At 57.0% G+C, this 111,712-nt stretch carries 111 protein-coding genes, 2 tRNA genes, 1 other RNA gene and 2 pseudogenes (1 of these 116 cut by a window edge); 57 read left to right on the plus strand and 59 right to left on the minus strand.

The genetic code is table 11. The features are described 5' to 3' along the window. The first annotated feature begins 329 nt into the window (after positions 1-329). On the plus strand, positions 330-1,133 hold the full coding sequence (locus GS632_RS08595; RefSeq protein WP_170738411.1) for a DUF1194 domain-containing protein: 804 nt from the start codon (positions 330-332) through the stop codon (positions 1,131-1,133). 211 nt (positions 1,134-1,344) lie between these two features. On the opposite strand, the gene GS632_RS08600 is transcribed toward GS632_RS08595, so the two are convergent. From GS632_RS08600 to GS632_RS08610, 3 genes are all read right to left on the minus strand, one after another. Continuing rightward, a tRNA-Gln gene (locus tag GS632_RS08600) sits at positions 1,345-1,419 on the minus strand. Between the two features lie 89 nt (positions 1,420-1,508). Further along, positions 1,509-2,498, minus strand: a complete 990-nt coding sequence (locus GS632_RS08605) for an NADPH:quinone reductase (RefSeq protein ID WP_171721761.1) — start codon at positions 2,496-2,498, stop codon at positions 1,509-1,511. Between the two features lie 91 nt (positions 2,499-2,589). After that, entirely contained in the window at positions 2,590-3,051 is a 462-nt protein-coding gene (locus GS632_RS08610; RefSeq protein ID WP_171176250.1) for an SH3 domain-containing protein, read from the minus strand. 198 nt (positions 3,052-3,249) lie between these two features. On the opposite strand from GS632_RS08610, the gene GS632_RS08615 reads away from it, so the two are divergent. The 6 genes from GS632_RS08615 to GS632_RS08640 all read left to right on the plus strand — a co-directional run bounded on the left by GS632_RS08615 (position 3,250) and on the right by GS632_RS08640 (position 11,055). Continuing rightward, positions 3,250-4,236 (plus strand): D-glycerate dehydrogenase, encoded by a 987-nt coding sequence (locus GS632_RS08615; RefSeq protein WP_171176248.1) that lies wholly within the window; start codon positions 3,250-3,252, stop codon positions 4,234-4,236. Positions 4,237-4,256: 20 nt separating this feature from the next. Beyond that, the gene (locus tag GS632_RS08620; protein WP_171175622.1) at positions 4,257-4,640 is read left to right on the plus strand and encodes a GFA family protein; all 384 of its coding nucleotides are present in this window, start codon (positions 4,257-4,259) and stop codon (positions 4,638-4,640) included. Between the two features lie 111 nt (positions 4,641-4,751). After that, the gene (gene ggt / locus GS632_RS08625; protein WP_171175620.1) at positions 4,752-6,539 is read left to right on the plus strand and encodes a gamma-glutamyltransferase; all 1,788 of its coding nucleotides are present in this window, start codon (positions 4,752-4,754) and stop codon (positions 6,537-6,539) included. 91 nt (positions 6,540-6,630) lie between these two features. Beyond that, positions 6,631-8,040, plus strand: a complete 1,410-nt coding sequence (locus GS632_RS08630; RefSeq protein ID WP_171237189.1) for an FAD-binding oxidoreductase — start codon at positions 6,631-6,633, stop codon at positions 8,038-8,040. 86 nt (positions 8,041-8,126) lie between these two features. Next, positions 8,127-8,405, plus strand: coding sequence for a hypothetical protein (locus GS632_RS08635; RefSeq protein ID WP_171175615.1), 279 nt, complete (start codon positions 8,127-8,129; stop codon positions 8,403-8,405). Positions 8,406-8,547: 142 nt separating this feature from the next. Next, the gene (locus tag GS632_RS08640; RefSeq protein ID WP_171721760.1) at positions 8,548-11,055 is read left to right on the plus strand and encodes an FAD-dependent oxidoreductase; all 2,508 of its coding nucleotides are present in this window, start codon (positions 8,548-8,550) and stop codon (positions 11,053-11,055) included. Positions 11,056-11,089: 34 nt separating this feature from the next. On the opposite strand, the gene GS632_RS08645 is transcribed toward GS632_RS08640, so the two are convergent. The 3 genes from GS632_RS08645 to GS632_RS08655 form a co-directional block, all read right to left on the minus strand. Next, on the minus strand, positions 11,090-11,425 hold the full coding sequence (locus GS632_RS08645; RefSeq protein ID WP_171175610.1) for a carboxymuconolactone decarboxylase family protein: 336 nt from the start codon (positions 11,423-11,425) through the stop codon (positions 11,090-11,092). 69 nt (positions 11,426-11,494) lie between these two features. Then, the gene (locus tag GS632_RS08650) at positions 11,495-12,148 is read right to left on the minus strand and encodes a DUF938 domain-containing protein (protein ID WP_171175608.1); all 654 of its coding nucleotides are present in this window, start codon (positions 12,146-12,148) and stop codon (positions 11,495-11,497) included. Continuing rightward, positions 12,145-13,218 carry an FAD-binding oxidoreductase gene (locus tag GS632_RS08655; RefSeq protein WP_171175606.1) on the minus strand — a complete coding sequence of 358 codons (1,074 nt, stop codon included), beginning with the start codon at positions 13,216-13,218 and terminating at the stop codon, positions 12,145-12,147. The genes GS632_RS08650 and GS632_RS08655 overlap by 4 nt, the downstream gene beginning before the upstream one ends. Positions 13,219-13,403: 185 nt before the next feature. Between GS632_RS08655 and GS632_RS08660 the strand changes: the two genes are divergently transcribed. Next, complete coding sequence (locus tag GS632_RS08660; RefSeq protein WP_216599108.1) at positions 13,404-13,808, plus strand: hypothetical protein; 405 nt, start codon at positions 13,404-13,406, stop codon at positions 13,806-13,808. Then, positions 13,805-15,037, plus strand: a pseudogene (locus GS632_RS08665) (HlyD family secretion protein). The gene GS632_RS08660 and the pseudogene GS632_RS08665 overlap by 4 nt, the downstream one beginning before the upstream one ends. A 58-nt stretch (positions 15,038-15,095) precedes the next feature. On the opposite strand, the gene GS632_RS08670 reads toward GS632_RS08665, so the two are convergent. From GS632_RS08670 to GS632_RS08700, 7 genes are all read right to left on the minus strand, one after another. Then, complete coding sequence (locus GS632_RS08670; RefSeq protein ID WP_171175600.1) at positions 15,096-16,241, minus strand: iron-containing alcohol dehydrogenase; 1,146 nt, start codon at positions 16,239-16,241, stop codon at positions 15,096-15,098. Positions 16,242-16,308: 67 nt separating this feature from the next. Further along, positions 16,309-17,691 (minus strand): aldehyde dehydrogenase family protein, encoded by a 1,383-nt coding sequence (locus tag GS632_RS08675; RefSeq protein WP_171175598.1) that lies wholly within the window; start codon positions 17,689-17,691, stop codon positions 16,309-16,311. A 90-nt stretch (positions 17,692-17,781) separates the two neighbouring features. Then, a complete protein-coding gene (locus GS632_RS08680) occupies positions 17,782-19,143 on the minus strand; it encodes a glutamine synthetase family protein (protein WP_171175597.1) in 1,362 nt (453 codons plus the stop codon). A 60-nt stretch (positions 19,144-19,203) separates the two neighbouring features. Beyond that, entirely contained in the window at positions 19,204-20,241 is a 1,038-nt protein-coding gene (locus GS632_RS08685) for a TRAP transporter substrate-binding protein (RefSeq protein WP_171175595.1), read from the minus strand. A 57-nt stretch (positions 20,242-20,298) separates the two neighbouring features. After that, on the minus strand, positions 20,299-21,624 hold the full coding sequence (locus tag GS632_RS08690; protein WP_171175593.1) for a TRAP transporter large permease subunit: 1,326 nt from the start codon (positions 21,622-21,624) through the stop codon (positions 20,299-20,301). Then, positions 21,624-22,145 carry a TRAP transporter small permease subunit gene (locus GS632_RS08695; RefSeq protein WP_171175590.1) on the minus strand — a complete coding sequence of 174 codons (522 nt, stop codon included), beginning with the start codon at positions 22,143-22,145 and terminating at the stop codon, positions 21,624-21,626. Before GS632_RS08695 ends, GS632_RS08690 begins: the two co-directional genes overlap by 1 nt. Positions 22,146-22,161: 16 nt before the next feature. Further along, positions 22,162-22,947: an N-formylglutamate amidohydrolase gene (locus tag GS632_RS08700; RefSeq protein ID WP_245223221.1), complete on the minus strand. Its 786-nt coding sequence runs from the start codon at positions 22,945-22,947 to the stop codon at positions 22,162-22,164. Positions 22,948-23,050: 103 nt separating this feature from the next. Here GS632_RS08700 and GS632_RS08705 point away from each other — a divergent pair, with 103 nt between their 5' ends. The 5 genes from GS632_RS08705 to GS632_RS08725 all read left to right on the plus strand — a co-directional run bounded on the left by GS632_RS08705 (position 23,051) and on the right by GS632_RS08725 (position 29,037). Then, positions 23,051-23,923 (plus strand): MurR/RpiR family transcriptional regulator, encoded by an 873-nt coding sequence (locus tag GS632_RS08705; RefSeq protein WP_171175586.1) that lies wholly within the window; start codon positions 23,051-23,053, stop codon positions 23,921-23,923. A 105-nt stretch (positions 23,924-24,028) separates the two neighbouring features. Continuing rightward, positions 24,029-24,102, plus strand: a tRNA-Gly gene (locus GS632_RS08710). Between the two features lie 128 nt (positions 24,103-24,230). Further along, entirely contained in the window at positions 24,231-26,051 is a 1,821-nt protein-coding gene (locus GS632_RS08715) for an ABC transporter transmembrane domain-containing protein (RefSeq protein WP_171175584.1), read from the plus strand. A gap of 160 nt (positions 26,052-26,211) precedes the next feature. Continuing rightward, positions 26,212-28,101 (plus strand): acyl-CoA synthetase, encoded by a 1,890-nt coding sequence (locus GS632_RS08720; RefSeq protein ID WP_171175576.1) that lies wholly within the window; start codon positions 26,212-26,214, stop codon positions 28,099-28,101. Positions 28,102-28,113: 12 nt separating this feature from the next. Next, a complete protein-coding gene (locus GS632_RS08725; protein WP_171237195.1) occupies positions 28,114-29,037 on the plus strand; it encodes an alpha/beta hydrolase in 924 nt (307 codons plus the stop codon). A gap of 30 nt (positions 29,038-29,067) precedes the next feature. Here the strand turns inward: GS632_RS08725 and GS632_RS08730 are convergent, their stop codons facing one another. The 16 genes and pseudogenes from GS632_RS08730 to GS632_RS08795 form a co-directional block, all read right to left on the minus strand. Then, positions 29,068-29,904, minus strand: coding sequence for an alkaline phosphatase family protein (locus tag GS632_RS08730; protein ID WP_171175571.1), 837 nt, complete (start codon positions 29,902-29,904; stop codon positions 29,068-29,070). A 151-nt stretch (positions 29,905-30,055) separates the two neighbouring features. After that, the gene (locus GS632_RS08735; protein WP_171175561.1) at positions 30,056-31,693 is read right to left on the minus strand and encodes an ABC transporter ATP-binding protein; all 1,638 of its coding nucleotides are present in this window, start codon (positions 31,691-31,693) and stop codon (positions 30,056-30,058) included. Beyond that, the gene (locus GS632_RS08740; protein ID WP_171175559.1) at positions 31,690-32,547 is read right to left on the minus strand and encodes an ABC transporter permease; all 858 of its coding nucleotides are present in this window, start codon (positions 32,545-32,547) and stop codon (positions 31,690-31,692) included. Before GS632_RS08740 ends, GS632_RS08735 begins: the two co-directional genes overlap by 4 nt. Further along, positions 32,544-33,149, minus strand: coding sequence for an ABC transporter permease (locus tag GS632_RS22335; RefSeq protein ID WP_371732306.1), 606 nt, complete (start codon positions 33,147-33,149; stop codon positions 32,544-32,546). The genes GS632_RS08740 and GS632_RS22335 overlap by 4 nt, the downstream gene beginning before the upstream one ends. Next, the gene (locus GS632_RS22340; protein WP_371732307.1) at positions 33,137-33,238 is read right to left on the minus strand and encodes a hypothetical protein; all 102 of its coding nucleotides are present in this window, start codon (positions 33,236-33,238) and stop codon (positions 33,137-33,139) included. Before GS632_RS22340 ends, GS632_RS22335 begins: the two co-directional genes overlap by 13 nt. Positions 33,239-33,275: 37 nt before the next feature. Next, a pseudogene (locus tag GS632_RS22345) lies at positions 33,276-33,500 on the minus strand (ABC transporter permease); the annotation flags it as partial. A gap of 12 nt (positions 33,501-33,512) precedes the next feature. After that, complete coding sequence (locus tag GS632_RS08750) at positions 33,513-35,102, minus strand: ABC transporter substrate-binding protein (protein ID WP_171175554.1); 1,590 nt, start codon at positions 35,100-35,102, stop codon at positions 33,513-33,515. A gap of 244 nt (positions 35,103-35,346) precedes the next feature. Further along, positions 35,347-36,450 (minus strand): DUF4147 domain-containing protein, encoded by a 1,104-nt coding sequence (locus GS632_RS08755; protein ID WP_171237196.1) that lies wholly within the window; start codon positions 36,448-36,450, stop codon positions 35,347-35,349. Further along, a complete protein-coding gene (dtd, locus tag GS632_RS08760) occupies positions 36,450-36,887 on the minus strand; it encodes a D-aminoacyl-tRNA deacylase (RefSeq protein ID WP_171175550.1) in 438 nt (145 codons plus the stop codon). The genes GS632_RS08755 and dtd overlap by 1 nt, the downstream gene beginning before the upstream one ends. A 43-nt stretch (positions 36,888-36,930) precedes the next feature. Further along, on the minus strand, positions 36,931-37,599 hold the full coding sequence (locus GS632_RS08765) for a nitroreductase (RefSeq protein WP_171175548.1): 669 nt from the start codon (positions 37,597-37,599) through the stop codon (positions 36,931-36,933). Between the two features lie 77 nt (positions 37,600-37,676). Beyond that, positions 37,677-38,783 carry a TFIIB-type zinc finger domain-containing protein gene (locus GS632_RS08770; protein ID WP_171175546.1) on the minus strand — a complete coding sequence of 369 codons (1,107 nt, stop codon included), beginning with the start codon at positions 38,781-38,783 and terminating at the stop codon, positions 37,677-37,679. Between the two features lie 46 nt (positions 38,784-38,829). Then, the gene (locus GS632_RS08775) at positions 38,830-39,978 is read right to left on the minus strand and encodes an SPFH domain-containing protein (protein ID WP_171175544.1); all 1,149 of its coding nucleotides are present in this window, start codon (positions 39,976-39,978) and stop codon (positions 38,830-38,832) included. 22 nt (positions 39,979-40,000) lie between these two features. Further along, positions 40,001-40,996 (minus strand): DUF2927 domain-containing protein, encoded by a 996-nt coding sequence (locus GS632_RS08780; RefSeq protein WP_171237571.1) that lies wholly within the window; start codon positions 40,994-40,996, stop codon positions 40,001-40,003. Next, positions 40,971-42,161, minus strand: a complete 1,191-nt coding sequence (locus tag GS632_RS08785) for a toxic anion resistance protein (protein WP_171175540.1) — start codon at positions 42,159-42,161, stop codon at positions 40,971-40,973. Before GS632_RS08785 ends, GS632_RS08780 begins: the two co-directional genes overlap by 26 nt. Before the next feature lie 30 nt (positions 42,162-42,191). Beyond that, positions 42,192-43,106 (minus strand): 5-bromo-4-chloroindolyl phosphate hydrolysis family protein, encoded by a 915-nt coding sequence (locus GS632_RS08790; RefSeq protein ID WP_171175538.1) that lies wholly within the window; start codon positions 43,104-43,106, stop codon positions 42,192-42,194. 175 nt (positions 43,107-43,281) lie between these two features. Next, positions 43,282-44,097, minus strand: a complete 816-nt coding sequence (locus GS632_RS08795) for a pseudouridine synthase (RefSeq protein WP_245223222.1) — start codon at positions 44,095-44,097, stop codon at positions 43,282-43,284. A gap of 61 nt (positions 44,098-44,158) precedes the next feature. On the opposite strand from GS632_RS08795, the gene GS632_RS08800 reads away from it, so the two are divergent. Beyond that, positions 44,159-44,623: a nucleoside deaminase gene (locus tag GS632_RS08800; protein ID WP_171175534.1), complete on the plus strand. Its 465-nt coding sequence runs from the start codon at positions 44,159-44,161 to the stop codon at positions 44,621-44,623. Between the two features lie 8 nt (positions 44,624-44,631). Here the strand turns inward: GS632_RS08800 and GS632_RS08805 are convergent, their stop codons facing one another. Next, positions 44,632-45,324, minus strand: coding sequence for a metal-dependent hydrolase (locus GS632_RS08805; RefSeq protein WP_171237199.1), 693 nt, complete (start codon positions 45,322-45,324; stop codon positions 44,632-44,634). A 60-nt stretch (positions 45,325-45,384) separates the two neighbouring features. Here GS632_RS08805 and GS632_RS08810 point away from each other — a divergent pair, with 60 nt between their 5' ends. Then, positions 45,385-46,056, plus strand: a complete 672-nt coding sequence (locus GS632_RS08810) for a ceramidase domain-containing protein (protein ID WP_171721759.1) — start codon at positions 45,385-45,387, stop codon at positions 46,054-46,056. A 76-nt stretch (positions 46,057-46,132) separates the two neighbouring features. On the opposite strand, the gene GS632_RS08815 is transcribed toward GS632_RS08810, so the two are convergent. Both GS632_RS08815 and GS632_RS08820 read right to left on the minus strand, forming a co-directional pair. Then, positions 46,133-46,696: a DUF4202 domain-containing protein gene (locus GS632_RS08815; protein WP_171175528.1), complete on the minus strand. Its 564-nt coding sequence runs from the start codon at positions 46,694-46,696 to the stop codon at positions 46,133-46,135. Between the two features lie 152 nt (positions 46,697-46,848). Next, a complete protein-coding gene (locus GS632_RS08820) occupies positions 46,849-47,007 on the minus strand; it encodes a hypothetical protein (protein WP_171092527.1) in 159 nt (52 codons plus the stop codon). Between the two features lie 229 nt (positions 47,008-47,236). On the opposite strand from GS632_RS08820, the gene gatC reads away from it, so the two are divergent. The 5 genes from gatC (at position 47,237) to rnpB (ending at position 50,942) form a co-directional block, all read left to right on the plus strand. After that, positions 47,237-47,524, plus strand: coding sequence for an Asp-tRNA(Asn)/Glu-tRNA(Gln) amidotransferase subunit GatC (gatC, locus tag GS632_RS08825; protein ID WP_171092525.1), 288 nt, complete (start codon positions 47,237-47,239; stop codon positions 47,522-47,524). Between the two features lie 3 nt (positions 47,525-47,527). Next, on the plus strand, positions 47,528-49,015 hold the full coding sequence (gatA, locus tag GS632_RS08830) for an Asp-tRNA(Asn)/Glu-tRNA(Gln) amidotransferase subunit GatA (protein ID WP_171237200.1): 1,488 nt from the start codon (positions 47,528-47,530) through the stop codon (positions 49,013-49,015). Positions 49,016-49,053: 38 nt separating this feature from the next. Beyond that, positions 49,054-49,758, plus strand: coding sequence for a hypothetical protein (locus GS632_RS08835; RefSeq protein WP_171175525.1), 705 nt, complete (start codon positions 49,054-49,056; stop codon positions 49,756-49,758). Next, complete coding sequence (locus GS632_RS08840) at positions 49,742-50,425, plus strand: N-acetylmuramoyl-L-alanine amidase (protein WP_348540105.1); 684 nt, start codon at positions 49,742-49,744, stop codon at positions 50,423-50,425. The genes GS632_RS08835 and GS632_RS08840 overlap by 17 nt, the downstream gene beginning before the upstream one ends. A 123-nt stretch (positions 50,426-50,548) precedes the next feature. Continuing rightward, positions 50,549-50,942, plus strand: an RNA gene (rnpB, locus tag GS632_RS08845) — RNase P RNA component class A. Between the two features lie 6 nt (positions 50,943-50,948). Here the strand turns inward: rnpB and GS632_RS08850 are convergent. The 3 genes from GS632_RS08850 to GS632_RS08860 all read right to left on the minus strand — a co-directional run bounded on the left by GS632_RS08850 (position 50,949) and on the right by GS632_RS08860 (position 52,840). Further along, entirely contained in the window at positions 50,949-51,281 is a 333-nt protein-coding gene (locus tag GS632_RS08850) for a GYD domain-containing protein (RefSeq protein WP_171175521.1), read from the minus strand. Between the two features lie 67 nt (positions 51,282-51,348). Then, on the minus strand, positions 51,349-52,191 hold the full coding sequence (locus tag GS632_RS08855) for a DUF2182 domain-containing protein (RefSeq protein WP_171175519.1): 843 nt from the start codon (positions 52,189-52,191) through the stop codon (positions 51,349-51,351). A gap of 13 nt (positions 52,192-52,204) precedes the next feature. Beyond that, complete coding sequence (locus GS632_RS08860; protein WP_171175517.1) at positions 52,205-52,840, minus strand: DUF1326 domain-containing protein; 636 nt, start codon at positions 52,838-52,840, stop codon at positions 52,205-52,207. A gap of 266 nt (positions 52,841-53,106) precedes the next feature. On the opposite strand from GS632_RS08860, the gene GS632_RS08865 reads away from it, so the two are divergent. The 3 genes from GS632_RS08865 (at position 53,107) to GS632_RS08875 (ending at position 54,833) form a co-directional block, all read left to right on the plus strand. Then, positions 53,107-53,814: a DUF533 domain-containing protein gene (locus GS632_RS08865; protein ID WP_171175515.1), complete on the plus strand. Its 708-nt coding sequence runs from the start codon at positions 53,107-53,109 to the stop codon at positions 53,812-53,814. Between the two features lie 127 nt (positions 53,815-53,941). Further along, positions 53,942-54,109: a 50S ribosomal protein L33 gene (gene rpmG / locus GS632_RS08870; protein WP_037309480.1), complete on the plus strand. Its 168-nt coding sequence runs from the start codon at positions 53,942-53,944 to the stop codon at positions 54,107-54,109. A 217-nt stretch (positions 54,110-54,326) separates the two neighbouring features. Continuing rightward, the gene (locus GS632_RS08875) at positions 54,327-54,833 is read left to right on the plus strand and encodes a hypothetical protein (protein ID WP_171175513.1); all 507 of its coding nucleotides are present in this window, start codon (positions 54,327-54,329) and stop codon (positions 54,831-54,833) included. 136 nt (positions 54,834-54,969) lie between these two features. Here GS632_RS08875 and GS632_RS08880 read toward each other — a convergent pair whose 3' ends face one another. Next, positions 54,970-55,749 (minus strand): Bax inhibitor-1/YccA family protein, encoded by a 780-nt coding sequence (locus GS632_RS08880; RefSeq protein ID WP_171175511.1) that lies wholly within the window; start codon positions 55,747-55,749, stop codon positions 54,970-54,972. Positions 55,750-55,932: 183 nt separating this feature from the next. Then, positions 55,933-56,142, minus strand: coding sequence for a DUF1127 domain-containing protein (locus GS632_RS08885; RefSeq protein WP_171175509.1), 210 nt, complete (start codon positions 56,140-56,142; stop codon positions 55,933-55,935). A gap of 127 nt (positions 56,143-56,269) precedes the next feature. On the opposite strand from GS632_RS08885, the gene GS632_RS08890 reads away from it, so the two are divergent. Then, positions 56,270-57,151, plus strand: a complete 882-nt coding sequence (locus tag GS632_RS08890) for a LysR family transcriptional regulator (protein ID WP_171175507.1) — start codon at positions 56,270-56,272, stop codon at positions 57,149-57,151. A gap of 6 nt (positions 57,152-57,157) precedes the next feature. Here GS632_RS08890 and GS632_RS08895 read toward each other — a convergent pair whose 3' ends face one another. Continuing rightward, complete coding sequence (locus GS632_RS08895) at positions 57,158-58,114, minus strand: NADPH:quinone oxidoreductase family protein (RefSeq protein WP_171175506.1); 957 nt, start codon at positions 58,112-58,114, stop codon at positions 57,158-57,160. Between the two features lie 332 nt (positions 58,115-58,446). Between GS632_RS08895 and GS632_RS08900 the strand changes: the two genes are divergently transcribed. The 3 genes from GS632_RS08900 to GS632_RS08910 all read left to right on the plus strand — a co-directional run bounded on the left by GS632_RS08900 (position 58,447) and on the right by GS632_RS08910 (position 61,099). Further along, positions 58,447-58,818: a helix-turn-helix domain-containing protein gene (locus tag GS632_RS08900; RefSeq protein WP_171175504.1), complete on the plus strand. Its 372-nt coding sequence runs from the start codon at positions 58,447-58,449 to the stop codon at positions 58,816-58,818. A gap of 40 nt (positions 58,819-58,858) precedes the next feature. Then, the gene (gene hisN, locus GS632_RS08905; protein WP_171721758.1) at positions 58,859-59,650 is read left to right on the plus strand and encodes a histidinol-phosphatase; all 792 of its coding nucleotides are present in this window, start codon (positions 58,859-58,861) and stop codon (positions 59,648-59,650) included. Between the two features lie 114 nt (positions 59,651-59,764). Next, positions 59,765-61,099, plus strand: a complete 1,335-nt coding sequence (locus tag GS632_RS08910) for an 8-oxoguanine deaminase (RefSeq protein WP_171721757.1) — start codon at positions 59,765-59,767, stop codon at positions 61,097-61,099. On the opposite strand, the gene guaD is transcribed toward GS632_RS08910, so the two are convergent. Beyond that, positions 61,096-62,382, minus strand: coding sequence for a guanine deaminase (gene guaD, locus GS632_RS08915; protein WP_171175497.1), 1,287 nt, complete (start codon positions 62,380-62,382; stop codon positions 61,096-61,098). The two genes, GS632_RS08910 and guaD, sit on opposite strands and share 4 nt — an antisense overlap. A gap of 139 nt (positions 62,383-62,521) precedes the next feature. On the opposite strand from guaD, the gene mgtE reads away from it, so the two are divergent. Then, positions 62,522-63,916, plus strand: a complete 1,395-nt coding sequence (mgtE, locus tag GS632_RS08920; RefSeq protein ID WP_171175495.1) for a magnesium transporter — start codon at positions 62,522-62,524, stop codon at positions 63,914-63,916. Beyond that, the gene (locus GS632_RS08925; protein WP_171175493.1) at positions 63,913-64,470 is read left to right on the plus strand and encodes a 5-formyltetrahydrofolate cyclo-ligase; all 558 of its coding nucleotides are present in this window, start codon (positions 63,913-63,915) and stop codon (positions 64,468-64,470) included. The genes mgtE and GS632_RS08925 overlap by 4 nt, the downstream gene beginning before the upstream one ends. Before the next feature lie 3 nt (positions 64,471-64,473). On the opposite strand, the gene GS632_RS08930 is transcribed toward GS632_RS08925, so the two are convergent. Continuing rightward, positions 64,474-64,701 carry a DUF333 domain-containing protein gene (locus GS632_RS08930; RefSeq protein ID WP_171175491.1) on the minus strand — a complete coding sequence of 76 codons (228 nt, stop codon included), beginning with the start codon at positions 64,699-64,701 and terminating at the stop codon, positions 64,474-64,476. Positions 64,702-64,834: 133 nt separating this feature from the next. Between GS632_RS08930 and GS632_RS08935 the strand changes: the two genes are divergently transcribed. The 3 genes from GS632_RS08935 (at position 64,835) to GS632_RS08945 (ending at position 68,350) form a co-directional block, all read left to right on the plus strand. Beyond that, positions 64,835-65,650 carry a TIGR00282 family metallophosphoesterase gene (locus GS632_RS08935; protein ID WP_171235466.1) on the plus strand — a complete coding sequence of 272 codons (816 nt, stop codon included), beginning with the start codon at positions 64,835-64,837 and terminating at the stop codon, positions 65,648-65,650. Between the two features lie 87 nt (positions 65,651-65,737). After that, the gene (locus tag GS632_RS08940; RefSeq protein WP_171175487.1) at positions 65,738-67,516 is read left to right on the plus strand and encodes an SLC13 family permease; all 1,779 of its coding nucleotides are present in this window, start codon (positions 65,738-65,740) and stop codon (positions 67,514-67,516) included. Positions 67,517-67,612: 96 nt separating this feature from the next. After that, positions 67,613-68,350 (plus strand): YbaY family lipoprotein, encoded by a 738-nt coding sequence (locus GS632_RS08945; RefSeq protein WP_171237204.1) that lies wholly within the window; start codon positions 67,613-67,615, stop codon positions 68,348-68,350. Between the two features lie 13 nt (positions 68,351-68,363). Here GS632_RS08945 and GS632_RS08950 read toward each other — a convergent pair whose 3' ends face one another. From GS632_RS08950 to GS632_RS08965, 4 genes are all read right to left on the minus strand, one after another. Further along, on the minus strand, positions 68,364-70,025 hold the full coding sequence (locus GS632_RS08950; RefSeq protein ID WP_171237205.1) for an FAD-binding dehydrogenase: 1,662 nt from the start codon (positions 70,023-70,025) through the stop codon (positions 68,364-68,366). 11 nt (positions 70,026-70,036) lie between these two features. Beyond that, on the minus strand, positions 70,037-70,894 hold the full coding sequence (locus GS632_RS08955; RefSeq protein WP_171237206.1) for a bile acid:sodium symporter family protein: 858 nt from the start codon (positions 70,892-70,894) through the stop codon (positions 70,037-70,039). A gap of 73 nt (positions 70,895-70,967) precedes the next feature. Continuing rightward, positions 70,968-71,702, minus strand: coding sequence for a glutamine amidotransferase (locus tag GS632_RS08960; RefSeq protein ID WP_171175479.1), 735 nt, complete (start codon positions 71,700-71,702; stop codon positions 70,968-70,970). Between the two features lie 16 nt (positions 71,703-71,718). Then, positions 71,719-73,491, minus strand: coding sequence for an SLC13 family permease (locus GS632_RS08965; protein ID WP_171237207.1), 1,773 nt, complete (start codon positions 73,489-73,491; stop codon positions 71,719-71,721). A 110-nt stretch (positions 73,492-73,601) separates the two neighbouring features. Here GS632_RS08965 and GS632_RS08970 point away from each other — a divergent pair, with 110 nt between their 5' ends. Beyond that, positions 73,602-74,342 (plus strand): YebC/PmpR family DNA-binding transcriptional regulator, encoded by a 741-nt coding sequence (locus GS632_RS08970; protein WP_171175476.1) that lies wholly within the window; start codon positions 73,602-73,604, stop codon positions 74,340-74,342. Between the two features lie 92 nt (positions 74,343-74,434). Continuing rightward, on the plus strand, positions 74,435-75,769 hold the full coding sequence (locus GS632_RS08975; protein ID WP_253284443.1) for an MFS transporter: 1,335 nt from the start codon (positions 74,435-74,437) through the stop codon (positions 75,767-75,769). 11 nt (positions 75,770-75,780) lie between these two features. On the opposite strand, the gene GS632_RS08980 is transcribed toward GS632_RS08975, so the two are convergent. Further along, on the minus strand, positions 75,781-76,470 hold the full coding sequence (locus GS632_RS08980; protein WP_171175471.1) for a nitroreductase family protein: 690 nt from the start codon (positions 76,468-76,470) through the stop codon (positions 75,781-75,783). A gap of 27 nt (positions 76,471-76,497) precedes the next feature. Beyond that, the gene (locus tag GS632_RS08985) at positions 76,498-77,391 is read right to left on the minus strand and encodes a LysR family transcriptional regulator ArgP (RefSeq protein WP_171235473.1); all 894 of its coding nucleotides are present in this window, start codon (positions 77,389-77,391) and stop codon (positions 76,498-76,500) included. 87 nt (positions 77,392-77,478) lie between these two features. On the opposite strand from GS632_RS08985, the gene GS632_RS08990 reads away from it, so the two are divergent. The 7 genes from GS632_RS08990 to GS632_RS09020 all read left to right on the plus strand — a co-directional run bounded on the left by GS632_RS08990 (position 77,479) and on the right by GS632_RS09020 (position 83,951). Further along, positions 77,479-78,078 carry a LysE/ArgO family amino acid transporter gene (locus tag GS632_RS08990; RefSeq protein WP_171721756.1) on the plus strand — a complete coding sequence of 200 codons (600 nt, stop codon included), beginning with the start codon at positions 77,479-77,481 and terminating at the stop codon, positions 78,076-78,078. Positions 78,079-78,118: 40 nt separating this feature from the next. After that, a complete protein-coding gene (locus tag GS632_RS08995; protein WP_171175465.1) occupies positions 78,119-79,027 on the plus strand; it encodes a DMT family transporter in 909 nt (302 codons plus the stop codon). An 86-nt stretch (positions 79,028-79,113) separates the two neighbouring features. After that, on the plus strand, positions 79,114-79,686 hold the full coding sequence (betI, locus tag GS632_RS09000; protein WP_171175463.1) for a transcriptional regulator BetI: 573 nt from the start codon (positions 79,114-79,116) through the stop codon (positions 79,684-79,686). After that, a complete protein-coding gene (gene betC, locus GS632_RS09005; protein ID WP_171237209.1) occupies positions 79,683-81,191 on the plus strand; it encodes a choline-sulfatase in 1,509 nt (502 codons plus the stop codon). Before betI ends, betC begins: the two co-directional genes overlap by 4 nt. A 70-nt stretch (positions 81,192-81,261) precedes the next feature. Next, on the plus strand, positions 81,262-82,920 hold the full coding sequence (gene betA, locus GS632_RS09010; RefSeq protein ID WP_171721755.1) for a choline dehydrogenase: 1,659 nt from the start codon (positions 81,262-81,264) through the stop codon (positions 82,918-82,920). A 120-nt stretch (positions 82,921-83,040) separates the two neighbouring features. After that, positions 83,041-83,622 carry a thermonuclease family protein gene (locus GS632_RS09015; RefSeq protein ID WP_245223225.1) on the plus strand — a complete coding sequence of 194 codons (582 nt, stop codon included), beginning with the start codon at positions 83,041-83,043 and terminating at the stop codon, positions 83,620-83,622. Between the two features lie 89 nt (positions 83,623-83,711). Continuing rightward, the gene (locus tag GS632_RS09020; protein WP_171175447.1) at positions 83,712-83,951 is read left to right on the plus strand and encodes a YdcH family protein; all 240 of its coding nucleotides are present in this window, start codon (positions 83,712-83,714) and stop codon (positions 83,949-83,951) included. A gap of 75 nt (positions 83,952-84,026) precedes the next feature. Here the strand turns inward: GS632_RS09020 and GS632_RS09025 are convergent, their stop codons facing one another. Together GS632_RS09025 and GS632_RS09030 are read right to left on the minus strand one after the other, a co-directional pair. Continuing rightward, on the minus strand, positions 84,027-85,427 hold the full coding sequence (locus GS632_RS09025; protein ID WP_171175445.1) for a short-chain fatty acyl-CoA regulator family protein: 1,401 nt from the start codon (positions 85,425-85,427) through the stop codon (positions 84,027-84,029). Between the two features lie 63 nt (positions 85,428-85,490). After that, on the minus strand, positions 85,491-86,696 hold the full coding sequence (locus GS632_RS09030; protein ID WP_171175443.1) for a multidrug effflux MFS transporter: 1,206 nt from the start codon (positions 86,694-86,696) through the stop codon (positions 85,491-85,493). A 183-nt stretch (positions 86,697-86,879) separates the two neighbouring features. Between GS632_RS09030 and GS632_RS09035 the strand changes: the two genes are divergently transcribed. From GS632_RS09035 to GS632_RS09045, 3 genes are all read left to right on the plus strand, one after another. Further along, a complete protein-coding gene (locus tag GS632_RS09035; protein ID WP_171237214.1) occupies positions 86,880-88,412 on the plus strand; it encodes an acyl-CoA carboxylase subunit beta in 1,533 nt (510 codons plus the stop codon). Between the two features lie 269 nt (positions 88,413-88,681). Continuing rightward, positions 88,682-89,011, plus strand: coding sequence for a DUF6497 family protein (locus GS632_RS09040; RefSeq protein WP_253284444.1), 330 nt, complete (start codon positions 88,682-88,684; stop codon positions 89,009-89,011). Positions 89,012-89,144: 133 nt separating this feature from the next. Continuing rightward, a complete protein-coding gene (locus GS632_RS09045; protein WP_171175437.1) occupies positions 89,145-89,498 on the plus strand; it encodes a hypothetical protein in 354 nt (117 codons plus the stop codon). 86 nt (positions 89,499-89,584) lie between these two features. Here the strand turns inward: GS632_RS09045 and GS632_RS09050 are convergent, their stop codons facing one another. Next, positions 89,585-90,736, minus strand: a complete 1,152-nt coding sequence (locus tag GS632_RS09050) for a DcaP family trimeric outer membrane transporter (RefSeq protein ID WP_171175435.1) — start codon at positions 90,734-90,736, stop codon at positions 89,585-89,587. Between the two features lie 650 nt (positions 90,737-91,386). Here GS632_RS09050 and GS632_RS09055 point away from each other — a divergent pair. Next, entirely contained in the window at positions 91,387-91,590 is a 204-nt protein-coding gene (locus GS632_RS09055) for a hypothetical protein (RefSeq protein WP_171175434.1), read from the plus strand. A gap of 116 nt (positions 91,591-91,706) precedes the next feature. Next, positions 91,707-93,752 (plus strand): acetyl/propionyl/methylcrotonyl-CoA carboxylase subunit alpha, encoded by a 2,046-nt coding sequence (locus GS632_RS09060; protein WP_171721754.1) that lies wholly within the window; start codon positions 91,707-91,709, stop codon positions 93,750-93,752. 76 nt (positions 93,753-93,828) lie between these two features. Here the strand turns inward: GS632_RS09060 and GS632_RS09065 are convergent, their stop codons facing one another. Then, positions 93,829-94,275, minus strand: coding sequence for a DUF4174 domain-containing protein (locus GS632_RS09065; protein ID WP_171175430.1), 447 nt, complete (start codon positions 94,273-94,275; stop codon positions 93,829-93,831). A gap of 169 nt (positions 94,276-94,444) precedes the next feature. Here GS632_RS09065 and scpA point away from each other — a divergent pair, with 169 nt between their 5' ends. The 6 genes from scpA (at position 94,445) to GS632_RS09095 (ending at position 99,909) form a co-directional block, all read left to right on the plus strand. Beyond that, positions 94,445-96,571 (plus strand): methylmalonyl-CoA mutase, encoded by a 2,127-nt coding sequence (gene scpA / locus GS632_RS09070; RefSeq protein WP_171721753.1) that lies wholly within the window; start codon positions 94,445-94,447, stop codon positions 96,569-96,571. Between the two features lie 106 nt (positions 96,572-96,677). Beyond that, positions 96,678-97,280: a VOC family protein gene (locus GS632_RS09075; RefSeq protein WP_171721752.1), complete on the plus strand. Its 603-nt coding sequence runs from the start codon at positions 96,678-96,680 to the stop codon at positions 97,278-97,280. Next, the gene (locus tag GS632_RS09080) at positions 97,277-97,765 is read left to right on the plus strand and encodes a GNAT family N-acetyltransferase (RefSeq protein WP_171237219.1); all 489 of its coding nucleotides are present in this window, start codon (positions 97,277-97,279) and stop codon (positions 97,763-97,765) included. Before GS632_RS09075 ends, GS632_RS09080 begins: the two co-directional genes overlap by 4 nt. 45 nt (positions 97,766-97,810) lie before the next feature. Next, positions 97,811-98,491, plus strand: coding sequence for a molecular chaperone DjiA (locus GS632_RS09085; protein WP_171175422.1), 681 nt, complete (start codon positions 97,811-97,813; stop codon positions 98,489-98,491). 4 nt (positions 98,492-98,495) lie between these two features. Then, positions 98,496-99,497, plus strand: a complete 1,002-nt coding sequence (locus GS632_RS09090; protein ID WP_171237220.1) for an endonuclease/exonuclease/phosphatase family protein — start codon at positions 98,496-98,498, stop codon at positions 99,495-99,497. 37 nt (positions 99,498-99,534) lie between these two features. Further along, a complete protein-coding gene (locus GS632_RS09095; RefSeq protein ID WP_171175418.1) occupies positions 99,535-99,909 on the plus strand; it encodes a hypothetical protein in 375 nt (124 codons plus the stop codon). Positions 99,910-99,916: 7 nt separating this feature from the next. Here GS632_RS09095 and GS632_RS09100 read toward each other — a convergent pair whose 3' ends face one another. The 5 genes from GS632_RS09100 to GS632_RS09120 all read right to left on the minus strand — a co-directional run bounded on the left by GS632_RS09100 (position 99,917) and on the right by GS632_RS09120 (position 105,703). Then, positions 99,917-101,461, minus strand: coding sequence for a Ppx/GppA family phosphatase (locus GS632_RS09100; RefSeq protein WP_171721751.1), 1,545 nt, complete (start codon positions 101,459-101,461; stop codon positions 99,917-99,919). A gap of 49 nt (positions 101,462-101,510) precedes the next feature. Beyond that, positions 101,511-102,200 (minus strand): DnaA ATPase domain-containing protein, encoded by a 690-nt coding sequence (locus GS632_RS09105; protein ID WP_171237222.1) that lies wholly within the window; start codon positions 102,198-102,200, stop codon positions 101,511-101,513. Further along, positions 102,201-103,274, minus strand: a complete 1,074-nt coding sequence (locus GS632_RS09110) for an AI-2E family transporter (RefSeq protein ID WP_171176236.1) — start codon at positions 103,272-103,274, stop codon at positions 102,201-102,203. Positions 103,275-103,364: 90 nt separating this feature from the next. Continuing rightward, entirely contained in the window at positions 103,365-104,339 is a 975-nt protein-coding gene (locus GS632_RS09115; RefSeq protein ID WP_171237223.1) for an isopenicillin N synthase family oxygenase, read from the minus strand. Further along, complete coding sequence (locus GS632_RS09120) at positions 104,339-105,703, minus strand: FAD-dependent oxidoreductase (RefSeq protein ID WP_171175412.1); 1,365 nt, start codon at positions 105,701-105,703, stop codon at positions 104,339-104,341. The genes GS632_RS09115 and GS632_RS09120 overlap by 1 nt, the downstream gene beginning before the upstream one ends. 169 nt (positions 105,704-105,872) lie before the next feature. On the opposite strand from GS632_RS09120, the gene proS reads away from it, so the two are divergent. Continuing rightward, complete coding sequence (gene proS, locus GS632_RS09125) at positions 105,873-107,213, plus strand: proline--tRNA ligase (protein WP_171235493.1); 1,341 nt, start codon at positions 105,873-105,875, stop codon at positions 107,211-107,213. 91 nt (positions 107,214-107,304) lie between these two features. On the opposite strand, the gene GS632_RS09130 is transcribed toward proS, so the two are convergent. Then, positions 107,305-107,664 (minus strand): hypothetical protein, encoded by a 360-nt coding sequence (locus GS632_RS09130; protein ID WP_171175409.1) that lies wholly within the window; start codon positions 107,662-107,664, stop codon positions 107,305-107,307. 357 nt (positions 107,665-108,021) lie between these two features. Here GS632_RS09130 and GS632_RS09135 point away from each other — a divergent pair, with 357 nt between their 5' ends. Both GS632_RS09135 and GS632_RS09140 read left to right on the plus strand, forming a co-directional pair. Next, complete coding sequence (locus GS632_RS09135) at positions 108,022-109,317, plus strand: lipoprotein-releasing ABC transporter permease subunit (RefSeq protein WP_171721750.1); 1,296 nt, start codon at positions 108,022-108,024, stop codon at positions 109,315-109,317. Further along, positions 109,310-109,996 (plus strand): ABC transporter ATP-binding protein, encoded by a 687-nt coding sequence (locus GS632_RS09140; RefSeq protein ID WP_171237225.1) that lies wholly within the window; start codon positions 109,310-109,312, stop codon positions 109,994-109,996. The genes GS632_RS09135 and GS632_RS09140 overlap by 8 nt, the downstream gene beginning before the upstream one ends. On the opposite strand, the gene GS632_RS09145 is transcribed toward GS632_RS09140, so the two are convergent. Continuing rightward, positions 109,980-110,417: a DMT family transporter gene (locus GS632_RS09145; protein ID WP_171175403.1), complete on the minus strand. Its 438-nt coding sequence runs from the start codon at positions 110,415-110,417 to the stop codon at positions 109,980-109,982. The two genes, GS632_RS09140 and GS632_RS09145, sit on opposite strands and share 17 nt — an antisense overlap. 92 nt (positions 110,418-110,509) lie before the next feature. Between GS632_RS09145 and GS632_RS09150 the strand changes: the two genes are divergently transcribed. Continuing rightward, positions 110,510-110,914, plus strand: coding sequence for a cytochrome c (locus GS632_RS09150; protein ID WP_171237226.1), 405 nt, complete (start codon positions 110,510-110,512; stop codon positions 110,912-110,914). Here the strand turns inward: GS632_RS09150 and GS632_RS09155 are convergent. Both GS632_RS09155 and GS632_RS09160 read right to left on the minus strand, forming a co-directional pair. Further along, positions 110,905-111,597, minus strand: a complete 693-nt coding sequence (locus GS632_RS09155) for a hypothetical protein (protein WP_171237227.1) — start codon at positions 111,595-111,597, stop codon at positions 110,905-110,907. The genes GS632_RS09150 and GS632_RS09155 overlap by 10 nt on opposite strands. A gap of 42 nt (positions 111,598-111,639) precedes the next feature. Beyond that, on the minus strand, positions 111,640-111,712 hold the 3' portion of the coding sequence (locus GS632_RS09160) for a DNA-3-methyladenine glycosylase I (RefSeq protein WP_171237228.1). 590 nt of this gene lie beyond the right edge of the window; only the last 73 of its 663 coding nucleotides appear in the window; its start codon lies off the right edge, out of view; the stop codon is at positions 111,640-111,642.

The raw sequence follows: 111,712 nt of genomic DNA on the forward strand, positions 1-111,712 counted from the left end.
AATCCTCCGCTACGCAATCAACCTAGTCTGTTCCATGGGTGCTGATGGCGGACAAATCGGTTTTGTCCAAAACCCCGGTGAGAGTAAAGGGGCGTGCAGTATGGAAGTTTCAAACGGGTACACTGATCCCTCGTTTTGCGGCGCAAGCTGGATTTTCAAAGTTCGGATTTGAAGGTCCGCAATTGGGTGATACCAGTAACTCCGCTTAAGTGACATTCGTATCCTCAACGATTGAACCAAGCCGTCGTATTGTAGAGTTTTTTGTCCACAAAAACTTGATCAACCACTTGAAGCTTGACTTAACAGCACATCGCGCCATCCGTTAACTGATGCTACGTAACTTGCTCCTGACAGTTGTCGCAATTGCCTCTCTCTCGGCAACTCCTGTCGCGTCTGAGAAAATTGAAGTCGATCTGGAATTGGCCCTTCTTGTCGATGTTTCAAGGTCGATGACTGAGCGAGAACTCGAGATTCAGCGGCAGGGTTACGCCGCAGCCTTGATGTCGGATGAAGTTTTCGCCGCTGTTCAGTCGGGCCCTTTGCAACGGGTGGCTTTGACATACGTCGAGTGGGCGGGAACACAAGACGTTATTGTTGACTGGATGCTGTTAGAAACGCGCGCTGATCTGGAGGAGTTTGCGGGTGTTCTGACCACGCGTTTCGATCCCGCCTTGCGCCGCACTTCAATCTCTGAGGCCCTGATCTTCGGGGCAACGATGATCGAAGGGAACAAATTCGAAGGTCTGCGTAAAGTTATCGACGTTTCTGGCGACGGGCCTAACAATCAGGGTCGCCCGGTTTTGCAAGCCCGTGAGGCAGTATTGTCGAAGTCGATCACCATAAATGGGTTACCGCTGATGACCCGTGAAGGTATGGGGAGTCAGTGGCACCTCGACGATCTTGATGTCTACTACCAGAACTGTGTTACGGGCGGGCCTGGTTCATTCGTAATCCCGGTGCTTGACTGGCAAGGCTTTGCGGAGGCCGTACGACGAAAACTGGTGCTGGAAATTGGGTTAGTTCCAGCAATAGGAGAGGTTATGAAGGCGCAATACATCTCACCCTCAGACTATGACTGCCTGATTGGCGAGAAGATCTGGGAACGGAACCAACAAATCTGGAGCGAACCCTAGAAGCGGCCTTTGCATCAACCACCCGTGGCTCGATACAAAAAGCCAGCAGCAATTATCTGAGGAAAACTAGTGTTCTGCGCTTTCAATAGAAATGCACAGATGGTGGTAGATCATCGACACAGTGTGAGTAGACAAACTTATTGACATCGATTTGCACGAACCGAGTGAAATTTGCACGCTTATAGTTAATTCGCAATAGCTTAGGGAGTTGTGGCTGGGGTGGTAGGATTCGAACCTACGATACACGGTACCAAAAACCGCTGCCTTACCACTTGGCTACACCCCAACGGTGAGCGGCTATCTACGATTGTTGTTGGCGGTGTTCAAGAGCTATTTGGCAAAAAAATGTGAGCGCCAGAAAATAATTTCGAGCACTCATTTGGTGCTGATCAAGACGGCCCCTACGCGATTTCCACCCTGAACCACGTCATGAGCAGCAGCGCAGTCCTCCAGTGCAAAGACGTTCTGGACCGGGCAGGTCAGCGCTCCTTCGACCAACGCACGATGAAGGGTTTCAACAGCGGCAGCGCGCAAGTTAGCAGGCAGCAGATAGATCAGGATCGACTCAAGCGTTGCAGCTTTGAACATCATCGCTCCAAACGGAAAAACCGGTGCCATGTTTTGGGCAGACCCATACGCATTTATCCGGCCGTTCTCGGCGACCACAGTGGCGTTTGTTTCGATGTTTGATCCTAATTCGACATCTACGATACGATGGATCGCTTGTCCGCCGTTTGCGTCCAGAATCAGTTCCGTAAGATCTGGGCTGGCATAATCGAGTACGACATCCGCGCCTGCTGCGTGTACTCTGTCAAAGTTGCGTGGGCTTGCCGTTGTGATAACGCGCGCGCCTGCCCATTTTGCCAGTTGAACGGCAAGATACCCAACCGTGCCAGCCCCGCCATGAATCAGGATTGTTTGGTTTTTGGATAGCCCACCCGAAAACACGGCGTGGCAGGCGGTCAGTCCGGGGATGCCCAGAATCGCTCCGGTCTCAAGCGACACCGCGTCCGGCAGATCAACAGCCTGGTCGCTGGGTAAGGTGATGTAACTTGCAGCTGTTCCGAATGCGCGCTTCCATTGTCCATTCCAGACCCACACGCGCTGACCGATCCGGGATGTGGGTACGCCATCCCCGACGGCAGTGATCACACCGGATCCGTCACTGTGCGGGATGATCAGCGGAAAAGGAGGTTCCGTCACGCCTGGCCGGGTCCCAGACCGGGCCTTGATGTCCGAAGGGTTGACGCCCGAAAACGCCAACTCAACGGTGACCTCACCCGGTCCGGGAGGTATCGGAGGAAGGTCTTTCAGCTTCAGAACTTCGGCTGCGTCTCCGAAAGCGGAATAGGTCACTGCGCGCATAGGGTCCTCCGTTTGCCCTAGTTACATCGCAAACGAGTGGGGAATTCAAACCGCTTGTGCTTCGTGACCTGTGCAACAAGCGGCAGGTGCTTTATTCGCGGATTTCGGTTGGATCGACGCCCCAGAGATTCGATTTCAGCGTCCAGCCCCGATAGCCACCGGCCGTGATCCGGCACCAATCCAGCGAGCACGTGCCAAGGCGGGCCACGACGCCAGTCTCGAAATGTGCGTTCACAGGCGAATCCGGATCGGGGCGCACATATACAGGCAGCATGTCGGATTCGATCAGCACCGTGCGTACACCAGACAACAAAGCATAGTGAACCCACCCACCGGCGCCGTCGCGGTCCTGAACTTTGCGCCAGTTGCCGTATTCAGCCGTGACTTGCAGCGGCATCCCGCGCCGCTTGAATACCCAATCGATTCGATGGCTCAGCGACGGCCCGCGCCGAACGTTCCCTTCAGCGGCTTTCATTGAAACATAGCGGGGCAGGGGAAGGTTGGTAACCGATCCGCGCTTGTCCTCGGCATGCGCAGCCCAAGAGCTGAACATGACCAGAAATACGGATATCGCCGCCAGACATTGGCGTTTTACCGGTCGAATACCACTCACTGACTGCCTGCTCTTATGCCTGTTGATCCGGTTTTGAAAAAAGGTCGACTCAATGCCACTGGGGTTCTTGTGCCCCGCCTTATCCTGCGCCACGATGACATGGCGCGCGTCTGTTTGCAAAGCAGTGGGAGGGCCGAGGTGCCAAGAGAACGTCTGAGTGTTGTCGTTACGCGACGGTTGCCCGAAGCAGTTGAAACCCGGTTGAGCGAGTTGTTCGATGTGCGCCTGCGCGATGACGACACGCCCATGACAAGAGATGAGCTTGTGGCCGCGGTACAGGAAGCCGATGTGCTTGTGCCTACGGTGACCGACACGATCGACGGCGGCCTGCTGGGGCAGGCAGGTGAAAACCTTAAGCTGATCGCCAATTATGGGGCGGGCGTCGATAATATTGATGTGTCCACAGCCCGGCAGCGCGGCATTCTGGTTTCGAACACGCCGGGTGTGCTGACTGATGACACCGCCGACATGACAATGGCCCTGATCCTGGCCGTCACGCGCCGCATTCCCGAAGGGTTGAGCGTGATGCAGCAGGGTGATTGGACCGGCTGGGCTCCAACCGCCTTTCTTGGCGGGCGCATCGGGGGGCGGCGTTTGGGAATTCTGGGTATGGGTCGAATTGGACAGGCCGTTGCGCGGCGAGCAAGTGCGTTTGGAATGCAAGTGCATTATCATAACCGCCGCCGGCTGCGGCCCGAAATCGAGCAGGAGTTAGAGGCGACCTATTGGGAAAGCCTTGACCAGATGGTGGCGCGAATGGATGTGATCTCGGTCAACTGCCCATCGACCCCATCGACCTTCCACCTGATGAATGCACGCCGACTGAAGCTGATGAAGCCGTCAGCCGTGATCGTAAACACGTCACGTGGTGAAGTTGTCGACGAAAACGCCCTGACGCGGATGATCCGTGCGGGCGAAATCGCAGGGGCAGGGCTGGACGTCTACGAACAGGGTACTGATGTGAACCCGCGGCTGCGTCAGCTGCCCAATGTTGTGCTCTTGCCGCACATGGGATCGGCCACGCTGGAAGGGCGGATCGAAATGGGTGAGAAAGTTATCATCAACATCAAGACCTTCGAAGATGGCCACCGTCCGCCAGATCAGGTTGTGCCCTCAATGCTGTGAGCCGCCGGAAAGGAGCCTGAATGAACCTGTTTGAAGGGGGATGTCGCTGCGGACGTTTGCGCATTTCTGCTTCGGGCCGTCCCCTTCGGGTTGGGATTTGCCATTGCGTGGACTGTCGTAAGCATCATGGGGCTTTGTTTTATGCCGCAGCAATATTCCCTAGCGGTGCGGTCAAGATTTCCGGCCCCTCACAGGGCTATGCAGATCGGTTCTTTTGCCCAACTTGCGGCTCTCCGGTGTTTGCGCGCAGCGGTTCCGAGGTTGAGGTGCATTTGGGATGCCTCGATGAGCCTAACCAATTGACGCCGACCTATGAATGTTGGGTGTCGCGGCGCGAATGCTGGTTGCCCGAATTCATTGGAATGGATCGGTTTGAGAAGGATCGGGATGAGGCTGAAGCATAGCTACTGTCGCGAATCTCTGCCGCAACCCTGCGCTTGTGCTGCCAACTCTTGCAGTTCGGTTGCATTGCTTACTAGGCTGAAAATAAATAAAGTATTGGAGGATTTGACCAAATGAGATGTTTTTCCGCTTTATTGCTTTCGGCATTTGTTTTTTCAGCGCCAGGCTTTGCTCAGGAAGCAGCTGATGCCGTTGCGCCCGAAACCGCCACACAAGGGCAGGTGCAGGCTCTGACCGAAGAGGTCATCGCTGCGCTTGAAGCCAAGTTGGACGGCGTCCCGGTTACATCTGAGAACTGGATGGTGGCCGCCGCCAATCCACTGGCCGTTGAAGCCGGGGCCAAAGTACTGCGCGCAGGCGGGTCCGCTGCTGATGCAATGGTGGCCGTGCAGGTTGTGTTGGGTCTGGTTGAACCGCAATCCTCTGGCCTGGGCGGCGGCGCGTTCTTGGTTTGGTACGACGCAGCTACTGGTCGGATGACAACGCTGGACGGGCGCGAGACCGCACCGCAGGCAGCCAAACCAAGGCTGTTTCAGGATGAACAGGGCGAACCGCTGAAATTCTTTGATGCGGTCGTCGGAGGATTGTCCGTAGGAACGCCGGGCACGCCAGCCCTGCTTGAAGAGGCGCATCGCCGCTGGGGCCGCTCGTCCTGGCCCGGCTTGTTCGCCGATGGCATCCGGTTGGCAGATGAAGGTTTCCTGGTCTCGCCACGCTTGGCCAGCCTTGTTGAAAACGACGCCGAACGCCTGTCGCGTTTTCCCGAAACGGCCGCTTACTTTCTGCCGGGCGGAGAGCTTTTGCAGCAAGGGCAACGGCTGACCAATCCGGCCTACGCAGATACCTTGCGTGTATTGGCCAGCGACGGGGCCGCAGGGTTTTATGGCGGTGAGATTGCTGCAGATATTGTCCGCACGGTGCGGAACGCTCCGGGCAATCCGGGTGTTCTGTCCGGCATTGATCTGGCGCTGTATCAGGTGATCGAACGCGAACCGGTTTGTGCTGCATACCGCGCGTATGAAGTCTGTGGCATGGGGCCGCCATCCTCTGGTGCGCTGACCGTGGGACAGATTTTGGGGATGCTAAACAGCTATGATCTGGCAGCAATGGGCCCAGAAAGCGCGGAAGCTTGGCGGCTGATCGGAGACGCCTCGCGCCTCGCCTTTGCGGACCGAGGTCGTTACATGGCCGACAGTGATTTTGTTCCCATGCCGACAAAGGGGTTGGTTGATCCGGATTATCTTGCGCAGCGTGCGGCTTTGTTGAACACCGAAGCTGCGTTGGCGGAAACCGCGCCGGGCCAACCCGAATTCGACCATGCGCTGAACTGGGCGGATGATGTCTCGCTCGAGCTTCCCTCGACCTCGCATATCTCGATTGTGGACAGCTATGGCAACGTTCTGTCGATGACAACGACCATCGAAAACGGCTTTGGTTCGCGTCTGATGACGAACGGGTTTCTTCTGAACAACGAGCTGACGGATTTCTCGTTCAAAACCCATAGCGACGGTGTGCCGATTGCCAACCGGCTGGAACCCGGAAAACGCCCGCGTTCGTCCATGAGCCCGACCATTGTGATGCAGGACGGTGCACCGGTTCTGGCGATTGGATCGCCAGGTGGCAGCCGCATCATCGGTTATGTCGCGAAATCGATTATCGCCTGGGCCGATTGGGATATGGACGTACAGCAAGCGCTGTCCCTGCCGCATCTGGTCAATCGTTTCGGAACCTACGATGTCGAGGCGGGCACCGCAGCCGAAGGGTTCACGGATGCGCTGGTGCTGCAAGGTTTTGAGGTCAATCCGCGTGACCTGACATCGGGTTTGCATGCCATTGAAATCGGTGAAGGGCTAAGCGGCGGAGCGGACCCGCGCCGCGAAGGTATTGCGCTAGGCGAATAAGCCCCGGGTATGTATGAGGATTGCCACCGTTTGCGAGCCTTTCAGTCATGTCCTGAAAGGCAAGCCATGCGTTGGGGCAGAGAGGATGACGATGGTACAAGCAAAAGTCTTGCCAAGAAATGAAACAGGCATCGAAACGGCGATCAGCATTCTCAAACAACGTTTCGGTGACAGGCTGCAAACAAGCACCGCAATCCGCGAACAGCATGGTCACACCACGACATGGATCGAAAACCAAAGTCCGGATGCCGTGGTTTTCCCGCAGAACACGCAAGAGGTTTCAGACATCGTTAAAGCCTGTGCCGCGCATCGGGTGCCTGTGATCCCTTTTGGCACGGGCACGTCGCTGGAAGGGCACGTGAATGCGCCCGCAGGGGGCATTTCGGTCGATCTGATGCAAATGGACAGCGTGCTTGCTGTTCATGCCGAAGATCTGGACTGCGTCGTACAACCAGGCGTGACGCGCGAGGCGCTGAACACGCATCTACGGGATCAGGGTCTGTTCTTTCCGATAGACCCCGGGGCCAATGCCTCGCTGGGTGGGATGGCCGCTACCCGCGCCTCGGGCACCAATGCGGTGCGGTATGGAACAATGAAGGACAATGTTCTGAGCCTTGAGGCGGTCATGCCGGACGGTCAAATCATCCGTACCGGGCACCGGGCCAAGAAGTCGTCAGCGGGGTATGACCTGGCCCGCCTTTTGATCGGAGCAGAAGGCACGCTTGGGATCATCACTGAACTGACCTTGCGGCTGCAAGGCATCCCCGAAGCCATCAGTTCGGCCCGATGCTCGTTTCCAACGGTGGACGCGGCCTGCCGTGCTGTGATGATGACCATTCAGTATGGCATTCCGGTCGCTCGGATCGAACTTTTGGATGAGCTTTCGGTTCAGGCTGCCAATGCCTATTCGGGGCTCAGCCTTCCCGCTACGCCGCTCTTGTTGCTGGAGTTTCATGGCTCGGAAAGCGGCGCGGTTGAACAGGCTGAAACGTTTGGCCAGATCGCAGAAGAATTCGGGGGTACAGACTTTGCCGCCACATCGACCACCGAAGAGAGGAACAAGCTGTGGCAGGCGCGGCATGATATGTATTGGGCGTGTCTACAACTGCGTCCCGGTGCGCAGGGAATCTCTACGGATGTTTGTGTGCCGATCTCACGTCTGGCCGAATGTGTGACCCAGACCCAAAGAAAGGCAGCCGAACTTGGCTTGCTTGCTCCGGTTGTGGGCCATGTGGGGGACGGGAATTTCCACACGCTGTTGCTGATCGATATGGAAAATACAGAAGAGGTCGCTAAGGCCGACGCCTTTGTTGGCTGGTTGAATGATCTGGCCATTTCAATGGAAGGCACCTGCACTGGTGAACACGGCATTGGGCAGGGCAAGCAGCCTTATCTGATAAAAGAACTAGGGGGTGCAACGCGGTATATGGCAGCGATCAAGGCCGCGTTGGATCCTGACAACATAATGAACCCCGGCAAGATACTGTCTGGTCGTCCATAATAATTTTCCTGATCTGGTCCGTTTTGTGCCGTCAAAACGTCCAGTTGTTTTGGTTTTTAAAAGCCGAACGCAAACAGGTGGTCGATATGAGTGCAAAATACTTGGCAGGCTTTGTGGCAATCTGCGGATTGGCCGTCGCGGGGCTGGACTATCATCAGCAGGCCAAAGCATCGGAAAACGGTCTGAACATGAAAGGCTATCTGGATTCGGTGTCATCGCGTGTTGGTCTCGCAGACAGCGTAGATGAGGCAGAAGCCCGTGTTTCCAAACCACAGGAACCCGCAGCGCAGAAACCCAACGAGGACCGAGGCAAACTGGTCTGCATTACAGTCGGAACCAGTAAACGCTGCAGTTCAAGCGGGTGAACATTGCGGCGGAATGACCGATCTTGGACCTGCATTCGGGTTTAGGGTCGTTTTTTTCCCATCACTGGTCGGATGAATGTCGCGCGTCGCCCCTTAACTGCGCCATATGGTGTCAGCTGAATTCAAGGGGAGACGCCCGGTTATGAAAACCCAAGTCAAAGCACTGGTCGTTGGCGGTGGCGCCATTGGAACCTCGATTGCCTATCACCTGGCCAAAGCAGGCTGGGACGATGTGATGTTGATCGAACGGGACGAGCTGACCTCGGGCTCGACATGGCACGCAGCTGGCCTGTTGCCGCTGTTTAATATGTCTTACGCGACGACCCACATCCACAAGTATTCGGTCGACTTCTACAAGACGCTCGAAGAAGAAACCGGCCTGAACGCGGGCTTTGCGGTGGTCGGCAACCTGCGCATGGCACAGACGCAGGATCGTATGGACGAATACATGCTCTATGCATCCACTGCTGAGACATGCGACGTAAAATACGAATGGTTGACCCCGGATCAGATCAAAGACCGCTGGCCGCTGATCGAAACCGGCGATTTGAAAGGTGCGATCTATCACACCGAGGACGGCTATATTAACCCCGCAGACGTCACGCAGGCCATGGCCAAAGGTGCCCGCCAACGAGGCGTTGATATCGTCCGCAAAATGCAGGCTGATGCCTTCCACTGGAACGGTACCCATTGGGAAGTCACCTGCACCAAGATGGTCGAACAGGGCGGCAACCTTGTCCCATCCGACGAGCAGGTCGTCATCACGGCCGAACACGTTGTGACTGCATCGGGCAACCATGCGCAGCGCACCGCCAAGATGCTGGGCATCAAGATGCCTGCAATCCCGGTCGAGCATACCTTCATCGTCATGGACAAAGACCCCGAGCTGGTCAAATGGCGTGAAGCCGGCAACCCCGAGCACCCCGTTGTGCGCGACGCCGACAACGAATCCTACGCGCGCGAAGAGCGCGGGGGCTGGATTCTGGGTATCTACGAGCACGGGGCACCAGCGCGCTTCGAATACGGCGTGCCGGACAGCTTCCGTGCCGATCTGTTTCCATTGGACATTGATCGTATCGCAGATCAGTATATGGCGATGGCAGAACGGGTGCCTTCCTGCGCTGACTCCGGCCTGAAAGATGATTTCAACGGCCCGATCTGCTATACCCCCGACGGCAACCCGCTGGTTGGCCCGGCTCCGGGTCTGCGCAACATGTGGCTGGCCGAGGGTTTCAGCTTCGGTATCACCGCTGCTGGTGGCACCGGTTATTATCTGGCGCAGATGATGGTCGATGGAGAAGCCGAGATCGACATGGCCTCGCTGGACCCCAAACGGTATTCGTCCAACTGGATGACAACCGAGTTTGCGGCGCGCAAGAACGAAGAGTGCTACGAACACGTCTACATCCTGCACCACCCCGACGAAGAGCGTGAAGCTTGCCGTCCGCTGCGCACCGTTCCGGCCTATGACCGTCAGAAAGCACGCGGCGCACAGTTCGGCTGGGTCAATGGCTGGGAACGTCCGAACTATTTCGGCCCCGTCGATGCGTCTGACAACTTCGACAAGGAAAGCCGGTCGTTCCGTCGTGGTGGCTGGTGGCAGTACGCCGTCGAAGAAGCCAAGGCGATCCGCGAAGGCGTTGGCCTGATCGACGCTTCGGCTTTCACCAAACATGTCGTCAAAGGCCCCGGCGCGACCCAGTTCCTGGATTGGTTCACTTGCAATAAGCTGCCCAAGGTCGGTCGCATCAACCTGACCTACGCGCTGACGTCGCACGGCACCACCCGCACCGAATACACCATCGTCCGCAATGGTGAGAACAACTACTATATCGTCTCTGCCGGTGCTTGGACCGAATACGACGCCGACTATCTGCGCAAGGCGGCCGAGGACAAGATGGAGGAGTTCGGGTATATCGAAATCCAGGACGTGACCACTCAGTGGGGCGTTTTTGCCATCGCCGGACCCAAGTCCCGCGACGTTCTGAAAGAGGTCATCAAGGACGCCGATCCAGAAACCGCGCTGTCCAACAAGCGCTTCCCGTGGCTGTCGGCCCGTCAGATCGAACTGGGCATGTGCCCGGTCAACGCGATCCGCGTGGCCTATACAGGTGAACTGGGCTGGGAACTGCATCACCCGATCGAAATGCAGAACTACCTGTTCGACCTGCTGGAAAAAGCGGGTGAGAAACACGGTATGAAGCTGGTCGGCGCACGTGCCCAGAACTGGCTGCGTCAGGAGAAATCCTACCGTGCCTTCGGCACCGAACTGGGCCGTGATGCGACCCCGCTGGAAGCTGACCTGCCGCGCTTTGTCGATCTGTCCAAGGACTTCTACGGCAAGGCCAAGCTGGAAGAGACCGGTGTACGCGTTAAGTGCTGCACCCTGCTGATCGACGGCCCAGAAGATGCTGACCCGTGGGGTCGCGAAGCGCTGTACACCCCGGAAGGTGAGCGTGTGGGCCGTCTGACATCGGGCGGTTACTCGGTGGCGTTCGAGAAATCCATCGGCATGGGCTATGTGAAGCCCGATCTGGCCGTCGAGGGTACCAAGCTGAAGGTCAAAATGCAGGACAAACTTTGGGATGCAGTTGTCACCTGCGACAGCCCCTACGACCCGAAAAACGAAACCATCCGTAAGGACGGTTGATCGAAGAAAGGCCCCGGCACCCCGGGGCCTTTTTTTACGCAGAAAGCGCGTCGAAACACTCCAGCGCCTTTGCGGCGTACATCATGGCTGGCCCGCCACCCATTTGAATGGCCATAGCCAGTACGTCCGACACTTCGTCTCTTGTTGCGCCTGCTTTGATCAGGGCTTCTGTGTGTAGGGTGATGCAAGGCTCGCATCTAAGTGTGACCGACATTCCCAAAGCGATAAATTCCTTTGATTTGTAGTCGAGCGTTCCGCCTTCCTTGACGGCCTTCCCGAGCGATCCGAAGGCGCGCGTTGTTTCGGGAATTGACCCGTTGAGATTGCGAAGGCTCTTGCGAGTTTCCGAGAGTTTTTCTTGCCAGTCCATTGCTGATGCCTTTTCATATTTCGCAAATGGAATATGAAGCGGGAGGCGGGGATCTGACTTTGATCTCGATCAGGTTGCTGGTCGCGATGTGATGAATGCAAGGTTGTTGGCGGGCATGTTGACCGTGTCCAAAACCTTCAGGCCGACATCCTCAAAAAGCGCAACAATATCTGTGTCGTCTTTGTAGCCAATGTCCGGGTCTTGCTGGATCAGAGCTTCGTGAAATCTCTTGTCGCCTTCGCTTGTAAGCAGGCCTGATCGCTTGAATGGTCCGTATAAAACAAATCGACCAGAGGACCCGAGCGCCGTGGCGGCCTCAGTGATGAGCGTTCGCGTTTCTTGCCAGCTGATTAAGTGTATCAGGTTAACCAAAACGATCATGTTTCGTTCGGGAAAGCGGGCATGCCACCCCGAGGCGGTCGCGTCCAGTTCTTCGGCGGTCTCAACGTTTGGCAAATCGCGCGTGTAGGCGTCGATACTAGCGCGTCGTTCAGGATCGATTTCCGTAGGTTGCCACGTCAGACCCGGCAGCAGGGTTGCAAAAGCCGCGATATGCTGACCCGTCCCGCTGGCGATCTCTAACGCCTGTCCCCGTTGCGGAGCCCAATCACGGAGCAATGCACACAAAGCGTCGGAGTTTCGCGTGGCTGCGGGCGCGACCAGTTTGCCATCTTGGGCTACATTGGCGACGCTGGCAGAGGAGGGGAGGTTGCGTTTGATCATCGTTTCAACCTGTCTGGGGACAACATCGCAACATTCTTTGCATCAAGGGCAGGAGGAGCTCCTGTAACCAGATCGCAAAGCAATTGAGACGCCGCAGGTGCGGTTTGGAAACCATAGCCACCCTGACCTGCGCTCCAGATGAAGGAGGGTTCCAGTGGGTCTCTTCCAAGCACCAAAGTTCCGTCCGGTGCAAAACTGCGCAACCCGGCCCAATTTGTTTCGACCCGCGTGACGGCTTCGGTCATCAATGCCTCATACCGGGCCAGACCTTCTGCCAGTACCATATCGTCGGCATAGGCGTCCTGCGGGGGAACCGGGTCGGCTTCGGACGGGGACACAAGCAGTTTCCCGGCGTCGGGTTTGGCGTACCATGTTTCCCCGACACCCAGCATCATGGGCCAGCCAGAAACATCATGCCCACCGGGGGCGGGCAATCGTGCCATCGAACGACGGCGTGGGGTAATGTCGATTGGGGGAAGGCCCGCAAGATCGGCAATCTGGTCAACCCACGCCCCGGCGGCGTTGACCACATTCCGGGCTTCAAAATTCTGACCCGCGGTGACGATCCAATGCACGTCCTTGCGGATCGCTGTGACTTTGTGCCTGGTCGAAATCGTCCCGCCGTTGTTCCGAATGGTTCGGGCAAAATCCTGCAGCAAACGATCTGTATCGATATCAAAAGCGGCTTCGCTGATGGCCGCAAAGCCCACCTGGTCGGGGTTCAGGATCGGAACGCGTGCGATGGCGTCATCCACCGATATGTGCGTCATGTTCAGGTCACGGCGATCGGCGGCAAACAGGTCAGACTGATCCTGTGCGCCGATCAGCATCAGGCCGCGCGGCGTCAGATACCCACCGTTCTGCGTGTGCAGGAAGGCAGCGCCTGCCTTGTTAAGAGCCACCACCGAAGGCGGCCCATAGCTTTCTTCAAACATCGCCGCAGACCGGCCCGATGCGTGGTAGCCCAGTGCATCCTCGGCCTCGAGCACCATCACGGTTCCGTGCTGCGACAGGCGCGCACCAGCGCTGAGACCGGCGATACCACCTCCTATGATCAAGAAATCAATCATGACGTTCACGCATTCTGGAAAAAATGCGTTTGGTGCTCATTGTTTGCAAATTACCCCCTAAGCCCTTCATTCGCCTTGCGTTTTGGTTTCCAGACTATAAGCAGCCTTGAATTTACGCTTCAACCCGGTCAAAGACGTATCAAAATTTTAAGGAGGGCAAGGTGACTGCAGCAGACCTTCATCCAATGGCCACTGGGCATATTCCCCGTTACGTTGTCGCAGCTGACGGAAGCGACTACTTGTTTTCAGCTATGGTCGTCTTTTTTGTCGTCTTGGTGGTGTTGATCGGTGTCGGGTACCTGACGCTCCATTCTGTGCCGGAAAAAATGGCCCATGAAAACAACCACCCGCAATTTCAATTGGTTGGTATTTTGGCGCTGCTTGCGCTGTTTACGCATAACGGTCTTTTCTGGGTTGCCGCCATTCTGGTCGCGGGTTTCCAATTCCCGGACTTTGCCACACCACTCAAGAACATTGCTGATGCCATTCGGTCCCTTGGCCGATCGCCTGTACCGGACCCCGTGCCCGAGGCTGTTGCTCCGGCTGCACCCGTTACAGAAGCAAGCGAAGCGCAGGAGCAAAGTAAATGATCGAGACCATGCTTTGCGCCCTGATTACGGTGCTGCCCGATTATTTGTTCCGTCGGTTTGTACAGGGTAAACGTATAGGCCACGAAATCACTTTGTTTACCATGTGGTACGAACTGCGTTGGGGCCTGACGACATGTGCCATTCTGGCGCTGACTGTGATTACCACGCTGTTTTACTTCCACCCGGCCAGCAAAACGGCTGCGTCCTATTTCCGTACAGTGACGATCCTGCCGCAGCTGGGCGGGCGTGTTTCAGAGGTTTTCGTCCAGAACAACCAGTTGGTCACAGCGGGTCAGCCGATTTTCCGGATCGAAGATTTCAGCCAAACCGCACAGGTCCAGGCGGCAAATGCACAGATCGCGCAGGTCCAGGCCTCGCTTAAGGTGGCGGAAACCGATTTGGCCGAGGCCGAAGCTTGAATTGCCGGGTCCAAAGCAACTCTTGCGCAGGCGCTTGAGGATTTGGAGCGTAACACGACTTTGCGGGACGAAGGCTCAAGTGCTGTAAGACTAGCCGAGATTGAGCGCCTGGAAAACCTGGTCGCCGAGCGAGAGGCGCAGGTTGTTGCCGCTGAAGCCAAACGTGCAGCCGTTGAGCAGCAGATCGAAGAACTGATCCCAGCCCAACTGGCCAGCGCGATTGCACAACTGGACGCCGCGCAAACCGAGCTGGACAAAACAGTTATCCTCGCCGGTGTTACCGGACGGGTTGAACAGTTTAGCTTGCAAGTCGGTGACTATGTGAGCCCGTTGCTGCGACCCGCTGGTATTCTGGTGCCGTCCCATACGGGACATGACCGGTTCCAAGCTGCGTTCAGCCAACTGTCTGCCCAAGTCATCAAACCGGGCATGATCGGTGAGTTGGGTTGTATGACAAAGCCGTTCACCGTGATCCCGACGGTTGTGGTCGAAGTTCAGGATGTCATTCCTTCCGGCCAACTCCGTCCTTCGGACGAGCTGCGCGATGTGCAGACCAACAAAAATCCCGGATCGATCCTTGTTTTTATGGAGCCGCTATACAAAGGAATGGCCGATGACATTCCACCGGGCAGCAACTGCCTGGCCAATGTCTACACGGACAACCATGAGCGGTTGGAGCACGAACACCTTGGGTTTTGGGAGGCCGCCTTCCTGCATGTGGTCGACACGATCGGTGTGGTCCATGCCGCAGGTCTGCGCCTGCGATTGATCCTGATGCCGGTGAATACTCTGGTGCTGACCGGGCACTGATCCGGCCCTGGGGAACCAAATGTAAAAGGCCCGGCAGGTATTGCCGGGCCTTTCTGTTTCAAAGTGCTGCTTTGAACAATTGCGTCAGGTTTTCTTTCGTCAACTCGATCGGGTTGCCCCCGCAAGAGGGATCAATGATCGCGCCTTCAACCAGCTCGGGGATCGAAGCTTCGGTGACGCCCAGATCAGAAAGGGTGCGCGGGATGCCGAGGCTGTCGTTGAATTCCTGCACAAAAGCGCGGAAGCCGTCAAAGCCACCATCAATGCCCAGATAAGCCGCTGCCTGTTGGAACCTGTCCGCGATGGCGGGGGCGTTGAACTCCAACACAGCGGGCATACAAACCGCGTTGGTGGTTCCGTGGTGGGTATTGAACACCGCACCAATCGGGTGGCTCATTGCGTGGATCGCGCCCAACCCTTTTTGGAAGGCCGTCGCGCCCATGGCTGCTGCGCTCATCAATTGGGCGCGGGCTTCAATATCGGTGCCGTCGGCATAGGCGCGCGGCAGGTAATCCTTCACCAGCCGCATCCCTTCCAAAGCAATGCCCTGACTCATCGGGTGATAATGCGGGCTGGAGAAGGCTTCAACGCAGTGCGCAAATGCATCCAAACCGGTACCTGCAGTGATGAATTTGGGCATTCCCACGGTAAGTTCGGGGTCGCAGATCACCACGGTTGGCAGCACCTTTGGGTGGAAGATGATCTTCTTGGCATGGGTTTCTGAATTGGTGATGACGCTGGCACGTCCCACTTCCGACCCCGTACCGGCCGTAGTTGGCACCGCGATGATCGGCGCAATCACATCCGCATCGGCGCGCGTCCACCAGTCACCGATATCCTCAAAATCCCAAACAGGGCGCGTCTGGCCGGCCATGAAAGCAACCATCTTTCCCAGATCCAGCCCCGAACCTCCGCCAAAGGCGATCACCCCGTCATGCCCTCCCGCAGTATATGCGGCGACGCCCGCTTCAAGGTTCTTCTCGTTCGGGTTGGGGTCCACATCACTGAACAGTCCGCGGCCCAAACCGGCAGCGTCCATGATATCCAGCGTTGCCGAAGTAATCGGCAGATCTGCCAAGCCCTTGTCTGTAACCAGAAGGGGTTTTTTCATTCCTGCCGCAGCACAGGCTTCGGGCAGTTCCTTGATACGCCCTGCGCCGAATTTGATTGCGGTCGGATAGGACCAGTTTCCAACAAGTGACATGTCAGGTTTCCTTTAGTATTCGAGGTCTGCTCGGGGGAGGGGGTCAAACCCGAGCAGACCATCGTCCTTAGACCGTGACCTTTTTCAGGTGGTAGGATTTGGGACGGGTGAGATTGTGATAGCCAATAACCGACAGACCGCCGCCGCGCCCGGTGTTCTTGCAGCCGGTCCAGCAAAGACCGGGGTCCAGATAATCCGCACGGTTCATGAACACCGTGCCGGTTTCGATCTGGTCGCCAACTCGCGTTGCGCGATCTACATCACGGGTCCAGAGGCTGGCGGTCAGGCCAAATTCACTGTCATTCATCAGCGCGATTGCTTCGTCATCAGACGAGACCTTCATGATGCCCACAACCGGTCCAAAGCTCTCATCCCGCATCACGCGCATGTCGTGGGTCACATTGGTCAATATTTGAGGGGTCAGATAAGCGCCGCCATCATCCTCAGGGAAGGCTTCGATATGCGCAACCGCGCCTGCCTCAATGGCCTCGGCAATTTGTGCCCGCACTTCATCGGCGAAACGCGCGTTGGCCATAGGTCCGATGGTAGTCTCAGCGTCCAGCGGGTTACCCAGCTTGTATCCCTTCACGATCTCCACCGCCTTGGCGACAAAATCGTCATAAAGGCTTTCGTGCACGTAAATTCGCTCGATCCCACAGCAGCACTGGCCCGAATTGAACATCGCGCCATCAATCAACGTATCGACAGCGGCATCCACATCGGCATCCTCCATGACATAGCCCGGGTCCTTGCCGCCCAGCTCGGTCCCGACGCCGGTAAATGTTCCAGCCGCTGCGCGTTCCATCGCCTGTCCACCGCCGACCGAGCCGGTGAAGTTCACAAAGTCAAACGCATTGCCCGCAATAAGGTCATGGGTGACGTCATGGCTCAGGAATACGTTCTGGAATACCTCTTCAGGGACGCCTGCTGCATGAAAGGTTTGCGCCATCCGCTCGCCAACCAATAGGGTCTGGGTGGCATGTTTCAGGACCACAGTGTTTCCCGCAATCAATGCCGGGGCGACTGTGTTGATCGCCGTCATATACGGATAGTTCCAGGGTGCCACCACAAACACCACCCCATGCGGAATGCGTTTGATGTAACGCTTGAATGTCTCGTCTTCCCCCACCGCGATGTCTGCCAGAGATGCCTCGGCAATCTCCGCCATGTGGCTCGCGCGTTCATTGAAGCCACCAAACTCACCGCCATAACGTACGGGACGGCCCATCATACGGGCCAGTTCTGGCACGATTTCGTCATTCATCGCACCCACGGCCGTTACGCCAGCCATGACTAGATCAATCCGTTCCTGCAAGGGCCGCGCTGCCCAGGCCGCTTGCGCGCCCCGCGCCTGACTCGCTACCCCAAACGCCTCGTCCCGAGACAACACCTCTCGTTCCGCAAAAACCGATCCATCAATCGGTGAGACACATTTCAACATCTGCCCCATGTTCACTCCATGTAGTAAATAAGCAGGATCCCTGCTTCATCTGGCCAAAAATACCTCGGGGGTCTGGGGGCAGAGCCCCCAGCCAGAACCCTACGCTCGCTCAAACCCGCGGGCGACTTCCCAGTCTGTGACCACGCGCTCGAACTCCTCGATCTCAACTTCCGCTGCACGCGAGTAGTGATCGACGACCTCGTCTCCCATCGCCTCCCGCAACATGGCCGAGCTGTGCAGAGCATCCCGCGCCGCGCGCAAGTTGCCCGGGATCATACCCGTATCACCCTGATAAACGTCTCCTGTGGTAGGCGGTTGCAGATCCAATCCCTCTTCAATCCCTGCGATGCCAGCGGCCAGCATCCCGGCCAATGCCAGATAAGGGTTCATGTCTGAACCCGGAATTCGGCACTCTATCCGAACGGCCTTGGTGCCGTCGCCGCACAACCGGAATCCGGCGGTGCGATTGTCGACCGACCAGATGATCCGCGTCGGCGCAAAGGTTCCCTTCATGAATCGTTTGTAGCTGTTGATGTAGGGGGCCATGAAATAGGTATAATCGGCGGCGTATTTCAGCAGACCCGCCATATAGCTTTTCATCAGATCCGACATGCCCAGCTCATCATTCGCATCAAAGAAAGCCGGCTTTCCATCAGCCCAAAGTGACTGATGCACATGGCTGGAGCTGCCCACCTTGTCATGATGCCATTTCGGCAGGAACGTTGCCGCATGCCCGTGCTGCCAGGCGATCTCTTTCACGCCATTCTTGGCGATCGAATGATACTCGGCCGTGTCCATCGCAGGCGCGTATTTTATATTCAGTTCTTCCTGCCCGGTCTCAGCCTCGCCCTTCGAGTTTTCGACCGGTATTCCCGCGTCCCACAGGTGATTGCGGATCGGGCGCATAACGTGTTCTTCCTTGGTCGTTTGAAGAATGTGATAGTCTTCATTGTAGCCCGAGATCGGTTCCAGATTGCGGAAGCCTTCCTTACGAATTTCATCAAAGCTCTTCTCGAACAGGAAAAACTCCAACTCGGTTGCGCACATGGCATCAAAACCCATGGCCTTCAGTCGCGCGACCTGCTTTTTCAGGATCGAACGCGGTGCGTGCGGCACTTCTTCGTGGGTGTGATGATCCAGCACATCGCACATCACCATGACCGTACCCTCAAGCCACGGAACCGGGCGCAGCGTGCTCAGATCGGGTTTCATGACATAATCACCATACCCCCGTTCCCAACTGGTCGAGGCATACCCGTCGGGTGTCGCCATCTCCAGATCGGTGGCCAGTAGGTAGTTGCAGCAATGTGTTTCTTCCCATGCGCCGGCGACGAAATGGCCTGCGTGAAAGCGCTTGCCCATCAAGCGGCCCTGCATGTCCACCAGGCAAACAAGAACAGTATCAATCTCGCCGTTGGCCACTCGTGATGTCAGGGTTTCAAAGGTCAAATTAGCGGTCATGGAGCAAACCTCATGCTTCTCAAAGGGGGCACTGGACGGCAATGCCCCCCGATTTTGATGTTAATCGAAAGTGTAAGGGGCACCGGCCTGGTTGATAACCGAGTTATACTCCCGGAATATGCCGACTATCTTCTGGTGAACTTCACCTTCCTGTGCGACCTCGTCCCAGAATTCGATGGCTGCGTTTTCGACTTCTTTCCATTCGGCGGCCGGAACCTGGCGCAGCTGCAGCTTGTCGCCATTCGCGCGCAAGGCCGCTTCACCACCCCAGTACCACTGGTTGCGATACGTGTGGCCCGCTTCGATACCCGCCATAACCACAGATTTCAGATGGTCCGGCAGTTCTGCCCAGCGTTCCTGGTTGGCGAACCACGATCCGATCCACGCGCCTGAAATGTTGTTGGTCAGGAAGTAATCTGTCACATCCGCCCAACCCACAGTGTAGTCCTCGGTAATACCGGACCATGCCATGCCGTCCAGTTCCCCGGTTTGTACCGCGACCTCGGCGTCTTCGTAAGGAATGTTTACCGGCACCACACCGAACTTGGCCAGGAAACGACCCGCGGTCGGGAAGGTGTAGAGTTTGAGACCATCCAGATCGGAAAGCGTTTTGATTTCCTTTTTGGTGTTAAAGTTGCACGGGTCCTGACCCGCAGCCGACAACCATGCCACGCCGACTTTTTCGTATTCCGAACGCCAGATATCGGCCAGACCGTACTGATTGAACAGCACAGGCACATCCAGAATGTGTTTGGTTGCAAACGGGAAATAACCACCGAACTGACGCAGGGGGGTCGGTGACGCCATCGAATCGTCATCCGAGTGTACCCCGTCAATCGTGCCGCGCTGCAGAGCCTGAAACAGTTCGCCTGTTGGGACGATCTGGTCGGCGTAGAACAGCTCGATCTCAAGCTCACCATTGGCGTTTGCGTTTATGTAGTCGATTGCGGGTTTGGTTACATGCTCTCCCAACGCGCCGCCGGCATAGGTCTGGAAGCGCCACTTGATGGCTGATTGCGCTTTGACAATTGCCGGGCTCGCCAACGTGGCAGCACCTGCCAAACCGGCGGAACTTAGAAATCTGCGTCTTGTTGTCATTGTCTTTCTCCTCTGTTTGATCTTGCAGAATTTCGCCCCTTTCCGGGGTCTTGTGACTTATTTTCCGTAAACATAATTCGGTAGCCAAAGCGCAATTTCCGGGAAGATTATGATGGTGGCCAAGGCGCAGACCATCACCAGAACAAAAGGAATGATGGAGCTGTAGATATCGCGCAGTGAAATCTCCGGAGGGGCCATCGCACGCATCAGAAAGAGGTTGTAGCCGAACGGCGGCGTCATGTACGCGATCTGCGTCGTGATGGTATAAAGAACGCCATACCAGATCAGATCGAAGCCCAGTGCCCCCACCAGCGGAACGTATAGTGGGGCGACAATGACGAGCATGGCAGTATCATCCAGGAATGTTCCCATCAGGATAAAGCTGAGTTGCATCAGGATTAGTATCATCCAAGGGGACAGGCCCAGTTTCTCGGTGAAAAGACTTTCAATGGCTTTGACCGCACCCAGCCCGTCGAAAACAGCGCCAAACGCCAGAGCCGCCAGAATGATCCACATGAACATACAGGAAATGCCCAATGTATGCCGAATGGAGTTTTCAAAGACCCTACGCGTCAGCCGACCTTTCAACGCCGCCGCTGCCATAGCCGTGATGGCTCCAATGGCGGAAGATTCCACCAGCGAGGTCCAGCCGTTCACAAACGGAACCATCATTACGGCGAAAATACCCAAAGGTAACAGACCAGACTGCAACAGGCGCAGCTTCTCCGGAAACGGAATGTCGCGCTCTTCGGCGGGTAGAACCGGACCGAGCGAAGGTGTTATGCGGCAACGGATGACAATATAGATGATGAACATCGCTGCCATCATCAGGCCCGGAAGCACGCCAGCGAGCCACAACTGGCCAACAGGTTGCCGCGCGATCATCGCGTACAGAACCAAAACCACTGACGGTGGTACAAGAATTCCCAAGGATGATCCGGCCTGTATGACACCCGTCACCATACGTTTGTCATAGTTCCGACGCAGAAGTTCCGGTAAGGCAATGGTCGCACCGATCGCCATTCCGGCTACGGACAGTCCGTTCATCGCCGAAATCAGCACCATTAGCCCGATGGTGCCAACGGCCAGCCCGCCTGACAAGCCACCCATCCAGACATGGAACATCTTGTACAAATCATCGGCGATCCGACTTTCGGACAAAATGTATCCCATGAAGATGAACATGGGCAGTGTCAGCAACGGATACCATTTCATGACCTTGATTGCGGCTGCAAACCCAAGGTCATAGCCACCCCGATCCCCCCACAGGAAGAGAGCCGAGACCACGGCGACAAAGCCGATTGCACCGAACACTCTCTGCCCGGTCAGCATCATCAGCATCATTGATGCAAACATCAGCAAGGCGATCATTTCGTAGGACATCAGATTACCTCACGCGGGATGTCGTCGCCACGCAGGCGCAAGATGTCCTTGAACAATTCAGATACGGCTTGCAGCAACATCAGGAAGATGCCGATAACCATGATCATCTTGACCGGCCACAAGTAAGGCCTCCAAATCGTCGCGCTGCGCTCGCCGCCATATTGGAACGAGTACATCAGACTGTCCCAACCACCCCACAGCAGAACGATAAGGTAGACGATCAGAAACAGGACAGTAAACGCATCGGTCCAGGCCTTGCGGCGATGAGACCATTCACCATACAGCAAGTCCATTCGTACATTCGACCCCATCTGAATCGAATACGGACCACCAAGCATGTAGTAGGCCACCATTGCGAACTGGGCCATTTCCAGTGTCCAGAGTGATGGCAGAAAGAAAGTTTTCGAGATCGAAGACCAGAGCAGAATGCCCATCATGACGAAAATGCCATACATGATCACGCGCCCGACCCAGCGGTTCGTGCGGTCGATTACCGCCACATATCCCCGCATAAACTTCATCTCGATACCTCTGTTTTCATAATTTGGCCTCCGTGCGCGAAAACGCCGTGATGACCGATTGCAGGACTGGCGTTAGCAAACCTGCCATGAGGTTCACACCTTTTGGAGTGTCGATCAGGTCGTTCCGCACTTCGATCATGACATTTGGAAGACCGCGTTTGATCGCATGTTCCCGCAAGGTGTGCGTGACGCCATCGGTGGCCGAATAAGGTTGGTTAAGCGCAACGCTCAGCCCTGATCCTTGCGCCTGTTGCAGCATGATCTGGGCTGCCCGATCATCTTCATCATGTAAAATGCCCAGCTCCACCGTCCTTTTTTGTCCCTTGTAGACTGGCGTGAAGCTGTGGATCGTGATGACAACCGGTCGTTCATGTCTTGCGTCCAGTGTTGAAGACAACAGCTGTCGGAACGGTTCGTACACCTCGTGAAGCCGTTGGGCGCGCTGGGCCGCGGTCAGGTTTATATTGCCGGGGACTGAGAACACTTCGCTGAGGCACGGCATGGAATCTTCGCGTTCCGGTGGGCGATTGCAGTCATAGACAAGGCGACTGACGCGCGAATACACCAACGGTGCATCCAGCGCCCCCATCAGCTCAATCGATAGCTCCATCGCACCGATATCCCATGCGACATGCGACCGGGCCGCATCGTCATCCAGACCCAAATTCTGCAAAGCCGCAGGTATGAAGCGACTGGCATGTTCGCACACCAACACTGCAGGCGCGCGGCCCCGTGCATTCAGCACACGGGCTGCCGGGGCTTCGGCAGATTGCAGCAGGGATGACTCGGTTTCTTGTCGCATAGGTAGCATTTGTTACAGCAACTTCGTACCTGTCAAGAAAATTACTGTAGACAAAACTACAGGCAGGAATATTCTGTAACAAATTTAAAAATCGAGGGTGTCGATGGCCGCCGTTGTAAAGCTGGTCAAACAGCGGATTCAGGACGAATTGGACGATTTGACCCGATCAGAACGTCAGTTGGCGTCTGTCCTATTGCAGGACTATCCGATGGCAGGGCTGCAATCGATCACCAAGCTGGCGGCTGCGGCTCAGGTCTCGACGCCAACTGTTATTCGCATGGCCCGCAAGCTTGGGTTCGATGGGTTTCCGGACCTGCAGGATGCCCTGCGCGAAGAAGTGGCAGCGCAGATCAAGAAACCGATCTCGAAACGAGATGCCTGGGTTGTCGATGACGATGCCGAACACCCGACAACGCGCTTTGCGCAGGCCGTCTGGACAAACATGCGCCACACGCTGGAGCGTCTGGACAAAGAGATGTTCGACACCGTCGCCCAGCTATTGGCTGAAACGGACCGGCATCTTTATGTGGTGGGTGGCCGCATCACCCGATCCAACGCGGATTATCTGTTCAATCACATGCAGATCATCCGGCCCAACGTAACTATGCTGGGCAATTCAGCGAATGTCTGGCCGCAATACCTTTTGGACATGGATGCGTCCTCGGTCCTGGTGATCTTCGACATTCGGCGATACGAAGCGCATTTGGAGAAACTTGCGCAAGTTGCTTCAAGCCGGGGCGTAACGGTTGTTTTGTTTACGGACCAGTGGGGTTCACCAATCGGTAAGACCGCCAACTACACATTCCACGCCTTGGTCGAGGCTCCCTCGAGCTGGGATTCGACGATAGCACTGCAACTGATTTCCGAGACTCTGATTGCCGAAGTACAGGAAGCACGGTGGGAGGAAAGCAAAGAGCGGATCGAAGAACTGGAGCAGTTTTTTTCTTCGACACGAATATTCCGCAACCAGGATTGAAGGGGCGAATACGACGGGGCGCTGTGGTTCTAAAACTGAGGCGCAAAATTTGCGACTTCCTGCTTGACGCGCCCGGGTGCATGACTTAACCAACGCAAACCATTTGCGGGTATAGCTTAATGGTAAAGCCCCTGCCTTCCAAGCAGGCTATGTCGGTTCGATTCCGTCTACCCGCTCCAAGATCCCAACCTTTTCTGCGTCAAATGGCCCTTTCGGGGTGCTGATCCTTGTTGTCATGCTTGACCAAAAGGGCGGCTGAGGCCAAGAAAGCGGTCACTTCCTAGAGTTCAATCCATAAGGGCCCGACATGGCAAGACAAACCGCCAGTAAACCAGCGCCAGCCGCTGCACCCGGTGCTAGTGAAGAGCGGGCCCGCTCAAAGAAAATTGGGGTGCTGGCCTCGCTCTGGCCATTCATGAAGCCCTATAAGTTTTTGATGATTGGCGCGACATTGGCGTTGATTCTGACCGCAAGCATGACGCTGACTCTGCCACTGGCGGTTCGGCGCGTGATCGACAACTTTCGCATCCAGGACGGCGAGCTGCTGGATTGGTATTTTCTGGCCGCGTTGGGCATTGCCGCTGTTTTGGCCGTGGGCACCGGCATCCGATACGCGCTGGTCACGCGCTTGGGCGAACGCGTTGTCGCCGATATTCGCAAGGCCGTGTTCGATCGCGTGATCGCGATGAGCCCGGAATTCTATGAACGCATCATGACGGGTGAGGTGCTCAGCCGGATCACAACGGACACGACCCTGATTCAGTCGGTTCTTGGGTCCTCGGTGTCGATCGCGTTGCGTAACATGTTGATGTTTTTCGGCGGGCTGGTGCTGATGCTGCTGACCTCGGCCAAATTGACGGGTTTGGTTCTGTTATTGATCCCGATTGTCATTGTTCCGATATTGGTTTTGGGTCGCCGTCTGCGTGTGATCAGCCGCGAGAATCAGGATTGGATTGCAGCCTCGTCCGGAAACGCAGGTGAAGCTCTGGGCGCTGTTCAGACGGTGCAGGCCTTTACCCACGAACAGGAAAGCCGCAAGCAATTCGGAGAGATGACCGAAACCTCGTATGTGGTCTCGCTGCGCCGCATTCAAACCCGTGCGGTACTGACGGTAATTGTGATCTTTCTGGTCTTTTCGGGCATCGTCGGCGTCTTGTGGATGGGTGCAAATGATGTGCGCAACGGCGTGATGACCGAAGGCGTGCTGGTGCAGTTCGTGATCTATTCGGTCATTATGGCCGGCTCGGTCGCGGCCCTGTCCGAAATCTGGAGCGAACTTCAACGCGCTGCCGGGGCAACAGAGCGTCTGGTCGAACTTCTCAATGCGCAAGACACCGTGACCGATCCTGCCAAGCCCATGATCCTGCCCAAGGATGTTCAAGGTGAAATCCGCTTCGAAGATGTCAGCTTCTGTTATCCGTCGCGTCCCGACACCGTTGCGCTGGATCATCTTTCGCTTCAGGTCAATCCGGGTGAAACGGTTGCCTTTGTCGGACCTTCCGGCGCGGGCAAGACGACAGTCATTCAGTTGATCCAGCGGTTCTATGACCCCAATTCGGGCCGGGTCACGTTGGATGGCCACGACCTGAGAGAACTGGATCGGGCAGATTTCCGTACGCATATGGCTCTGGTTCCTCAGGACCCTGTGATCTTTGCTGCCTCGGCCCGTGAAAACATCCGCTTCGGGCGTCTAGATGCAACCGATGCCGAAGTTGAAGCCGCGGCCCGTGCCGCTGCCGCGCATGACTTTATCGCTGCCTTGCCGGAAGGGTATGACAGCTTTGTTGGCGAACGCGGCGTGATGCTGTCAGGCGGTCAGAAGCAGCGTATCGCCATTGCGCGGGCCATTCTGCGCGACGCGCCGGTTCTGTTGCTGGACGAGGCAACTTCGGCTCTGGATGCGGAAAGCGAACGCGCGGTACAGGGCGCGGTGGACCAGATGCGGGCCGGACGCACAACCCTGATCGTTGCACACCGCTTGGCAACTGTGAAGAAAGCCGACCGCATTGTTGTGCTGGAAGAAGGCCGTATCGTGGCGCAAGGCAGCCATGACGATCTGGTTTCTCAGGACGGGCTCTATGCGCGTCTGGCCCGGTTGCAATTCACCGACGGTGTCGCCGCGGAATAAGGGTGACGCACGGGCATTTCCCTTTCCGCCGTAGCGTCATTCTACATTTTACTCACTGTCACAGCTAAGCCCTCGCTTGCGCGGGCTCGTTTTTGATCCCATCTTGGAGGCGAACAACAAGCCTGCGCAAAATGCGGGAGAAAATAACGGGAGGAACCACATGGCCTTTGTGGGATTGGAAGACAAAACGCGCATGGAACAGGAAATGCCGTGGGAGGATCGGGATCTGCCCGTCACCTTCCATCAGCTCTTGTCGCGCACGGCAGAGAAGTTTCCCAACCACAATGCCATCAGTTTTCAACTGTTGTCGGGACCAACCGACAAAGCCGAGACCCTGACCTGGTCACAATTGCAGGACAAGGTTAATCAGGCTGCGAACCTCTTCCGTTCACTGGGTGTGGGCGAAAAAGATGTGGTGGCCTATGTGCTGCCCAACTGTAACGAGACGCTGATCACCATGATGGGCGGCGCGGTAGCCGGGATCGTGAACCCAATCAATCCGCTGCTTGAGCCGGAACAGATTGCGGCCATCCTGCGCGAGACCGGCGCCAAGGTTGTGGTGACGCTGAAGTCTTTCCCAAAAACGGATGTGGCCCAGAAAGTGGAGGAAGCGGTCCGCCACGCGCCCAAGGTCAGCACCATTCTGGAAATCGACCTGAACCGCTATCTGACACCGCCCAAGTCCTGGTTGGTACCTTTCCTGCGCCCCAAGATGGGTGACAGGGAAAAACTCGCCCATGCGAATTACAAGAACTTTAATAAAGAGTTGGTCAAACAGCCGACGACGCTGACATTTGAAGACAGCAAGGAAGACCGTGTTGCGTGCTATTTCCATACGGGCGGCACGACCGGCATGCCAAAAGTGGCGCAACACAAGTATTCTGGTCTCGTCTATAACGGCTGGCTGGGACATACGCTGCTGTTTGACGAAAACGACGTCATCATGTGCCCGTTGCCCATGTTCCACGTCTTTGCTGTCCACGTGATTATGATGGCGGCCGTGTCCTCGGGCGCGCATGTGATCTTCCCCACACCAGCCGGGTATCGCGGAGACGGCGTTTTCGACAACTTCTGGAAGCTGATCGAACGCTGGAAGGTGTCTTTCATTATCACTGTACCCACTGCCATCTCGGCCAAAATGCAGCGCCCGGTTGATGCCGATATCTCAAGCGTGAAGACAGCTTTCTCTGGCTCGGCCCCGCTGCCGGTTGAGTTGTTCCGTCGCTTTGAAGAAGCCACGGGTGTGAAGATCGTCGAAGGCTATGGCCTGACCGAGGCCACGTGCCTGGTGTCGTGTAACCCTGTGGATGGTGAAAAAAAGATCGGATCGATCGGTATTCCGTTCCCCTATACGGATGTGAAAATCCTGCAAAGCGGGCCGGAGGGACCGGTCGAATGCGATACCGATCAAATCGGAGAAATCTGTATCTCGAACCCGGGTGTCTATGCGGGCAACACCTATACCGAGGCCGATAAGAACGTAGATCTCTATTATTATGACAAATACCTGCGTACGGGTGATTTGGGACGGTTTGACGAAGACGGATACCTTTGGATCACAGGCCGCGCCAAGGATCTGATCATTCGCGGTGGCCATAACATTGACCCAGCCGAAATCGAAGAAGCGCTATTGGGCCATGACGCAGTCGCGTTTGCCGGCGCTATTGGCCAGCCCGACGCGCATTCCGGTGAAGTGCCATGTGCGTTTGTCGAACTGGTCGAAGGCGCCTCGGTCACGGAAAAAGAGCTGATGGATTACTGCAAGGTTCATGTGCATGAACGTGCGGCGCAGCCCAAGCATATGACCATTCTGGACGAATTGCCCAAAACTGCGGTTGGTAAGGTCTTTAAGCCCGATCTGCGTAAACAGGCTATCACACGTATCTATAATGGTGCGCTTGAGACAGCTGAGGTATCGGCGCGTGTTGTTTCGGTGATCGATGATAAAAAGCGTGGCCTTGTCGCGCAGCTTGACGCGAATGGATCTTCGGAAGACGATGTCTCGAAAGTGCTGGGCGCATATACCCAGCCGTGGGAGTGGTCTGAGTAAGCCGGAGGGACAATGGATTATGAACGCCTGATTGACGAGGAAACCTGGGCGTTCATACGTCGCACGGCTGAAAGCTATCCTGATGATGCGGTTGATCTTTCAATCGAAGATCAGCGCCGCGTCTATGACACCATGTGTCAGGATTTCCGCCAACCGCGACCTGTCGGGGTGGAAACACAGGATCTGACAGCCGATGGAGTTCCTGTCCGCATCTACACCGCTGGTCAGCCCACCCGATCCGTCGTTTATTTCCATGGCGGTGGATTTGTGTTGGGTGGGCTGGACAGCCACGATGACGTCTGCGCTGAACTTTGCGCGCAAACAGGGTATCGTGTGGTCGCAGTTGACTACAGGCTGTGCCCTGAACATGTGCACCCCGCGCAGTTCGATGATTGTTGGACAGCAGTGATCTGGGCAGCGCGTGAATATGGTGACCCGTTGATCTTGGCGGGTGACAGTGCCGGAGGAAACCTTGCCGCTGCGGTGTCCCATCACGCGCGGGGCCGATTGGACGGCATTTTGGGCCAAGTGCTGATTTTTCCCCTGCTTGGTGGGGACCGAACCAATGGCTCCTACCTGGAACACGCCCACGCCCCGTTGCTGACTTTGGACGATATAAAGTTCTATGAATCCGTCCGATACGCCGGGGATCAGCCCGAAGGTGACCCAACCTATTTACCTTTGCAGGACAGTGATTTTTCGAACCTGCCGCCCACAGTAGTGGTGACTGCAGATTGCGATCCGCTACGGGATGATGGGCCGAACTACTGCGAGAAGATAGCGGCGACAGGAGGTAAGGCCCATTGGATCAATGAGCCCGGCCTGGTTCATGGCTATTTGCGCGCTCGTACCTCGGTGAAACGCGCAGCAGAAAGCTTTGAGCGTATCTCGGTCGCTATCGAAGCGCTGGGGCAGGGGATCTGGTCTTACTACTAAGTCCTTTACCGCCTAAAAAGCGGATGAACGTTATCGCAAGAAAACTTCGCCCTTCATCGTTTCTGCGACGGGCGCGCCCATGCGATGCAGGATCGTGGGGGCCAACTGCAATTGGTCGATTATAGTATCTGCGTCGGGGCCGTCCGCGTTGCCGAAGTAATACAGCGCCGTTTCCTGCTGCAGCGGTCCTCGCCCACCGTGATGACCGCGTTCATCCTGACCGTGATCAGCGGTCACGATAACTTCGTAGCCCAGTTGCCGCCAACGGGGAATGAAGGGCGCCAGCATCTCGTCCGCGACAAAGCATGCGTGGTCCATTTCCTCGCAATCGTGGAAGAACCGGTGACCCATGCTGTCCAACGTGCAGGCGTGCAGGATGCCATAATCCAGCCCGAAGCGCAGGCAGAGATTCGTGAGGGTTCCGTACAGATCGACATCGGACGGTGTCATCTGATTGTCTTTGCCATAGCCGGTCATGGTGTGGAAACGACCGTGGTTGATGGTCTGGCTTTCGGGTTCGTCATATTCGATGTCACGGACATAGTCGAAGGGGTGGCGGTTGAAAAACTGCGACCAATAGCTGTGGGTGACCGCTCCGGTTACACCGCCGCCTTCGCGGACCTGGCTGAACACATCCTTGTGGCTCAGCCGAAAAACATTGCCGTTGCCGGTGCAGCCATGTTCCTGCGGTGTCACACCTGTATGGATCGATGCATAGCAGCTGGCCGAAGTAGAGGGCAGCACTGCGCGCAGCTTCCAAACCCGCGCGTCGCCGCTGTCGACCCAGCCTTCCAGATTGCCAAACAGGCGGCGAAAATTACGGTAGGGGACGCCGTCCAGAATGATGAGCAGAAGTTTGCGGTCCATGCCCGAGCCTTTCAGTAATTTCTTCAGCCGAGCCTAGGAGATTCGCGGCTCAAAACACGACTGTTCACGCCCCCAATAGCAAAATCCCGACACCTGTCATTGGACAAAGCGCCGGGATTTTCAGATTTCATGGAACTGTCACAAGCGTGGATCAGTTCCCCGCGCTCTCCATCTTGCGATGGGCGACAACCTCTTCCAGCCAGCCCAGATGCATTTCGGGCACGGAACTGAGCAAAAGGTCGGTATAGTCGTCGAATGGCGGGCTGAGCACCTGCGATTTTGGACCGTACCGCACAACTCGTCCCTGATACATCACCGCAATACTGTCGCTGATTGCACGGACAGTTGCCAGATCGTGGGTGATGAACAGATAGGCCACATTCTCGATCTTCTGCAGGTCTAGAAGCAGCTTGAGAATACCATCCGCCACAAGTGGGTCGAGCGCCGATGTCACCTCATCACAGATGATCATCTTGGGTTTCGCAGCCAGGGATCGCGCGATGCAAACACGCTGTTTCTGACCACCAGACAGCTCGGCCGGATATCGGTCGATGAACTTTTCGCCCAGTTCGATTTCATCCAGCAATTCGATGATCCGCTTGCGCTTTTCCGCTCCGCGCATGTTGAAGTAGAACTCCAGCGGGCGGCCAATGATTGTACCAACCGTCTGACGCGGGTTCATCGCCACGTCGGCCATCTGATAGATCATCTGCAATTCGCGCAGGTCTTCGCGGGTTCGGCCTTTGAGGTCCGACGAGAGCTTGCGCCCGGCAAAGGTAATCTCTCCTTCGCGCGGTGGCAGCAGGCCAGTGATCACGCGCGCCAGCGTGGACTTGCCCGAGCCAGACTCGCCGACAACAGCCAATGTCTGCCCCGGATGAAGCTCGACATTGACGTTGTGCAACACGTCGAAATTCAGGCCCTTATAACGCGCAGTGATCCCATCAACGCTGAGCACGGGGTCCGCCGTTGGCTGTTTCTCTTCATGTTCGATCGAGCGTACCGAGACCAAAGCTTGCGTATACTCTTCCTGCGGATTGTTGATGATCTGATCCGTGTTCCCGTATTCAACGGTATTGCCCATTTTCAGGACCATGATGTCGTCGCTCACTTGCGCCACAACCGCAAGGTCGTGGGTGATATACAGCGCGGCAACACCAGTGTCGGCAATGGCCTCTTTAATCGCCATCAACACGTCGATCTGGGTGGTCACGTCCAGCGCGGTGGTTGGTTCGTCGAACACCACCAGATCAGGTTCGGGACACAGCGCCAGCGCCGTCATGCAGCGCTGCAACTGACCCCCAGAGACCTGGTGCGGGTAACGATCGCCGATATTGTCCGGATCGGGCAGACCCAGCTTGGCGAACAGCTCACGCGCGCGACTTTCGGCTTCTTTGCGGCTGAACTTTTTCTGTTCAACCGCAGCCTCGACCACCTGATCCATGATTTTTTTGGCAGGGTTAAAGGACGCAGCAGCGGACTGAGACACGTAAGTCACCTCGCCCCCGCGCAGCTTGCGAATATCCCGATGTGAAGTTTTTAGAATATCGCGCCCGTTGACCCAAACCTCTCCGCCTGTGATCTTCACGCCACCCCGGCCATAGGCCATGGACGCTAGACCGATCGTGGATTTACCGGCCCCGGATTCACCGATCAGACCGAGCACCTTACCAGGTGCCAGGTCGAAGCTGACCCCATGGACAATCTCAATGTCATGGGGTTTTTCACCCGGTGGGTAGACGGTTGCGCCGATTTTGAGGTCGCGGACCTTGAGAAGTGGATCACTCATCCCCGGCCTCCTTTCAGTGATGTGGTTCGGTTCAAGACCCAGTCGGCCACAAGGTTGACCGAAATCGCCAGCGTCGCGATGGCAACGGCGGGCAACAAGGCGGCGGGAATGCCATACACGATGCCTTCCTTGTTCTCCTTCACGATGCCACCCCAGTCAGCCTCGGGCGGTTGTACACCAAGACCCAGGAAGGACAGGGTTGAGACGAAAAGTACGGCAAAGATGAAACGCAAGCCCATCTCGGCAACCAGCGGTGAAAGCGCGTTGGGCAGGATTTCCCGGAAGATGATCCAACCGTTTTTCTCGCCCCGAAGACGGGCGGCTTCGACATAATCCATGACTGTAATGTCGACAGCGACAGCACGGGCCAGACGATAGACCCGCGTCGAGTCCAACAAGCCCATAACGACGATCAAAATCGGAACTGTCACAGGCATCACGGACAGTACCACAAGGGCAAAGATCAAGGTCGGTATCGACATGATCAGATCGACAAAGCGCGACAGCACCTGGTCGACCCAGCCCCCCATCACAGCCGCAAAGAAGCCCAGGACCGAGCCGGTCACGAAGGACAGGATGGTCGCAGCCGTTGCGATGAAGATTGTCGTGCGACCGCCATAGATCATGCGGCTAAGCAGATCGCGACCGATATTGTCGGTGCCCAGCCAGAAGTTTGACTCGGTGAAACCTGCGGGAGCGATCCCAAGCATGATCTCGATCTTTGAGGGTTCCCATACATCGCCGACCACTTGGGCCATGCCGTAGGGGGCGATGAGCGGCGCGAACAGCGCCATGAGAAAGTAGAGGGCCGTCAGGAACAACCCGATCAGTGCGGAAATAGGGATGTTCTTCATTTCGGGTGCCTCAGACGCGGGTTGGCCAGGATCGAGACGATGTCCGCGACCATATTGAGGCCGATGTAGACGGCCGCGAAGATCAGACCACAGGCCTGCACCACCGGAACATCACGTTTCGCAACATGATCGACCAGGTATTGGCCCATTCCAGGGTAGACAAAGACCACCTCGATCACCACGACACCGACCACAAGATAGGCCAGATTCAGCATCACGACGTTTACGATCGGGGCGATGGCGTTCGGGAAGGCATGGCGTGCAATCACCTGAAACCCGGTCAGGCCTTTAAGCTCGGCGGTTTCGATATAAGCCGATTGCATGACGTTCAAAATCGCCGCACGGGTCATACGCATCATATGCGCCAAAACCACGAGCGTCAGAACCATTACGGGCAGGGCGATAGCCTGAAGCTTTTGCAAAAGGCTCATATGGTCACCAATCATTGCGACCGATGGGAACCAGCCCAGTTTTACCGCGATGAAATACATAAGCAGGTAGCCGATCAGGAATTCCGGGATCGAGATTGAGGCCAGTGTCACTGCCGAAATCAGCTTGTCAGGCCACCGGTCCTTATAGCGTACGGCAATCAGGCCCAACATGATGGCCAGAGGCACCGAAATGATCGCAGCCCAGAAGGCCAGAAAAAGGGTGTTCGACATCCGCTGTCCGATGCTTTCAGCAATGTCACGGCCGTTGGTCAAAGCGGTCCCCAGATCGCCTTGCAGGGCCCCAAACAGCCAGTCGAAATAGCGGGTGAGCGGCGGATCATTCAGCCCGAGCTCTTCACGAAGGTTGGCCAGCGACTCCGGCGTAGCGGATTGCCCCAGGATCGATTGTGCCACATCGCCGGGCAAAATCATTGTCCCTGCAAAAATCAGTGCTGACGCCGCGATAAGGAGAAGGGTACTCAGCGCAAGGCGCTGAGCAACCAGTATTATGATGGGATGCATTGACCTGGAACCTTAGGCTTTCCAGGTGAATTTCGACGCGTACCAATACATCATGGCGCCGTTCGGGTCAGGAACATATCCTTGGACTTCGTTGCTGACTGCGTCAATGAAGTCGTTGAACATTGGCAGGATCAGGCCGCCTTCGTCACGCACCATCATGCCCATTTTCGAGTAGATTTCCTTGCGCTTCGCGTCATCCAGTTCGCTGCGTGCCGCCAGCAGCATTTCGTCAAACTCGGGGCGCTTGAAGCGTGTGTCGTTCCAGTCAGCAGTTGACAGATACGCGGTCGCGTACATCTGATCCTGAACCGGGCGCCCGCTCCAGTACGACGCGCAGAATGGTTGCACATTCCAGACTTCGGACCAGTACCCGTCATTTGGTTCGCGTTTGACCTCCAAAGGAATCCCCGCAGCCTGTGCCGTTTGCTGGAACAATGCGGCTGCGTCCACGGCACCGGGGAAGGCTCCATCGGCCGTGCGAAGGATGATCGGTGAGCCGTCATGCCCGGATTTCTTGTAATGCTCAGCAGCTTTTGCTGGGTCGTACTCACGCTGCGGAATACTATCGTCAAACAGCGGATAGGCAGCGTTGATTGGCATGTCGTTGCCGATACCGCCATACCCGCGCAGGATTTTATCAACCATTTCCTCGCGGTTGATGGCATATTTCAATGCCAACCTCAGTTCGTTTGCATCAAATGGTGCAGTATCCACATGCATGATGAACACGTAGTGGCCCCGCCCCGAGACATTCTGAACCGACAGATTTGGCGCCCGGTCCAGCAGTTGGGCAATCTTGGGCTCAACCCGGTTGATGATGTCTACCTGACCTGACTGAAGTGCGGCGGTCCGGGCTGTTGCATCGTTCAGCGTGATTACTTCGACACTGTCGTAATGGGCAAAAGCGTCGCCGCCCCAGTAATTCGGATTGCGGACAAACTGCATACGCACGCCTGGCTCGTCGCTCTCCAGAACATAAGGTCCGGTGCCGACGGCCGAGTTCGGATCATCAAAGCCACCGTCTGGCTGGATTTTCAAGTGATAGTCGGCAAGCAAGTAGGGTAGATCGGCATTGCCGATTTCCATTGTGACTTCAAAGGTGTCCCCGTCGACCCGCATCGATTCAATGCCCTGCACGATACCTAGTGCACCAGACTGAGAATCTTCATTTGTGTGGCGCTCCATCGTGCGCATGATGTCTTCTGGGGTGACTGTTTTACCATTGGAGAATTCGATACCCTGTCGGACTTTGAAGCGCCAAGTCTTTGCATCCGCAGACCCTTCCCAGCTTTCGGCAACCAACCCTTCAAGTTCGCCCTTGCCATTTACTTCGACCAGCGTCTCGCCCCACTGCTGGCCACCAGCAATCGGAACATCGGACGACCACAACGCCGGATCCTGCGTATTTGTGCTTTCGCCCCCTTGAACGCCCATTTTGAAGGTTCCACCCTTCACTGGACCCGCCGCACGAGCGGCGTCGGCAAACATAGTGCTGGCCATGGCAGCCGAAACACCCAATGCAGCTGCTTTCCCCATGAATTCGCGGCGGGTCATTTTCCCTGCTGTGACCTGACCGGCCATATGTGTGATTTGTTCGTTCATTTAATCTTCTCCCTATTGAGTGGTATTAGCCCTTTTCGGACTTTTTATTGACGCTTGAGTCAACGTTGGCTTATTTCTGCTAGTCGGGCAAGGATATTTCGTGCCGATATCAAAAACGATCGTCTGCACATGGACGACACGAAGGGATGTCACGAACGCAGTGTCCGTGATCTGTCTAAAAGAAAACTGGCAATTTTTGATATTTCCAGACGCTTGTGGATCACAATGTGGGCAAGGCGTCTAATTACCCTCGTATTGCGACGACCAGATCCATGACGTTGGTCCCGGTCGGTCCGGTCGTCAGCAACGCGTCAACTTTGTCCAGAAACGATCCACTGTCAGCATTTTGAAGATAGGTTTCGGCCCCATCGGCCCAGGTGGTGCCGCAAACGATTCCTCCGGCTTCCTTTGTCGGGCCGTCGGTTCCATCCGTGCCGCCAACAACAATTGCCAGGCCAGACTGCCCCGAGATTTCTTTGGCCAAAGCAAGCGCCAGTGCCTGATTACGACCCCCACGACCGGGTTTTTCCGGCAGGACTACAGTTGGTTCACCGCCAAAGATCATAACGCCTTTGTCCATGCCGCGCAGCATTGGCCCCAGTTTCGCGGCGACTTGCAAATAGTCGTCATGCAGGGCCTCTTCATTTGCAAAAACCGCAAGGCCCGCCACATCCGCAGCCGTGGCCGCCGCATTCCGCGCATGGGCATTGGAAGCCACGATCTGCGTGGTGGCGGTAAAGGTGTAGTTGTCCGGCAACGCGCCGATGCCCGAGCCAATGATATTCAGATCATCCCCTGGCACATCGGAAATCGCCAGCACAGTGGCACGCGCGCCTTTGAAATGAGACAGCAATCCGCCGCCTTTGATACGAGACAGCTTGCGCCGCTCGGCGTTCATGGCGCGGATGTCCAAACCTTCCGACAGCAGCTTGCGATTCAACGCCTCAAGATCACCCAAAGATGTTCCTGGCAACAGATCCTCGGCCAATGAGGATGCCCCGCCCGAAACCAGCAACAGGACATGTGACCCGGGGTGCATCTGCTCCATCGCCAAGCGCAGCGCCCGCCCACCGGCAAGGCTGCGGTCGTCTGGCACCGGGTGCGAAGCTTCGATTACCTCGACCGCGTCTGGCAGGTCGCGGCCGTGATCGTCCTTGGTCACGACAAGCGTGGGGACCGAGCCAAATTGCGCCAGCGCTGCACGCGCCATCGCAGCCGCGGGTTTGCCGACGGCCAGTATCCGGTCCGGTTTGGGAACACCAGGCAGTGCGGCTTTGGTGGCGGTATATCCGTCAACCGCATCAACCCCGGCCTGCCAAAAATCTACCGCTTGTTTTGATATGTCCATCAGTTCTCGATCCAGATCGTGACAGGGCCGTCATTCACAAGTTCAACCGCCATGTCAGCCCCAAACTGTCCGGTTTCCACCGCAACGCCCTGTGCGCCAAGGTGAGCTGCAAATTCCTTGTACAGGTGCTCGCCCTGATCCGGTGGTGCTGCGTTTGAAAACCCTGGCCGGTTGCCGCTTGTTGTATCGGCGGCCAGCGTGAACTGGCTGATCACCAACGCTGATCCGCCAACATCCAGCAACGAGCGGTTCATTTTACCCGAGTCATCCTTGAAGATACGCAGTTTCGCGGCTTTTTCTGCAAGCTTTCTGGCCTGCATCTCATCATCGCCCTGCATTGCGCAAACAAGAATCATGAGGCCCGGCCCTGACGAACCTATGGCTGCGTCATCAACCGACACTTTGGCGTATGACACCCTCTGCAATACTGCGCGCACTCAGGTTACTCCCTTTAGATGACAAAACTGCCTGAGCGACCGTTTAACCGCGCCACTCCACAAAGTCACTTGGCTCGGCGCGATCTGTTCGAAAGTTATTTGCCGGATGATCCGGATCGGCAAAGCCAAACGAAATTGCGCAGAGGATCAGGCGATCCTCAGGGATTTGAAAATACCGATGCAGAAAGGGGCCGTAAGTGGCCAGGGCCGCTTGGGGGATTGTCGCCACACCCAGTGCCTGCGCGGCCAGCGTGAAGGCCGTGACAAAACCACCGCAATCCATCGCGCCATAGGGTCCAAGTTCTGCCGGACTTGATAGGATGGCGCAGTGTGGCGCGCCGAACAGGGAAAAGTTCTGCATCATCTGCTGCGCCGACCCGGCGCGATCCCCGCGTTCCACTCCAACAGCTTCGTAAAGCGCCCAGCCACAGGCGCGGCGGCGGTCTTGGTACACGCCAGAATAAGATGTTGGAAACGGAAGATCGGGAGCGGGCGTTCCGCTGACAGCCTCGTTTTGCATCGCTTCACGGAAAGTATCCGTTTCGTCTGCGCTGGTGATTGCCAACTGCCAGGGTTGCGCATTGCACCAGCTGGGAACGCGAGATGCGCTGGCGACGATCTGCTCGATCTGCGCGCGGGGGACAGGATCAGGCAGAAACGCCCGGCAGGAATGGCGGTCTCTCAGAAGGGTATTCAGTTCAGCAAACGACACAACAGGCTCATCCCTTTGTTTTCCGAACTGAACATGGCCGCGCTTCGTCGGATGCACAAGCCTGTCTGCAGGTCTGCCTATTGCCCGGTGGCCGCCAAATAGCCGACACCCGCAGCCAGCAGCAATCCCAGCACAACAGCGATGGTTATCTTGATGGCTGACCACGGGCGTTCGCCCTGAACCCGCCCGGTTCTGCCATTGACCACAAACCGATACGTCTGGCCGCGGTATTTGTAAGCGGCCATCCAAACCGGCAGCAGGATATGCTTGAACGTGACATCGCGCACGTCTGTATCGACCGCATGAATGCGCTGCCGGTCGCCGCCGATGTCAAAACGAACATCCCGCTCGATCACGCGTGCCATATGCGCGCGCGCTTCGACGTACCCTTCCCGCAGTTCAACGCTGTAGGCTTCAGCCCGGAAGCCTGCGAGGTATTCGGGCTGATAGGGCTCCAGCGCGGGCAGATCCCAGGGTTCCAACGCGTCGGTGTAGCTTTTGGGAAGCGACTTCGATGCCAACACCAGCACGTCGTCAAAAAACCGCGCGACGCGGCCGGACTTGGGGGTCCAGCGTACCTTTGGCACTTGTTGCTGAACCCGCTTGCCGTCTCGCATCACGGTGCGGGTTTCATAATAGACAGTACCGCGTTCGCCGCGATACGAAGACTTGGTGTCGGCATCGAAAGTCCAGTAAGGCACGTAAATGCCCTGCATCTTGCGCCCTTTGCGGGCATATTCCTTCAACCCGTTTGGTGCGAACCATAGTCGCCCCAACCAATCGCCCATCGCCTTGTGGGCTGATCGTTCGTCGAACGCAAAAGGCAATACGCCCTTTGGTTTGATATGCCGGTTGATCCCGGTATCTGTCACGACCGGCGTGGCACAGAACGGGCATTCGGCGGCATGGGTGTTTGGGTCAAACTCTACCTGCGCGGCACAGTTTGGGCACGACAGAACGCGGGTTTCCTCGATCTCGCTGTCCGGCAGGCGGTCAGCGATGGCGGCGTCAAAGTCCAGCTCTCGCAGACTTGCACCGCCCCACGGTCCGGCACTGATCGGCTCGGAATGTCCACAATGATCGCAGGTTAAGGTACCATCACCCGGATTGAACCGGTAGTCCGCGCCGCATTGGTCACAGGGGAAACGATGTTCTGCAATATCAGGAGCAGTGACGTGTGTCATGATTTACCCGGTGGTCACGATGAATATGAAAGAAGACCGTGTTTGTTCACGTCCCGGGCGGCGGCGGAGGCAAGATCGTGAACAACTGCGCCAGTTCCTGCACGTCGCCTGCCTTTTTCCAGCCGTCCTGTCCCGCAGTCCAGACATATGTGTCACGTGTCAGTTCGCCTTCGCTGGCCATGCGCCCCATCTTGGCTTTGGAAAACGGCCCGCTTGTCTGACCATCCACAGCGATATGCCACACATGCTCGACAGGTGGCGGAGGAGGCGGTGCCGCGTGTGCTGCCGCTTGCGGGGCAGCGGGGGCGGGCGATCCCCAAGGGCCGCTCGGCTGGCCCGCTGCCATGTTCGACATCTGATGCGCCATTGCCATCCCCATACCCATGCCAAGACCGGCGCCCATGCCACCGCCTTGACCCGGATTACTGGCCGCGGCCGTCATCGCCTCTGCTGCCGAATATTGAGTGAACTTGCCCAGATCGCCCGCCAAACCCATCGAAGTCCGCTTATCCAGAGCTGCCTCAACCGCCGGGGGCAGCGAGATGTTCTCGATGTAAAACTCCGGCATTTCCAGCCCATAGCTGTCCAAGACTGGTGAAACTTCGGCAGCGATCAGCTTGCCCAGATCGGCGGTGTTTGCGGCCATGTCCAGAACAGGAATGCCTGAGCCCGAGATGACGCGGCTGAACTCCTGTACGATGATATTGCGCACCTGGAAACTGATTTCGTCCATGGTGAATTCGCCATCTGTTCCGACGATTTCCACGAGGAACTTCGCGGGGTCCTTAACACGCACCGTGTAGGTGCCATAGGCGCGGATACGGGTTGGCCCGAACTCGGGATCGCGCAGCATGATGGGGTTCTTGGTGCCCCATTTCAGGTCGTTGAACCGAGTTGTGTTGACGAAATAGATCTCGGACTTGAACGGCGACTGAAAACCGTGATCCCAATGCTGAAGGGTGGTCATGATCGGCATGTTGTTGGTCTCAAGCATATAGAGACCCGGCGTGAATACGTCGGCCAATTGCCCTTCATGCACAAATACTGCTGCCTGACCTTCGCGCACGGTCAGTTTGGCACCGTACTTGATTTCGTGCCCTTCACGCTCAAACCGCCAGACCATCGTGTCACGGGTGTCATCCACCCAATGAATGACATCAATGAATTCTCCGGTCAGAAAATCAAAAATTCCCATTTGGGTTCTCCTGTCCTTGGGGTCAGAGCGGCTGCCCCATCAATTCACGCGCAATAATACGTACGACAGGGCGTGCTTCATCCACGCCCACACCGGGCTGCAATCGCTGGTCATACAGCATCGTCAGCAGTTTCTCGTCATGGCTGGTCAGCAATGCAAACTCATCATCATCGTTAAAAATCGAAGGCCGCGCCGCCGGGCTGTCATTGGACAGGCCAAGCCCCTGGGCGATTTCCTCGTGAATGCAGCTACGGCGCACCAGGTCCGTCAGTTCAGCGCGGATCAATGCAACCGCGCGCACATATTTGTAGGGCGACGCCTTGGTCGCAGACGCAAAGACCAGACAGTCGAAATTGGCGCGTGGGTTGGCGACCAGATCCAGCGAAGCCTGGCTGATATTCGGGATCAATTGCTTCAGGCGGGACGCGACATAGGCGCTGTCGTCCTTGCCTGCGAAAAAGACATGGAAATTGGCGTTTCGCGATACAACCGATATCGGGTGCTGGGTCAATCCGGCCAGACGACCCGCAAACACCCGAACCTGTTCCGCATCCTGTGTTCGTGTTTCGGGCAAAACCGAGGGGCCAAACTCGGTCTGGATACGAACGGGCCCCGACCAACGGCTCAGCTGCCCGTCCGTCTGGCGTGAACCAATCGAAACACTCTGCGTCGGATATTCGCTGTAGAACGCGATTGCTTCGAAATTCCGGGCCAAATCGTCCGCATCATAAGGCGTGTCCGGTCCGCCGCCGTCTGTACGCAACAGCCCCCGAACCAGAAGGTCACGTTCAACGCGCTGGTAAAACCGCGCCAGATCCTGACTGGCTGCCGAGGGTGGTACATACGCATTCGCCGCCGTCGGTGCGGGTTCCGGGCGAGGCTGCGGCGCAACAGTAGATGTAAGGGTTTCATCGCAATTGGCCAACGCCAAAACCGAAGTCACACCCAACGCAAGTTTCAGAGAATTGAAGTGCCGCACACCGATCCTGCCTTTAGCCGGGAACTGCAGTGCCGGCATTGTCACCAACACCGTCCTGGCGCGCTTTGGCAGAGGCCAAAGTGTCGCGTAGTTCGGCTTCCATCTTTTGCAGTTCAACTTCGGCCGCAGCGCGTTTGGCCTTGCCTTCATCTGCAATTGCAAGACTTTCGTTGATGGTCCCGATCAGGTCAGCATTGGCCTGCTTGACGGCTTCAATGTCGAACACGCCGCGCTCCATTTCCTCGCGGATCATCTTGTTGGATTCGCGAAGATTCGCCGCGTTCGAGGTCAGCAGTTCGTTTGTCAGATCGTTGGCGTCACGCACGGCGGCGGCAGCTTCGGCGCTGCGCTGGATGGTGACAGCTTGCGCCAGCTGGGTTTCCCACAGAGGAACTGTGTTGACCAGGGTCGAGTTGATCTTGGTCACCAGCGACTTGTCGTTTTCCTGTACCAAACGGATCGATGGCAGCGACTGCATCGTAACCTGGCGGGTCAGTTTCAGATCATGAACACGGCGTTCCAGATCGTCCCGTGCGGCGCGCATGTCGCGCAGCTCTTGCGCTTTCATGACCTGTTGATCTTCGGGCGCGGCCTCTACCTCGGCCTCTTTTTCCGGAATGTCGTGGCTGTCCAGTTCGGTCAGCTTTTCCTCGCCTGCAGCGATGTAAAGCGCCAGTTCGTCGTAGAAGTCCAACGTCTTTTCATACAGCAGATCAAGCGATTTGATGTCTTTCAGCAGGGTATGCTCATGGCCCAGAAGATCGTCGGTGATACGGTCGATCTGGCCCTGAACTTCTTCGTACTGAGCGGTGAATTTGGCAAAAGGCGCGGCCTTGCCCAGCAGTTTTTCCCACCAGCTGCGTTCGCGGCGCACGTCCAGTTCACTGACCGAGAAGCCACGGATCGTGGTGACGATATTGCGCAGGCTGTCTCCGGCGGGGCCCACATCCTTGTTGCGCACATCCGCCAGCATCGCCTGACTGATTTCCTGCAACTCGGCCTGTGCAGATGACCCAAAAGACACGATCGAGTTGGTATTGCCAATGTCGATTTCATCCATCCGCTTGCGGATTTCTGCACTGACGGGTTCGTCGGCGTCTTCCAGCGACACGACCTCGGCCTGCGGTTCAGGCAAGGCAACGGCGGTGACTTCCTGCACCAGAGTTTCAGCCTGAACTGCCTTGTTCTTGATCTCATCGGACATGGGTATGTTCCTCGCTCAGATAATGGCCGGTCAGTCCAACCGGACGCCTTCGCGCTGCAGTCTTTCGCGCAACACGTCAATTTCAACCGTCAGATCACTGCGGTCATCCAATAGCATTTTGCGCGTACGCGCGGCGAAATTCTGTTCCAGATCGTCCAGCAAAGCAGAGTAATCCGCAAGCGCCTGCGCATCGCGGGTTCGGGCGTAGACGTCCGCAAACTTGACGGTCGCGTCCCGTGCGCCCTGCAAATACACGGTCAGGTACTTTCTGGCACCGGCCAGATCGCGGGGGTCTTCTTCGACTGTGCGGAACAAGTCCCGCGCAGTGTCCTGAAACCGTTCGACGCGGGCTTCGACCCTGCGGTCACCCGCGCGTTTGATGGCGTCCGTCATCTCAGACAGATGTTTCTCGGCATCGTCGACGACGCGGGCCACGCGATCCTGCTGAAAGGTGTCGATCCCTTCCATGCCCTTATCCTTCATCGGATCAATGCCGAATGAGACCGAGTGCAAAACGGTAGCCGCCACTCCAAAAAGCACCGGGGCCAACAAGCTGGCTTGTGCCGCAGTTTCTGCATCCAGAAACTCGGTCCTGTATGTGGCTAGCCCTGCACCCAGGCCCGTTAGAATGCTGGCAAATATCTTGCGCGGAAAAGCAGGCCGTCGGGCGGTCTTTCGGGCGTTATACGCGGCTTCGGCCCGCAAACCTTCGCGCAGCAGGAACGCGGCAGCTGTCAGGATACCAGCTGCGATCAGACCGATGGTCATGCCGATCGCGCCATCGTTCAGCGACAAAAACACCAAAGGAATGGCCGGAAGAAACAGAAGATTGGCACGGGCACCAGCGGGCTCGACCCGTGCACCGTCAAACTGTCCACGTGGCACAGGTGTATCGTCTGAGGTATCGCCCTGCGGGCTGTACTTGCCGCCAAACCGCTTTGCCATGGACTACAGCCCCCCGAGCAGGCCGGTGCAGACACCAAGCAATAGCAGCAACAAAACAGCGTAGGCGAGTTTTTGCACTCCGCTTCCGGACATCACGCCCCCCAAACAGCACCATTCCCTGAAAATTTAGGGGATGCGCGGGCTTAGCGCTAGGGGGAAGGTTGACGAACCTGCATCACTTGCGAGGTTTCTTGCCGATCGGTGCCCGTTTTCTTTGCGGTCGCGCCGGGCGCTTGGGTGCAGCATCTGGTTTCGCGTCTGCGTCCAGCCCAAGTTGTTCACGCATCACTCGGCGACGCACCTCTTCCACTTCACCCTGTTTCAGATCGCCCAACTGGAACGGACCGTAAGACACGCGCAAAAGGCGGTTTACTGTGAACCCGATATCTTCCATCGCACGGCGGATTTCGCGGTTCTTGCCTTCCCGAAGGCCAATGGTCAGCCAGGCATTAGCCCCTTGCTGGCGGTCAAGTGTAACGGTCATCGGCTGAAACCGCTCTCCTTCGATCACCAGCCCTTTGCGCAGTGGCTCGAAATCTTCATCTTTCGGTCGGCCATTCACCCGCACGCGATATTTGCGCAGCCAACCGGTCGAGGGCAGTTCAAGCTTGCGCTTGATCCCGCCATCATTGGTCAGCAACAGCAAGCCTTCGGAGTTCAGGTCCAGTCGCCCGACGCTCATCACCCGTGGCATGTCTTCGGGTAGCTTGTCGAAAATCGTTTCGCGGCCTTTTTCGTCGCGCGTGGTTGTCACCAATCCCGCAGGCTTGTGATACAGCCACAGGCGCGAGGGTTCCGGTTCCGAGACGGGCTTGCCATCAACAACGATCTTGTCTTTTGCCGTGACGTTCAGGGCAGGGCTGTTGATGGTCTTGCCATTCACGGCCACACGACCTGCTTCGATCATGCGCTCAGCCTCACGCCGCGATGCGATGCCAGCACGGGCCAGGACTTTGGCGATCCGGTCGCCGGGAGGAGGGGTCTTGTTCATGTCAGGCCCATAACCCATCCGGCGCGCTTGCGAAAGGCAGGTTTCTGATGCAGTCAGGGGCATGGTGTTCAAATCGCATATGGAGCAAGCCCTGGCCGAGGCGCGCGCAGCAGCAGATCGCGGCGAGGTGCCCGTGGGGGCAGTTCTGGTTGGTCCAGACGGAAAGGTCGTGGCTGCGGCTGGGAACCGGACGCGCGAGTTGAATGATCCAACGGCCCATGCAGAAATCTTGGCTCTGCGCGAGGCCTGTGCAAAGGCGGGGTCTGAGCGGCTGCCAGAACATGATCTATACGTGACGCTGGAACCCTGTGCGATGTGCGCCGCGGCCTTGGCGGCCGCGCGCATCCGGCGAATCTACTACGGCGCGGCTGACCCCAAGTCGGGCGGAGTGGCCCACGGCGCGCGCGTGTTTTCGCACCCGCAGGCGCATCATGTGCCCGAAGTCTATGACGGGATCGCCAGTGAAGACGCAGCGGCGCTTTTGAAAGACTTCTTTGCATCCCGCCGCAAGGACGTGCCGGACTGAAGCCCAGCCTACAGTTTGATGGGCTGCATCACCTCTGGCTCGATCACATCGACACCCGGAAGCTCGTCGACCAGCACCTGTGCAGACTGTTCGAGGATCGGGAAGGTCTTGTAGTGGCACGGAATAACCGTCTTGAAATTGAAGTATCGCTTGGCGGCATAGGCGGTGGCCTTCATGTCCATGGTAAAATGCCCGCCAGCTGAAAGGATCCCGATATCGGGTTTGTAGTAATCCCCCATCCAATCCATGTCAGCCATGATGTCTGTGTCGCCGGAGGCATAGAGCATTTTTTCCTCAGCAGCGATCATAAAGCCGACCTCACTACCGCCGGTGCGCAAACCGTCGGGCGTTGAAAAGGTAGAACTATGAGAGGCCGGGACCATTGTCACCATGACCCCGTTCAGGTTGACTGTGCCGCCCTTGTTGAAGCCTATCGTTTCTATTCCTTCGGCTTCGCTCCAATACCCCATCAGGTCATATTGCCCGACAACGGGGATTTTCAGATGTTTGGCCAGGGGCAGTACATCAGCCACATGATCAAAATGTGTATGAGTCAGAAGGATATGAGTCGCACCGTCCAGCGCGGCATCGTGCTGATCTTCGGGCAAGACCGGATTGCCGGTCAGCCAGGGATCGATCAATAGAACCTGCCCCTGCGTTTCAATGCGAAAACTGCCATGTCCCAGCCAAACAATATTCATTCCCAATTTCCTCCCAAATGGTGTCTTGGCAGTAGCCTAGCATCGGCTATGTAAAATTCCATGGACTGGATTCGAGAAATTGATGGCTATTGTGAACGTTTGTCACCGGAGTATTGGGCCGAGCCAATCAATGCGATTACAAACGCCGCCTTTCTGATTTCTGCTTGGCTTATGGGGCGGCGGGTGCGCAATCAGGACATGCCGCTGGCCATGATTCTGGTCGCGCTTTTGGCGATGATCGGAATCGGCAGCTATCTGTTTCACACGCTTGCGCAGGCCTGGGCAGCGTTGGCAGATATAGTGCCGATCCTTCTGTTCATTCTGGTCTATATCTTTGCAGTGAACAGGGACATCTGGCGGATGTCTTCGCCGTTCGCGCTTGGGGGAACAATGCTCTTTTTTCCCTATGCTGCCGCGACCGTTCCACTGTTTCAGCTTTTTCCAGGGCTCGGCGGATCGGCGGCCTATGCGCCGGTCCCGTTGTTGATTCTGATCTATGCGATCCTGTTGCGGGGCCGTGATCCAATCCTGGCCAAAGGGTTGGCAATCGGAGCGTTGATCTTGATCCTGTCGATCACGTTCCGCGCACTTGATTTGCCGGTTTGCGGGCACTGGCCACTGGGTACGCATTTCATGTGGCACATCCTGAACGCCATCATGCTGGGCTGGATGATCGAAGTATATCGCGCGGCCCTGATACGGGGCCGCTTTTCAGCAGGTCTTAAAGCCTGAGAGCCGGGCGGGGCGATCCCTTTTAACTATCCTCTAATCAAGGAGTATCAGCCCCCGTATTTAGGTCGGTCCTGACTCAATCCTGAAAGGCGGCGGCCAGATGGTCGGGCAGGTCGAACTCAGCCAAAACCCGCGCACGGCCGTCGGATGACATCTTACGGGCAGTCTTTTCAACGATGCTCTGGATTTTCTCAGCCGAGCGTTTTGCGGCAAAGGGTTGGAAATACCATTTCAGGAACACAAAGCAGATTACATCTTCCAGCGCCTGCACCTCTTCATCGCGCTTGATGCCTTGCTTGCGCAACATGCGTCCTGCGGCCTCGACCTGTTCAGCGTCATAACCTTCACGCGTCATCAAACCCATGACCACCTCGGCGTGGTGCACAGCCTGCGCCTTGCGCCAGGCCAGATAACCTGCGCGGCCTTCTGGGTATTCGCTGCGGGCGAGTTTCCACCTCTCTACATGTTGGCCACGCGCCGCAATCCGTAAGGCGTCAGAGGCGTTCGGAAACAAACGGTCCAGCTCGGCGGTCATGCGTTCGCCGTAAAGCTGCGCTTCGGGCCGGCCGTCGTCGAGGTTGGGGTCATGTGCATTGGCTGCATCGATTGCGTCCAGAACCGCTTGTTTTTGCGCGCTCATTTCTAGCTCCATTGGCTTAGCTGCGCCACGAGAGTCCCGCGGCCGTTTTGGTCGTGTCGCTCATGCTAACGGCTCGCCATGGGAGATGCATCCTCGAAAATGCAAAGGGCCGGGTCAGAGAGGGGAAATCTGACCCGGCCGAGACCTGCGCTTTATTTGGCAGGTTTAACCTGATCCTGTGTGACGGGTTCCGCGACGGGGGACGGGAAGGTCAACGTGCGTGTCAGGTTGCTTGTGTCGATACCCAAAGCCATGGCCGGTGCGGCCAAAAACGTGGCGGACAAGACTGCGGCTGTGATCAGGGATTTCATTTTGTTTCTCCGGTTTGCGTTGTGTCGCATAATTCAAAATGAACAGAATAGTTTAGTTTTCAAGGTCGAAAATGAACTAAACAGTTTACTTATTTGTATATCCCTCATTCAGTTTTGAATGGCAGGTGAAAGACCGGGAATTTGAAACTCTGACCTGCCCGTGGCGCAGCGGTCTTGCGACTGCCGCAACAGACGGGTAAACGCCCCATAACGTAGATGAGGGAAGCCGATGTCGATTGACCAAAGCACCGCCGCCAAAGTGGCCAAACTGGCCCGGATCAAGGTCGAGGATGACGCGCTGCCGGCGCTGGCATCCGAATTCAACACCATCCTGGGTTTCATCGAGCAACTGAACGAAGTGGATGTCGAAGGGGTCGAGCCGATGGTTTCGGTCACGCCGATGCGCCTTAAGCGCCGTCAGGACGAAGTGACTGATGGCAACCAGCAAGACAAGGTTCTGGCCAATGCCCCCGACGCGCGCGAAGGGTTCTTCGCAGTCCCCAAAGTGGTGGAGTAAGACATGAGCGATCTGAACAAACTGGGCCTGGCCGAGGCCCGCGACGCGCTGCGCAAAGGTGACGTAACCTCGGTCGAGCTGACCGAATCCTGTCTGAAGGCCATTGATGAGGCCGACGCGCTGAACGCTTTTGTCCATAAGACGCCCGAAATCGCGCTGGAGCGTGCCAAAGCAGCGGACCAGCGGATCAAGGGTGGCGATGCGCCGTCCATCTGCGGCCTGCCGATTGGTATCAAGGATCTGTTCTGCACCAAGGGCGTGCCGTCACAAGCCGCGTCGGGTATTCTTGAAGGCTTCAAGCCTGAATACGAATCTACCGTGTCGCAGCAATTGGCTGATGCTGGTGCGGTGATGCTGGGTAAGCTGAACATGGACGAATTCGCCATGGGCTCGTCCAACGAAACCTCTGTCTATGGCAATGCGGTCAGCCCGTGGCGCCGTGGCAATGATGATGCACAACTGACACCCGGTGGTTCGTCGGGCGGGTCAGCCTCTGCCGTTGCGGCAGATCTGTGTCTGGCCGCGACCGGCACCGACACGGGCGGTTCGATCCGCCAGCCTGCCGCGTTTGTGGGCATCACGGGTATCAAACCCACCTATGGCCGTTGTTCGCGCTGGGGCATCGTTGCGTTTGCATCCTCGCTGGATCAGGCAGGTCCGATGACCAAAGATGTGCGCGATGCGGCCATCATGCTTGAGGCGATGTGCGGACATGATCCCAAGGATTCCACCAGCGCCGAGTTGGCCGTGCCGAATTTCGAGGCGATGCTGACTGGCGATATCAAAGGAAAGAAGATCGGTATCCCCAAGGAATACCGCATGGACGGCATGCCGACCGAGATTGAAAAGCTCTGGGCCGAAGGGGCTGAGATGCTGAAAGCTGCTGGGGCCGAGATCGTCGATATCTCGCTGCCGCACACCAAATACGCACTGCCTGCGTATTATGTGATTGCCCCGGCCGAGGCGTCCTCGAACCTGGCCCGCTATGACGGTGTTCGCTATGGTCACCGCGCGCAGCTGGCACAGGGCGACGGCATCACCGAGATGTACGAAAAAACCCGCGCCGAAGGTTTCGGTCACGAGGTGCAGCGTCGTGTGATGGTCGGTACCTATGTGTTGTCGGCAGGTTTCTACGATGCTTACTACAACCGTGCGCGTCGCGTACGCACCCTGATCAAAAAGGACTTCGAGGATGTATTCGCCGCAGGCGTTGATGCCATCCTGACCCCGGCAACCCCCTCGGCGGCCTTTGGCCTGGGAGAAATGACCGAGGCGGATCCCGTTCAAATGTATTTGAACGACGTCTTTACAGTGACCGTGAACCTGGCCGGTTTGCCCGGTATTTCAGTGCCTGCAGGGCTCGACAAACAAGGTCTTCCGTTGGGTCTGCAGCTGATCGGACGCCCGTGGGAAGAGGGTGATCTGCTCAACACCGCCTATGCGCTGGAAAACGCGGTTGGTTTTGTGGCCAAGCCCGGGAAATGGTGGTAAGCCTCGGGCATCTAAAGCACGAGATACGGAGCCAAGTGATGCGCGTTTTGCTTTTGGTCCCCGCCCTGACACTGGCTGCGGCCTGTACGGATGTCGCGCCGCTGACCAGCACTGGGTTCAATACGCCCGAATACCAGGCACAGCGCGAGGCGCAGTTGGCTGGGCAAGGCGCAGCAGGCAACCCGCTGCTGGCTCCTGTCGATGTGTCCCAGCAGCCGCTGGGCGCGCCCGGTTCGGCAGGCTTCGCAACCGGTGAAAACGCTGATATTGCCAATCAGGCCGCTGCAGCCTTGGCCAGCACGTCAGGGCAGGGCTCTGGCGTTGTGCCTGCGGCACCAGCGTCAAACAACAGCGCAATTTCCGACGAGCAGGACTTTGCGGCGGTGTCCGAACGGCGCAGCATCGAATCCGACGCCGCGCGGATCGAGCAAAACCGCCAGACCTACGAAGTTGTGGCCCCGACCGCCGTGCCAGAGCGCAGCGCAAGCGGTCAGCCCAACATCGTACAATACGCCCTTAGCACCTCGAACCCGGTCGGTACGCAGCTCTACAGCCGCGCAGGCTTTAACCTGCAGGCAAAAGCTCAAAGGAACTGCGCGCAATTCCCATCCCCCGATCAGGCACAGATCGAGTTCCTGTCAAATGGCGGGCCACAGCGTGATCGCAAAGGGCTGGATCCCGACGGGGACGGCTACGCCTGCGGTTGGGACCCAAGCCCGTTCCGCAGTGCCGTCAACAACTGAACTCTCACCCATTTGGCACCCGTCGCCTAACTTCGGCGAACGCCGAGACGGTCTAACGCCGTCTTTGATCGTGATTCATTACACAGCCATGGGCAGCGCGCAGGCAGCTCTGGAGCGTCTCTGTGACCCGAAGGCCGAGGTTTCAGCCCATTACCTGATCGGCAATGATGGAACGCTTTGGCAGATGGTGCGCGAAGAGCACCGCGCGTGGCACGCCGGGGCAGGGGAGTGGGATGGCAAGGACGACATAAATTCGCGATCGATCGGGATCGAATTGGACAACACAGGATCACATCCCTTTTCCGAACCACAAATGACGACGCTCGAAGCCCTGCTGCCTCGGATTATGAAAAATTGGTCGATCACTGCATCGGGTGTGATCGGCCATTCCGACATGGCTCCGGGCCGCAAATCAGACCCCGGTCCACATTTTGATTGGCAACGGCTAGAGCGGCAAGCTTTGGCAAAGCCACGCGGTCCAGACATCGCGTCAGCCTCACCAAGTCCGGGGGAATTCCGCGCCGCCGCGCGACGGGCAGGTTTCACTGCCCCGGTGGATGATGTTGAACTATTGGCGGCAGTTCGGCTGCGATTTCGCCCCTGGGCAAGTGGCTCGCTTGAAACCGCGGATATGAAGGTGCTCGCCCCGCCGGACACAGTAACCTGATCCGCTCTTCATCTGGCTAAAAATACCTCGGGGTTGAATTGGCCATAGGCCAAGAAGGGGCTGGCCCCTTTGCCCGCTTTCCACTCTTGACGTCGCAGGGCGCAAAGCCTACCCATCCCCGGCGCGGAGGGCCGGATGGCCGCTGGGGTCGCAAGGCCCGAGAGGAAAGTCCGGACTCCACAAGACAACGGTGCCGGGTAACGCCCGGGCGGGGCAACCCGACGGAAAGCGCCACAGAAATCAGACCGCCACACGTGTGTGGTAAGGGTGAAACGGTGGGGTAAGAGCCCACCGCGCCACTGGCAACAGGGGCGGCACGGCAAGCCCCACCGGGAGCAATGCCAAATAGGGTCCCCGCGCGGGATGGTCGGCGTCTGCCGATACCACCGCTAAGCGCGTCTTGGCCGAGAGGGACCGGGTTGGCAGCTTGAGCCGCGCAGCAATGCACGGCCTAGAGGAATGGTCATCGAAGGGGGCAACCCTGGAACAAGATCCGGCTTACAGGCCCTCCGCGCGTATTCCTTTACCCTCCGGGCGGTGTGTACGCTCCGGTCAGCCTGGCCGCTTTTTCAGTAATTGAAACAAACTCGTCAGCTGTCCAGGCGCGGACCGTTTCGACATTTGTCACCGCACCCGACGCCGCAACAGCCATGCCTACGGCCACAGCGTCGGTTCCGTCGGGGGCTTCGCTGATCACAACAACGTCGTTGCCGCCCGTTGTCATGTAAAAAGACAACAGCCTGCCGCCGACTTTCTCGAGCAAGGTTTTTACTGGGCCGGTGCGGTTCTCGGGCTTCTGCAACATGCCTTTGACGCCAGCTTGCGAGTAAGATGCATAAGTAATGAAAATTGGCATTGAAACCTCCGTGTTGTGACAATCAATTGGGGCCATTGCATCGGCTGGCCCCAGGGGCCGATTGGTGTCAGCTGCCGCTAAGAAACGTGGAAGTGATCAACCAAACACCTGCGCCAATCAGCGCCACACCCGAGACCGGAACCAGCCAGCGGGCAGTGGGCAGCAATTTTTCAAGCGCCACATAAGCGGCGATCCCGGCGATCCAGTAGAGGTTCATGATACCGCCGACGAACAGAAGCAGCATCAGCGCCCAGCAGCATCCCAAGCAATAGGTTCCGTGCAGGCCGCCTGTTCTGAACGCCCCCAAAAGACCGGGATGGTTGTGGTCAGCCAAAAATCGGGCAGGGCTTTGGCAATGACGCAGACACGCGGTCTTCAATTCTGAAAACTGGTAGATGCCTGAGGCCAGCAGAACGGTCCCCGCAAAAATGCAGGATCGGATTGTCATCATCGGTCCGTCAGACAGGCCGATGAGTTCTAAACCCCATTGCAAAGCGGTAGCGGCAAGACTGAAAGCCCCCCACGCCACGAGATAGCCCGACAGAAAGCTTAGGCCGTAAGTCGCGGTGCGCTCTTTGTCTGGACCAACGCGTTTGAGCGCGGTGAACAAAAGCACTGCAGGGGCAGCGCTTGGGGTCATCATCGCGATCATCATGACCCACCACATGAGAAAGATCAGCAGGGCATAACCGGTGCTCCAAGGCGTGGCAGAGCCCATGGTCATGGGCTCACCTATCGGGCCAGCCATCCGCGTCATCTCGATTGCGGACATGTTCATCCCAACCCCGGCGACCGTGTACCATGCGGCACACAGAATGATCAGAAAAACACTGCTCAAAACGATCACAGTGTCCTGCCGCAACAGCCGCTCAACTGCCCCGGCTTGGCCTGACGATTTCTGCTTGGTCATGAGACATCCAAAGCTATGCGCCCAATACGCCGTGACCCGAGATGTTCAGATGTGCCAGGTGGGCATGGGTGGCATCTAAAGTCAGGCTGATCTCGCTGCCGGTGGTTTTTGCCGTGCCCGAGGCAGCCTCGGCGTGGCGGTACTCAAATCCGTTTGGCAATTGGATCGATGCCCGATGGGGCGCCCCAGAGACGATGTGGGGTATCGGGTTGACCTCGACGTCGAAAACACCGGTGACTTTTGCATATCCAGTGCGATCTTCCCGGCTCCAGTCCAGTTCGATCGGTACGAATAAGGTTTCATGCTTGGTCGGAGCCATCGCGCTGAAGACGTACCAGAACGTGGCCATTTCGTCGGTGTCTTCTCCGGTCATGATCGCCTGCAACGCGGCCCGCTGACCGGCTGAGGCGCTTTCATCAATGATCAGTTGCATCTGACCGTTGCCTTCATGAATCGGGCCTGGCCAATGATAAACACCTGCCGCCCGAAGGCCGCCCAGATCGGTGTCACCATAGTGGCCGCTATGGATGTCAAAGACCACAACCGCTTCGCAATTGCCATGAGACGGCAGAACGCTGAACTGGCAAGGACAGCCGAAGTTGCAATTGCAATTGGCCAGTTCCTCGGCCTGGATAACCCATTCTGTCATGATAGCCCCCCAAGAAAAGTCGCATTAAAGAACTCTGCTCAACACAGGCCGGTCCTGTTGATGCTGCCTCGGCTATGAGCCTGAATTCGGCTTCTTGGATGCGAGACCGTATCACGAATCCGTGATATGGACAAACTTGATGGCGGTTTAGTCGTGCATTTTAGGCTTTATCGCAGGCCTTAGTCGCGTTGGGGTTGAACACTGTATTCGTCACTACATTCAAATGTTAGATTTGAGGTGCAGTTTTTTGATCCGGGAGGTTGGTTATGAGCTTTATGAAAACGCTGGCGTCTGTGGCCATTGGGTTTGCTGCGGCCAAGGGTATGGACAAGTATCAGAAGATGGGCGGCATGGCGGGCTTGCAAGACATGATGCAGGGCTCTGGTGGAGGATTTGGCATGGACCAGCTGGGCAAAATGGCCGAGCAGTTTGGCTTGCCCGGGGGGGCAGCGGGACTTCAGGACATGATGGGCAAGATGGGACTTGGTGGCAGTGCCGCCGGAGCCGCCGGTTTGGGCGGCTTGTTGAACGCCATGCAAGGGGCTGCCAAAACCGCCAACCAGCAGGCCGGTGATATGATGGAAACGGTGTTCAGCGGCACACCTGCAGGCGCAGCGATGGAAGCACAAGCCAAACTGATGCTGCGCGCCATGATTCAGGCGGCCAAGGCAGATGGCGAGCTGGATGATCACGAAAAAGAAATCATTCTGGGTGAATTGGGCGACGACATCAGCGACGAGGAACGGGCGTTTGTACAAGAGCAGTTGAACGCACCGATTGATGTCATGGGATTGGCGGCTGATTCTGGCGCGCCGCTGAGAGCGCAGATTTACGCCACGTCTTTGGCGGCTATTCGTCTGGATAACGCGCGTGAAGCGTCATACCTGCGGCAATTGTCCACTGCGCTGGGTCTTTCAGACGCGGAACGGGACCAGATTCACACCTTTATGGGCGCACCAACTCTGCCGGACTAACGCCGAGTGGGATTCCTGTGACTGCATCGGCCGATTGGCCTTGACATAGACGGTGCAGCGCGTAAAAGCGCACGCTCATAGGAATTCAACCGAAAGGCCCCTGCCTTTTCGGACGCAGGAGACAACCATGGCGAAGCCGACGACAATCAAGATCCGCCTGAACTCGACCGCGGGCACGGGCCACTTCTACGTGACCAAGAAAAACGCGCGTACCATGACCGAGAAAATGACCATTCGTAAATACGATCCGGTCGTTCGCAAGCATGTCGAGTACAAGGAAGGCAAGATCAAGTAATCTGCCGTTCCACGTGGACATTTTTTAAAAGGGCTCTGTCAGGCAGAGCCCTTTTTCTATTCTGCATCGCCGTCTTCTGCTGAGTAGATTGGACCAGATCGATCTGGGTCCGTTGCAGAGGCGCATCAGCGCGTGATGCAATCGCATCGGCTGCGGCTTGCTTTTTTAGGCGACCTGCAAGTACGCTTCAGCAAACCGCCACAAAATGTTGAGCGCCATGAAAAAAATCTTGTTGTCCACAATCGCCGTCCTGACCCTAGCGGCTTGTGAAGATCCGTTTAACCGCGAAGGTGTCGGATTTACCGGAATCGATGGGGAGCCACGCACGATCTCCGATGTACCGGGCGCCGTTGCCTTTCTTCCAGATGCGACCAACGTGCCTGCAGAGCTGGCGAAACTTCCAACTGTAACGCTGCGGGTCGATGAGACCGACCCATCCAAAGTCGCGTCAGTGGCAATCGACAACGGTGGGCAGACGCCAAATACAGCTGTTCAGCTAGAGGGCAGCGACACAGACCTGTTCCTCAGTACAGTCAATGTCAACGGCACTTTGTTCGGCGTTTTGCGTACATCTACGAACAGCGTAAAAGTCGATAACTCGATAGGGGTCGGCTTTGCGGAAGAGACTGAACGATTCACCGGATGCCTTCCCTCTGGCAATGTATTCCGCAAAGGAACTTCCGAGCGGAGTTCAGGTTTCGCCGTTCCGCTGAACTGTAGCTGATCACGTTTCGACTCGACTAATAAAACCCCGCCGGTCCGGCGGGGTTTTTCGTTTTCTTGCGACCCGAAGTTGTTTGTTGAAGCAAAGAAAAGGGCCGGTGAAAACCGGCCCTGTAATCATTGTCTTTTCGCAGCTGTTATTCCTGTTGGCCCATGAACATGAGCAGGAACTGGAACATGTTCAGGAACGAGATGTACAAGCTCAGCGCGCCGTCAAAGGCCGCCTTGTCCAGCCACTCCTGGTCGCCATGCGCAGCATGTGCGACGTAGGTGTTCTTGATGTCCTGCGTGTAGAACGCGGTCAGACCAGCAAAAATCAGGATGCCGATGGCGGAAATAGCCAGCATCATGACGCCAGACTGCAGGAACAAGTTGATGATCATTGCAACCAGCAGACCGATCACACCCATCATCAGGAAGGTGCCCATACCGCTGAGGTTACGCTTCGTGGTGTAACCGTAAAGGCTGAGGCCGGCAAAGGCGATTGCAGTCACCAGGAAGGTCTGCGCAATCGAGTAGGGCGTGAAGACCATGAAGATCGAGCTCATGGATACGCCCATGACCGCTGCGAAGGCGAAGAAGCCCAGCTGTACGGTTGCGGCCGAGCCACGACGCATCAAAGCGCCCCAGCCAAAGAAGATGAAGGCCAGAGGGGCGAACATTACAACCCACTTTAGTGGCGACAGGAACAGCGCACCACCGAGGCTGGTCAGATATCGATCAGCGCCGATCTGTGCTACGGCATTGGACGGATCGCTGGTTACTGCCAGACCTGCAATCGCCCAGGCCGCCAGTGCTGTAATCAGCATGCCTACGGACATTGTGCCGTAGACTTTGTTCATGTGGGCGCGCAGGCCCTCGTCAATCTCGGCGGCGCGCGCGCCGGATACCGTCCGGATCGTGTCGAATTGTGCCATCAAAGGGTCTCCCTTGTCGAATATCTTAGTCGCCCCGAGAGTGCGGGGCGGTTTCCCAGTAAATATCGGCAACTAGAGGCTATGTTTCAAGAGATTCCGGATGAAAACCGACTAAAACACGCAACAAATTTGGCGACGGGAGATGAAACACCACCCATCGCCTTCAAAATATGAGTTTTGAAGTTATCTTTTCCAAAAATCAGGTGCGTCCCAGAAGAACCGGCGCGCCTCAGCAGAGGCTTCAGCGCGGGTCACTCCGATATCCTCAAGCGCGGCATCGTCCAGGTGCGCCAGAGCGCGGCGTTGCCGGGTCAGTTCGATTGCCTGAAAGATTCCCACCATCAGGGACCGGTTGGCTGGCTTGCAAGTCGTGTGAAGTGCAACTTGGGTCATGGTCTTTGTCCTTTCCTGGTTTCGCGATGCTTTTTGTTTTCAACATCAATTTCCTTGATAGATATGGATGCATGTGTCATATTTTCAAAACGAATATTTTTGATGTCATCCATAAGGAATCGTGAAGATGCGAAATCTGGACATTACGACCCTGCGATCCTTCGTGGCCGTTGCAGATCAGGGCGGTGTGACACGTGCTGCCGGATTTCTGCACCTGACCCAATCTGCCGTATCCATGCAATTGAAGCGTTTGGAAGAGCTTTTAGGTCTGGAGTTGTTGGATCGAAGCGGCCGTACCATTGCGTTGACTGCATCCGGCGAGCAGCTGCTGGCTTACGCCCGCCGAATGATTGCCCTGAATGATGAGGTGATCGGTCGTCTGACGGATCAAGCTTTTGAAGGCGAGGTTGTTCTCGGTGTGCCCCATGACATTGTCTATCCTGCGATCCCAAGGGTCTTGCAGCGGTTCAACGTAGATTTTCCACGCGTGCGCGTGCAATTGGTGTCATCGTATTCGCTGCAGCTGAAAGATATGTACAAGCGTGGTGAATGCGATTTGATCCTGACAACTGAACCATCTGCGGCTGAGGCGGCAGAGACAATAGCAGAGCTTCCTTTACGCTGGATTGGTGCGCCGGGTGGGTCTGCGTGGCGCAAACAACCGCTGCCGCTGGCACTTGGGCGTAGGTGCCTGTTCCGGCCACAGGTGATTTCGGCATTGGATGCGGCGGGAATTCCTTGGGAGCTGTCAGTTGAAACCGAAAATGACCGGACGATCGAAGCCACGGTCAGTGCTGACCTTGCAGTTAACGCCATGTTAGACGGAACCGAAGCTTCGCATCTCGAGCAAATCGATTCCGGTGGCGCGCTGCCTGATCTGCCAGCCCACATGATCAACCTTTATGGCGGCGAGCCAGGCAGGGGCGCAGTTGTTGAGGCGCTGGCGCAGCTAGTGCGCCAGAATTTTCGGATGCTTGGAAGCACCCCATTGCGTGCGGTCGCGGGGTAAACGCGATCAGGGCGTGATTACAATCTTGCCCGTCGACTTCCGCTCTTTGAGCAGTTGCATCCCCTGCGCGACGTCCTCAAGTTGCAGTGTATGGCTGATATGCGGCTTTATGCGCCCTTCTGCGTGCCACCGGAAAAGGGTTTCGAAGCTGTTGCGTACGGCCTCGGGGCGGAATTTTAAGTATCCGCCGATGTAAAAACCGATGACGGTCAGGTTCTTGACCAACAAGTGGTTTGCAGGGATTTGCGGCACCTCGCCCCCCGCGAAGCCAATTGGAAGCAAGCGGCCTTCGGGGTTGGTGGCACGAAACGCAGCTTTGAACACGTCGCCGCCGATGGCATCATAGACGACATCCGCGCCGCCCAGTGCTTTGACCCGCTCTCTCAGGTCTTCTGAGGCGTCGATCAGATGATCGGCCCCTGCGGCCTGGGCCACGGCAAGTTTGTCTTCGCCCCGCGCCTGCGCGATAACTGTCGCGCCCATGAGCTTGCCGATCTCGACTGCAGTCAAGCCAACGCCGCCCGCAGCGCCAGTCACTAAAAGTGTCTCGCCCGGTTGCAATCTCGCTCGATGATCCAGCGCCATGTGACTGGTGCCATAGGCGATCTGGATTGCGGCGGCCTCTTCAAAGCTAATGCAATCAGGCAATGGGATCGCGCGTTCGGCATCAAACACGCCGTATTCAGCCAACCCGTCCTGTCCGGAGTAGACCGCAATTCGATCGCCCGGTTTCAAACCCGACACGTCGGGCCCGATTTCATCCACAACGCCCGCGATTTCCATGCCCAGGGTAAAAGGGGCTGGGGGCGTGTCCTGATAAGTGCCTTTTTGCATCAGCAGGTCGGCGAAGTTCAGACCGCACGCCTTGATCGCAACCCGCACTTGACCCTTCGTTGGTGTTGGTACTTCAAGATCGCACAGCTCAGCCGGTACTCCGGTAGATTGAACGCTATAGGCCCGCATTTGTCCCCTCGCAATTTTGGGTCATAGGCACGCGTGAGGTGGCGAAAGTCAATTGGTTTGGTACATCAGAGGCAACGCGAAACCAGCAGGTTTCTTGCAACCAAGGCAACCGGGCACGTAGGGCGCAACGCAATACAACCACAACCCTTCAAAAAGGGGTATGACTCAACCGTCTTGAAAAAAATTCAAAAACCGGCATTATAAACGCCTAGTGCTGTTTAGGGGGGCGGCACAGTCCGTATTAGGGGTGCATTAAGGGGAACCCTCTAATTTTGCGATAGCGGACGTCGCGACCTCCAACGCAGATGTTTGTGTAGTATAGGAGAATACCAATGACTCATCACGTCGATGTCCATGTGGGCAAGCGCGTTCGGCATCGCCGCTGGCTGATTGGCATGACCCAACAGCAGTTGGCGCAGCAAGTTGGTATCAAGTTTCAGCAAATTCAAAAATATGAAACCGGAGCCAACCGAATCAGCGCTTCTCGCCTGTGGGATATTGCCGAGGCATTGGAAGTGCCGGTCAGCTTTTTCTTTGAAGGTTTGGAAGAAACCCAGAAAAGCGAATCGGACAAAAAATCCGTTCCTGCCGACCTGATGGGCGACAAGGAAGCATTGGATCTGGTGCGTTCATACTATGCGATTCCGGAAAATCAGCGTCGCCGTCTGTTCGAGTTGGCGCGAGTTCTCAGCGACGTCGCCTGAGTGACTTGACTTTGTTGGACATTGCTCGCACCTGTGAGCGATGCAACCAACGATCCAAAGCGACATCGAAATTGCCGAAGAAATGGCCGAAGCAGCACGTTCGGCCATTCTTCCGTTTTTTCGTCAAACAAATCTTGAAACGTCAAACAAGCTTACCGACGGGTTTGACCCTGTAACGGTGGCTGACCGCGCCGCCGAGCAAGCGATGCGAGAGGTTCTGTCCCGGCAGCGCCCAGAAGACGGTATTCTGGGCGAAGAGTTTGGTGCGCATAAAGGCTCCAGTGGCCGCACTTGGGTATTGGACCCTATCGATGGGACCCGCGGCTTTATCAGCGGAACGCCAACCTGGGGTGTTCTGATTGCGCTGAGCGATCACGATGGGCCATTTATGGGGGTCATCGATCAACCCTATATCGGAGAGCGTTTCATAGGATCGCCATCCGGCGCTCATTTGACCGGGCCTTTGGGCACCAGTAAAATGCAAACGCGCGATACCAGAACACTGGATCAGGCTACTTTGTTCACCACATTTCCCGAGGTCGGCACCTCAAAAGACCGGGCCGGGTTTCAGGCCGTATCCGAGCAGGTGCAACTAACGCGGTATGGAATGGATTGTTACGCCTATGCGCTTCTGGCCGCAGGACAGGCGGATCTGGTGATTGAGGCTGGCCTGAACTCTTACGACATTCAAGCACCTATCGCTGTAATTCAAGCGGCAGGGGGGATCGTGACAGATTGGCAAGGTGGCCCAGCGCATGATGGTGGTCGTGCCTTGGCTGCCGCGAACGCAGATCTTCACGCCGCAGCCCTTGAGATACTGCGCCGATTCTGAACACTGTTGCCGCGCACACGAATGGCGGTTAAACCGTAAATAGCCGGTTCTTGAGCCCGTTTTCCGCCGGCCAACGCACTCCTTGCATGAAACGGGCAGATGCAGGAGAGCGATATGACCGAAATCCTACTCAAGAACGCTGACCTTATCCTGACGATGGACGACACCCGGCGGGAATTGTCTGGGGCTGACATTCTGATCCGCGAGGGGCAGATTGCCCAGATCGGGAAGGGCTTGCAGGCGCAGGGCGAAGTTCACGATGCCTCGGGCTGTCTGGTGACACCCGGTCTGGTGAACACCCATCACCACCTTTACCAAACCCTGACCCGTGCCGTTCCGGGCGGTCAGGATGCGTTGCTGTTTGGGTGGCTGCAAACGCTTTACCCGATCTGGGCAAGGTTCGGACCGGATGAGATGTTCACCTCTGCCCAGATTGGCTTGGCTGAACTGGCGCTTTCGGGCTGTACGCTCAGCTCCGATCACCTTTATCTCTACCCCAACGGCGCGCGGCTCGAAGACACGATTTCTGCTGCGTCCGAGCTGGGGATGCGGTTCCACCCAACGCGTGGCGCGATGAGCATCGGCGAGAGCGATGGTGGACTGCCGCCGGACAGCCTTGTTGAACAGGAAGCCGCCATTCTGGACGATATGATCCGGGTTGTTGACGCGTTTCATGACCCGTTAGAAGGGTCGATGTGCCGCGTTGGCCTTGCCCCGTGTTCGCCGTTCTCTGTCAGCCGTGAGCTGATGCGCGATGCAGCTTTGCTGGCGCGAGACAAAGGTGTGATGCTTCATACGCATTTGGCTGAAAATGATGAGGACATTGCTTTTTCGCAGGCGCAGTTCGGGTGCCGCCCCGGTCAGTATGCCGAAGATTTAGGCTGGACCGGCCCCGATGTCTGGCACGCCCATTGTGTCAAACTGGATGGGGCCGAAATTGATCTGTTCTCGCGCACCAAAACAGGTGTGGCCCACTGCCCCTGTTCGAATTGCCGCCTTGGATCTGGCATCGCGCCAGTTCGGGCGATGCGTGACGCAGGCGTCAAGGTTGGTCTTGGCGCGGACGGCTCGGCCAGCAATGACAATGGCAACCTGATGTTGGAAGCGCGGCAGGCGATGCTGCTGCAGCGAGTGGCCAGCGGCGCAGACGCCATGTCGGCGCGAGAAGCGTTGGAGATCGCGACACGTGGCGGGGCTGATGTGCTGGGCCGCACCGATTGCGGCCGGCTTATGCCCGGTAAACGTGCGGATATCGCAGTGTGGGACACACGTTGCATCGAAAGCGCAGGCAGTTGGGATCCTGCAGCGTTGCTGTTGGCGGGGCCAATGACCGTGAAACATCTGTTTGTTGAAGGCCGTCAGATTGTGCGGGATGGGCATATCACTACGATTGATCTGCCCCGTGTGATCGAGCGTCAGAATGCGCTTGCGCGGGCGTTGCAGGCTTAAGCAGCCTGTTGCCCGCCGATCCAAACCTCGGCCACGGCCCGATCATCACCCATCATGATGGTCGGGAAGACTGCCTCCCACACATCGTTTGCATGGGCCTCGCGCTGGGCAATGGCTGGGGTCGAGGCGAGGTCGAGCACAACCAGATCCGCCTCCATCCCCGGTGCGACATTGCCGATGCAGTCATCCATGCGCAGGCTCCGCGCGGACCCGACGGTGCCCAGCCACAGCAATTGCGCCGGATGCAGCGGGCGGCCACGCAGTTGGCCGATTTCATAGGCTGCCGCCATTGTGCGCAGCATCGAGAAACTGGACCCGCCGCCTGTATCCGTGGCCAGACCGACGCGGTGGCCATCATGGATTAGCCCATTCATGTCAAACAGACCCGAACCGATGAAGGTGTTCGAAGTGGGGCAGTGGATCAGTGAGGCATCAACTTCGCGCAGCCGATCCCGCTCCCGGTCCTCCAGATGGATGACGTGTCCATAAAGACCGTTCTGGCCCAACAGACCGAACTTTTCGTAGGTATCAAGATAATCCCGCGCGTCGGGGAACAGGGATTGAACCCATTCGATTTCATCCGTTTGCTCGCTCAGATGGGTTTGCATCAGGCAATGTGGATGTTCGGCCCACAGCGCGCCCATCGCTTCCAGCTGTTCCGGGGTTGAGGTCGGCGAAAAGCGCGGGGTGATGGCATAGGACAGCCGGTCGATACGATGCCACTTTTCCAGCAGGGCTGCTGATTGATCGTAAGCAGTCTGCGCTGTGTCTCGCAGACCTTCGGGCGCATTGCGGTCCATGCATGTCTTGCCCGCCACCACCCGCTGCCCACGCTGCTGCGCTGCGGTAAAGAACGCATCCACACTTTCGGGGTGGATTGTGCAAAAGCTGCACATCGTAGTGGTGCCATGTGCGGTGGTCAGGTCCAGGTAACGATTGGCGATCTCGGTTGCATAGTCCGGATCGCCAAACTTCATCTCTTCCGGGAAGGTGTAGGTGTTCAGCCAGTCAATCAGCCGCTTCCCCCAACTGGCGATCATAGCCGTCTGGGGGTAATGCACATGCGGGTCAACAAACCCTGCCATGATCAGATGGTTGCCATGGTCCTTGGTGGCTGCATCGGGGTGAGCCTGCGTCAACGTATCGGCGGTGCCAACATCGGCGATGCGCCCGTCTTCGATCACAACCGCTTCGTGCAGTCGTGTGGCGTCGGTCGGCTCTCCTTCAAAAGGTGAACCTGTGAAACTCAGAACGCGCCCCTTCAAAAGCGTCTTTTGCGCCATTTGCCCTGTTCTCCACCTCATTTGAACCGCACATCAGCATAGGCGGACGAAAGAAGTGGGTAAATTGGCGCATTGTCATTGTTTTCCTGTAGCTGCTTCTTCTATTTAGGGGCCAATCGCCGAGACAAGGGGGCAGCGCATGACGACAGGCAGTGACGAAGCCGGACACGATCTGCCCCGGGACGAGGACGCCTATGCGCTGGACCCCAAGGTTGTGGCGGGAATCCTCTATGCGGTGGATATCGACGACCGCGACAAGCTGATTGAGCTGATGGAGCCGCTGCACGCGGCGGACATCGCGGACCTTCTTGAGCAGATCAACCCGTTTGACCGGTCCCGCCTGATCCGCCTGTATGACAAGGAATTTGACGGCGACATCCTGTCCGAACTGGATGAATCGGTCCGCGAAGAGGTGATATCGGTCCTGAACCCGGATGTTCTGGCTGAAGCCGTGCGCGAGATGGAAAGCGACGATGTCGTCGACCTGCTTGAGGACCTTGAGGAGCCTCAGCAGGAAACCATCCTGGATGCGCTGGAGGATTCCGAACGGATCGCCGCCGAACAGGCGCTGTCCTACCCTGAAAATTCGGCCGGCCGTCTCATGCAGCGCGAGGTCGTCATGGCGCCCGAGCATTGGACCGTCGGGCAAACGATTGATTTCATGCGCGCCAATGATGATCTGCCCGAGCAGTTTTATCACGTGGTGCTGGTCGATCCGCGCCTGAAGCCAGTGGCGCAGGTGACTTTGGGTAAGCTGATGGCGACGCGGCGCGAAGTACCGCTAACCGATCTGGCGGAAGAAGAATTTCACATCATCCCCGTCGATCAGGACGAAGAAGACGTGGCGTATGCCTTCAACCAGTACCATCTGATCTCGTCACCGGTGGTGGATTCTGATGGTCGTCTGGTTGGTGTTATCACCATCGACGACGCAATGGTTGTTTTGGATGAGGAACACGAAGAAGACATCCTGCGCCTCGCTGGCGTGAGCGACGAAAGCTCCATTTCCGACAGTGTGGCGGCGACAAGCCGACGGCGGCTGCCTTGGTTGGCGGTGAACCTATGTACGGCGATCTGTGCTTCGCTGGTGATTTCACAGTTTGAGGCCGCGATTGATCAACTGGTCGCGCTGGCCATCCTGATGCCCATTGTCGCGTCAATGGGTGGTAACGCGGGCACACAATCGCTGACGGTGGCCGTACGTGCTCTGGCGACGCGAGACCTGACCAATGCAAACGTAATGCGTGTTATCCGGCGCGAATTGTTGGTCGGCATGCTCAACGGGCTATGCTTTGCCATCGTGTTGGGTACCGTGGGGATGTTGTGGTTTGACTCTCCGCTATTGGGTGTCGTGATCGGCTCTGCCTTGGTCGTGAACATGATCATCGCCGGGTTCGCGGGTACGGTAGTACCTGTCGTGCTGGACCGTTTGGGTGTTGACCCGGCGCTGGCGTCCGGAACCTTTGTGACAACCACAACGGATGTCATGGGGTTCTTCATCTTTCTTGGCCTTGCCAGCGTGGTGCTCTTGTGACCGATCTGACCGAAATCAAGGCCGCAGCCCGCAAAGCGGCCTTTGCCCGCCGCAAGGCTGCATTTGATACGCGTTTGCCCGGTGCGGCCGGACGGCTATCCGAGGTTCTGGCGGGGCACCGGGGCGTACCCATGTCAGGCTATATGCCGATCCGGACCGAGATCGACCCTCTGCCCGCGATGGCCGAGGCATCGGCTTACGGGCCGGTTGGCGTGCCGGTCATTCAGGCCGCTGGTCAACCTTTGAAATTCTCTCGCTGGACGCCCGAAGGTGTACTAAAAGATGGCCCGTTCGGAGCCAAAGTGCCCGAGGTGGATGACTATTTCGACCCCGAGATTCTGATCGTGCCGCTGGTCGCGTTTGATGCAAATGGTGGTCGGCTGGGCTATGGCGGCGGGTTCTATGACCGCACGCTGGAAGGTTTGCGCGCCAAGCGCCCGACGCTGGCCATCGGTTTTGCCTTTGATGCGCAGGAAACAGAGGGCCTGCCGTTGGAGCCAACAGACCAACCGTTGGATATGGTCATCACGGAAAGCCGGGTGCTGACCTTCTAGCTGTTATTGCTCGAAATGGCTGCGCAAGTAATCCCAGGCATCAATTTCGGTGCCGTCTGTCAGAATGCAGACACCAAAAACGCTGCCGTCTTCGTTTTTCCGAAGTTGATAAGTCCCGTCGTTTTCGATGCAAAATGTTGCTGCGGGGTTGGGCATGGAGGTTTTGGTGCCTTCGGCAACGGCAGCCGAAGCAAACAAGACGCTGGCCGTCAGTAAAACTAAAGATTTCACGAAGAATTCCTTCTATTTTCAAACGCTCTTCAAAAATATTGCCACAGGTGAATGTGAATTCAACCCTCAACTCTGCGGCAAATTTCATGCTTCCGCCTTGTTATTGCCCTGCACAGCCCCTACGACCCGGATCATGAGGATTTTGTTTCTTGGTGACGTCATGGGGCGCGCGGGCCGCGCCGCCGTTCAGCAGCACTTGCCGCGCCTGCGCGATGAATGGCGGCTGGATTTTGTTGTGGTCAACGGCGAAAACGCGTCGAACGGTATGGGCCTGAGCGGCGATCACGCCAAGCTGCTTCTGGATGCGGGTGCGGATTGCCTGACGCTGGGTGATCATGCCTTCGATCAGAAGGACATGTTGCAATATATCGAGAAAGAGCAGCGCATCGTGCGCCCGGTGAACTTTGCCAAAGGCGCACCGGGGCGGGGGCATCGGCTGTTCAATGCACCGGGTGGGCGCAAGGTTCTGGTCGCGCAGGTGCTTGGGCAGGTTTTCATGAAACGGCCCTTTGACGATCCGTTCTCGGCCATCGAACCGATCCTGAAGTCGCATCCTCGCGGGGGGCAGGCGCAAGCCATCATCGTGGACATGCATTGCGAGGCGACGTCCGAGAAAATGGCGATGGGCCATTATTGCGATAAACGTGCCAGCCTCGTTGTAGGAACGCACACTCATGTGCCGACCGCAGATTCTCAGATATTGCCGGGTGGTACAGGCTATCTGACAGATGCAGGCATGTGCGGAGACTACGACTCGGTCATCGGGATGGACAAGCAGGAACCGATGCGCCGCTTCATCACCGGTATGCCCAAGGCGAGGTTCACCCCTGCAAATGGTGAAGCAACGCTAAGCGGCGTTTTCGTGGAAACCGATGATCGCGACGGGCGGGCAAAATCTGTGCATATGGTGCGCGTCGGGGGGCGTTTGGAACAAGCTGGGCCTGAATAACAAACGTCAGGCTTGCTCTGCCGTGCGCAATGCGTGAAACTGCATGTCATCAGGCGCTTGGGCCCGGGTTCGGACAGAATACCACGAATGAATTTCCTTTCACTGACAGACACGGGCAGCGCAATTCTGGCGTTGCTTATCGTTGCGGGCATGTTCGTCATGTTCCTGCGCGAGGTTTATCCGACCGAGGTTGTGGCCATCGGAGGCGTCTCGCTGATGCTTGTTACGGGCATTCTGCCCTATCAAAGCGCGTTGGCGGTTTTGTCCAATCCCGCGCCTTGGACGATCGCAGCAATGTTCATCATCATGGGGGCCCTGGTGCGAACGGGGGCATTGGATTCGTTCACCTCAACCGCGCAGAAACAGGCTCAGGTCAACCCGCGCATCGCGATTGGGCTGCTCATGGCGTTTGTCGTTCTGGCCTCGGCTGTGGTGTCGAATACCCCGGTGGTTGTGGTCATGATCCCGGTCTTTGTACAAATTGCGCGAACCTTGAATGTGCCCGCGTCCAAGTTGCTGATTCCTTTGAGTTATGCGGCCATTCTGGGCGGCACGCTGACATTGATTGGCACATCGACCAACCTGCTGGTTGATGGTGTTGCGCGCGCTCAGGGGATGACACCCTTTACAATCTTCGAGGTCACGCCGCTGGGGATCGTCCTTGTGATCTACGGGATGATTTATTTGCGCTTCATCGCGCCCAAGCTTTTGCCCGAGCGTGACAGTATGGCGTCATTGCTCAGCGACCGGTCGAAGATGAAGTTCTTTACCGAAGCCGTCATTCCACCCGACAGCAACCTGATCGGGCGCGAAGTGACCGGTGTTCAATTGTTCAAACGACCCGGAGTCCGTCTGATCGACGTGGTTCGCGGGGATGAATCACTGCGGCGCAATCTGAAAGGCGTTGAGCTGAGGGTTGGCGACCGTGTGGTTTTACGGACCGAGATGACCGAGTTGTTGAGTTTGCAAAGCAACAAGGAACTCAAGCGTGTGGATCAGGTTTCTGCCGTTGAAACCAAGACGGTCGAAGTGCTGATCACACCCGGATGCCGCATGGTAGGGCGGACCTTGGGAATGCTGCGTCTGCGGCGGCGATATGGTGTCTATGTCTTGGCGGTTCACCGTCGCAACCAGAATATCGGTCGCCAACTTGACGATCTTGTGGTCCGTGTGGGTGACACGTTGCTGCTGGAAGGTGCGCCCGCCGACATACAACGGCTTGCGGCTGAAATGGATATGGTGGACGTCACCCAACCGTCGGCGCGCGCTTTCCGACGCAGCCATGCGCCCATTGCAATAGGCGCACTGATTGGGATTGTTGCGCTTGCTGCGCTGGGCATCGCACCGATCCTGCTGCTTTCGATTGTGGCGGTGGCAGTAGTCTTGGTTACCCGCTGTATCGATGCGGATGAGGCATTTTCCTTTGTCGAAGGTCGGCTATTGGCTTTGATATTTGCGATGCTCGCCATTGGCGCAGCATTGGACAGTTCTGGCGCCGTGTCGTTGATTGTCGAGGCTGTTGCGCCTGGGCTTAGCGCTTTGCCGCCCTTCCTGATCATCTGGGCGGTCTATCTGCTGACCTCTGTCCTGACTGAACTGGTCTCGAACAACGCTGTTGCTGTTGTTGTTACGCCAATCGCCATTGGTTTGGCACAGGCCGTGGGAATGGACCCGCGTCCGCTTGTGGTCGCGGTCATGGTGGCGGCTTCGGCCTCGTTTGCAACGCCGATTGGCTATCAGACGAATATGATGGTCTATGGCCCCGGAGGTTACCGGTTTACCGATTTCATGAAGGTGGGCATCCCGCTGAACTTGACAGTTGGGTTGCTGGCGTCGCTGCTGATCCCGTTGATTTGGCCCCTTTAGGATCGGCTTAGAATTGCCACCTGTTTCAGGAAGCCCTTGTAAACGTGCAAAGACACACGATCTTTTTGAAATGTGATTTGTAAAAGGGGATTTGCCATGCTGACGACCGGAAAAGCCATATTGGCAGGTGCAGTGTTTGCCGCCATGATCAGTAGTGTCGCGATGGCGGGCACGGTTGAAGGTACCGCGACGTATCGAGAGCGTATCGCCCTTCCGCCCAATGCAACCCTGTTTGTCGAACTTCAGGATATTTCGCTGGCCGATGCGCCAGCCGTGACACTTGCAGCGCAACGATATGCACTGACAGGTGTGCCTGCGAAGTTTGAACTGACCTATGATGACGCGTTGATTGAGGACGGGCACAGCTATGCTGTGCGTGCCACGGTCACGACGGGGCAAAGGCTGCTATTCACCACGGACACGGTTTATCCGGTCCTGACAAATGAAGCGGGGAACTCGGCTGACTTGTTGCTGGTCCAAGCCCAAAGTCAGGGAAGTGTGACGATTGAGAACACCGAATGGGTTGCCGCAACCCTGAATGGCGCGCCTCTTGAGACGGAAAAACGCCCAGAGCTGAGTTTTGGGCAAGGCGGGTCCTTTGGTGGCAGCGGCGGCTGTAACCGGTTCAGCGGTCAGGCCGAGATTTCAGGCAACCGGCTCACATTTCCCGACAACATGGCCGCAACCCTCATGGCTTGTCCGCCCGAGTTGGATGAAGTTGAGCGCGCCTTCCTCAAGACGATGCAAAGCGTCACGTCCTTTGCGATGGAAGGCGACGCGCTGGCTCTTCTGAACGGCGACGGAGAGCCGGTGATCAAGCTGGTCCGCAAATAAAGCAGAGGGGCCATCAGGCGACAGCCCTAGACCGCCCTGCGTTGCGCCCCGAAAATATGCAACCGCCCAAGAACGTACCCTCGAGCGCGTTGTAGCCGTGGTAGCCTCCACCGCCGAACCCGGCGACTTCGCCAGCGGCGAACAGGCCAGGCACCACATTTCCATCGCCTCCGATCATCTGGCTGTCCAGGTTGGTTTGCAACCCGCCCAACGTTTTACGCGTCAGAACGTGCAGCTTGACTGCGATCAGCGGGCCGTTGGCCGGATCGAGGAACTTATGCGGTTTTGCTGTGCGGATCAGCTTGTCGCCGCGATAGTTTCGGGCGGCCAGAATCGCCATCATCTGGGCGTCTTTTGAGAATGGATTGTCGACCTGCGAGTCGCGCGCTTCGATCTGCCCGCGCAAGTGCGCCTCGTCAATCAGCCCACCGCCCAGATGGTTCATCCCGTTGACCAGTTCGGTCAACGTGTTGGCGACGACGAAATCCTCGCCATGTTCTTTGAACGCTTCCACCGGTGCGGTTGCTTTGGAGCCTGACAGGATGCGCTGACGGATGACCTCTTTCCAACTGCCGGAGGTAAAGTCCGGGTTCTGTTCAGACCCGGATAGGGCGAATTCCTTCTTGATGACCTTTTGGGTCAGAACAAACCAGCTGTATTCGTATCCTGTTTTCAGGATTTCCTTCAGCGTCCCCAGCGTATCGAACCCCGGCAGGCAGGGCGGTTCCAGACGGTTTCCTTTGGCGTCGAACCACATAGAGCTGGGGCCGGGCAGAATGCGTATGCCATGGGCAGGCCAGATCGGATCCCAGTTGCGGACGCCTTCGGTGTAATGCCACATGCGGTCGCCGTTGATCACATGTCCGCCGGCTTTTTCGCTGATCGCGATCATGCGGCCATCGACATGAAAGGGCACGCCAGCCACCATGTCTTTTGGAGGTTCGCCCAGACGATCCTTGGGCCAGTTCTGCCGAACCATTTCAAAGTTGCCGCCAATACCACCCGAGGTAACGATGACCGACGGCGCATAGGCCTCGAACTCTCCCACTTCGTCCCGGTTGGTCTTTCCGCCACGTTGGGCGGTGTCGTTGGCCAAAACCTCGCCTGATACGCCTTTGGCCGTGCCGTTCTGCATGATGATATGGCTGACTTGATGGCGGAACTTCAGCTGGATCAGACCGGCGCTGGCATGTTCGCGGACCCGACGGATGAAATGCTCCAGAACGCCGGGGCCAGTGCCCCAAGTGATGTGAAAACGCGGAACAGAGTTGCCATGCCCGTTCGCATAGGATCCACCGCGTTCTGCCCAACCTACGACCGGAAACCAGCGCAAACCCATCTGATGCAACCAGGGGCGCATTTCACCAGCCGCAAACTCGACATAACTCTCGGCCCATTTGCGGGGCCAAGCGTCTTCCGCGCGGTCGAACTGTGCGCTGCCCATCCAGTCACGAAGGGCAAGCTCTTGGCTGTCGTGTATGCCCATCCGCCGTTGTTCCGGAGTGTCGACCATGAACAAACCGCCGAGGCTCCAGAACGCCTGACCACCCAGAAAGCTCTCGGGCTCCTGATCGACAATGATGACCTTTTTGCCCCGGTCGCCCAGTTCAGCTGCGGCGGCCAGTCCGGCTAGGCCTGCGCCGACGACAATCGCATCTGCTGTGTTCTTGGTCATGAACTGTCCTTTCAGCGTCGTCGAAACCAAACGAGGAACGGCAGCACGACGGCATACATCGTGATCCCGTAGACTGCGGACGGCAGGGCCAGAGGGCTAAATCCGCTCTCTGTGCCTGTGATTAGGGCCGCCAGTGTAATGCCCAGTGTCGAGTTCTGGATGCCAGTGTCAATTGATATGCTTTTACACTCGGCCCATGACAGATTTGCAGCACGTGCGATCCCCAGCCCGATAAGCAAAAGGGCCATGTTAAGCGAGATCAGACCGGTGCCCATGATGCCCAGGTTATCAATGAAAATCTGCCAGTTTCCAGCCAGGGCGGCCACGACAATCAATACAAACAAAACGGTTGCGAGCGTCGAAAGTCCGCCCTCGATGCGGTTTGCAAACCCGGTTGCAAACCTGCGAACTCCGACCCCAATGGCAACGGGAAGGGTTGTGATCAGAAACATGGCAATGGCCAGACCGCTGATCGACACATCAGGTGCGTTTTCCCCCATGAAATAGGTGATGGACCACGCGGCCAGAAAGGGCACTGTAAGGATTGACAAGATGCTGATCACCGCAGTCAGGCTGACGGAAAGCGCCACGTCACCCTTGGCCAGCTTGGTCAGTATGTTGCTGGTCACACCGCCCGGGCAAAAGCTGAGCAGCATGAAGCCAACTGCGATTTCAGGGGGCAGTCCAAACAGTGTGACGGTGAAGAACGCAGCAATGGGCAGAAGTACGACCTGACATACCGCACCAATTGCAAAAGGATATTTCCGGTTCAGCACACGCCGGAAATCCGCGATCTCTAGCCCGATGCCTAGGGACAGCATTATGGTGGCAAGCGAGATCGGCAGGCCGACATTGATGAGCAAATCCAAGAACAACTCCTCCCAAAGTCGTTTCGGATCAGCCTATGCGAGCATGAAAGGCGCAGGCAACCGCGCCGTTAGGTCACTTGTAGCGTTCGACGAAGCGGCGCAGGATTTCGCCGGGTTGGGTGACGTCTGCGGCGTTGCAGATGTCGATCAGGCGCTGGGCGTCTTCGGGCGGGAAATAGCCGTGATGTTTGTAGATGTTGATGCGCTGCTCAAAGTCTCTTGCATCCGCTTCGGGGTGAAACTGTGTGGCATAGACGTTCTGACCAAAGCGGATCATCTGAAACGGGCAGGGGTCTGAGGCAACAAGATGTACGCAGCCTTCGGGCAAAGCCTGAACAGCTTCTTTGTGGCCAACGAAGGCGTCGAACTCCAGGTTCAGCCCGGCTGTCAGTGGATCATTGGCACCATCGTCCGTCAGGCGGCAGGCTGACGGTCCGACCGGTTCGCCATAGCGGGCTTTGCTGACTTCACCGCCCAGATGTGCGGCCAGAACGCCCAAACCATAGCAGCAGCCCATGAAGGGGTGATCCTGCGCCGTGATCTGCGGCATGAGCCCCATGACCGCACCTTCGATCTTTGCATCCAGTTCAGATTTCGTCGCGGGATCATCGCTGACACAGCCGGGACCACCGCCAACGATGACACCTGCATAGTCTGTTACATCCAAACTTTCAGGCAGGTCCTCACAATCCAGCCGGATACGGTGGGTTTGCTCGGGCGCAAGGCCAGTCTTGTCCAGAATCGAAGCATATTCGGCGTCGGATGCATCCGTTTCCGGGCGCAGTTGCAGGATCAAAAAGCGTTTCATATGCTGCCTTTACCCGTCAAAGCGGCCAGAAGACAAGGATGGCAGGTATGGAAACCGCGATGATCAGCACCTCAAGCGGCAGACCCATGCGCCAGTAATCGCCGAACCGATAGCCTCCGGGGCCCAGAACCAGCGTATTGTTCTTGTGTCCAATTGGCGTGAGGAACGCGGCCGAGGCAGCTACCGCAACCGTCATCAGGAATGGGTCGGGTGAAACCTCGAGCGTGCGGGCCATTTGGATACCAACAGGGGCGGCGACAATGGCGGTGGCAGTGTTGTTCAGCACATCCGACAATGTCATGGTCACGATCATCAACACAGTCAGGATCGCCCAAGCGGGCAGACCATCGGTCAGTTGGATCAGCGCATTTGCAATGAGTTCAGTCCCGCCAGAGGTCTCCAAAGCACTGCCAAGTGGGATCATCGACCCCAGAAGGACAACCACCGGCCATTCGATGTGATTATAGATGTCGGCAATTGGCATGATCTTGGTCAGCACATAAGCGATGACAACCAGACCCAAAGCTATCGGCAGGTAGATCAACCCAATACTTGCGGCCAAAACGGCGGCAGCAAACAGGCCGATGGCCAGCCACGCTTTATCGTTTGCGGTAACATTCAGGCCGCGTCCGGCAAGGGGCAGGCAACCCAGCCACTCCGTCACATCCGCAGCGCGGTCGCGCGGGCAAAGCAGCAGCAGGATATCGCCGGGTTCCACCTCGGTTTTGCGAACCTGTTGGGTGATTTGTCGCCCCTGACGTGAGATGCCCATCAGCACTGTACTCTGCCGCCAGGCCAGTCCAAGACCCTGTGCGGTGCGCCCGGTGATGCGGGCGCTTTCCGGCACAACCACCTCGATGACTTCAAGCCCGTCGCCCTCAGCCGTCAGTAACTCCTGCCGTCGCGTGTCCGAAAAGTCGAGATTCAGCGCGGCGCGAAATTCGTCCAACGCCTCGGGTCGGGCCTCCAAAACCAGTGCGTCGCCTTCCTTCAGCGTGGCATGGGCGGATCGGCCATAACGCCTCTTGCCATCGCGGATCAGACCAATGATGGCGACATCAGATTTTTCAGCTGCCTCATAGAGCTCACTCACGCGTTTTCCGATATGGATCGAACCCGGCGGGATGGTTAGTTCGGCGATATACTCGGCCAGTGCTTCTGAGGTTTCAGTTTGCGGCCCGCGGTTAGGGATCAGACGCCAGCCGACCAGAGCGACAAAGGCAAGACCCGCAATTGCGGCTATCCCGCCCACGGGCGCAAAATCAAACATGTGAAACGGCTCGCCCAGCGTCTCGGCCCGGATCGACGCGATGATGATGTTCGGAGGGGTGCCGATCAGGGTCGCCATCCCCCCCAGAATGGTTGCAAAGCTCAGCGGCATCAGTGACAGACCCACAGACCGCCCGGCTTTGCGTGCGGTCTGGATGTCCACCGGCATAAGCAAAGCCAGCGCAGCCACGTTGTTCATGAAGGCAGATAAGACCGCGCCGATCCCGCCCATCAGGGCAATATGCGCGCCCAGCCCCCGTGAGGCATCGACCAAAGTGCGGGTAATCATGAAAACCGCCCCCGAACGGACCAGCCCGGCCGAGACGACCAGCACAAGTGCCACGATGATGGTGGCCGGGTGGCCGAACCCTGCAAAAGCGTTATCCACCGGGACAACGCCTAGAACAACGCCGATCATCAGCGCGGCAAAGGCCACAAGGTCGTATCGAAACCGACCCCAAAGCAACATTCCAAAGACTGTGATGAAAAGCGCAAAAAGAATGATCTGATCTGTTGTCATGCCGTCACCATACAAGCCAGTGGTACTGTCGCAAGCCGCTCTCTTGATCCTGCCCCCCGCAAACGTCTATATGAGCGCCGAACACGCAATCACGATGACGAGGACGCATTATGGCAGGCCACTCCAAATGGGCCAACATCCAGCACCGCAAGGGACGTCAGGACGCCGCGCGGTCCAAACTCTTTTCCAAGCTGTCGAAAGAGATCACCGTCGCTGCCAAGATGGGCGACCCTGATCCCGACAAGAACCCGCGCCTGCGTCTGGCCGTAAAAGAAGCCAAGTCGAACTCGGTCCCGAAGGACGTGATCGACCGCGCAATCAAGAAATCGGTCGCCGGTGAAGGCGACGATTATGAAGAAATCCGCTACGAGGGTTACGGCCCGAACGGTGTCGCGGTGATCGTCGAGACCATGACCGACAACCGTAACCGCACCGCCTCGACCGTGCGTTCGACCTTTTCCAAGAATGGCGGCAATCTGGGCGAGACGGGCTCGGTCGGGTTTATGTTCGACCGTAAGGGCGAGGTTGTCTATCAGGCGGATGCCGGCGATGCGGATACGATTTTCGAAGCCGCGATCGAGGCCGGGGCCGAGGATGTCGAAAGCTCGGAGGATGGTCACATCATCTGGTGCGCCGATACCGACCTGAACGATGTATCGAGCGCGCTGGAAGAAGCGTTGGGTGAATCGGAATCGACCAAGCTGGTATGGAAGCCCACCACCACGACCGAGCTGGGGCTGGAAGATATGCAAAAGCTGATGAAGCTGGTGGATGCGCTGGAAGACGATGACGACGTGCAACGCGTTACGACCAATTTCGAAGCCACTGACGAAGTGATGGCGCAGCTCTGAAAAAGCGCAAGATGCGGTTTGGAAACCCGGCCAACCTGGTCGGGTTTTTTCGTTTCCGGGCGATTTCCAATGGTTGTTGGCGGAATCCGCGGATGCGCTTAGGTTGGGCGGGTATTGATCTATGGAAAGATGCGACCGCAAGACCCATGACGCCCGAGACACCCGATGCTGCCAAACGCAATGTGCCTGTTCTGACTGGGCAGAGTATTATGTCTCAGGTTGCGTGGACCCTTGGCAGCCCATCGGTGGTATTGCCGTTTCTGGCGGTGTCTTTTGAGCTGCCAATGTTCGTGGCGGGTGCTTTGGTTTCGGTCCGGATGGTCGGCAGCATGATATCTGACTTCTTTCTGGCGCAATCCGTAGCGGCAAAATCTCAGAAGAAGCGGGCCATTGCCCTGACCGAAGCTGTTATCGGCGCTTGCCTGGTGACGGCCATGGCCGCCGCCGCGACCGGGATCGTTCCGCTGATTGCTGTGATCTTCGTTTCGGTTTTCTTTGTGATCGGCTTGGTGGACGAGGTCCAGAACCTCATGTTCACCGACCTGCTAGGCGATCATCTCCATTCACGCTCGCGCATGGTGATGCAATATTTGCAGCTTGGGGGTGGCGGCCTGTGTGCCATTGGCCTTGCTCTGCTAGTGCATCAGATCACCAAGGAAAACCCACCGTTTTCAAGACATTCCACCATGATCGGCGTGTCTGTTGCATTCTTTATGTTTTCGGGGCTTCTGATGTTGGCAATGACCGAGAACGCAGGCACTGCTGAACCGGCAAAGAAAGCTGAAACCAAACCAAAACTGTCATTTAGGGCCAATGTTCAGGGTATTCTGAGCATGTTCGAATTCCCTTGGTTTCGGCGCTTCATGATCATGCGTATGCCGTTGGTGGCGGTCACGCTCTCTGTTCCGTTCTTCGCGTTGATCGCGGCAGAGGCGCATCACAGTTCGGCACAAGGTCTGACTGCGATGATCGTGTCTTCTGCTTCAGGGTACCTTGTTTCGGGGCCATTATGGCAATTCGTGAACATGAAGTCCCATCGCGCTGTTATGATGGTTGGAACCTTGATGGTGGCTGCCACCGGAAGCGTCCTTTTGGCGTTCCACTTCTTGGGCATCGATCACGATGTGCATCTGCATGCCATCGCTTTGTTTGTTGTCACCGTGGCGGTGACGGGGATCAGCAGTGCACGCAAGCTGTATTTTCTGGATATCGCTCCCAAAGATCTGCGCGTGCAGGGGACGGCTGCGGTCAAATCTATTACTCGTTTGTCAGCTGTGCTTCTTTCGGCGGCCCTGGCCGCAGTGGCCCATATGCATGAGGTCGCATTGGCGGTCGCCTTCATTGTCGCCGCCAGCCTGGTGTCCTGCGTCACATGCTATCGAATGATGGAGCCTGTCCGGGAAGACGTATCCCAGCCGCAGGAGTAAAGCGCTTGTTCTCAAAAAAACGAAGAGATCTCGTTCAGGGGTTTCTTCAACTTTGCCACGGCTGGCACCGTGGCGGTTTCCGAAGGATGTCCCACTGCAATGATCATCGTCGGTTTCTCTGACGCGGGCCGGTCCAGCGCGTCGTTCAAAAACCGCATCGGGTTCGGGGTATGGGTCAAAGTGCTGAGACCGGCATGGTGCAGTGCAGCCAGCAAAAAGCCGGTGGCAATGTTCACGCTTTCCGGCACGTAGTAGTTCTTGTATCGCGTCCCATCTTCGAATTGTCCCCAGCGCTGGGCGAACACCACGAGCAGCCAGGGTGCAAAAGTCAGATGCTCTTTGACTGCGTTGGTGCCGATGGGCTCAAGCGCTTTGATCCACTCGTCGCCCGCGCCGCCCGCATAGAACCGGCGTTCTTCCTCTTCGGCCTCTTCGCGGATGCGTTGCTTCAGGTCAGGGGCGGAGATCGCAGCAAAGTGCCACGGTTGGTGATTGGCGCCAGAAGGCGCAGTGCCCGCTGTGCGCAAACACGTTTCGATTACAGAGCGGTCCACGGGGCGGGGGCTGAAATCCCGCACCGTATGGCGCTGGCGCATCTTGTCGTAGAACTGTTGTGCGGCACCTTGCATGTCCGCGTCGCTGATCTCGGATCGGTCCGGCAGGGGAATGGGATTATAGCTGAGGGCATCGCGTGAGAACATCGGTTCCTCCGAAACTGTGGTGTGCGATCAGTTCGCGCTGGGCGGTAACAGGACCTGCTTGGCGGCACGTCGAACGGCATGTGTAAGCGGTTTGAGGGCGGGTGCAAGTACGCGACCGACCTGCCAGTTGAGGGCAACATCCAGCGGAGCATTAGCGAGGAGGGGTTGCAACCGCCCGTCTTCCAAGGCGTCTTTGGAAAGGACTGCTGGGTTCATGCCCCATCCCAGACCGGCAATCGCGGCATCCACGAACCCGTTCGAGGACGGCAGGAAATGAAACGGCGGCGAAAGGTTAGGCGCGGCATATTGCGAAAGCCATGCCTTCTGCAGACTGTCCTTTTGGTTGAAAACCAGGCATGGCGCTTTGCCGAGCGTGCCCTCGTTAACACCATCCTTGAACCACGTTTCGATGAAGGCAGGGCTGGCTGTGGGCAGGTATCGCAGGACACCCAGCGGCGTCACATCACACCCTGTAACAGGACGCCCGCCTACTGTGACGGCGGCGCTGACCTCGCCGCGTTTCAACCACTCGGCCGAATGGTCCTGATCGTCGATGACAAGATCAAACAGCATATCGGGTACTTGCGCCATTACATCGATAAACCAAGTGGCCAGTACATCAGCAGGCACAGCAATGCGAACCCGCGCCGATACAGGATCCTGTTCCAAAGCCAGCTCACGGACCAATTGCGCCTCAAGCAGTCCAACATCCTCGGCATATCGGGCAATGCGCAGCCCTGCGGGTGTTCCGGTGCAAGGTGTACCCCGGCGGATCAGCGCCGCACCAACACGATCCTCCAGCGCCTTAATGCGCTGGGAAATTGCCGAAGGCGTGACAGCCAATTCCATGGCTGCGGCCTCAAAGCTGCCAAGCCGCAGAATGGTTGACAATGCGGAAAGTTGATTGGGGTCTAGCAACATTAGTTTTGCTTAATTCGGAATAGAATCTTTAATTTGATAGATTCCCCGATGGGGCTTAGTCAACGCTGCCAAAGCGCAGGAGGTTCCATGCCCACATCCACGATCGCCGGTTTTGCACTGGGTTTCAGCCTGATCCTCGCGATCGGTGCGCAAAACGCCTTTATTCTGCGGCAGGGGTTGCGGCGCGAGCATGTATTTGTTCTGTGCCTGACCTGCGCGATATCTGATGCGCTGCTGATCGGGGCAGGTGTCGCGGGATTTGGTACGCTCGCGCAGGCGGTGCCGTGGTTCGAAACCGTGATGCGTTATGGCGGGGCCGCGTTCATAACTTGGTATGGGCTGCGCAGCTTGCATTCGGCATGGCGGGGCGGCGCGGTGATGGAGATTGGCAATGGCCAGCGCACCAGCCTGAAGGCCGCGTTGCTTACGGTACTCGCGTTCACCTGGCTGAATCCGCATGTTTATTTGGACACAGTGGTCTTGATCGGTTCAATCTCGGCGCAGTATGACGACCGTCTGGGGTTTGCGCTGGGCGCGATGACCTCCAGCTTTGTGTTCTTCTTCTCGCTTGGATACGGCGCGGGTATTTTGTCGCCTGTTTTTACGAGACCCCGGGCGTGGCAAGTACTGGATGCCGGAATTGGCGTCGTCATGCTGGGTATCGCACTGAAACTTGTTGTCATGTGAAGGGTTGTTCCTGGCTCGGTTTCGGTGTTCAACCTAGGCCATGACCTCACACACCGTTTCGTCCCGTCCTCTTGCAGGCATGTTCTGGATGTTTGCCGCCGGGCTGTCTTTTGTTGTAATGACAGCTTTGGTGAAGTCGCTGGGCACGACCATCAACCCGATTCAGGCTGCGTTCCTGCGATACGCCCTGGGCTTGGCGTTCCTTCTTCCGGCACTGCGGTCGATCATGGCGACCAAACTGACACCCCGGCTGTTGACCCTGTTCGGGGTGCGCGGGGTGGTTCATGCGGTTGCTGTTATGCTGTGGTTCTTTGCCATGACACAGATCCCCTTGGCAGAAGTCACGGCCATGAATTACATGACGCCCGTTTACGTGACTTTGGGCGCGGCCCTGTTTTTGGGGGAAAAGCTGGCCTTTCGGCGGATCGCGGCAATTCTTGTTGCTTTGGTTGGTGTGCTGATCATCTTGCGGCCCGGGTTTCGAGAGGTGTCAGCGGGCCATCTGGCTATGCTGGGGACGGCGCTGACACTGGGCGGTTCTTATTTGCTGGCAAAACTGTTGGTGCGGGATGTGCCACCTTCGGTCGTCGTGGCGCATTTGTCGATTTGGGTGACGCTTGCGCTGATCCCATTTGCTGTGGCCGTCTGGACGCAACCCAGCTTGCGCGATCTCGGGGTTCTGTTTCTGGTGGCCTGTTTTGCCACCGCCGGTCATTATTTCATGACGCTGGCCTTGCAGGCTGCACCTGTGGCCGTCACGCAGCCGATCACGTTTCTTCAACTCATCTGGGCCACATTGCTGGGCGCAGTCGTGTTCCATGAAAGCGTTGATATCTGGGTCGTCGCCGGAGGCACATTGATCCTGTGCGCCGTCAGCTTCATCTCATGGCGCGAAGCAGTCCTGAATCGTCGAGACTTGACGCCCCCGAGTATTGCTCCGAAGCTGTGATACCGGCACCATCGAGACCTTCATTGATTGACGAGTCAATAAAAAACTCCTAGTTTGGAGTCATAACGCCTGTTCAGGGGGTCATGATGCCAAAAGTTGGAATGGAGCCAATCCGCCGCGATGCTATTGTCCGCGCGACAATTGCCGAGCTGGGTGTGCAGAAATCCCTTGATGTTACAGTTAGCCAAATTGCGAAACGGGCAGGTATGTCCAGCGCGCTGGCGCATCATTATTTCGGCGGCAAGGATCAGATTTTTCTGGCGGCGATGCGTCAGATCCTTTCGGATTTCGGTGATGAGGCGCGGGCCAAACTGAAGGCATCTGCTCCGGAAGGCCGGGCGCAGGCGATCATTGAGGCGTGTTTCGCCCCCTCGTGTTTCACACCTGACGTGATCGCTGCGTGGATGACCTTCTATGTTCTGGCGCAAACCAATGATGATGCACTGCGCTTGTGGCAGATCTATCAGGCACGCATCCGTTCAAACCTGATCCACGCTTTGCGCGCCAGGATGCAGGACCCGGTTGAAGCTGCTGAAAACATGATTGCTCTTATTGACGGGTTGTACATCCGCGCGGCGCTCAGCGCGCCGGAAGAACCGCAACTGGCCGTGTCACACGCGAAACGCGTGCTCAACACTCTGCTCGAGGCTGAAAAATGACAAAACCGAACGTTCTGATCCTGATGGTGGATCAGCTGAACGGAACCCTCTTTCCCGACGGTCCCGCAGACTGGCTTCATGCCCCGAACTTGAAGAAGTTGGCCGAACGTTCGACCCGGTTTGCAAACGCATACACGGCGTCGCCGCTCTGCGCGCCGGGGCGGGCCAGCTTTATGTCCGGTCAATTGCCTTCGCGCACAGGCGTCTATGACAACGCAGCTGAGTTCCGCAGCGACATCCCCACTTACGCACACCATTTGCGCCGGGCCGGGTACTATACCTGCTTGTCTGGCAAGATGCATTTTGTCGGTCCTGATCAGATGCACGGGTTCGAAGATCGTCTGACCACCGACATCTATCCGGCCGATTTTGGCTGGACCCCGGATTATCGAAAACCGGGCGAGCGGATCGACTGGTGGTACCACAATATGGGTTCTGTCACCGGTGCGGGTGTGGCCGAGATATCAAACCAGATGGAGTATGACGACGAGGTTGCCTATAACGCCAAGGCCAAGCTCTATGATCTGGCGCGCGGTAAGGATAATCGTCCGTGGTGCGTGACCGTCAGCTTCACGCATCCCCACGATCCATACGTCGCCCGTCGCAAGTACTGGGACTTGTACGAGGATTGTGAGCATCTTCTGCCTGAGGTCGCTGATATCGGCTACGACAATCAGGATCCGCACGCCAAGCGGATCTTCGACGCCAATGACTGGCGTAGTTTTGACATCACCGAAGAAGACATCCGCAAATCCCGCCGCGCCTATTTTGCCAATATCTCCTATCTGGATGACAAGATCGGTGAGATCCTCGAAGTGCTGGAAACCACCCGGCAAGAGGCGATCATTCTCTTCGTCTCGGATCACGGCGATATGCTGGGCGAACGTGGCTTGTGGTTCAAAATGAACTTCTACGAAGGTTCAGCGCGTGTGCCGCTGATGATTTCATCCCCTGATCTGCCTGCCGGGCGGATTGACACTCCGGTGTCTACTATCGACATAACGCCAACCCTTGGGGCATTGGCAGGGGTCGATATGGATGAAATTGCACCGTGGACGGATGGTGAAAACCTAGTGCCTCTTGCGCAGGGGGGCGAGCGCACCGCGCCGGTAGCGATGGAATACGCGGCAGAGGCATCTTATGCGCCGCTGGTCTCGTTGCGCTATGGCAAGTGGAAATACAACCGCTGCGCGTTGGACCCTGATCAGTTGTTTGATCTTGAGGCTGACCCTCACGAAATGACCAATCTGGCAGACAGCCCCGAACATGCAGGTACGCTACAAACCTTGCGCGCAAAATCCGAAGCCTGCTGGGATCTGGATCGTTTTGACGCCGAAGTCCGAGCCAGCCAGGCAAGGCGCTGGGTCGTCTATGAGGCGCTGCGCCAGGGTGGATATTACCCGTGGGATTACCAGCCGCTGCAAAGAGCATCGGAACGCTACATGCGCAATCACATGGATCTGAACGTCGTCGAGGAAAACGCCCGCTTCCCGCGCGGCGAATAACCTCGTCATCTTTTCGAAAATACTCCCGCCGGAGGCATCCAGCCTTCTCGGCGGGGCAGGAGTTATGGAAATGGAAGCAGATTTTGTCATCGTTGGCGCCGGCTCTGCCGGATGCGCAATGGCATATCGTCTGAGCGAGGCAGGGGCCTCGGTTCTGGTGATCGAACATGGCGGCACCGATGCAGGGCCGTTCATCCAGATGCCAGCGGCGCTGAGCTATCCGATGAACATGTCGCGCTATGACTGGGGCTATCAATCCGAGCCTGAGCCGCACCTGAACAATCGCCGTCTGGCCTGTCCGCGCGGCAAGGTGATAGGCGGTTCGTCCTCGATCAATGGAATGGTTTATGTGCGCGGCCATGCGCGCGATTTCGACACCTGGGCCGAGATGGGTGCAGACGGGTGGTCCTATGCTGACGTACTGCCCTATTACAAGAGAATGGAAAGCTGGCATGATGGCGGCCATGGCGGGGATCCGTCGTGGCGCGGTACAGATGGCCCGCTGCATGTTTCGCGCGGTCCACGTGAAAACCCCCTGTTTAAGGCGTTTGTCGACGCGGGCCAGCAGGCCGGATACGAGGTCACGGGCGACTATAACGGCGAAAAGCAGGAAGGTTTTGGCCCGATGGAGCAGACCGTCTGGAAAGGACGGCGTTGGTCCGCAGCAAATGCCTATCTGAGACCTGCACTAAAACGCGAAAATTGCGATATCGTTCGGGGCCTTGCTTCCAAAGTCGTGATGGAAAACGGTCGCGCCACAGGGGTGGAATTGATCCGTGGCGGCAAGAAAGAGGTCATTAAGGCTCGGCGTGAAGTTGTTCTGGCATCGTCGTCGATCAACTCGCCCAAGCTGTTGATGTTGTCCGGAATCGGCCCGGCAGCGCATCTGGCTGACCATGGAATCGATATTGTGGCGGATCGTCCGGGGGTTGGCGCAAACCTGCAGGATCATCTGGAACTTTATATCCAACAAGCCTCTTTGCAGCCGATTACATTGTACAAACACTGGAACCTATTCAGTAAAGGTCTGATCGGTACGCAATGGCTGTTTACCAAGACGGGTTTGGGGGCGTCGAACCAGTTCGAAAGTGCAGCCTTTATCCGATCGAAACCTGGTGTTGAGTACCCTGACATTCAGTATCATTTCCTGCCCATGGCAGTGCGCTATGACGGGCAGGCAGCAGCGGAAGGCCACGGATTCCAGGCGCATGTCGGTCCGATGCGGTCTCCGTCGCGTGGATCTGTTACGCTGCGATCTGCTGAAGCTGCGGATGCGCCAGTCATAAAGTTCAATTACATGAGCCACGAAAAGGATTGGGAAGATTTCCGGACCTGTATCCGTTTAACGCGCGAAATCTTTGGTCAGGACGCGTTCAAACCCTATGCCGGCAAGGAAATCCAACCGGGCGCTTCTGTGCAATCAGACGAAGAACTGAACGGCTTTATCGCGGAACATGCGGAAAGCGCCTATCATCCTTGCGGTACCTGCCGAATGGGGCGAGCGGATGACAAAAACGCAGTGGTCGATCCCGAAGGACGCGTCATCGGTGTGGATGGGCTGCGTGTTGCGGACAGCTCGATCTTTCCTCAGATCACAAACGGCAATCTCAACGCACCGTCAATCATGGTGGGTGAGAAAGTGTCGGATTCCCTGTTGGGCAAAGACCCGTTGCCCAAAGCCAATGACCGGCCTTGGATCCACCCGAACTGGGCAACGGCACAGCGTTAACCTTTTGACATGCCCCCGCTTGAATACGCGTGATTTCAGGCGCATATCGGGGACATGTTAAGAATTTGTTTAGCTTTTGTTCTCTTTCTGCCATCTGTCGCGTTGGCCGCAGAACGATTTATGGGGCAGATTCACGTGATCGACGCCGATACATGGGGTGTGGGCGGAGTCCGGGTTCGGTTGCATGGCATTGATGCCCCCGAGATAGATCAATCCTGTCATGACACCGAAGGTTCTCGCTGGCCATGTGGTGCGTGGGTTACGCAGGTCGTTCGGCAGAGGTATCAGGGTAAAACAGCGACTTGTGTGCCATTGGACCGGGATCGCTATGGCCGGGTTGTCGCAAAATGCACGTCGGGTGGGCAGGATGCAGCAGATCAACTGGTGCGGCAGGGCCTAGCCTTTGCCTGCCTCAAATATTCCAGTGCCTACGCCAGCGTTGAGAGGGACGCAAAAAGCCGAAAATTGGGGCTTCATCAGCAGTATATTCAAGTGCCTTGGGTGCACAGGGCGGCGGGAAAGTCACGATCGACAGTGAGTTGTCGGATCAAAGGGAATATCTCTGCGAAAGGGGACCGAATTTTTCACGTACCGGGCCAAAATTTTTATGCCAAAACTGAGATTGATATGTCCAGGGGCGAACACTGGTTTTGTTCTGCCGCTGAGGCTCGCGCTGCGGGATGGCGCGCGTCTCAGCGATGAAATTTGCGTCAAATTGATCCGCGTCAAAGCGAGCGCCGCCGGACGCATCTACGACTCATTTGCAACAACTAATTATGGAGCGAACAGGTATGTCCCACACCCCGCATGAACTGGCAGAAGAGTTCCCGGACAAAGTAGAACTGATGAGCCAGCTCAAACAGTCGGACGCGCATTTTGCCCGGCTTGCTGATGAGTATCACGAAATCAATCGCGTGGTGCATCGGGCAGAAACCAATGTTGAACCGATGGAGGAATTGGCCGAAGTGGATTTGCGCAAGAAGCGGGCAGCGTTGAAAGACGAAATCTGGGCGATCTTGTCCAAAGCCTAAGCCAAAAGGCGGGGGCTCTGCCCCCGTCGCGGCCTTGGCCGCGATTCCCCCGAGGTATTTCTGGCCAGATGAAGATCAGGTGACTTCGTAGGGCAGAGTGCCGCGTAAATCGGTGTCGATGCTGAGGCGACGTTCCAGGGGCGGGACCGAGCGCTGGTGGCAGGTTTGCCGTTCGCAGATGCGGCAAGATATGCCAATCGGTTCGTAAGAACTGGCATTGTTGATATCGAGGTTGTCGGCGTAGACAAGCGCCGGAGCATGCCGAACCTCGCACCCCAAGGCAATCGCATAGCGCCGGACAGGCGCGCCGAATGACCCGCCGGATTTCGATACATCTCGCGCAAGCGAAATATAGCGAACTCCATCTGGCGTTTCCGCCAATTGCCGAAGAAAATGCCCTGGTGTTTCAAAGGCCCGATGCACGTTCCACAAGGGGCATGCGCCGCCAAATCGCGCGAATTGAAGACGGGTGGCCGAGTGCCGCTTGGTGATCGTGCCAGCCTGATCCACGCGAACGAAAAAGAATGGGATACCTTTTGCTCCGGGGCGTTGTAGCGTCGATAGCCGATGGGCAATCTGTTCGATCGAAGCGCCAAATCGATTGCTCAGCAGTTCCAGATCGTGGCGCTCCTCTTGCGCGGCGGTCAGGAAGGTCGAATAAGGCATCAAAGACGCGCCGGCGAAATAGTTGGCCAGTCCAATCTTTGCAATTGACCGGGCCTCTTCGCTTTGAAACTTTGCAAAATCCAACGTTGCTTCCAGCAGCTTGTCCTGGCTGATCAAAGCAACTTGTAACAGCAATTGAAACACTTGGGTTTGCGGAGCAGCGCGCGAGGACAGGCGAAGAATCTTGCTTTCAGAATCGTATCTGCGCAGGGGGTCCATGTCTGAAAAAACGACCTGAATACCGCGTTCTGAAAGGCTGTTCAGGGCGGCCTGCCGAATCCCACCGGGCCCGTCTGCCCGGTTGGAAAACAATTCTGCTGCCCTGTCCACGGCGTCGATATAGTTGTCGCAATAATGAAAGAAATCCCGCACCTCTTCCCACGGGCTGGCCTGAATGCGGGCATCTTCCCGACCCAGTGCTTCGTCCAGTGAGGCCAGGCGCTCGTGAGTTTGGCGGTAGGTTTTGTGTAATTCGATGAATGCGCGGGCCAAAGCGGGGGCGTTCGAGGCGGTCAGGCGCAAATCGGCCAGCGGAGGTTGAATGTCGGCAAACACCGGGTCGGCCAATGCCTCGCGCATGTCGGAGACAAGGCGTTCGCTATCGCCTGTGCTGAGTTCGGTCACGTCCATGCCGAATTCTTGTGCCAGAGCCAAAACAACCGTTGTTGAAATCGGTCTGTTGTTGTTCTCCATCTGGTTCAGGTAAGGCAAGGAAACACCCAGCTTGGCTGCGAATTCCCGCTGGGTCAGGGTCAGTCGTGTGCGCATCTCGCGCAGCTTTGCACCCGCATAGAGTTTTTGAGTCGCCATTGAGGGCCTTTGCAAGTTTTCTAAAATCGAAGTCTAACTTTGCAAACCTATCCATGCAAGCTGTCAGAGCCCCAATTGCCGTTCGCGTCGGATGACGGCCGCTATGGCGCAAATGGCCAGCAGGGCGGTTGTCAACATCAACCACAGCAACGGCATTGCGCCGGTTTCGTGGGTCAGCAATGCGCCTGCCAGTGCGCTGAGTCCCGCACCACCGCCCAACATGATAGCACCACTCAGACCCGACGCGGTCGCCGCCAGATGTGGGCGAACAGATAGGGCGCCCGATGTTGCATTGGGAATAACCATGCCGTTGCCCACACCTACAAAGGTCATAAGTCCAAAAAAACTGAGTGCCGTACCGCTACCTGCCAGAAAAAGCAGGGCTGACAGCGCGACGCCGAAGGCGTTCAACAGGCTGCCCCAAAGCACCATGCGATTGACACCAATCCGTACGGAGTATCGCCCGCTGATGAAGTTCCCCGCAAAATATCCGACGGCCGGCGCGCCAAAATAGATACCGACCTGAGCAGCGCTCAACCCAAATAATTCCGTTCCGATGAACGGAGCGCCGCCCAGATAGGCAAAGAAGGCCCCTGACGAGAAGGCGCAGGCCAGTGAATACCCCCAGAAGCGGGGTGAGGTTAGCAACTCGGGGTATTCTTTGAATTGCTGTACGAGCGATTTCCCGCTTTTCGCTGCAGTTTCGCCGAAATCCGTGAATGTAAGGAACAAGGTTAAAGTGCCGATGGCAAATGGCAGCCAGAAATTGGCCTTCCAGCCGAGCGTCTCTTCCAGAATGCCGCCTATGGCAGGGCCGATCATGGGGACCACAGCCATACCCATGGTCACATACCCGATCATCGACGCAGCCTGATCCTGATCGTACATGTCGCGTACTGCGGCGCGGCTGAGTACCATACCCACCACCACAACCGCCTGGCACATCCTGAAAACCAGAAAGATCTCGGCATTGGGCGCGTAAATACATCCCAGGGTCGCCAGTAGGAACAGCGCAAGACCCCAAAGCAGAACGGGTCTGCGACCTGCCTTGTCAGCGAGCGGTCCGATCACAATTTGCAGAATGGCGTTAATCAGCAGGTACAAAGCAATCGATAGCTGCATAACCTTGTAATCGGTTTCGAAATACAGCGCCATGTTGGGCAGGCTTGGCAGGAAAAGGTTCATGCTCAGGGCGGACAAGCCCGAAAGCAAAACAAGCGTTGCCAATGTAGGTGGTGTGCGCGGCACGGCGCCAGAGCTGAACTGCATGGTTCACATGTATAGCCACGGATTTTCGGAATGCCAGTCGTTGCCAAAAATCAATGCGATACTTAGCTAATTTGCAGTTATCCAGATTGGTATTGCTAGTGTTTTGCAAATTTGCGGAAAAGGTCTTTGGTTGAGCAAGTCGAGCGGGTAGTGTCGCGCCAAATTTAATAGGGGATACTCGTCATGAAAGACATCCTTTCTGAGTTGGAAGACCGCCGCGGCAACGCACGACTGGGCGGTGGGCAGAGACGGATCGATGCCCAACATTCACGTGGCAAGTTGACGGCGCGAGAGCGGATCGAGTTATTGCTGGATGAAGGCAGTTTTGAAGAATTCGATATGTTCGTCAGCCATCGCTGCACAGAATTTGGGATGGAAAACCAAAAGCCTGCAGGTGACGGGGTTGTCACCGGCTGGGGCACGATCAATGGTCGTATGGTCTATGTGTTCAGTCAGGATTTCACCGTCTTTGGTGGATCGCTTTCGGAAACCCACGCACAGAAGATTTGCAAGATCATGGATATGGCGGTGCAGAATGGAGCACCTATCATCGGGATCAACGACTCGGGTGGGGCGCGAATCCAGGAAGGCGTTGCCTCGCTGGCAGGGTATGCCGAAGTGTTCCAGCGCAATATCACGGCGTCCGGCGTCGTTCCGCAGATCAGCGTAATCATGGGCCCCTGCGCCGGTGGCGCGGTTTACAGCCCGGCGATGACCGACTTTATCTTCATGGTCAAAGATTCGTCTTACATGTTTGTGACCGGTCCCGACGTGGTCAAAACTGTCACCAACGAGGTCGTGACGGCCGAAGAACTGGGTGGTGCATCGACACATACCAAGAAGTCTTCGGTTGCGGATGCGGCGTTTGAGAACGATGTCGAGGCTTTGGCAGAAGTCCGTCGACTGGTGGATTTCCTACCTCTAAACAATCGCGAGAAGCCCCCGGTCCGCCCCTTCTTTGACGAGCCTGGCCGGCTTGAGCCGTCGCTGGACACGCTTGTTCCTGACAATCCCAACACGCCCTACGACATGAAGGAGCTCATTACCAAGATTGCGGATGAGGGCGACTTTTACGAAATCCAAGAAGACTTTGCCAAAAACATCATCACCGGCTTTATCCGTCTAGAGGGTCAGACCGTTGGGGTCGTTGCCAACCAGCCGATGGTATTGGCGGGATGTCTAGACATTGACAGCTCGCGCAAGGCGGCGCGCTTTGTGCGTTTCTGCGATTGTTTTGAAATCCCGATCCTGACCTTTGTGGATGTTCCGGGCTTCCTGCCGGGCACCCAGCAGGAATATAGCGGTGTGATCAAACATGGCGCGAAGCTGCTTTATGCCTATGGCGAGGCGACAGTGCCCAAAGTGACCGTGATCACGCGAAAAGCCTATGGCGGTGCATATGTGGTTATGGCGTCCAAGCACCTGCGCGGTGATTTCAACTATGCTTGGCCTACAGCCGAGATCGCTGTGATGGGTGCAAAAGGCGCAACTGAAATCATCCACCGTGCTGACCTCGGGGATGCGGAAAAGACAGCACAGCACGTCGCGGATTACGAAGATCGGTTTGCGAATCCCTTTGTTGCGGCCGAGCGCGGCTTTGTCGATGAGGTGATCATGCCTCAATCGACCCGCCGCCGCGTGTCCCGGGCATTTGCCAGTCTGCGAGGTAAGCAGCTGAAGAACCCTTGGAAAAAGCACGACAATATCCCGCTTTGATCAATCCGGGGCAGCGCAGCCTACCCTGGTGTTCCTTCACGCCGTCCGGCTGAAGTTTGGGCGAATATTGCCCAAAATTGAGGCGGAATTGACAAGAATCGGCAAATAGTTGAATGATCCGACCCGTTAGACATAGATCAGCGCAGTTCAAAAGCACTGCGCGCGCGATCCCGGAAGGAGGAGCTTGCCCTTGGCGAGTCCGGGGTCGCGCCATTTGTCTGATGTTCAGTGCGCTCTGTTCTCCGGGTCTTGCTCAATCAGATGCGCCGTTGCCGGTACCCTCGGGCCAACCTGTGCATTTGGATGACGTTCTGCTTGATAACAATCCGGGCGAGTTGTGGGTGCGCTTTCGTTTCATTGCGCCAAGGATCGGCGGGACGGTAGGGCGGATCACTTATGATGTGGCGTCCAAGGATATGGAGCACTTGTGCCAAATTCTGGCGGTTCCCTATGTGGCGGAACATGAGCTGCAGCCTGCGCGGGTTGTCATTTCGTTGTCGGACAGACCGCTGGAATTTGGCGATGTCGCCCCGGACGCGACGCAATTTTTTGAAGCCTACCGGCTGGAGCAGTCCCGGTGTATCTGGGAGGGGCTTTGATCATGAACTTTTCCCGTCATGAAGTCAGAGCATCTCAGACCAACGGTGCGGCTTTGGAGGTGCGCAACATGATTCCATCCCTTTTCGGGCATGATTTGTCCTTGTCTGTACGTGTTAAACCGGGGGTGCTGACATGTTGAAGCATCGTGGCTTCCCCGGTCGCCTGACCGGTACGGATTTTCAGTTCACCATTCGTCGCGCCAATCCAAAAGGTGTGACGCCTCTGACCCGTCGGGAACGGTTTCGCGATCGCAGGCCTGCTGACAAGCGCGCAGATACCGCGTTCATGGAAGCGCTTTGGGTTCATTTCGGTGATCAGCCGTTCGAACGGGGCAACCTGGATGCAGGTCGCCTGAGCTGGTTGTTCGGGCGCGAGGTGGTTCCTGCAGAGGATCCGTTTGATCCGGCCAGTTATGATGCACTTTTGGTCATTGATGTGGATGCGGCTCGCGCATCCTTTCCTGATGTCATCGACGAGTTGGGCTGATTTTGACATTGGCTACCGCATATCAGAGAGCCGAACCCGGTGTTGCGGCGATCCTGCCCAAAGACGGGCAGGATCTATGTGCGGTGTCAGAAGTTCAGCTGAGCGGCAAGCTGAACGCGATTGCCATCAAAGGTACGGCCGGTGGACGCGTCGTTCCGCTCACCATAGATGTACTCGGCGCTGAGGGTCAGATTGTCGGTCGCCTTGTAGAACGCGTTGACGTGGATCGTTTCCAGCTCGGTGAAGGACAATGTGCCGGTCGAGGTGGGAAGGTCATAATCTTCGCGACCATATGCAATGCCGACATTCCACTTCGGACTCAGGTCTTGTCTGAACTCGATAGTGTAGCCGTCAACATCATTCGCCTGACCTCCGACAATCGCATCTCCAATGCCGACGAGGTATGGGCCAAGGGCCTCACCCGTTACATAGTTGACCTGGAACAGCCCGCCTTGCCACGGGCGTACCGAGGCAGAGGCAGTAAAGCCTGTTTGGTCAACTTCAACACTGCCGGAATTGGCTTTGCCGTAAAGCACCGCACCGCGTGCGATGTAGGTGCCGTCGTTGTATTCCGCCGAGGCCGTGAGGACCGGATCGTCAGAGTTCGAACCGCTGACATTTTCTTCGACCGAAACGGCAAACTGAGCATTGCTTCCAAGCTGTCCAGTGTAACGCAGCTGCGGAACACGGGCGAAGGCGACGCCGACCGGGCCGTTGAATTCGACCGAGGTAGGATAGGAATCAAGCGGTTGGAAGTTGGTCCAGTACTGACCGATCAGGTACTGGTCCCCGATCGTGATGTTTGCGTGACGCACACGCAGCTCAGCGGTACCACCCGAGCCAAACAAGTCAAGTTCCAACTGCCCGCCGATGTCTCCGATTCCGCTTGGCGTGGAGGTGCGCAATCCGATCCGCGATTGGCGCACCGTGGCGCCAAAGGTGCCATCAGTCGCGGCAGAAGGTTCACCGATAACATTCACGAAGGCAGTGTCGCCCTGATCGAATTCGAAGTCATAGAAGAAATCGGCCTTGACGTAACCGTAAACGTCCAAAGTGGTGTTACCGATCCGAAAATCTCCGTCGGCGGTGCTGTTATTCGCGGATTCCAGCGCCTCGACCCTCGCGCGCAGTGCGTCGAGCTCGGCTTGGGTCTGGGCTTCCTGAGCATAAGCAAGGGTGCTGGTCACACTGAGTGCAGAGGCAGCAAGCAGGAGTGCCTTCAGTCTTGTAGTCGTCATGTGGGTATTTCCTTGTGTGCGAGTGTGCAAACCCAACGTTTCACGCGTTCAGTAGCGACGGAAATCACAAGGGTGAGACGAAAAACTATAATTTTCTCAAGGAATTGTGTGGCTGAAGCTAAGAAAAATCACGACTGGGTGAACCGATCTGTCAACCATATGAATCCAAATACGATTTTGCTTATCAAAAAAGTGTCATGCCGTGATGCCGCGTGTGTAAAGCTTCTGTGCGAGGAGCTGGTTTGTAACAGAAATGTGACGGGCAAGATGGCTTCGCTATCCGTGGGTCGTAAAAGAGGTTTCGGCGCAAACTTGCGCGAGGTCTCGCTGCATGGGCAGATTCCAGCCGAGACAACGCGCAGAAACAATGCTGTGTTTTCTGGTGAGATTGTGGCGTGCAAGGTGAACGAGCCGTGCGGCTCTACTTTGCCTGCGCCGCACGTGCACCTACTATTCCGTACCCCTTCCTCACGCGGGCAGGCTTGTGTTCCCCACAAAGACCTGTCCGCGTTTTTCTTTTTGCGAGAACGCGGCGAACAAAGGCAAAAACCTGCACAAATTCTGCCTGTACACTCTTTGATATTGAATAACAGTCTGCGTTTCGCGCATCTGACGCCCAACAAACCAAGAAACCAAAAAGGGCAGATATCATGCGAATCTCACGGCTCATCTTTGTTGCGACGATCTGCGCGGGCTTGGCTGCGTGCGGCGACACCACAGGCGAACAGGCTATCCTGGGTGGTGGGGCCGGCGCTGTCGGCGCAGCCGTCCTCAATGCCGACCCGCTTTTCGGCGCGGCCGTCGGCGCAGCGGGCAACGTGCTTTACTGCAAAACGCAGAACACCTGTAACTAACGCATCATTTTGGGGGCGCCTTTCGTCCCGTCCGTCATCGCGCATCACGCCGTCGCGGGGATCGTTCCCTGCGGCGGCGTTTTGCGTTTCCAGAACACCAAGCCAAAGGACGTTCCATGTTCAATAAGATCCTGATCGCCAACCGGGGCGAGATCGCCTGCCGGGTTATCAAAACCGCCCGCAAAATGGGTATCGGCACAGTTGCCATTTATTCGGACGCGGACAAGAACGCGCTTCATGTGTCGATGGCAGATGAAGCCGTGCACATTGGGCCGCCGCCAGCCAATCAGTCTTACATCGTGATCGACAAGGTCATGGACGCTATCCGCCAAAGCGGTGCACAGGCCGTTCACCCTGGTTATGGCTTCCTGTCGGAAAATGCCAAATTCGCCGAAGCGCTGGAAGCCGAAGGCGTGGCCTTTGTCGGCCCCCCGAAAGGCGCGATCGAAGCGATGGGCGACAAGATCACCTCGAAGAAAATTGCTCAGGACGCAAATGTTTCGACGGTTCCAGGCTACATGGGCTTGATCGAAGATGCGGATGAGGCGGTCAAAATCTCCAACGAAATCGGTTATCCGGTCATGATCAAGGCCAGCGCCGGGGGCGGTGGTAAAGGCATGCGGATCGCGTGGAACGACGAAGAAGCGCGCGAGGGCTTCCAGTCGTCCAAGAACGAGGCCGCGAACTCGTTCGGGGATGACCGGATTTTTATCGAGAAATTCGTCACCCAGCCGCGCCACATCGAAATTCAGGTTTTGTGTGACAGCCACGGAAACGGGATCTATCTGGGCGAGCGCGAATGCTCGATCCAGCGCCGGAATCAGAAAGTGGTGGAAGAGGCACCGTCGCCTTTCCTCGATGAAGCGACCCGCAAAGCTATGGGCGAACAGGCCGTGGCATTGGCCAAGGCCGTGGGTTATTCCAGCGCGGGCACGGTGGAATTCATCGTCGATGGGGAAAAGAACTTTTACTTCCTGGAAATGAACACCCGCCTGCAGGTGGAACACCCGGTCACCGAGTTGATCACCGGCGTTGATCTGGTGGAACAGATGATCCGCGTGGCCGCTGGTGAGCCATTGTCGATCACGCAAGACGACGTGACGCTGACTGGCTGGGCGATTGAAAACCGTTTGTATGCGGAAGATCCCTATCGCAACTTCCTGCCGTCGATTGGCCGTCTGACCCGTTATCGCCCACCGCAAGAGGTTGCGGCTGGTCCGATGCTGGTCAACGGTAAATGGCAGGGCGACGCGCACGAAGGTGAAGCGGCAGTGCGCAACGATACCGGCGTCTACGAGGGCGGCGAGATCAGCATGTATTACGACCCGATGATTGCAAAACTCTGCACCTGGGCACCGACCCGCGAAGCCGCGATTGAGGCGATGCGCGTTGCCCTGGACAGTTTCGAGGTTGAAGGCATTGGTCACAACTTGCCGTTCCTGTCTGCAGTGATGGACCACCCGAAGTTCATCAGTGGTGACATGACCACGGCTTTCATTGCCGAAGAATATCCCGATGGGTTCGAGGGCGTATCCTTGCCCGAAGATGACCTGCGCCGGATCGCTGCATCCTGCGCGGCCATGCACCGTGTGGCCGAAATCCGCCGCACCCGCGTGTCGGGTCGGATGGACAATCATGAACGCAAGGTTGGCAAACGCTGGGTTGTATCGCTGGAAGGTCACGAATTGCCGGTTCAGGTGAACGCAGACAAAGAAGGTGCGACCGTCAAGTTCGAAGATGGCTCGACCCTGCGTGTGGCCTCGGATTGGACGCCGGGCGATCAGCTGGCCGTATTAGATGTCGATGGCAGCCCGTTGGTTCTGAAGGTGGGCAAGGTTTCGGGCGGGTTCCGCATTCGCAACCGGGGGGCCGATTTAAAGGTTCTGGTGCGCCGTCCGCGTCATGCAGAGCTGGCCAAACTGATGCCAGAAAAACTGCCGCCGGATACCTCGAAAATGCTGCTGTGCCCGATGCCAGGCCTGGTCGTGAAGATCGACGTGGAAGTCGGGCAAGAGGTACAGGAAGGTCAGGCGTTGTGCACGATTGAGGCGATGAAGATGGAGAACATCCTGCGCGCCGAGAAGAAGGGCACTGTTGCCAAGATCAATGCTGGTCCCGGCGACAGCCTTGCCGTAGACGAAGTGATCATCGAGTTCGAATGATCATGAAGACGCTTTCGACACATCTTCCAAAGGCTCCGGCGTGCCACGCCGGAGGCCGTGGAGGTGTCGAAAGTGTTCAGCCACCCTCGCGCCGTTCGCGGATTTCGCGCTCACGCAGGGGTGTCTTGTCGATTGATCGGCCGATCTCGCGAACGCTCCAAGGGGAGGGTTTGCGTAGTTTCACCACGCCGTCTTTGTCGACAAACACCATCTGGAACCCGCGCGGGCGCAGTTGCGCCCTGATCGGGGATTTCGCTGACGGGTCGGTATCAGTCAAGACCACGACGTCCCGGTCACGCATGGCCTGTTCGCCATCCAATAGCATGTCGATCTGTTGTTGGAATCGCGGGTCGGCTGGCGTGTCTGCAAAGACAACGATAGGGCGGTTGACCCATAGAAAATCGCTGAGTTCGCTGTCGCCTGCCGGGCGAACAAAGCTGTCATCTGAGGGCGCCGTGCCGTCCGCCGCCCAAGCGGCCAGCGGGATTAGTGCCGAGAAAACAAAGGCAAGCGTGCGAGTCATGTGGCCTCCTGTTCTTTCGAATATAGCCCCTGTCTCCGCGATTGCGACTGACGATTTACGCAGAACACTCAAAATTTTGCGCTTGCGCCTCGACGCAATGATCAAGCGCATGACCTAAATGCGGACGTTTTGCGACGGCCGCCACCCGAATTGACGAGAGGAAATCGAAATGACCGACACGAAGGACTGGAAAGCGCTGGCCGAGAAAGAGCTGCGCGGACGTCCGTTGGACGATCTGACCAAGGAAACGCTGGAAGGCATCGCCGTCAAACCACTTTATACGCAAGAAGATACAGCGGATCTGCCGCATATGGGCTCGCTGCCGGGCTTTGGCCCGTTTACGCGCGGGGTGAAGGCGACGATGTATGCCGGTCGTCCGTGGACGATCCGCCAGTATGCGGGCTTTTCGACGGCCGAGGAATCAAACGCCTTTTACCGCCGTAACCTGGCAGCAGGTCAGCAGGGTGTCTCGGTCGCTTTCGATCTTGCCACGCACCGTGGTTATGACAGTGATCACCCGCGTGTTGTCGGCGATGTGGGCAAGGCCGGTGTGGCCATCGACAGCGTGGAAGACATGAAGATCCTGTTCGATGGTATTCCGCTGGATAAGGTCTCGGTCTCGATGACCATGAACGGTGCGGTGGTTCCGATCCTGGCCAGTTTCATCGTTGCGGGGGAAGAGCAGGGCCATGACAAATCGGTGCTGTCCGGCACTATTCAGAACGACATTCTGAAAGAGTTCATGGTGCGCAACACCTATATCTATCCGCCCGAGCCGTCGATGCGGATCATTTCGGACATCATCGAATACACCTCGAACGAGATGCCGAAATTCAATTCAATTTCGATCTCGGGCTATCACATGCAAGAGGCCGGGGCGAACCTGGTGCAGGAATTGGCCTATACGTTGGCGGACGGACGCGAATACGTGCGCGCCGCGACCGAGGCCGGGATGGACGTGGACAAGTTTGCAGGCCGTCTGTCCTTCTTCTTTGCCATCGGCATGAACTTCTTCATGGAGATCGCCAAACTGCGCGCGGCGCGGACCCTATGGCATCGCGTGATGACCGAATTCGGTGCAAAATCCGAGCGGTCAAAGATGCTGCGTACCCATTGCCAGACCTCGGGCGTGTCGTTGCAGGAGCAAGATCCCTATAACAACGTGATCCGCACAGCCTATGAAGCGATGAGCGCGGTTTTGGGTGGCACCCAGTCGCTGCACACCAATGCGTTGGACGAGGCGATTGCACTGCCAACTGACTTCTCAGCGCGCATTGCTCGGAATACCCAGCTGGTGTTGCAGGAGGAGACCGGCGTGACCGACGTGGTCGATCCCTTGGCGGGCTCCTACTATGTCGAAAACCTGACCAATGAACTGGTCGAGAAAGCCTGGGCGCTGATGGAAGAGGTCGAAGAAATGGGCGGTATGACCAAGGCCGTCGCCTCGGGTATGCCCAAGCTGAGGATCGAGGAAAGCGCCGCTCGTCGTCAGGCCATGATCGACCGGGGCGACGAGGTGATCGTTGGCGTCAACAAATACCGCAAGGAGCAGGAAGATCCGATCGACATTCTGGATGTCGACAACGTTGCGGTGCGCGAAGCACAGGTCTCGCGACTGGAACGTATCCGCGCAACCCGCGATGAGGCCGCGTGTCAGGCTGCGCTGGACGCGCTGACCAAGACCGCTCAAGAGGGTGGAAACTTGCTGGCCGCCGCGGTTGAGGCCGCCCGCGCCCGCGCATCCGTAGGAGAGATCAGCATGGCAATGGAAAAAGAGTTCGGTCGCCACCGCGCTGAAGTGAAAACCCTGGCCGGTGTGTATGGGGCGGCTTACGAAGGTGACGAGGGCTTTGCCGCGATCCAGAAGTCCATTGAAGAGTTTGCCGAAGCTGAAGGGCGACGCCCCCGTTTGCTGGTGGTCAAGATGGGGCAGGATGGTCACGACCGGGGTGCCAAGGTCATTGCGACCGCATTTGCGGACATTGGGTTTGACGTCGACGTTGGGCCTTTGTTCCAGACACCGGCCGAGGCCGCGCAGGACGCCGTGGACAATGACGTGCATGTGGTCGGGATTTCCTCGCAAGCCGCAGGGCATAAGACGCTGGCCCCGCAGTTGGTCGAAGAGCTCAAGAAAGCCGGAGCCGAGGATATTATCGTCATCTGCGGCGGCGTGATCCCGCAGCAGGATTATCAGTTCCTGTACGATCATGGGGTGAAAGCGATCTTTGGCCCAGGCACCAATATCCCCGAAGCTGCACAGGACATCCTGCGTCTGATCAGTGAAGCGCGCAGCTAAACGGCGATCAAGATTTTCGTCGAAATATCTTGTGATCCCGCGCCAATGGCGGAAACATGCGGCCAGACCTGACCGGGTCTGGTCGAATTGTCTTTAGGAGGCGCGCATGTTGCTCGATCATCTGGCCGTTGCAGGCGAAACGCTGGAAGAAGCCTCCGCACATGTCGAACAGGCTTTGGGCGTTGCGTTGCAGGCGGGCGGCAAGCACGAGAAATTTGGTACCTATAATCGACTGCTGGGGCTCAAGGATGGTCTGTATCTTGAGGCGATTTCCATCGATCCTGACGCCCCCCAACCAGAACGAACCCGCTGGTTCGATCTAGACCGGTTTACGGGCAAACCCCGCTTGAGCAACTGGATTTGTCGCGTGCCAGACATCGAAGCCTCGCTGTCGGTGTTTCCCGATGGTGTCGGGACACCGATTGATCTGACTCGTGGTGCCCTGAGTTGGCGTATGGCCGTGCCGCCGACCGGCCGACTTCCGTTTGACAACCTTTTTCCCGCGTTGATCCAGTGGCAGGGCGATCTGCACCCGGCGCAGATGTTGCAGGAAAGCGGTTGCCGCCTGCGCAGGCTGGTCGTGTTCCATCCGGATGCGCTGACACTGGCCACACATCTTGGCGCGTTGGACTGGGTGGTATTCGATACGGGACCAGCTGCCTTGCGGGCCGAGGTTGAAACCCCGCACGGTCTGCGCATGTTGGAATGAAGGTTCGCCCGGCACGGCCAGCAGATGCGCTTGCGATTGCCGAGATCGCCAATCAGATCATTCGCGAGACGCTGGTCACGTTCACCACCGATACTCGCAGCGCTGAAAGCATCGCCGAAGATATCCGCGCCCGAGGTCCCGGGTTTCTGGTTGCAGAAATTGAAGGCCGCGTGGTCGGATTTGCGACCTTTGGGCCTTTCCGCTCGGGCCCGGGTTATGCGCATAGTTGCGAACACTCCATCCAATTGGCGCCTGAAGCGCGCGGCCAAGGCGTGGGCCGCGCCTTGATGGTCGCACTGGAGAAAGCTGCGCGAGCCAAGGGGGTCCACGTCTTGGTTGCTGGTATCTCATCCGCAAACCCGTCTGCTGTTGCATTCCACGCAGCGTTGGGGTTCGAACAGGTCGGGGTTATGCCTCAAATCGGTTACAAATGGGGGCAGTGGCTGGATCTTGTGCTGATGCAGAAAATTCTTTCCCCGGATTGATCTATCGCACCTGACAGTCCCGAATTGTGGCGCTAGGGTACGCCCATGTCGATTTGGACTCGCATATCAGACGCTCTTAGCGCACTTGCACAGGGCGAAAGCCTGACCGCTGTTTTTGAAAAGCTTCGCTCACCGCCTGAACGCTCGGTGGCGTTTACGATTGCCGTCATTGCGCTTGGCGCAAAAATGGCTAAGGCAGACGGGCAGGTGACGCGGGACGAGGTCACAGCCTTCCGCGACGTGTTCCAGATCGCACGCGAGGATGAGGAGGGCGCGGCGCGGGTTTTCAACATGGCGCGCACGGATGTGGCCGGGTATCAGGATTATGCCCGCAAGATCGCCCGGATGTTTTCCGAAGACAGCACCACACTGTGCGACCTGATGGAAGGGCTGTTTCACATTGCGATGGCCGACGGGTTCTATCATCCCAATGAGAATGAGTTTTTAGAAGAGGTCAGCCGCATCTTTGGTCAAACAGATGCGCAGTTTTTGGCCTTGCGTGCGCGGTTTGTGCCGGACGCACCCAACGACCCATATGTGGTTCTGGGAGTATCCCGGGATATGCCCGTGGCCGAGATCCGCAAGGTCTGGCGTCAGCTGGTGCGCGAGACACACCCGGACGCCATGATGGCACGCGGGGTCCCCGAAGAAGCGATCCGGTTGGCTGAAAAGAAGATGATCGACATTAATCGCGCCTGGGACGAGATCAACGGCGCGGCGGCCTGAGGGGATGCGGTTGGCGACCTATAATATCGAATGGTTCGCCAATCTTTTCGACAAGAATGACGCCCTTATTGTCGATGACAGCTGGTCCGGCAGGCACGATGTCACCAAAGCGCAGCAAGTTGAGGCAATTGCCAAGGTTCTAACCGCGATGGATGCCGATGCAGTGCTGATTGTCGAGGCACCGAACACCGGCAAACGACAAAATACAGTGCGTGCTTTGCAAGGCTTTGCCGAGGCATTCGAACTGCGCACCGCCGATGCGGTGATGGGCTTTGCCAATGACACACATCAGGAATTGGCACTGCTGTTTGACAGAACTGTTCTGAGCGCACGTCACGATCCAAAAGGGGGCATTGAAGACGGGTCGGCTCCTCGGTTCGACGGTGAATTCAGAATTGATCTGGATGTTGACGCGACCGAAGACATTGTTGAGTTTTCCAAACCGCCAATGGAACTGGCGCTGACGACTAAGGCAGGCAATGAAGTCAGGCTTATTGGAGCACATCTGAAATCAAAGGCGCCGCATGGGGCAGAGTCCAGGGACGAAGCGATCCGAATCTCGATTGCCAATCGTCGCAAGCAGCTAGCGCAGGCAGTTTGGTTGGCCCGAAGGGTTGAGACGCATTTAGAACAGGACGAGTCTGTCATTTTGCTGGGGGATCTGAATGACGGGCCGGGGCTGGATGAATTTGAACACCTCTTTGGGCATTCATCTGTTGAGATTTTGCTGCAGTCCGGGCTGTATGATCCGCACGCGGTCAGGGCACATGAATTTCGGCCAGGTTCGATCCCGTCCACTGCGCGCTTTGCGCGCCCCGAAGAGGGCCGATTTCTGGAGGCGCTTCTGGATTACATCATGATTTCCCAAGATTTGCGTGCCTTTGATCCCGTCTGGCGTATTTGGCACCCATTTCGGGATACTGTTTGTTGGTCTGAACCCGAAATGCGGCAAGCGCTGTTGACAGCTTCGGATCATTTTCCGGTCACTCTGGATATTGACCTGTGATCTTTGCAGCCTCTGCCCAAAGGTTTATATCAAGGCTATGAAACGGATTGTTCTGATCAGCATCGTGTTGGCATCATTTGCAATGCCAGCTTCGGCCCAAGAAGACACTGGAAAATCCCTGATGGAGCAGGGAGCCGAGTTATTTTTCGAAGGGCTGCGCAAGGAAATGGAACCGGCGCTGGATGACTTGCTTGGATTGGCGGATGAGTTCGGCCCAGCCATGCAGTCGTTCTTGCAAGAGATGGGCCCGGCGCTGGCGGAACTGGCAGCTCAGGTCAAGGATTGGAGCGCCTATGAGGCACCCGAGATCCTGCCCAATGGCGACATCATCATCCGCAAAAAGCCGGTTGAAGACCTGCCTGAACATGAAAACAAGGACGAAGAGAACCCCGAGGGCACAACTGATATCTGAGTTTGCCTCAGCCCTTGATGATCACCTGCGTTTCAGATTTCAGGGCGCTTGCCAGCGAGTTCAGGCGTGCCTCGGCCACTTCGCTGAACAAAGGTGCCGCAGCCTCGGGTAAATACAGTTCTAACTCGCGCTTTTTCGGATAGAATTTCAGGCGCCCCATATTGGCTTCGTTGTGCATCCAGAGCATTGCGCCAAATCGCATGGCTTTTCCCAGAATTTCGGCCTGCTTCTGGTCTTTCTCGTCTAGCAACTCATACAGGGGCGTAAACCGGTTGCCTTCGCGTTTGTTCTTGTAACGATGTTGCAGGGCCAACCCGATAAAGACACGCTCGGAATGTTTCAAACCCCCAAGATTGGCGCGAGTGACATTGTCAAAGCAAACCTCGGCCCGATAATCGGGATGAGCGCGCCAACTGACATCGTGCAGCAGGCACGCGGCCTGAATCAGGCGTACGCGGCTGGGCGGGGCAGATTTGAACAGCGGCATGACAAAGTCATACAAGTTGCGGCCAAAACCAGGCAGACGCGCATCCTTTGCTTCGGAAAAGCGGCTGGCTTCGATCAGGGGGTCGCGGTCCCGCAGTTCCTGCGGCATCTGTTCATACAGCAACCCTTCGCGGATGCCATAGCTCGAAATCGCGATATCCTTGGGTTTGAAGGTTCGGATCAGCCGGGTCAGAACATCCATTGCATAAGGAATCAGCGACATACGAGAGCTTGAGACCCCAGCCTCGCCACGCAGTTTTTCGTAGTCGCTTTTTTCTATGAACTTGATGGTATCGCGCACTTGTTTGGTGGTCATTCGGTATTCGTGCAGCACGTTCAGTGGATAACCCCGCCGCAGCATGTCCAGTCGCGCAAAAGCTCGCCAACTGCCTCCGACCAGAAACAGGCGATCTCGCTGCGGACCCATCTGATCGCGCAGCTCTTCCATTGTTGACTTGATATGCGCCTTTCGGGCTCGTCGCCCGCCTTTGATGTCGCGCAGCTTCAGAGGGCCTAGGGCTGAGGTCACACGGCGACCGACCTGACCATCGCCGATTTCGGCCAATTCCATCGACGAGCCGCCAATGTCGCAGATCAGGCCGTACGCACCGGGCCAGCCTAGCAACACGCCTTGTGCCGACAGACGTGCCTCTTCCGCGCCGTCGATTACGGCCACAAGCAACCCGGTTTCTGCTTCGACCTGTGCGCAGAAATCCGGGCCGTCTTCGGCCTCACGCACCGCAGCCGTGGCCACCACATGCAGCCCGGGCAGATCCAGATCCATCGCCAGATGCTGGAATCGCCGCAGCGCCGCCAGTGCACGGTCACGCCCGCGTGGGTTTAACCGGCCCGTCTCGGACAGGCCCGCGCCCAGTTCGCACATCACCTTTTCGTTGTAAAAATAAGCCGGCGACCGGGCTGCGCCGTCGAAGATCACCATCCGAACCGAGTTCGATCCCACATCGACCACTCCGACCCGCGACAGGGCACGTGTGCCAGGGTCGTCGAACAAAGGTTTTCCGAAAGGTCCCCAGTCCGGGATGTCGGTTTCGACGGTCTGATCCATGTGTCTTCCAGATAGTGCAGTCAGAGGATGCGAAATTGGAGCTTGCGGGTCAATCACCCGTGTCGACCTCGTCCGGGCTTGTGTTCAAAACCCGAACGGCCAAGGCACGTGTGATGTCACGCTTTTCCGCTAATGCCAGATGGTCGAGTTGCGCAACAACGTTTGCAGCGGTTTCAAACCGTCGATCCATATGTTTCACGAGATAAGCGATGACTTCGGGGCCAGGATTCAACTGACGATCCACAAACAGTTTGGCCAGCACCGCGCCCAGAAGCGCGTCGTCGGGCGGGTCCAATGCGACGTGATGGGCCCCTTCAACGCGGCTTTGAAGATCCGCTAGGGGCAGTTCCCAAAATTTCGGTGCAAGCCTGCCGGTCATTAACAAGGCATGCCCTTCGGCCAGCACCAGATTGTGCAGGTGAAACAGTGTTTTCTGCTGTTCCAAATCCCCGGCGACCATGGGTACATCTTCGACGGCGATCGGTCCTCGCGCCAGATCAGGTACGTCGTCATAGCGCAGGTCTGCTGCCTGAATGATCTGTCCACCGGTTTCAGCGGCCCAGACATGCGCCAGATGAGTTTTGCCCGCGCCCGCCGGTCCGCTGAGTACCAGCTTGTTTCCGGGCCAAGATGTTGCCGAAATCATCGCAACCGCCAGAGCATTGGAAGGCGAGACAAAGAAATCCTCACGCCCAAGCGCAGTTTTGGCGGGCAGGTCAAAGCTGAGTTGTCGGGCCATTTACTCGGTTTCCTGATCCTGACTTTCAAGACCGGTGTAAAGTCTGCTGTCCAGATACAGCGAAGTTGCAAACCGCGCCAGCACGCCAAGCGCTGCTGCGACGGGGACTGCGATCAGCATACCGACAAAGCCAAACAATGCGCCAAAGACCGAAAGCGCCAGCAGCAGCCAGACCGGGTGTAACCCTACAGAGTTGCCGACCAATTTGGGTGTCAGGAAATTCCCTTCGGTGACCTGGCCAATGGCAAAGATGCCCGCAATCAAACCGATATGTGCCCAATCGCCCCAGAACTGAAACAGCGCGAGCCCAATGGCCAGCGTTCCACCAATCAAGGCGCCCAGATAAGGAATGAACGTGACCAACCCTGCGATGAATCCGACAATCAAGCCAAATTGCAGACCTGCCAGCATCAAGGCGACCGCGTAATATGTGCCAAGGATAAGGCAAACGGTACCCATCCCGCGCACGAAAGAGGCCAAAACGGCGTCAATCTCGACCGCCAACCGCTTGATGGTGGGGGCGTGGTCGCGTGGCAAAAGCTCTCCGATGCGAGCGATCATGCGGTCCCAGTCCAGCAGCATATAGACCGCGACAACCGGTACGATGACCAGCAGAACCACAATGTTGATTGCGGACCCCAGAGAGGTCAGCACTGTCTGCAGAACATCCCCTGTCTTGGACTTCAACGTATCGCCAAAAGATACCAACATCTGGTGCGTGCTTGATTCCCGATCCAAAAGGGACGGAAACTGTCTTTCGATAAAGCCGCGCAACTCTTTGAACAGAGCCGGCAAGACATCAACCAGGTCCAATAGCTGTGTGATCAAGGCGGGTACGACCATCAGGATTGCCAACACGAACCCCAATACGCCCACAACCGTGATGATAGCTGTGGCGGCCATGCGCGAAAGGCCAAGCCGCTCAAGCCTATCCGCGACAGGATCAAGGAAGTAGGCAATGGCCCCGCCGATCACAAACGGCAGCAGGACGTCTCCCAAGGCCCAGAGGATCAACGCAAAAACCGCAGCGGCGAAGCCCCAGTATCTTAGTTGATCCTTAACCGGCAATGCCATCGCGATCCCCTTTTGGCAGGTCATTGACGGTGTTCTTGGCGTATCAAGCCCCGTGATGCAAGCGCTTCATGTGGCCTGAAATTGCGGCGGTTAGTCCTGTAGCGTCCCCAGTTCCGGCGTGTCCTCGTCTGCGGCTTCATCAGGCCAATTGGTACGCCAGATTTCTGCAGACCAATGTCCGCAATGGACAGCAGGTCGGTCGAAACCAGGTAGCGTGGGCAGCAACGGCTGGACAATAACATCGTGGCGGGGGACGGCGAAGTAAGGGAAAGAGTATCGCTCTTTGCCTGACCGGTTTACCACCCGATGTGGTGTGGATTTCAATCGCCCGCCTGACCATAGCTCTAGCATATCGCCAATGTTGACCACAAAGCCGCCGGGTGGGCAATCCGGTGTGATCCATCCACCGTCACGCGTTTGAACCTCAAGTCCACCCACCGGATCAGGGGCGATGATGGTCAGTGCGTCCGTGTCTTTGTGCGGATGGATACCATAGCCCGTTTCATCGTCTGCCTGCGGCGGGTAGTGCAGAAGGGTCATGTTGGTCATAGGGTTCTGAAACGCACTGCGCAGAGCGTCGGGCTTCAAACCCAGACCGTTTTCTAATGCGCCGAGCAACAGATCGGTAACGCGATCCAGTTGGGCCCAATAGTCCAGAATGGTCGCCTTGGCACTTGGCACCTCATCCGGCCAGAGGTTTGGTCCGTACAGAGCACAATCCGCACGTATCGGCGCGTCTTCTGCAACCTCGTGGTGCAGCTTGTACCCTTCATATTTGTCGGCCTTGCCCGAGCCATCGTTGGGAGTGAAGAACCCCATGGGAATATAGCCGCGATAGTTTTCGCGGGTGATGGCCTGATCCCATTTGCGCGACTCATCGATGGCAAAGATGTCTCGGGTCGTTCGTCTGACTTGATCAACGGTTTCCCGAGTCACGCCTGTCCCGGTGATGGACAGGAACCCGATCCCGGTACAAGCCTCAAGGATGTGTTGCACCGTTGCTTCGTATGCATCGGTTTTCGGTTCGGTTAGAGGCGAGATGTCGATTGTTGGAATGCTGTCCATCAGTGAATCCTGACCCCTTGGCGTTCCAGTTCCGTATGGACAGGTGCCAAATTCAACTGGTCCAGGTCCTGATTGCTTTTGAGTGAAAGTGCGGCCGCAATGCCTGCACCCTGACCCATGACGGCGCAACAGGCCATGTTGCGCGTGGCGGCATGAGCCACTCGGTCCGCGCCATGCGACCGGCCCGCGACCAGCAGGCCCTTGACCCCTTTGGGCAACATCGAGCGATAGGGAACCTGCATGTACCGCCCCGTGGTGGGCAGGATCAAAATGCCATAGCCGTCTATGAATTCGGGATAAATGCCAATGGTATCTTCAAACCGACCCTGATGGCGGGCGTCGTTTTCTGTCATGTTGTACAGGGCATCGATCTTGCGGGTGTCGCGGATGCCAATAGTCATTCCGAAGTTCCGAAGCCGCGCGTTTTCGCATCCGGGCATGAACCTTCGTAGGGCATCGATGGCTAACATCGACTGTCGGCGGCCTTCGATCTCACCGCGTGTCAGGCTGTCAGGGTCGGTCCCGTCGATCTCGGCCAGATGGATGAGGTTCATATACGTCAGCTCACCCGTGTCATGCATTGCGCCCCAGGTGCCCGCGATGGTGTTGAGATGCGGGGGGATCAGACCTTGATCAATCGCCTGCTGGAACGGTTTGTGAACAAAGGGCGAGAACATGTCGTCCTCTTTGCCGCTGGTCTCAATATTCCACTCACCGCCGCCGCCCCAGTCCTTATAGGTTTGCGGGTCGGCTTTCACGCCCTCCATGAAGGCGCGCTTGTCGACACCGGCCAGATGGAACATGACCGAGGCGGCCATCATGTCTTCGCGTGGGGTCTTGTGGGTCGGTGCGCCTGCGCGGTGCGCCACATCTGCGTCGCCGGTGGCGTCGATTACCACTTTGGCCAGGATCGCCTCGCGCCCCGCCTTGGATTCGGTGATGATGCCGGTGATCCGGTCGCCATCCATGATGGGGGCGACGAACTGGCGATGAAGCATTGGGTGCACGCCTGCCTCTTCGACCAGCTTGTCGGCCACCAGTTTGAACCCTTCGCTGTCCAGTTCATAACTGAGCGACTGGCTTTCAGGCACCGCCGCGCCCATGTCCTTGGCGCGGGTTTCGAATTCCATCCCGATTCCGCCAGCCTCAATGGTTTGCTCATGGCGATACCATGCGAAACCCTCGACACCCACAGCAGTGATGTTGCCGCCCATGCAACCAAAGCGGTCGACCAGAGATACTTCGGCCCCGGCCCGCGCCGCCGCAAGTGCTGCGGCCAGCCCTGCGGGACCAGAGCCAACAACCAACACGTCGGTCTGATGGATGACAGGGATTTGGCGGGCGGGTTCCTGAATTGTTTGCATCGGCGCCTCGTGGAATTAGAAGTTCCGTTACAATTGAAATTCTCAATTGGCGGGTCAATCAAAAAACCGACTGACGCGAAGTCGCAAAAACGCCAATGTCCGATTGCCCCCGGCGGGGCTTTGGAATAATCACCTGTGCAGTCGATTTCTTACCTTTGAAGGTCCACCTATGCGCCTGAGCCGTTACTTTCTGCCCGTTCTCAAGGAAAACCCGTCTGAGGCTCAGATTGTCAGCCACCGGCTGATGCTACGTGCCGGGATGATCAAGCAGGCTGCGGCCGGGATTTATTCGTGGTTGCCGATGGGTTTCAAAGTGCTGCGCAAGCTGGAAAACATCGTGCACGAAGAACAGGCGCGCGCGGGCCATATCGCGATACAGATGCCGGTTTTGCAATCGGCCGATCTGTGGCGCGAATCCGGTCGCTATGACGATTACGGTCAGGAAATGCTGCGGATGAAGGACCGGCATGACCGGGACATGTTGTTTACGCCCACGGCGGAAGAACTGGTGACAGATATTTTCCGCGGTCACGTAAGCAGCTACAAAGATCTGCCGCTGACGCTGTATCAAATCCAGTGGAAGTTCCGCGATGAAATCCGCCCGCGTTTTGGCGTGATGCGGGGCCGCGAGTTCTATATGAAAGACGGCTACAATTTTGACCTGACCAAGGAAGATGCGCTGCACGCATATAACCGCCATCTGGTCAGCTATCTGCGCACTTACGAACGCATGGGTCTGCAGGCGATCCCGATGCGCGCCGATTCAGGCCCCATTGGTGGCGATGACACGCATGAATTCCTTGTGCTGGCTGATACCGGTGAATCCGAGGTCTTCTATGACAGTGCCGTCACCGACCTGACATTCGGCGACCGCGAGATCGACTATGACAGCCGTGAACAGTGCCAGGCCATACTGGAAGAGTTCACTTCGAAATACGCGCGTACCGACGAAACGCATGACGCTGCGCTGTTTAACCAGATCCCCGAGGAGCGCCGTCGCGTTGCACGTGGTATTGAGGTCGGGCAGATTTTCTATTTCGGCACCAAATACTCCGAACCTCTGGGCGCGACCGTACAGGGCCCTGATGGCAAACCGGTTCCGGTACACATGGGCAGCCACGGTATCGGCGTCAGCCGCTTGGTAGGTGCGATCATCGAAGCAAGCCATGACGATAAGGGCATCATTTGGCCCGAGGGAGTAACGCCGTTCCACTGCGGTATCGTGAATCTGAAACAGGGTGATGAACAAGCAGATGCGGCCTGTGACAAGATATATTCGGCGCTGACCGCTTTGGGTCTGGAGCCGTTGTATGATGATCGAAAAGAACGGGCTGGGGGCAAGTTTGCAACCATGGACCTTATCGGTCTGCCTTGGCGCATCACCGTGGGTCCACGTGGTCTGAAGAATGGTGTGGTTGAACTGACTTGCCGCCGCACTGGTGAAAGCGAAGAGCTAAGCCCCGAAGCGGCTGTCACCAAAGTTGCAGAAATCTATCAGCAGATCGCCTGATCGCGATCATCGGATGCTGCGCTGACAGTCACGGCGAGTACATCAGATCTGGCCGCTAACTGAGGCCAAAGCAAAGCGACCGGCCCGGGCCTTAATTTTGGTCTGGTGTCGGACGCTCTGCCAGAACGTCGCCATCGGCGTCGTCGCCTCGAGCGACAACAATGGGACGACCCAGACGGCTGACCAGTTCACGAAACTCGAGGCCCAGAAACCGTAGCCCACAAACGCGTGCGTCGGTTGTTCGATCCGTGATGCACAAACGGCCCTGGCGAAACACCAGTCGATATCCTTTTTCTTTTAGGATGTCTGCCAAATTGCTCCAGCTTGCCGCGCTGACAAAGATCGGCCGAATGGCCGCGCGCAGCAGTGCTGCTGTTTCACAATCCAGTTCTGTTGATGCCCTGCGAGTCGGAATTGAGCCCGCGCCATTGGTAGAAATTTGAAAATTCATTGAGCGACCCCCGCTCGTTAAATGTGTTCCCCCGTAGTTAGGGTGACAAAGTTTCCAAAAATAATCAAAATGAGTAATAAAATTTCGCCATCATTGTTGCCTTTTCGATTCACAGACTCACGAAGCGCGATGATTAACTTCATAACTGAAACAATCCGGTCGTGTCTGTGAAGGTCTTCACAACTCATGGTATAACGCTACGTTTCGAAGTCATCCATTTTGCGGCGACGTATCTGTGGTGAACCGAATCAATGCGGCTCATTCGGGCCGAGGTATGGGGTCTTTGCGACTACCGGCTTGACCATCGGGAGAAATGCCGAAACTGTCGCCGCAAACAAGAAACACCCCGGAGCAGGCATGGCCAAGACACCCCCGCCCTTTGCCCCTTTTGAATGGAAGATCGCTTGGCGTTACCTTCGGTCCCGCAGGGCTGAAGGTGGTGTCAGTGTGATGACGTGGATATCTCTGATCGGTATCACGCTTGCAGTGTTCGCACTGATTGCGACGTTGGCGGTTCGGTCGGGCTTCCGTGCGGAATTTGTGGGCACAATTCTGGGTGCCAACGCACATGTGACAGTCTATTCGTCCGGGGAAATTGATGATCAGGGTCGGGTCGACCGAACGATAGCCGATTACGAAGATCGCGCAGCCCGGATCGCACAGGTCGCCGGAGTTGAACGGGCTGCGCCTTTGGTCAAAGGGCAGGTGTTGATCACCAATCGCGACCGCAGCAGTGGGGTTGAGGTGTTTGGCATCCGACCCGACGATCTGTTCGATTTGCCGGGTATCGCCCAGGCAGAGCAGGCCGCAGGCGATCTGACAGAGTTTCAAACAGGTGAAGATGTCATCGCCATTGGATCCGGTGTTGCGCGCAGTATCGGAGCCACCGTGGGGGATGTCGTCAAGCTGACCTCGCCAAATGGGGTCAAGACCGCCTTTGGCACTTCACCGCGTGTAAACGCGTATCGCGTTGTCTATGTGTTTTCAGCTGGTCGCTACGACATCGACCGCACCCGCGTGTATATGCCGTTTTCGCAAGCTCAGAGTTTCTTCAACCGTGAAGGTGTTGCGGATGAGATCGAAGTGATGGTGCAGCAGCCGGAAAGTCTGGGTCCAATTCTGATTTCGATCATTGAGGCCTCGGGCGAACGCAGTCAGATATGGACATGGCAGGATGCGTCCGGCGGCTTTCTTCGCGCGCTGGAAGTTGAAGACAACGTGATGTTCATCATCCTTTCGATACTGGTTCTGATTGCCGCGATGAATATCGTTTCGGGCCTGATCATGCTGGTCAAAAACAAGGGTCGAGACATCGGCATCCTGCGGACCATCGGCCTGAGCGAAGGATCCGTTCTGAGGATCTTTTTCATCTGCGGTGCATTCACCGGCCTGATAGGCACGGCGATGGGTGTTATTCTGGGATGCCTTTTCGCAATCTACATCGATCCGATCTTTTCTTTTGTGAATTACGTGATGGGCGGTGGTGTCTGGGACCCGTCGATCCGCGGAATTTACGCTTTACCGGCCGAGTTGCACCTGAGTGACGTGCTCAAGGCCATCGGCTTGTCGCTTGGCCTGTCTTTCATTGTCACCTTTTTCCCAGCCCGTCGTGCGGCACGGCTGAACCCGGTCGAGGCGTTGCGTTATGAGTGATTTCACATTGCGTCTGAGCGGGCTGACCAAAACCTACCTAAAGGGCACACCGGGCGAGGTGCAGGTACTGCGTGGGGTCGATCTGGACTTACGCGCGGGGGAGGCCGTTGCGATGGTTGCTCCGTCAGGTGCGGGCAAATCAACGCTTCTTCACATCGCAGGCCTGTTGGATAGGCCCGATGAAGGCTCGGTCGAGATTGCCGGTCAGAGCGTGACCGGCAAGGGTGATCGTACCAGAACTGCACTACGTCGGCGGGACGTCGGGTTCGTGTATCAGTTTCACCACCTTCTGCCCGAATTCACAGCTTTGGAAAACGTCACCCTGCCACAACTGGCGAATGGCGTTTCTGAAAAAGCTGCGCAGGCACGGGCTATGGACCTTCTGGATCGGGTTGGCGTCGCCCCACGTGCCAGCCACCGCCCTGCGGCGTTGTCGGGCGGGGAACAACAGCGTGTGGCCTTTTGCCGGGCGCTGGCCAACGCACCGCGTGTTTTGTTGGCGGATGAGCCGACCGGCAATCTGGACCCGGAAACCTCGGATCAGGTTTTTGACGCGCTGATGGCACTGGTGCGCGACGAAGGGCTTTCGGCCTTGATTGCGACCCACAACCTGGATCTGGCGGCTCGTATGGACCGAATGGTCAAGCTTGAGGGCGGGGTGCTCAGGCCAGTTGCGTGATTGCAACGCCTATGGCCATTACGGCGATTCCGCCGGCTCGTATCCATGTCAGTGGCGTGATCTGAGCGCCAAATAGGCCGAAATGGTCAATCGCCGCTGTGCTGATCAATTGCCCCAGCAATACAAAGAAAACCGCGTTACCGACACCGAAGTGCGGGGCCACGTGGGTGATCGACAGAACATAGAACGAGATCAGAACACCGGCCAGCAACAAGTGTTTCGGGGTCGCAGCCACCTTGGAAAGCGCTTCGAGACCCGGAAATAGAAGCATCACTAAGGCCGACGCGATAAAGGCGATCGCAAACAGGATCACGGCGGCGGTGGTTGGGGAGCCAATCAGCTTGCCTAGGGCCGCGTTCAACGCCGCAAGAATAGGGACGCCGATCCCGGCTGCCAGCATAATCGCTGCGTATTGTGTCATGGCCCGTGCCCTCCGCCTGCGTTGATCTGGATCATTGCGCCAAGACATCCGCCGGGCAACCCTTCAATTGTCAATCTTGACAGGAGGATAGGATGTTCAAGGCAACCCTTGGTGCGCTGGTATTGTCGGTTTCAGTCATATCGTCTCAGGCCGCTTTGGCGCAGGACGCCAAGATCGGACAAGAACTTTACATGCACTATTGTGCAACCTGTCATGGGATTGATGCGACCGGGCAGGGGCCTATGGCCAGTGTGTTGGTCGTGCAGCCGACTGATTTGACCGATTTATCCGGCCAGGATGGTCTTTTCCCAACCGCCCGCGTAGTTGGCCGGATCGATGGACGGGACCCTTTGGTCAGCCACGGCAGCCCGATGCCGGTGTATGGCCCGTATTTTGATGGGCAGGACACATCGATGAAAACGCCGCAGGGACAGCCGATCCTGACAAGCCAGCCTATTGTGGATCTGGTGGCCTATCTGGAAACGCTTCAGGACTGACTGCAAATCCCGTCTACTTCGGCTTCGCTCCACGGCAAAAGAACCGCTCGTTCACGCCCTTTTTCCGGCAACGGAGACAGGTCGAAATGTGCGCCCAACATAGTGTGGAGCCTTGCTGTGCGTTCGGCCTGAGGGTCCAGCGCACGGCAGCAAACGTATTCTTCGACGATCGCGCCCTGCTGTTCGAAGCCGTAGGACAAAAAGTCAGGCGAGGTGTCCAGATCGAACAGATACGGATCCCGCCGCCCGCCATGCTCCGCCGCGGCCCGTAAAGGGTGATAGCCGGTGGTTGCGCGATTTTGCCATTGCCAGACATGGGTCAGTTCATGGGCCAGCAGCATCGCGGCAATCAGGTTCATCTGATCGGGGAAGTCGGTCATATAATCTTCCAGATACCAGTCGCGCGCAAAGTAGACCTTGTTGAAAAGGGCGACGGCAGCTGGTTTGCCTGTCACAAGCCCAGCTTCGACCGGCGGCAGAATAAGCTCGCGGCAAGCCTGACGTGGGCGTTCCTCTCGGAAATACGTCACCGGGGCGACCGGAGCCCCTTCGACCAGACGCACACTATCCAGGTTCAGTGTTTCTCCTTGGATGCTTTCTGCAAACACGCGCTCTGGCTCTGTCAGCGGACGACCGCAGGACGATAGAAACAAGAGAGAAACTAGAAATACGCGCAGAACCATACGTAGAATCCTAGTCTGCCGCGCCGGTTCCGCAAACCGTTTTCACAGGCTCATGGCCAGCACCCGGCTGATTTCGGTCAAGGACCGCCCGGATTGGTCCATCCATGTATTAAAA

It is taken from the genome of Ruegeria sp. HKCCD7296, assembly GCF_013110775.1.
Lineage (GTDB): Bacteria > Pseudomonadota > Alphaproteobacteria > Rhodobacterales > Rhodobacteraceae > Ruegeria.

What these genes read in the sequence shown, in the direction of transcription:
- GS632_RS08595 (WP_170738411.1), top strand. Translation starts at nt 330, where the DNA reads ATGCTACGTAACTTGCTCCTGACAGTTGTCGCAATTGCCTCTCTCTCG.
- GS632_RS08605 (WP_171721761.1), bottom strand. Translation starts at nt 2,498, where the DNA reads ATGCGCGCAGTGACCTATTCCGCTTTCGGAGACGCAGCCGAAGTTCTG.
- GS632_RS08610 (WP_171176250.1), bottom strand. Translation starts at nt 3,051, where the DNA reads ATGTTCAGCTCTTGGGCTGCGCATGCCGAGGACAAGCGCGGATCGGTT.
- GS632_RS08620 (WP_171175622.1), top strand. Translation starts at nt 4,257, where the DNA reads ATGAACCTGTTTGAAGGGGGATGTCGCTGCGGACGTTTGCGCATTTCT.
- ggt (WP_171175620.1), top strand. Translation starts at nt 4,752, where the DNA reads ATGAGATGTTTTTCCGCTTTATTGCTTTCGGCATTTGTTTTTTCAGCG.
- GS632_RS08630 (WP_171237189.1), top strand. Translation starts at nt 6,631, where the DNA reads ATGGTACAAGCAAAAGTCTTGCCAAGAAATGAAACAGGCATCGAAACG.
- GS632_RS08635 (WP_171175615.1), top strand. Translation starts at nt 8,127, where the DNA reads ATGAGTGCAAAATACTTGGCAGGCTTTGTGGCAATCTGCGGATTGGCC.
- GS632_RS08640 (WP_171721760.1), top strand. Translation starts at nt 8,548, where the DNA reads ATGAAAACCCAAGTCAAAGCACTGGTCGTTGGCGGTGGCGCCATTGGA.
- GS632_RS08645 (WP_171175610.1), bottom strand. Translation starts at nt 11,425, where the DNA reads ATGGACTGGCAAGAAAAACTCTCGGAAACTCGCAAGAGCCTTCGCAAT.
- GS632_RS08650 (WP_171175608.1), bottom strand. Translation starts at nt 12,148, where the DNA reads ATGATCAAACGCAACCTCCCCTCCTCTGCCAGCGTCGCCAATGTAGCC.
- GS632_RS08655 (WP_171175606.1), bottom strand. Translation starts at nt 13,218, where the DNA reads ATGATTGATTTCTTGATCATAGGAGGTGGTATCGCCGGTCTCAGCGCT.
- GS632_RS08660 (WP_216599108.1), top strand. Translation starts at nt 13,404, where the DNA reads ATGGCCACTGGGCATATTCCCCGTTACGTTGTCGCAGCTGACGGAAGC.
- GS632_RS08670 (WP_171175600.1), bottom strand. Translation starts at nt 16,241, where the DNA reads ATGTCACTTGTTGGAAACTGGTCCTATCCGACCGCAATCAAATTCGGC.
- GS632_RS08675 (WP_171175598.1), bottom strand. Translation starts at nt 17,691, where the DNA reads ATGGGGCAGATGTTGAAATGTGTCTCACCGATTGATGGATCGGTTTTT.
- GS632_RS08680 (WP_171175597.1), bottom strand. Translation starts at nt 19,143, where the DNA reads ATGACCGCTAATTTGACCTTTGAAACCCTGACATCACGAGTGGCCAAC.
- GS632_RS08685 (WP_171175595.1), bottom strand. Translation starts at nt 20,241, where the DNA reads ATGACAACAAGACGCAGATTTCTAAGTTCCGCCGGTTTGGCAGGTGCT.
- GS632_RS08690 (WP_171175593.1), bottom strand. Translation starts at nt 21,624, where the DNA reads ATGTCCTACGAAATGATCGCCTTGCTGATGTTTGCATCAATGATGCTG.
- GS632_RS08695 (WP_171175590.1), bottom strand. Translation starts at nt 22,145, where the DNA reads ATGAAGTTTATGCGGGGATATGTGGCGGTAATCGACCGCACGAACCGC.
- GS632_RS08700 (WP_245223221.1), bottom strand. Translation starts at nt 22,947, where the DNA reads ATGCGACAAGAAACCGAGTCATCCCTGCTGCAATCTGCCGAAGCCCCG.
- GS632_RS08705 (WP_171175586.1), top strand. Translation starts at nt 23,051, where the DNA reads ATGGCCGCCGTTGTAAAGCTGGTCAAACAGCGGATTCAGGACGAATTG.
- GS632_RS08715 (WP_171175584.1), top strand. Translation starts at nt 24,231, where the DNA reads ATGGCAAGACAAACCGCCAGTAAACCAGCGCCAGCCGCTGCACCCGGT.
- GS632_RS08720 (WP_171175576.1), top strand. Translation starts at nt 26,212, where the DNA reads ATGGCCTTTGTGGGATTGGAAGACAAAACGCGCATGGAACAGGAAATG.
- GS632_RS08725 (WP_171237195.1), top strand. Translation starts at nt 28,114, where the DNA reads ATGGATTATGAACGCCTGATTGACGAGGAAACCTGGGCGTTCATACGT.
- GS632_RS08730 (WP_171175571.1), bottom strand. Translation starts at nt 29,904, where the DNA reads ATGGACCGCAAACTTCTGCTCATCATTCTGGACGGCGTCCCCTACCGT.
- GS632_RS08735 (WP_171175561.1), bottom strand. Translation starts at nt 31,693, where the DNA reads ATGAGTGATCCACTTCTCAAGGTCCGCGACCTCAAAATCGGCGCAACC.
- GS632_RS08740 (WP_171175559.1), bottom strand. Translation starts at nt 32,547, where the DNA reads ATGAAGAACATCCCTATTTCCGCACTGATCGGGTTGTTCCTGACGGCC.
- GS632_RS22335 (WP_371732306.1), bottom strand. Translation starts at nt 33,149, where the DNA reads ATGTTGGGCCTGATTGCCGTACGCTATAAGGACCGGTGGCCTGACAAG.
- GS632_RS08750 (WP_171175554.1), bottom strand. Translation starts at nt 35,102, where the DNA reads ATGAACGAACAAATCACACATATGGCCGGTCAGGTCACAGCAGGGAAA.
- GS632_RS08755 (WP_171237196.1), bottom strand. Translation starts at nt 36,450, where the DNA reads ATGGACATATCAAAACAAGCGGTAGATTTTTGGCAGGCCGGGGTTGAT.
- GS632_RS08770 (WP_171175546.1), bottom strand. Translation starts at nt 38,783, where the DNA reads ATGACACACGTCACTGCTCCTGATATTGCAGAACATCGTTTCCCCTGT.
- GS632_RS08775 (WP_171175544.1), bottom strand. Translation starts at nt 39,978, where the DNA reads ATGGGAATTTTTGATTTTCTGACCGGAGAATTCATTGATGTCATTCAT.
- GS632_RS08780 (WP_171237571.1), bottom strand. Translation starts at nt 40,996, where the DNA reads ATGCCGGCACTGCAGTTCCCGGCTAAAGGCAGGATCGGTGTGCGGCAC.
- GS632_RS08785 (WP_171175540.1), bottom strand. Translation starts at nt 42,161, where the DNA reads ATGTCCGATGAGATCAAGAACAAGGCAGTTCAGGCTGAAACTCTGGTG.
- GS632_RS08790 (WP_171175538.1), bottom strand. Translation starts at nt 43,106, where the DNA reads ATGGCAAAGCGGTTTGGCGGCAAGTACAGCCCGCAGGGCGATACCTCA.
- GS632_RS08795 (WP_245223222.1), bottom strand. Translation starts at nt 44,097, where the DNA reads ATGAACAAGACCCCTCCTCCCGGCGACCGGATCGCCAAAGTCCTGGCC.
- GS632_RS08800 (WP_171175534.1), top strand. Translation starts at nt 44,159, where the DNA reads ATGGTGTTCAAATCGCATATGGAGCAAGCCCTGGCCGAGGCGCGCGCA.
- GS632_RS08805 (WP_171237199.1), bottom strand. Translation starts at nt 45,324, where the DNA reads ATGAATATTGTTTGGCTGGGACATGGCAGTTTTCGCATTGAAACGCAG.
- GS632_RS08810 (WP_171721759.1), top strand. Translation starts at nt 45,385, where the DNA reads ATGGACTGGATTCGAGAAATTGATGGCTATTGTGAACGTTTGTCACCG.
- GS632_RS08815 (WP_171175528.1), bottom strand. Translation starts at nt 46,696, where the DNA reads ATGAGCGCGCAAAAACAAGCGGTTCTGGACGCAATCGATGCAGCCAAT.
- GS632_RS08820 (WP_171092527.1), bottom strand. Translation starts at nt 47,007, where the DNA reads ATGAAATCCCTGATCACAGCCGCAGTCTTGTCCGCCACGTTTTTGGCC.
- gatC (WP_171092525.1), top strand. Translation starts at nt 47,237, where the DNA reads ATGTCGATTGACCAAAGCACCGCCGCCAAAGTGGCCAAACTGGCCCGG.
- gatA (WP_171237200.1), top strand. Translation starts at nt 47,528, where the DNA reads ATGAGCGATCTGAACAAACTGGGCCTGGCCGAGGCCCGCGACGCGCTG.
- GS632_RS08835 (WP_171175525.1), top strand. Translation starts at nt 49,054, where the DNA reads ATGCGCGTTTTGCTTTTGGTCCCCGCCCTGACACTGGCTGCGGCCTGT.
- GS632_RS08850 (WP_171175521.1), bottom strand. Translation starts at nt 51,281, where the DNA reads ATGCCAATTTTCATTACTTATGCATCTTACTCGCAAGCTGGCGTCAAA.
- GS632_RS08855 (WP_171175519.1), bottom strand. Translation starts at nt 52,191, where the DNA reads ATGACCAAGCAGAAATCGTCAGGCCAAGCCGGGGCAGTTGAGCGGCTG.
- GS632_RS08860 (WP_171175517.1), bottom strand. Translation starts at nt 52,840, where the DNA reads ATGACAGAATGGGTTATCCAGGCCGAGGAACTGGCCAATTGCAATTGC.
- GS632_RS08865 (WP_171175515.1), top strand. Translation starts at nt 53,107, where the DNA reads ATGAGCTTTATGAAAACGCTGGCGTCTGTGGCCATTGGGTTTGCTGCG.
- rpmG (WP_037309480.1), top strand. Translation starts at nt 53,942, where the DNA reads ATGGCGAAGCCGACGACAATCAAGATCCGCCTGAACTCGACCGCGGGC.
- GS632_RS08875 (WP_171175513.1), top strand. Translation starts at nt 54,327, where the DNA reads ATGAAAAAAATCTTGTTGTCCACAATCGCCGTCCTGACCCTAGCGGCT.
- GS632_RS08880 (WP_171175511.1), bottom strand. Translation starts at nt 55,749, where the DNA reads ATGGCACAATTCGACACGATCCGGACGGTATCCGGCGCGCGCGCCGCC.
- GS632_RS08885 (WP_171175509.1), bottom strand. Translation starts at nt 56,142, where the DNA reads ATGACCCAAGTTGCACTTCACACGACTTGCAAGCCAGCCAACCGGTCC.
- GS632_RS08890 (WP_171175507.1), top strand. Translation starts at nt 56,270, where the DNA reads ATGCGAAATCTGGACATTACGACCCTGCGATCCTTCGTGGCCGTTGCA.
- GS632_RS08895 (WP_171175506.1), bottom strand. Translation starts at nt 58,114, where the DNA reads ATGCGGGCCTATAGCGTTCAATCTACCGGAGTACCGGCTGAGCTGTGC.
- GS632_RS08900 (WP_171175504.1), top strand. Translation starts at nt 58,447, where the DNA reads ATGACTCATCACGTCGATGTCCATGTGGGCAAGCGCGTTCGGCATCGC.
- hisN (WP_171721758.1), top strand. Translation starts at nt 58,859, where the DNA reads ATGCAACCAACGATCCAAAGCGACATCGAAATTGCCGAAGAAATGGCC.
- GS632_RS08910 (WP_171721757.1), top strand. Translation starts at nt 59,765, where the DNA reads ATGACCGAAATCCTACTCAAGAACGCTGACCTTATCCTGACGATGGAC.
- guaD (WP_171175497.1), bottom strand. Translation starts at nt 62,382, where the DNA reads ATGGCGCAAAAGACGCTTTTGAAGGGGCGCGTTCTGAGTTTCACAGGT.
- mgtE (WP_171175495.1), top strand. Translation starts at nt 62,522, where the DNA reads ATGACGACAGGCAGTGACGAAGCCGGACACGATCTGCCCCGGGACGAG.
- GS632_RS08935 (WP_171235466.1), top strand. Translation starts at nt 64,835, where the DNA reads ATGAGGATTTTGTTTCTTGGTGACGTCATGGGGCGCGCGGGCCGCGCC.
- GS632_RS08940 (WP_171175487.1), top strand. Translation starts at nt 65,738, where the DNA reads ATGAATTTCCTTTCACTGACAGACACGGGCAGCGCAATTCTGGCGTTG.
- GS632_RS08945 (WP_171237204.1), top strand. Translation starts at nt 67,613, where the DNA reads ATGCTGACGACCGGAAAAGCCATATTGGCAGGTGCAGTGTTTGCCGCC.
- GS632_RS08950 (WP_171237205.1), bottom strand. Translation starts at nt 70,025, where the DNA reads ATGACCAAGAACACAGCAGATGCGATTGTCGTCGGCGCAGGCCTAGCC.
- GS632_RS08960 (WP_171175479.1), bottom strand. Translation starts at nt 71,702, where the DNA reads ATGAAACGCTTTTTGATCCTGCAACTGCGCCCGGAAACGGATGCATCC.
- GS632_RS08965 (WP_171237207.1), bottom strand. Translation starts at nt 73,491, where the DNA reads ATGACAACAGATCAGATCATTCTTTTTGCGCTTTTCATCACAGTCTTT.
- GS632_RS08970 (WP_171175476.1), top strand. Translation starts at nt 73,602, where the DNA reads ATGGCAGGCCACTCCAAATGGGCCAACATCCAGCACCGCAAGGGACGT.
- GS632_RS08975 (WP_253284443.1), top strand. Translation starts at nt 74,435, where the DNA reads ATGCGCTTAGGTTGGGCGGGTATTGATCTATGGAAAGATGCGACCGCA.
- GS632_RS08980 (WP_171175471.1), bottom strand. Translation starts at nt 76,470, where the DNA reads ATGTTCTCACGCGATGCCCTCAGCTATAATCCCATTCCCCTGCCGGAC.
- GS632_RS08985 (WP_171235473.1), bottom strand. Translation starts at nt 77,391, where the DNA reads ATGTTGCTAGACCCCAATCAACTTTCCGCATTGTCAACCATTCTGCGG.
- GS632_RS08990 (WP_171721756.1), top strand. Translation starts at nt 77,479, where the DNA reads ATGCCCACATCCACGATCGCCGGTTTTGCACTGGGTTTCAGCCTGATC.
- GS632_RS08995 (WP_171175465.1), top strand. Translation starts at nt 78,119, where the DNA reads ATGACCTCACACACCGTTTCGTCCCGTCCTCTTGCAGGCATGTTCTGG.
- betI (WP_171175463.1), top strand. Translation starts at nt 79,114, where the DNA reads ATGCCAAAAGTTGGAATGGAGCCAATCCGCCGCGATGCTATTGTCCGC.
- betC (WP_171237209.1), top strand. Translation starts at nt 79,683, where the DNA reads ATGACAAAACCGAACGTTCTGATCCTGATGGTGGATCAGCTGAACGGA.
- betA (WP_171721755.1), top strand. Translation starts at nt 81,262, where the DNA reads ATGGAAGCAGATTTTGTCATCGTTGGCGCCGGCTCTGCCGGATGCGCA.
- GS632_RS09015 (WP_245223225.1), top strand. Translation starts at nt 83,041, where the DNA reads ATGGGGCAGATTCACGTGATCGACGCCGATACATGGGGTGTGGGCGGA.
- GS632_RS09020 (WP_171175447.1), top strand. Translation starts at nt 83,712, where the DNA reads ATGTCCCACACCCCGCATGAACTGGCAGAAGAGTTCCCGGACAAAGTA.
- GS632_RS09025 (WP_171175445.1), bottom strand. Translation starts at nt 85,427, where the DNA reads ATGGCGACTCAAAAACTCTATGCGGGTGCAAAGCTGCGCGAGATGCGC.
- GS632_RS09030 (WP_171175443.1), bottom strand. Translation starts at nt 86,696, where the DNA reads ATGCAGTTCAGCTCTGGCGCCGTGCCGCGCACACCACCTACATTGGCA.
- GS632_RS09035 (WP_171237214.1), top strand. Translation starts at nt 86,880, where the DNA reads ATGAAAGACATCCTTTCTGAGTTGGAAGACCGCCGCGGCAACGCACGA.
- GS632_RS09045 (WP_171175437.1), top strand. Translation starts at nt 89,145, where the DNA reads ATGTTGAAGCATCGTGGCTTCCCCGGTCGCCTGACCGGTACGGATTTT.
- GS632_RS09050 (WP_171175435.1), bottom strand. Translation starts at nt 90,736, where the DNA reads ATGACGACTACAAGACTGAAGGCACTCCTGCTTGCTGCCTCTGCACTC.
- GS632_RS09055 (WP_171175434.1), top strand. Translation starts at nt 91,387, where the DNA reads ATGCGAATCTCACGGCTCATCTTTGTTGCGACGATCTGCGCGGGCTTG.
- GS632_RS09060 (WP_171721754.1), top strand. Translation starts at nt 91,707, where the DNA reads ATGTTCAATAAGATCCTGATCGCCAACCGGGGCGAGATCGCCTGCCGG.
- GS632_RS09065 (WP_171175430.1), bottom strand. Translation starts at nt 94,275, where the DNA reads ATGACTCGCACGCTTGCCTTTGTTTTCTCGGCACTAATCCCGCTGGCC.
- scpA (WP_171721753.1), top strand. Translation starts at nt 94,445, where the DNA reads ATGACCGACACGAAGGACTGGAAAGCGCTGGCCGAGAAAGAGCTGCGC.
- GS632_RS09075 (WP_171721752.1), top strand. Translation starts at nt 96,678, where the DNA reads ATGTTGCTCGATCATCTGGCCGTTGCAGGCGAAACGCTGGAAGAAGCC.
- GS632_RS09080 (WP_171237219.1), top strand. Translation starts at nt 97,277, where the DNA reads ATGAAGGTTCGCCCGGCACGGCCAGCAGATGCGCTTGCGATTGCCGAG.
- GS632_RS09085 (WP_171175422.1), top strand. Translation starts at nt 97,811, where the DNA reads ATGTCGATTTGGACTCGCATATCAGACGCTCTTAGCGCACTTGCACAG.
- GS632_RS09090 (WP_171237220.1), top strand. Translation starts at nt 98,496, where the DNA reads ATGCGGTTGGCGACCTATAATATCGAATGGTTCGCCAATCTTTTCGAC.
- GS632_RS09095 (WP_171175418.1), top strand. Translation starts at nt 99,535, where the DNA reads ATGAAACGGATTGTTCTGATCAGCATCGTGTTGGCATCATTTGCAATG.
- GS632_RS09100 (WP_171721751.1), bottom strand. Translation starts at nt 101,461, where the DNA reads ATGGATCAGACCGTCGAAACCGACATCCCGGACTGGGGACCTTTCGGA.
- GS632_RS09105 (WP_171237222.1), bottom strand. Translation starts at nt 102,200, where the DNA reads ATGGCCCGACAACTCAGCTTTGACCTGCCCGCCAAAACTGCGCTTGGG.
- GS632_RS09110 (WP_171176236.1), bottom strand. Translation starts at nt 103,274, where the DNA reads ATGGCATTGCCGGTTAAGGATCAACTAAGATACTGGGGCTTCGCCGCT.
- GS632_RS09115 (WP_171237223.1), bottom strand. Translation starts at nt 104,339, where the DNA reads ATGGACAGCATTCCAACAATCGACATCTCGCCTCTAACCGAACCGAAA.
- GS632_RS09120 (WP_171175412.1), bottom strand. Translation starts at nt 105,703, where the DNA reads ATGCAAACAATTCAGGAACCCGCCCGCCAAATCCCTGTCATCCATCAG.
- proS (WP_171235493.1), top strand. Translation starts at nt 105,873, where the DNA reads ATGCGCCTGAGCCGTTACTTTCTGCCCGTTCTCAAGGAAAACCCGTCT.
- GS632_RS09130 (WP_171175409.1), bottom strand. Translation starts at nt 107,664, where the DNA reads ATGAATTTTCAAATTTCTACCAATGGCGCGGGCTCAATTCCGACTCGC.
- GS632_RS09135 (WP_171721750.1), top strand. Translation starts at nt 108,022, where the DNA reads ATGGCCAAGACACCCCCGCCCTTTGCCCCTTTTGAATGGAAGATCGCT.
- GS632_RS09140 (WP_171237225.1), top strand. Translation starts at nt 109,310, where the DNA reads ATGAGTGATTTCACATTGCGTCTGAGCGGGCTGACCAAAACCTACCTA.
- GS632_RS09145 (WP_171175403.1), bottom strand. Translation starts at nt 110,417, where the DNA reads ATGACACAATACGCAGCGATTATGCTGGCAGCCGGGATCGGCGTCCCT.
- GS632_RS09150 (WP_171237226.1), top strand. Translation starts at nt 110,510, where the DNA reads ATGTTCAAGGCAACCCTTGGTGCGCTGGTATTGTCGGTTTCAGTCATA.
- GS632_RS09155 (WP_171237227.1), bottom strand. Translation starts at nt 111,597, where the DNA reads ATGGTTCTGCGCGTATTTCTAGTTTCTCTCTTGTTTCTATCGTCCTGC.